General features: G+C 72.0%; 64 protein-coding genes (1 of these 64 only partly in view). 21 read left to right on the forward strand and 43 right to left on the reverse strand.

Annotated elements, in window-relative coordinates; all coding sequences use genetic code 11:
* The 5 genes in view from AB0G16_RS03240 to AB0G16_RS03260 are tightly spaced (at most 1 nt apart) and all read right to left on the reverse strand, a layout consistent with a single transcriptional unit that may run on beyond the window.
* On the reverse strand, nt 1-406 hold the 5' portion of the coding sequence (locus AB0G16_RS03240; RefSeq protein WP_362797834.1) for a type II secretion system protein. 530 nt of this gene lie to the left of the window's left edge; 406 of the gene's 936 nt are visible here — the first part of the coding sequence; its start codon is at nt 404-406; the stop codon falls past the left edge of the window.
* Nucleotides 399-1286: a type II secretion system F family protein gene (locus AB0G16_RS03245; RefSeq protein WP_362797836.1), complete on the reverse strand. Its 888-nt coding sequence runs from the start codon at nt 1284-1286 to the stop codon at nt 399-401. The genes AB0G16_RS03240 and AB0G16_RS03245 overlap by 8 nt, the downstream gene beginning before the upstream one ends.
* The gene (locus AB0G16_RS03250; RefSeq protein ID WP_362797838.1) at nt 1283-2584 is read right to left on the reverse strand and encodes an ATPase, T2SS/T4P/T4SS family; all 1302 of its coding nucleotides are present in this window, start codon (nt 2582-2584) and stop codon (nt 1283-1285) included. Before AB0G16_RS03250 ends, AB0G16_RS03245 begins: the two co-directional genes overlap by 4 nt.
* Complete coding sequence (locus AB0G16_RS03255) at nt 2581-3351, reverse strand: hypothetical protein (RefSeq protein WP_362797840.1); 771 nt, start codon at nt 3349-3351, stop codon at nt 2581-2583. Before AB0G16_RS03255 ends, AB0G16_RS03250 begins: the two co-directional genes overlap by 4 nt.
* 1 nt (nt 3352) lies before the next feature.
* On the reverse strand, nt 3353-3952 hold the full coding sequence (locus AB0G16_RS03260) for a hypothetical protein (protein ID WP_362797842.1): 600 nt from the start codon (nt 3950-3952) through the stop codon (nt 3353-3355).
* A 790-nt stretch (nt 3953-4742) separates the two neighbouring features.
* On the opposite strand from AB0G16_RS03260, the gene AB0G16_RS03265 reads away from it, so the two are divergent.
* Nucleotides 4743-9371, forward strand: a complete 4629-nt coding sequence (locus tag AB0G16_RS03265; protein WP_362797844.1) for an FtsK/SpoIIIE domain-containing protein — start codon at nt 4743-4745, stop codon at nt 9369-9371.
* 173 nt (nt 9372-9544) lie between these two features.
* Here the strand turns inward: AB0G16_RS03265 and AB0G16_RS03270 are convergent, their stop codons facing one another.
* Nucleotides 9545-9817, reverse strand: a complete 273-nt coding sequence (locus AB0G16_RS03270) for a WXG100 family type VII secretion target (protein WP_030907662.1) — start codon at nt 9815-9817, stop codon at nt 9545-9547.
* A gap of 170 nt (nt 9818-9987) precedes the next feature.
* Between AB0G16_RS03270 and AB0G16_RS03275 the strand changes: the two genes are divergently transcribed.
* From AB0G16_RS03275 to AB0G16_RS03285, 3 genes are all read left to right on the forward strand, one after another.
* Nucleotides 9988-10710, forward strand: coding sequence for an SDR family oxidoreductase (locus tag AB0G16_RS03275; RefSeq protein WP_362797847.1), 723 nt, complete (start codon nt 9988-9990; stop codon nt 10708-10710).
* A 91-nt stretch (nt 10711-10801) separates the two neighbouring features.
* A complete protein-coding gene (locus tag AB0G16_RS03280; protein ID WP_362797849.1) occupies nt 10802-12568 on the forward strand; it encodes a biotin carboxylase N-terminal domain-containing protein in 1767 nt (588 codons plus the stop codon).
* 343 nt (nt 12569-12911) lie between these two features.
* A complete protein-coding gene (locus AB0G16_RS03285) occupies nt 12912-14276 on the forward strand; it encodes a hypothetical protein (RefSeq protein ID WP_362797851.1) in 1365 nt (454 codons plus the stop codon).
* Between the two features lie 208 nt (nt 14277-14484).
* Here the strand turns inward: AB0G16_RS03285 and AB0G16_RS03290 are convergent, their stop codons facing one another.
* From AB0G16_RS03290 to AB0G16_RS03300, 3 genes are all read right to left on the reverse strand, one after another.
* Entirely contained in the window at nt 14485-15489 is a 1005-nt protein-coding gene (locus tag AB0G16_RS03290) for a LacI family DNA-binding transcriptional regulator (protein ID WP_362797853.1), read from the reverse strand.
* Entirely contained in the window at nt 15486-18380 is a 2895-nt protein-coding gene (locus tag AB0G16_RS03295; RefSeq protein WP_362797855.1) for a glycoside hydrolase family 3 C-terminal domain-containing protein, read from the reverse strand. The genes AB0G16_RS03290 and AB0G16_RS03295 overlap by 4 nt, the downstream gene beginning before the upstream one ends.
* Nucleotides 18381-18561: 181 nt before the next feature.
* Nucleotides 18562-19767 carry an ROK family transcriptional regulator gene (locus AB0G16_RS03300; protein WP_362797857.1) on the reverse strand — a complete coding sequence of 402 codons (1206 nt, stop codon included), beginning with the start codon at nt 19765-19767 and terminating at the stop codon, nt 18562-18564.
* A gap of 246 nt (nt 19768-20013) precedes the next feature.
* Between AB0G16_RS03300 and AB0G16_RS03305 the strand changes: the two genes are divergently transcribed.
* The 5 genes from AB0G16_RS03305 to AB0G16_RS03325 all read left to right on the forward strand — a co-directional run bounded on the left by AB0G16_RS03305 (nt 20014) and on the right by AB0G16_RS03325 (nt 26691).
* Complete coding sequence (locus tag AB0G16_RS03305; protein ID WP_362797859.1) at nt 20014-21711, forward strand: extracellular solute-binding protein; 1698 nt, start codon at nt 20014-20016, stop codon at nt 21709-21711.
* The gene (locus AB0G16_RS03310) at nt 21704-22726 is read left to right on the forward strand and encodes an ABC transporter permease subunit (RefSeq protein WP_362797861.1); all 1023 of its coding nucleotides are present in this window, start codon (nt 21704-21706) and stop codon (nt 22724-22726) included. The genes AB0G16_RS03305 and AB0G16_RS03310 overlap by 8 nt, the downstream gene beginning before the upstream one ends.
* Entirely contained in the window at nt 22723-23622 is a 900-nt protein-coding gene (locus AB0G16_RS03315) for a carbohydrate ABC transporter permease (protein WP_362797863.1), read from the forward strand. Before AB0G16_RS03310 ends, AB0G16_RS03315 begins: the two co-directional genes overlap by 4 nt.
* A gap of 101 nt (nt 23623-23723) precedes the next feature.
* Nucleotides 23724-25457 (forward strand): DUF262 domain-containing protein, encoded by a 1734-nt coding sequence (locus tag AB0G16_RS03320; RefSeq protein WP_362797865.1) that lies wholly within the window; start codon nt 23724-23726, stop codon nt 25455-25457.
* Nucleotides 25444-26691: a HipA domain-containing protein gene (locus tag AB0G16_RS03325; RefSeq protein WP_362797867.1), complete on the forward strand. Its 1248-nt coding sequence runs from the start codon at nt 25444-25446 to the stop codon at nt 26689-26691. Before AB0G16_RS03320 ends, AB0G16_RS03325 begins: the two co-directional genes overlap by 14 nt.
* Before the next feature lie 123 nt (nt 26692-26814).
* Here the strand turns inward: AB0G16_RS03325 and AB0G16_RS03330 are convergent, their stop codons facing one another.
* The 8 genes from AB0G16_RS03330 to AB0G16_RS03365 form a co-directional block, all read right to left on the reverse strand.
* Nucleotides 26815-27123 (reverse strand): helix-turn-helix domain-containing protein, encoded by a 309-nt coding sequence (locus AB0G16_RS03330; RefSeq protein ID WP_362797869.1) that lies wholly within the window; start codon nt 27121-27123, stop codon nt 26815-26817.
* Between the two features lie 86 nt (nt 27124-27209).
* Complete coding sequence (locus tag AB0G16_RS03335) at nt 27210-27665, reverse strand: Hsp20/alpha crystallin family protein (protein WP_362797871.1); 456 nt, start codon at nt 27663-27665, stop codon at nt 27210-27212.
* A gap of 267 nt (nt 27666-27932) precedes the next feature.
* Nucleotides 27933-28799: an aldo/keto reductase gene (locus AB0G16_RS03340; protein WP_362797873.1), complete on the reverse strand. Its 867-nt coding sequence runs from the start codon at nt 28797-28799 to the stop codon at nt 27933-27935.
* A 209-nt stretch (nt 28800-29008) separates the two neighbouring features.
* Nucleotides 29009-31936, reverse strand: coding sequence for a glycoside hydrolase family 3 C-terminal domain-containing protein (locus AB0G16_RS03345; RefSeq protein WP_362797875.1), 2928 nt, complete (start codon nt 31934-31936; stop codon nt 29009-29011).
* Between the two features lie 113 nt (nt 31937-32049).
* Nucleotides 32050-32865, reverse strand: a complete 816-nt coding sequence (locus AB0G16_RS03350; protein ID WP_362797877.1) for a carbohydrate ABC transporter permease — start codon at nt 32863-32865, stop codon at nt 32050-32052.
* Nucleotides 32862-33740, reverse strand: coding sequence for a sugar ABC transporter permease (locus AB0G16_RS03355; protein WP_362797879.1), 879 nt, complete (start codon nt 33738-33740; stop codon nt 32862-32864). The genes AB0G16_RS03350 and AB0G16_RS03355 overlap by 4 nt, the downstream gene beginning before the upstream one ends.
* Before the next feature lie 153 nt (nt 33741-33893).
* Entirely contained in the window at nt 33894-35198 is a 1305-nt protein-coding gene (locus AB0G16_RS03360; RefSeq protein WP_362797881.1) for an extracellular solute-binding protein, read from the reverse strand.
* Between the two features lie 10 nt (nt 35199-35208).
* Nucleotides 35209-37497 carry a TIM-barrel domain-containing protein gene (locus AB0G16_RS03365; RefSeq protein WP_362797883.1) on the reverse strand — a complete coding sequence of 763 codons (2289 nt, stop codon included), beginning with the start codon at nt 37495-37497 and terminating at the stop codon, nt 35209-35211.
* Nucleotides 37498-37631: 134 nt separating this feature from the next.
* On the opposite strand from AB0G16_RS03365, the gene AB0G16_RS03370 reads away from it, so the two are divergent.
* Nucleotides 37632-39617 (forward strand): beta-galactosidase, encoded by a 1986-nt coding sequence (locus AB0G16_RS03370; RefSeq protein ID WP_362797885.1) that lies wholly within the window; start codon nt 37632-37634, stop codon nt 39615-39617.
* Nucleotides 39618-39868: 251 nt separating this feature from the next.
* Complete coding sequence (locus AB0G16_RS03375) at nt 39869-40357, forward strand: NUDIX hydrolase (RefSeq protein ID WP_362797887.1); 489 nt, start codon at nt 39869-39871, stop codon at nt 40355-40357.
* A gap of 239 nt (nt 40358-40596) precedes the next feature.
* Here AB0G16_RS03375 and AB0G16_RS03380 read toward each other — a convergent pair whose 3' ends face one another.
* A complete protein-coding gene (locus AB0G16_RS03380) occupies nt 40597-41106 on the reverse strand; it encodes a hypothetical protein (protein WP_362797889.1) in 510 nt (169 codons plus the stop codon).
* A 272-nt stretch (nt 41107-41378) separates the two neighbouring features.
* Between AB0G16_RS03380 and AB0G16_RS03385 the strand changes: the two genes are divergently transcribed.
* Nucleotides 41379-42575: a pentapeptide repeat-containing protein gene (locus AB0G16_RS03385; protein WP_362797891.1), complete on the forward strand. Its 1197-nt coding sequence runs from the start codon at nt 41379-41381 to the stop codon at nt 42573-42575.
* Nucleotides 42576-42633: 58 nt separating this feature from the next.
* Here the strand turns inward: AB0G16_RS03385 and AB0G16_RS03390 are convergent, their stop codons facing one another.
* Nucleotides 42634-44028, reverse strand: coding sequence for an NAD(P)H-quinone dehydrogenase (locus AB0G16_RS03390; protein WP_362797893.1), 1395 nt, complete (start codon nt 44026-44028; stop codon nt 42634-42636).
* Nucleotides 44029-44179: 151 nt separating this feature from the next.
* Here AB0G16_RS03390 and AB0G16_RS03395 point away from each other — a divergent pair, with 151 nt between their 5' ends.
* The 3 genes from AB0G16_RS03395 to AB0G16_RS03405 all read left to right on the forward strand — a co-directional run bounded on the left by AB0G16_RS03395 (nt 44180) and on the right by AB0G16_RS03405 (nt 47299).
* Nucleotides 44180-44632: a gamma-glutamylcyclotransferase family protein gene (locus tag AB0G16_RS03395; protein WP_362797895.1), complete on the forward strand. Its 453-nt coding sequence runs from the start codon at nt 44180-44182 to the stop codon at nt 44630-44632.
* Nucleotides 44633-44794: 162 nt separating this feature from the next.
* Complete coding sequence (locus tag AB0G16_RS03400) at nt 44795-45598, forward strand: purine-nucleoside phosphorylase (protein ID WP_362798277.1); 804 nt, start codon at nt 44795-44797, stop codon at nt 45596-45598.
* Nucleotides 45599-45655: 57 nt separating this feature from the next.
* On the forward strand, nt 45656-47299 hold the full coding sequence (locus AB0G16_RS03405; RefSeq protein ID WP_362797897.1) for a phospho-sugar mutase: 1644 nt from the start codon (nt 45656-45658) through the stop codon (nt 47297-47299).
* Between the two features lie 23 nt (nt 47300-47322).
* Here the strand turns inward: AB0G16_RS03405 and AB0G16_RS03410 are convergent, their stop codons facing one another.
* The 5 genes from AB0G16_RS03410 to AB0G16_RS03430 form a co-directional block, all read right to left on the reverse strand.
* Complete coding sequence (locus AB0G16_RS03410; protein ID WP_362797899.1) at nt 47323-48036, reverse strand: PH domain-containing protein; 714 nt, start codon at nt 48034-48036, stop codon at nt 47323-47325.
* 33 nt (nt 48037-48069) lie between these two features.
* Nucleotides 48070-49149: an adenosine deaminase gene (locus AB0G16_RS03415; protein ID WP_362797901.1), complete on the reverse strand. Its 1080-nt coding sequence runs from the start codon at nt 49147-49149 to the stop codon at nt 48070-48072.
* Between the two features lie 77 nt (nt 49150-49226).
* Nucleotides 49227-49580: an AraC family ligand binding domain-containing protein gene (locus AB0G16_RS03420; RefSeq protein ID WP_362797903.1), complete on the reverse strand. Its 354-nt coding sequence runs from the start codon at nt 49578-49580 to the stop codon at nt 49227-49229.
* A gap of 116 nt (nt 49581-49696) precedes the next feature.
* Nucleotides 49697-50302: a hypothetical protein gene (locus AB0G16_RS03425; protein WP_362797906.1), complete on the reverse strand. Its 606-nt coding sequence runs from the start codon at nt 50300-50302 to the stop codon at nt 49697-49699.
* Nucleotides 50303-50633: 331 nt separating this feature from the next.
* Complete coding sequence (locus AB0G16_RS03430; RefSeq protein WP_362797908.1) at nt 50634-52076, reverse strand: MFS transporter; 1443 nt, start codon at nt 52074-52076, stop codon at nt 50634-50636.
* An 87-nt stretch (nt 52077-52163) separates the two neighbouring features.
* Here AB0G16_RS03430 and AB0G16_RS03435 point away from each other — a divergent pair, with 87 nt between their 5' ends.
* Entirely contained in the window at nt 52164-52691 is a 528-nt protein-coding gene (locus AB0G16_RS03435) for a MarR family transcriptional regulator (protein WP_362797910.1), read from the forward strand.
* On the opposite strand, the gene AB0G16_RS03440 is transcribed toward AB0G16_RS03435, so the two are convergent.
* The 7 genes from AB0G16_RS03440 to AB0G16_RS03470 all read right to left on the reverse strand — a co-directional run bounded on the left by AB0G16_RS03440 (nt 52681) and on the right by AB0G16_RS03470 (nt 61288).
* Nucleotides 52681-53961 carry a thymidine phosphorylase gene (locus AB0G16_RS03440; protein ID WP_362797912.1) on the reverse strand — a complete coding sequence of 427 codons (1281 nt, stop codon included), beginning with the start codon at nt 53959-53961 and terminating at the stop codon, nt 52681-52683. The two genes, AB0G16_RS03435 and AB0G16_RS03440, sit on opposite strands and share 11 nt — an antisense overlap.
* A 37-nt stretch (nt 53962-53998) precedes the next feature.
* Nucleotides 53999-54445, reverse strand: a complete 447-nt coding sequence (locus AB0G16_RS03445) for a cytidine deaminase (protein ID WP_362797914.1) — start codon at nt 54443-54445, stop codon at nt 53999-54001.
* Nucleotides 54446-54512: 67 nt separating this feature from the next.
* Complete coding sequence (locus tag AB0G16_RS03450) at nt 54513-55805, reverse strand: ABC transporter permease (protein ID WP_362797916.1); 1293 nt, start codon at nt 55803-55805, stop codon at nt 54513-54515.
* A complete protein-coding gene (locus tag AB0G16_RS03455) occupies nt 55802-56950 on the reverse strand; it encodes an ABC transporter permease (RefSeq protein WP_362797918.1) in 1149 nt (382 codons plus the stop codon). Before AB0G16_RS03455 ends, AB0G16_RS03450 begins: the two co-directional genes overlap by 4 nt.
* Before the next feature lie 37 nt (nt 56951-56987).
* Nucleotides 56988-58511, reverse strand: coding sequence for an ABC transporter ATP-binding protein (locus tag AB0G16_RS03460; RefSeq protein WP_362798280.1), 1524 nt, complete (start codon nt 58509-58511; stop codon nt 56988-56990).
* A 102-nt stretch (nt 58512-58613) separates the two neighbouring features.
* Nucleotides 58614-59693, reverse strand: coding sequence for a BMP family ABC transporter substrate-binding protein (locus tag AB0G16_RS03465; protein WP_362797920.1), 1080 nt, complete (start codon nt 59691-59693; stop codon nt 58614-58616).
* Between the two features lie 353 nt (nt 59694-60046).
* On the reverse strand, nt 60047-61288 hold the full coding sequence (locus tag AB0G16_RS03470; protein WP_362797922.1) for a M20 family metallopeptidase: 1242 nt from the start codon (nt 61286-61288) through the stop codon (nt 60047-60049).
* Between the two features lie 532 nt (nt 61289-61820).
* Between AB0G16_RS03470 and AB0G16_RS03475 the strand changes: the two genes are divergently transcribed.
* The gene (locus tag AB0G16_RS03475; RefSeq protein WP_362797924.1) at nt 61821-63272 is read left to right on the forward strand and encodes a peptide ligase PGM1-related protein; all 1452 of its coding nucleotides are present in this window, start codon (nt 61821-61823) and stop codon (nt 63270-63272) included.
* A gap of 128 nt (nt 63273-63400) precedes the next feature.
* Here AB0G16_RS03475 and AB0G16_RS03480 read toward each other — a convergent pair whose 3' ends face one another.
* Complete coding sequence (locus AB0G16_RS03480; protein ID WP_362797926.1) at nt 63401-63622, reverse strand: hypothetical protein; 222 nt, start codon at nt 63620-63622, stop codon at nt 63401-63403.
* An 86-nt stretch (nt 63623-63708) separates the two neighbouring features.
* Between AB0G16_RS03480 and AB0G16_RS03485 the strand changes: the two genes are divergently transcribed.
* Nucleotides 63709-64971 (forward strand): D-alanyl-D-alanine carboxypeptidase, encoded by a 1263-nt coding sequence (locus AB0G16_RS03485; protein WP_362797928.1) that lies wholly within the window; start codon nt 63709-63711, stop codon nt 64969-64971.
* Between the two features lie 83 nt (nt 64972-65054).
* On the opposite strand, the gene AB0G16_RS03490 is transcribed toward AB0G16_RS03485, so the two are convergent.
* From AB0G16_RS03490 to AB0G16_RS03500, 3 genes are read right to left on the reverse strand one after another with little or no spacing between them, the layout of a single operon-like run.
* Nucleotides 65055-65987: a YihY/virulence factor BrkB family protein gene (locus tag AB0G16_RS03490; RefSeq protein ID WP_362797930.1), complete on the reverse strand. Its 933-nt coding sequence runs from the start codon at nt 65985-65987 to the stop codon at nt 65055-65057.
* Nucleotides 65988-66046: 59 nt separating this feature from the next.
* Nucleotides 66047-67051, reverse strand: a complete 1005-nt coding sequence (gene trpS / locus AB0G16_RS03495; protein WP_362797932.1) for a tryptophan--tRNA ligase — start codon at nt 67049-67051, stop codon at nt 66047-66049.
* A 14-nt stretch (nt 67052-67065) separates the two neighbouring features.
* The gene (locus AB0G16_RS03500; RefSeq protein WP_362797934.1) at nt 67066-68400 is read right to left on the reverse strand and encodes a hemolysin family protein; all 1335 of its coding nucleotides are present in this window, start codon (nt 68398-68400) and stop codon (nt 67066-67068) included.
* A gap of 122 nt (nt 68401-68522) precedes the next feature.
* Between AB0G16_RS03500 and galE the strand changes: the two genes are divergently transcribed.
* Nucleotides 68523-69488: a UDP-glucose 4-epimerase GalE gene (galE, locus tag AB0G16_RS03505; RefSeq protein ID WP_362797936.1), complete on the forward strand. Its 966-nt coding sequence runs from the start codon at nt 68523-68525 to the stop codon at nt 69486-69488.
* 71 nt (nt 69489-69559) lie between these two features.
* On the opposite strand, the gene AB0G16_RS03510 is transcribed toward galE, so the two are convergent.
* The 3 genes from AB0G16_RS03510 to AB0G16_RS03520 all read right to left on the reverse strand — a co-directional run bounded on the left by AB0G16_RS03510 (nt 69560) and on the right by AB0G16_RS03520 (nt 74129).
* Entirely contained in the window at nt 69560-70423 is an 864-nt protein-coding gene (locus AB0G16_RS03510) for a hypothetical protein (RefSeq protein WP_362797938.1), read from the reverse strand.
* Nucleotides 70424-70655: 232 nt separating this feature from the next.
* Nucleotides 70656-71633 carry a malate dehydrogenase gene (locus AB0G16_RS03515; RefSeq protein ID WP_362797940.1) on the reverse strand — a complete coding sequence of 326 codons (978 nt, stop codon included), beginning with the start codon at nt 71631-71633 and terminating at the stop codon, nt 70656-70658.
* A 120-nt stretch (nt 71634-71753) separates the two neighbouring features.
* On the reverse strand, nt 71754-74129 hold the full coding sequence (locus tag AB0G16_RS03520) for a transporter substrate-binding domain-containing protein (RefSeq protein WP_362797943.1): 2376 nt from the start codon (nt 74127-74129) through the stop codon (nt 71754-71756).
* A 245-nt stretch (nt 74130-74374) separates the two neighbouring features.
* Between AB0G16_RS03520 and AB0G16_RS03525 the strand changes: the two genes are divergently transcribed.
* A complete protein-coding gene (locus AB0G16_RS03525; protein WP_362797945.1) occupies nt 74375-75964 on the forward strand; it encodes a hypothetical protein in 1590 nt (529 codons plus the stop codon).
* A gap of 182 nt (nt 75965-76146) precedes the next feature.
* Here AB0G16_RS03525 and AB0G16_RS03530 read toward each other — a convergent pair whose 3' ends face one another.
* The 3 genes from AB0G16_RS03530 to AB0G16_RS03540 form a co-directional block, all read right to left on the reverse strand.
* The gene (locus AB0G16_RS03530) at nt 76147-77361 is read right to left on the reverse strand and encodes an NADP-dependent isocitrate dehydrogenase (protein WP_344889710.1); all 1215 of its coding nucleotides are present in this window, start codon (nt 77359-77361) and stop codon (nt 76147-76149) included.
* 116 nt (nt 77362-77477) lie between these two features.
* Nucleotides 77478-77765, reverse strand: a complete 288-nt coding sequence (locus tag AB0G16_RS03535; RefSeq protein WP_362797949.1) for a hypothetical protein — start codon at nt 77763-77765, stop codon at nt 77478-77480.
* Nucleotides 77766-77814: 49 nt separating this feature from the next.
* Nucleotides 77815-78936: a citrate/2-methylcitrate synthase gene (locus tag AB0G16_RS03540; protein ID WP_362797952.1), complete on the reverse strand. Its 1122-nt coding sequence runs from the start codon at nt 78934-78936 to the stop codon at nt 77815-77817.
* A 181-nt stretch (nt 78937-79117) separates the two neighbouring features.
* Between AB0G16_RS03540 and AB0G16_RS03545 the strand changes: the two genes are divergently transcribed.
* Nucleotides 79118-79771, forward strand: coding sequence for an FHA domain-containing protein (locus AB0G16_RS03545; protein ID WP_362797954.1), 654 nt, complete (start codon nt 79118-79120; stop codon nt 79769-79771).
* A 159-nt stretch (nt 79772-79930) separates the two neighbouring features.
* Here AB0G16_RS03545 and AB0G16_RS03550 read toward each other — a convergent pair whose 3' ends face one another.
* Complete coding sequence (locus AB0G16_RS03550) at nt 79931-80791, reverse strand: bifunctional methylenetetrahydrofolate dehydrogenase/methenyltetrahydrofolate cyclohydrolase (RefSeq protein WP_362797957.1); 861 nt, start codon at nt 80789-80791, stop codon at nt 79931-79933.
* 157 nt (nt 80792-80948) lie between these two features.
* On the reverse strand, nt 80949-81122 hold the full coding sequence (locus AB0G16_RS03555; RefSeq protein ID WP_362797959.1) for a hypothetical protein: 174 nt from the start codon (nt 81120-81122) through the stop codon (nt 80949-80951).
* Nucleotides 81123-81354: the final 232 nt, after the last annotated feature.

Consider the following 81354-nt stretch of genomic DNA (forward strand, 5'->3'; position numbering starts at 1 on the left):
CGAGCGCGACCCAGAGCGGGACGGTCAGGGACGGCCCCGACCCGATCAGCACCAGCCAGCCGACCAGCAGGGGGAACGCCAGCAGCCCGGAGACCGCCAGCAGCACCTTGGTGGCGAGGAAGCCCTCGAACGACCTGCCGAGCAGCGCGAGGTCCGCCCTGGCGGAGGGGGCCTCCCAGCCCCTGGCCGCGTAGAGGCGGGCCATCCGCTCCCCCAGGCCGCGCCGGAACGCGCTGACCTCCTCGTCGGGCATGACGAGCCGCGCGCGGGGCGTCTCACCGCCGTCCCTGGCGGCGTCGAGCGCCAGCAGCCGTGTCACCAGGCCGGGCCTGGCCGGGAACAGCGCCCGCACCAGCAGGAACAGCCCCATGCCGAGCACCGAGCCCGCGAGCAGCGCCTCAGTCATCGGCCACCTCCCCGCCGGAGGGCAGTCCCAGCAGGCGGGCGGGCTTGTCGAACCGGGCCAGGCGGCGCATCCAGGCGAACCCGGCGCCGAACAGCCCGGCGACCACGACGAGCACGGCCTGGCCGAGCAGGTTGTCGTACTCCTGCACGTAGGAGGGGTTGAACACGACCAGCACGACGGCGAAGGCGACGGCGGTGCCGACCACGATCTGCGCGCTGCGCCGGGTGGAGCGGCGCTCGGCCTCGACCCTGCGGCGCATGTCGAGCTCCTCGCGGGCCGACACGGCGAGCGCGCCCAGCACGTCGCGCAGTCCCGGGCCGCGCAGCTTGGAGTTGAGGATGAGGGCGGCCACCACCAGGTCGGCGGAGGGGTCGTCGAGCTCGTCGGCGAAGAGCCTGAGCGCGTCGGGCAGCGCCATCCGGGTGTGCAGGCGGTCGACCATGGACCGCAGGTGCGGGCGGAGCGTGGGGGCCGCCGCCCGGATCGAGGACGGGATCGCCTGCTCCAGCCCGGCCGCCCCGGCGATGGTGTCGCGCAGCGACTCGGTCCAGGCGGCCAGCGCCTCCAGCCGCCGCATCGCGGCGCGCTCCTCGGCGGCACCGCCGGACAGGCCGGGCCAGGCCATCGCGAGGAGCACCGCGCCCACCGCCATGACCGGCCAGCCGGTCACCACCAGCACGAGCACGCCGGCGAGGGCGCCCGCTGCGGACCGGGTGGACAGGGCACGCAGGAACGCGCGCCTGCCGGCCGTCCTGTTCGGGGCGGACGGCCGGGGCCGCACCCCGTACACCGCGACGAAGAGCAGGAACAGCCCGGAGCCGACCGCGACGCCGGAGAGCATCACCAGCGGGTCGAACAGGCCCGGGGGCAGGGAGGTCATCTCCAGCCCCCCGGGTCGTAGCCGAAGTGGGTGAGCTCCTCCAGGCACGACAGCGGCGCGTGCGGCACGACCCGGCCGTCGGGGGACATCGCGAACACCTCCGAGGAGAGCACCCGCCCGTCCACCCCGGCCACCTCGCGCACGCTGGAGACGAAACGGCGCAGCCTGCCGCCCACCGCGTAGTCGTTGCGCTTCTCGATGAAGACCACGAAGTCGATCGCGCCCGCGATGAGCATGTGGGTGGCCTCGATCGGCAGGCGCTCGGAGGCCTGGAGCGCGTAGGTGGCGATGCGGTTGAAGACCTCCATCGAGGAGTTGGCGTGGATCGTCGAGAGGGACCCGTCGTTGCCCTGGGTCATCGCGTTCAGCATGGTGACGATCTCGTCGCCCAGGACCTCGCCGACGATCACCCGGGAGGGGTTCATCCGCAGCGAGCGGCGGACCAGCTCCGCCATGGTGATCTCGCCCTGGCCCTCGGAGTTGGGCAGTCTCTGCTCGAAGGCGACCACGTTGGGGTGAAGCTCGGGGAACTGGTCCAGGCCGAGTTCCAGGGCGCGCTCGACGGTGATGAGCCGCTCGGACGGCGGGATCTCGTTGGCCAGGGCGCGCAGCAGGGTGGTCTTCCCCGCGTTGGTGGAGCCGGAGATCATGATGTTCTTCCTGGCCGCCACCGCGGCCGCGAGGAAGCGTCCCACCTCCGGGGTGAGGGTCCCGTTGCCCACCAGGTCGCTGAGGAACACCTTGCCCAGCCGGGAACGGCGGATGGAGATGGACGGGCGGACCGTCACGTCCATCACGGCCGAGAGCCGGGAACCGTCGGGAAGGCGCAGGTCGAGCTGGGGGTTGGCGGTGTCGAACGGCCTGCTGGACAGACCGCTGTAGGCGGCGAGGATCTGGATGAGCTCGACCAGTTCCTCGTCGGACTCGGCCACCGGGTCGCTCATCAGTTCCTGGCCGTCGGCGTAGCCCACGAACACCCGGTCGCAGCCGTTGATGTCGATGTTCTCGACCTCGGGGTCGTCGAGCAGCGGCTGCAGGCGGCCGACGCCGAACAGGGCCGCGTGGATCCCCGCGGCGAGCGCCTCCTCCTCCTCCGCGGTGGGAGGGGTCCTGCCGACGCCGATCTCCCCGCGGGCGAACTCCTCCAGGATCTGGGCGATCAGCGCCCGGGCGAACTGGCGCTCGTCCTCGCCGGTCATCGGCGGCAGGCCGCCGGCCTGGTCCAGTCGGCGCTGGTGGGCCAGCCTGTCGCCCACCTCCTGCCGGAAACGCTTGACCAGCGTGTGGTCGATGCTCACGGTCGTCCTCCGCCCGGCACCGGCTCGGGGGCGCGGACCTGGGCGGCGAGACGTCCGGCCAGTTCCCGGGCGGTGCGGACCAGCAGGGAGCGGTCCAGGCGCCCGCCCCACTGGCCGCGCAGCAGTTCCGCGCCCTTGGGGTCGTGCGCGAGCCCGCTCACGAAGGCGACGTTCCTGCCGGTGCCGGTGACGATCCGGCGTACCTCGTCGATCGTCGTGCGGTACTGCCGGGGGTCGGCGATCACCACCACCCCCACCTGCGCGTCGCGCGGCATCACCTGCAGGCGCTCGCGCAGGTGGGCGACGTGGTCCAGGCTCGCCCTGGTGAAGAGCACCACCAGCGAGGCCTCCGCGACGAGCTCGGCCAGTTGCGGGTGCCCGCCCAGGCGCCCGCAGTCGGCCAGGACGTCGGCGTGCGGCATCGTGGCCAGCGCCCTGCCGAGCGGGCCCCACAGCCAGGTCAGCCCGGCCGCCTGCTCGCCGTGCGTCAGCCCGGCCAGCACGTCAAGGCCGCCGATGATCTTCTGGGTGTGCTCGTGGATCTGTTCGGGGTGCAGCCCCCGGCGGGCGGTGGCTCCCAGGGTGAGCAGGCCCCTGCCGGGGTTGAGCACGCCGCCGTCGGCGGCGGGCAGCCGGTAGGCGATGTCCCCGCCCGCCGGATCGCACTCGGCGAGCAGCACCGGACGCGGCCAGACGGCGCCGAGCGCGGTGGCCGCCGTGGTCACGCCGGGCGCTCCCTTGTCGGCGGCCAGCACGATGAGCGCCACGTCAGCGCGCTCCCGGCAGTTCGGCGAGGGCGATCTCCCCCGCGGAGGAGTAGGCGACGATCTCCGGCGAGACGGAGCTGTCCACGATGATGGTGACCCGGCCGTTCGCCCCGCTCGCGCCCGGGGTGCCGATCTGGTGGACCAGGGCGCTCTGCGCCAGCACCCGTCCCTGCCGCTCCCTGCTGTTCCCGCCGGGGACGTGGATGACCTGGACCCGGTCCCCGCGCTCCAGGGTGCCCGGCGTCTGGCCGGGTTTGAGGGAGAGGCCGACCTGGGCCTTGCCGGGTCCCTGTTCCCTGCTGGAGGAGACCACCATCTCGCGGGTGAGGAGCGTGCCGGGGATGATCGTGACGCGGGCGAAGTTCTCCGCGACGCGGGCGCGCTGGGACCAGGCGACGTAGCCGATGCCGGTGTCGGCGATCTGGACCTCTCTCATCGACGCCTCCGTGAAGGCCTGCCCGGCGCCGATCTGCTGGGAGACGACGATCGCCGAGACGCGGTCGCCGCTGCGCAGGACGAGCAGGGTGGTGGCGAGGGCGCCGCCCAGGATGAGAAGGACGGCGAGGGCCGCGAGAGCGGGTTTGCGCTCGCGAGGGGGCACCGGGAGCTTGCGTGACGCCGGGCCGGAAAGGGCACCCGCCGATGACGGTCGCTCGGCGTTCACCGGGGCGCGGCCCGCTGGCTTCTCACTGGTCCTCATGGGTAGGGGGGCTCCCAGAGTGGTCATATAGCAGGTGGAACTACGGGTCGAATTTACGCCATTATGCGCACCGTGCCGACGATCTGCCGGACAAAATCCGGAACCCATGCTCGTTTGATAGGAACACGTCTGTCAACGCCACTTCAGAAGAAGGTGGCGGTTCGGCTAGCTGACACGAGTCTTATTTGGGTGATAAGGACGGTAAGCATCTCCTGTAACAATCGTCCCAGCATTTACCCGGGGCATTACAGCCGCCGGCCGACCGCTTCAACGCCCCTGTTCACGGCCCCCACTCGGGAGGCGTCCCGGAAAGAGGTCACCGCCATCCGGACCCGACACGACCGGCGCCCGGCACCGGCCGGGCGGCGTGTCACCCCCGGCGCCTTCTCCGGCGCCTTCCCCACCGTCACCGCGGCGCCGGCGGGCGGCCCCGCGCGAGCCTCGGACGACCCGACTCTCCGAACAGGTTTTCCACAGCCCGGCCCCCTCCGCGGGGCGGCGCCCGGACCGCACGGCGAGGCCGAACGCCCACGTGGACCGGCATACCGGCCGGGTGTCCGCCGGCGGTTGTCCACAGGCCGGGATGTTTTCCACATACCAGGCCCCGTGAATGACATTGCCGCGAACACCCTCTGCGGGACGGTTTCCACTCTGTACGGTAGATCCAGGGCCTGACCCGAGGAGAGCGGCGATGCGGATCATGCTCACCGTGCTCGGCGAGCACGCCGACCGCGACATCGTGGTCGAGGGAGACGAGACGACCACGGTGGCACGGCTCGCCGAGTCCCTGGCGGGACAGGGCGGCGAGCGGCCGAGCAACGTGGTGCGGCTGACACGCAGCAGGGCCCCCTACGGGCTGGGCCGCGACGCGAACGACGCCGAGCCGCCGCCCCTGTGGCTGGACGGCCGCCCCCTCGACCCCGCCGCTCCCGTGGTCGGCCTGCTGCGCGACGGCGATCTGGTCACCCTCGACCGTTCGCTGGCGATGGCCACGGTCGCCGACGAGCCCGGCGGGATCGTGGAGATCCGGGTGGTCGGCGGGCCCGCCGCCGGGTCGGTGCACCGCCTCAGCCTGGGCGTGCACACCATCGGCTCCGATCCCGCCTGCGCGGTGGCCGTGCCCGACCCCCGGCTGCCCGCGCGGGCGGCCGTGGTCCGGCTCACCCCGGACGCCATCACCGTGGAGCCCGGGGAGGAGAACGGGCCCGCGCCCCTGCTGGACCGCGACCCGGTCTCCGAGACGCTCCCCTGGCCCGAGCACGCCCTGCTGACCTGCGGGGGGACCGTGCTCACCCTCCGGGCCGTCGAACCCGCCGACGCGCACCTGGACGCGCAGCCGGACGGCGGGCTGGCCTACAACCGTCCGCCCAGGTTCCGCCCGCCGGACGGCAGGCGCCGCTTCGAGGTCCCGGCCGAGCCCAAGCGGGCCGAGACCATGCGGTTGCAGGTGCTGACCGCGTTCCTGCCGGCCGTGCTGGGCGTGGTCATGGCCCTGGCCACGGGGATGTGGTACTTCCTGCTGTTCGCGCTGATGACACCGCTGATCATGATCGGGCAGTGGTGGAGCGACCGCCGGCACGGCCGCAAGCAGTACCGCCAGCAGCTCAAGCTGTACCGGGAGCGCATGAAGGGGTTCGAGGCGGCCGTGGAGCGCGCCCGGGCCGACGACGAGGCCGCCCGCCGCGCCGCCGCGCCCGACCCCGCCGAGGTGCTGCTCACCGTGACCGGCCCGCGGCGCCGGCTCTGGGAGCGGCGCGACCACGATCCCGACGCGCTGCGCCTGCGGATCGGTCTCGCCGACCTCCCCGCGGCCCTGGAGTTCGCCCCCGAGCGCTCGGCGGCGATCGACGCGCCGCTCCCGGAGCCGCCGACCTGTCACGCGGTGCCGGTGGCGCTGGCCATGCGCCGCCTGGGCGTCGCGGGCCTGACCGGGCCCCGGCAGACCACGGCGGGGGTGGCGCGCTGGCTGGTCGGCCAGGCCGCCGCCCTGCACAGCCCGCGCGACCTGGCGATCGTCGTGCTGTCGGCGCACGGCGACGGGCAGGAGCGCTGGGACTGGGTCCGCTGGCTGCCGCACTGCGCCCCGCGCGCCGGACAGGACTGCGTGGCCCTGGTCGGCGCCGACCCCGAGGCCGCGGCCCGCCGGGTGAGCGAGCTGGCCGCGCTGATCGAGGAGCGCCTCGGCGACGAGACCGCGGCCGGCCCCGCGGCCAGGCTGGGACGCATCCCGGCGGGCTGGGGCGACCTGGGCGGCGCCGGGGACGACGGCGCCGCGCAGCCGTACGCCGCGCCCGTCTACGACGAGCGCCCCTACGACGTGCTGGTCGTGCTGGACGGCGCGCAGATGCTGCGCGTCCTGCCGGGCATGCCCCAGGTGCTGCGCCAGGGTCCGAGGGCCGGCGTGTACACGCTGGCGATCGACGGCGACCAGCGGCTGCTGCCCGAGGAGTGCGCCACCGTCGCCGCGGCGGAGGCCGACGGCACGCTGCGGCTGCGCGGCGGCGGCCTGGAGCACGTCGGCGAGATCCTGGCCGACCAGGTGGGCGCCGGCTGGTGCGACCGGCTGGCCCGCTCGCTCTCGCCGATCCGCGACGTGAGCCGGGACGACGCGGGCATGGCGCTGCCCGACTCGGCGCGGCTGCTCGACCTGCTCGGCCTCCCCTCGCTCTCCGGCGCCACCCTGGCCGCGCGCTGGGGCCGGGCGACCGAGGCCCCGATCGGGGTGGGGCCCGAGGGGCCGTTCTCCGTCGACCTCAGCCGGGACGGGCCGCACGCCCTCATCGCGGGCACCACCGGCGCGGGCAAGTCGGAGCTGCTGCAGACCCTGATCTGCTCGCTGGCGGTGGCCAACCGGCCGGACGAGATGACGTTCGTGCTGATCGACTACAAGGGCGGGGCCGCGTTCAAGGAGTGCGTGCGGCTGCCGCACACCGTGGGCATGGTCAGCGACCTGGACGGCCACCTGACCCAGCGGGCCCTGGCCTCCCTGGCGGCGGAGATCCGCCGCCGCGAGCGCCTGCTGCTGGCCGCCGGGGCCAAGGACATCGAGGACTACCACGAGCTGCGCGACACCCGCACGGCCCGCGCCTCGCGGGACCTGCTCGTCGCCGGGGGATCCGCGCCGGTCAGGCCGCTGCGCGGGCGCGCGGGCGCCTCGGCGACCCTGACGCCGCTGGAGCCGCTGCCCAGGCTGGTCCTGGTCATCGACGAGTTCGCCGCCATGGTCAGCGAGCTGCCGGACTTCATGACCGGGCTCGTCGACATCGCCCGGCGGGGGCGCTCGCTCGGCATCCACCTGATCCTCGCCACCCAGCGGCCCGGCGGTGTGGTGACCGCCGACATCCAGGCCAACACCTCCCTGCGGATCGCGCTGCGCGTCACCGAGTCCGCCGAGTCCGCCGACGTCATCGGCCGCCCCGACGCCTCGTACATCCCCAAGTCCGCCCCGGGACGGTGTTACGTGAAGTCGGGCGCGGGCGCGGCCACGGCCGTGCAGACCGCGCGGATCGGCGGCCGGAGCCCCGGCGCCCCGGGCGGCGAGAGCAGGGTGCGGATCAGCGAGGTCGGCTGGCGGGACCTGGGACGGCCCAGGCCGGTCCAGGCCGGGGCCGAGAGCGGCCACGTCACCGACCTGTCGCTGCTCGTCGACGCGCTGGTCGAGGCGGCCCGGGTGGACGGGGTGGCGGAGCAGCCCAGCCCCTGGCTCGACCCGCTTCCCGACCTGGTGACCGTCCCCGGCCTGCTCCCCCCCTCCGGCGACCGGTCCGGCGGCTCCCCGGACGGCTCCTCCGGCGGTTTCCCGGCCGGCGGCCTGTCGTACCGGCCCGGGGTCGCGGAGGTGCCGCCGCTGGCCTTCGGCGTCACCGACCTGCCCTGGGCGCAGGACCGGCGGGCGCTGGCGCTCGACCTCGCCCACGGCGGGCACCTGCTCGTCGCCGGCGCCCCCCGCAGCGGGCGGTCCACGGCGCTGCGCACGCTGGCCGGGGCGATCGCCGGCGGGACCTCCCCCGACGACGTCCACGTGCACGCGATCGACTGCGGCTCGGGGGCGCTGCTGCCCCTGATGGCGATGCCGCACTGCGGGGCGGTGGTCACCCGCGACCAGCTCGACCGGGTGGAACGACTCCTGGCCCGGCTCCGCGCGGAGGTGGGGCGGCGCCAGCAGCTCCTGGCCGAGGCCGGGTACGCCTCGCTGGCCGAGCTGCGCGCCACCGGCGGGCCCCGCCTGCCGTGGCTGGTCCTGATGCTCGACCGTTGGGAGGGGTTCGTCGCCGCGTTCGAGTCCTACGACTACGGGCGGCTGATCGACGCGCTGCTGCAGTTGCTGCGGGAGGGCCCGGCCGTCGGCCTGCGGGCGGTGGTGACCGGCGACCGGTCCGCGTTGCTCGGGCAGATATCCACCATCTTCGACGACCGGCTGATCCTGCGGCTGGCCGATCCCACCGACTACGGGCTGGCGGGCCTGGCCGTCAAGGACCTGCCCGCGACGCTCGCGCCGGGCCGCGCGCTGTCCACCGGGGAGCACGGCGTGACCGAGAGCCAGATCGCGCTGCTCTGTGACGATCCCTCGGGGCCCGCCCAGGTCGCCGCGCTGCAGGCGCTGGCCCGTTCGGCGCCGGAGGTCACCGGTGAACCGCCGATGCGGGTGGACGCGCTGCCGATGCGCGTCACCGCGGCGCAGGCCGTGGACCTGGCGCCCTCCTTCCGGCCGCCGTCCCCGCTCTGGGCGCTGCTCGGGGTCGGGGGCGACTCGCTGGCCCCGCTCGGGGTCGACCTGCTCTCCCAGGGCCCGGCCGCGGTCGTCGCGGGCCCGCCCCGGTCGGGCAGGTCCACGACGTTGCTGACCGCCACCCACTCGCTGCTCTCCCAGGGCACGCCCGCGGTCCTGGTCACGCCCCGGCGCAGCCCGCTGTGCACGCTGGTCGACACCCCGGGCGTGCTGGCCGTGCTGGACGCCGGAGGGGACCTGCACGCTGCCGTCGCCGGGCAGGACCGCTACGTCGTGGTCGTCGACGACGCCGAGCTGATCTCCGCCGACTCGCCCCTGGGCACCGCGCTGGAGGAGGTGCTGCGCAGCGGCAGGGACGGCGAGCACGGCATGATCATCGGTGGGAGCACCGGTGACCTGACCACCGCCTACCGGGGCTTCGCGGCCGAGGCCCGCAAGGGCCGCACCGGCCTGCTGCTCTCGGTGCAGAGCCCCGCCGACGGCGACCTGTTCACCGTCCGTCTGCCCCGCGGCGCGGTCGGCGGCCCCCCGGGGCGCGGTCTGCTGGTGAGCACGGGCACGGTGATCCCGATCCAGGCGGCCGTCCCCTGACCGGGGTTCACCGTCCTCGGCCCTCGGCGCGGGCCGCCGCCCGAGCGGGGGTTCGCCGTCCTCGGCCGGGACCGGCGTCACCCGACGGCGGGCGCCGGGATGGCGAACGCGGAAACGCCCCGCCCCCGGAGAACGGTCTCCGGAAGAACGGGGCGTTTCGGCCGGCCGTTTTTCTAACGGGTCGCGGACTCGATGTTGCCGCGGTAGGTGTTGATGACCCGGGAGGCCTCGCCGAGCTCCTCGGACATGCGCTGGAAAGCGGCCCGGTAGTTCTGCCAGGCCTCGCTGAAACGCTGGGCGCCGGGCCCCGTCCAGGCGGTGCCGACCTTCGCGGCCTCCCGGTCGAGTGCGGCCACCGTGGCCCTGACCTGGTCGGCCTGTTGGGTGAACTGGGTGGCCATCTGCTGCATTTCCGCGGGATTGCCGCCGAGCAAGTTCTGGCTCATGCCAGTCTCCTTCGGGTCGGTGTCGGGGGGGCGACCAAACGAAATCACGATAGGCGAATGGATCACCGAAGATCCAGCCTATACCGAGCGGATATGGACGTTCCCGCCGCCACCAAGAAGATAACGTTCTCCATTATCCCTATTTTTCGTGATGCAGGGAGTTACCGGCGGTGCGTGAGATTGTGGTGACGGGCGGGGGGACCGGTATCGGCTACGCCATCGCGGAGGCGTTCACCGCCGGGGGGGACCGGGTGACCATCACCGGACGGCGCGAGCCGGTGCTCAAGGAGGCGGCCGGGCGCCTGGGCGTCCCGTACGCGGCGTTCAACGCGGCCAACCCGGTGGCGGTGGGCGAGGCCCTGGACCTGCTGCCCGCGCGGGTGGACGTCCTGGTCAACAACGCGGGCGGGAACACCAACCTGGACCGGCCCTCCTCGGGCGAGGACCTGATGGAGGTGGCGGAGAGCTGGTGGGCCAACCTCAACGCCAACCTGCTCTCGGCCGTACTGGTCACGAGCGCGCTCGTCCCGCGCCTGGCCGACGACGGCAGGATCGTGTCGATCGGCTCGATCGCGGCCAGGGGCACCGGCTCCGGGTCGTACGGCGCGGCCAAGGCCGCGCTGGAGGCGTGGACGGCCGACCTCGCGGCCGAGCTGGGACCGCGCGGGATCACCGCGAACGTGGTCTCCCCCGGCCTGGTCGTGGAGACCGAGTTCTTCCGCGGCCGGCTCACCGACGAGGGCGTGCGCCGCAGGGTCGAGGGCACCAGGAACGGGCGGGCGGGGACCCCGCGCGACGTCGCCGAGACCGTGAGGTTCGTCGCCTCCCCGGAGGCCGGCCACCTGACCGGACAGGTCGTGCACGTCAACGGGGGCGCCTACCTGGGCAGATGACGCCCCATTGACGGCCAGTGATCAGGGTGCGCCTACACTCCGTTGGAGGCCCGCCAGCCTCACGTCCCTACGTACTGAAGGGAAGACCTCGGTGCAAAAGGTCCTGATCGCCAACCGTGGCGAGATCGCGGTGCGGATCGCCCGCGCGTGCAAGGACGCCGGGCTGGCCGGCGTCGCCGTCTACGCCGACCAGGACCTGGACTCGCTCCACGTCCGGGTCGCGGACGAGGCCCACGCGCTCGGCGGGCGCACGCCCGCGGAGACCTATCTCGACATCGGCAAGCTCCTGCGGATCGCCGCCGAGACCGGGGCGGACGCCGTCCACCCCGGGTACGGCTTCCTCGCCGAGAACGCGGCCTTCGCCCAGGCCGTGATCGACGCGGGCCTGACCTGGATCGGCCCGCCCCCGTCCGCGATCGTCGCGCTCGGCGACAAGGTGCAGGCCCGCCACATCGCCCAGAAGGTCGGCGCGCCGCTGGTGGCCGGCACCGCGGACCCGGTCTCCGGCAGCGAGGAGGTCGTCGCCTTCGCCGCCGAGCACGGCCTGCCCATCGCGATCAAGGCCGCCTACGGCGGCGGCGGGCGCGGCCTCAAGGTGGCCCGCACGATGGAGGAGATCCCCGAGCTGTACGAGTCGGCGGTGCGCGAGGCCGTCACCGCGTTCGGCAGGGGCGAGTGCTTCGTCGAGCGCTACCTGGACCGTCCCCGGCACGTGGAGACCCAGTGCCTGGCCGATTCCCACGGCGCCGTGGTCGTGGTGTCCACCCGGGACTGCTCGCTCCAGCGCCGCCACCAGAAGCTCGTCGAGGAGGCCCCGGCGCCGTTCCTGACGCCCGAGCAGGTCGATCTGCTGCGCACCAGCTCCAAGGCGATCCTGCGCGAGGCGGGCTACGTGGGCGCCGGCACCTGCGAGTTCCTGGTGGGCCAGGACGGGACGATCTCCTTCCTGGAGGTCAACACCCGCCTGCAGGTCGAGCACCCGGTGACCGAGGAGGTCTCCGGCATCGACCTGGTACGGGAGATGTTCCGCATCGCCGACGGCGAGGAGCTCGGCTACGACGACCCCGCGCCGCGCGGCCACTCGATCGAGTTCCGGATCAACGCCGAGGACGCCGGGCGCGGCTTCCTGCCGGCCCCCGGCACGATCACCCGCCTGAGCGTCCCCTCCGGTCCCGGGGTGCGGCTGGACTCCGGGTACGAGGCCGGCATGACCGTCCCGCAGTCCTTCGACTCCCTGATCGCCAAGCTGATCGTGACCGGCGCGACCCGGGAGCAGGCCCTGGAGCGCTCGCGCCGGGCGCTGGCCGAGTTCGAGATCGGCGGCATGCCGACCGTGCTGCCCTTCCACCGGGCGGTGGTCGGGGACCCGGCGTTCACCGCCGAGCCGTTCTCGGTGCACACCCGCTGGATCGAGACCGAGTTCGCGGGCGCGATCCCGCCGTACGAGGCGGAGACCGGCCCCGCCGGGGAGCCGGCCGAACGGGAGCGGATCACCGTCGAGGTGGGCGGCAAGCGGCTGGAGGTGGTGCTCCCCGCGGGGTTCGCCGCCTCGGGCGCGGGCGCGGGGAGCGCGCGGAGTGCCGTCCGGACGAAGGCGCCCCGCCGGAGCGGGGGCGGGGCGGCGACGAGGGCGGCGGGCGGCGACTCGCTGGTCAGCCCGATGCAGGGCACGATCGTCAAGGTCGTGGCCGCGGACGGCGACACCGTGGCGGCCGGCGACACCGTCGTCGTGCTGGAGGCGATGAAGATGGAGCAGCCGCTGGCCGCGCACAAGGCCGGCACCGTCACCGGGCTGGCGGCCCAGGTAGGCCAGACGGTCACCTCGGGCGCCACGATCTGCGAGATCAAGGACGCCTGAGGGGCTCCCGGCGTTCTCCGTCCCCTCGGGGAGGTCTTCCCGAACCTCCCCGGGGACCGGGGAACGCCCGGCCGGGTCCCGCGAGGCCCGCGAGCGCGCGTTCCCGAGACGAGCGCGCGTTCCCGAGACATGAGAGCTCGCGTCCAGGGCAGGGACCGTGGGCGGGGCCGGCCGCCGGCGGCACGATCATGCACCGTGGCGCCCACCTCGGCCGTGAAGGGGATACGGTCGAAAGGCGTAGGAAACTACGAGGCCACGCCGAACCACGAGGGCACGACTGGGGAACTACGTGGGAACTCTGACGTCCACTCATTCGTCTTCAGGACGAAGGAGGCTTTCTGCCGTGACCATCACAAAAGCCGCGCTAGGTCGTTTCGGTGCCATGATCATGGCACTGTTCGCCGGGCTTCTGGCCATGTCCATGATCGCCCCGGCGGCTCACGCCGCGGCGCCAGACCCCAGTGTGATCGTCTCCGGTCTCAAGGACGGGGACAACTTCTACGCCGATCCGGCCGCGAACATACCCGCGAACGCCGCGGACGCCATGCGTGGTGCGACCGATCAGACGTCCTCCGTCTACGTCGCCATGCTCCCCCAGGGTTCGCTCAGCAGCCAGTCCCAGGCGAGCACCCTGCTGAGGGCCACCCTCAAGGGCGTCGGCCCCAAGTCCACCGTCCTCGTGATGAACGGTAAGACCCCGTACGGTGTCACCAACATCAGGGGCATCGACATCGACGAGCTGCTCCGCCGGGCCAACACCGCCGAGAGCCCGACCGACAACGTGGTCAACTTCGTCAAGCTGGCGGACGAGGCCGCAACCTCCGGCGGCGTTCCCGCCTCCTCCGGCTCCCGCTCCTCGGGCGGCGGCGGCGCCGGCGTCCTGATCGGCATCCTCGTGCTGGCCCTGGCCGGCGGCGGCGGTCTCTTCTTCTACTCCCGCAAGAAGAAGAAGGAGCGCGAGGCCCGCGAGGCCCGCGAGCTGGCCGCGGTCAAGGAGACCGTGGACGAGGACGTCACCAAGTTCGGCGAGGAGATCACCGAGCTCGACACCGACGTCAAGCTCCTCAACGACGGCGCCGACCACCAGCAGGACTGGCAGCGCGCCCTCGACTCCTACGACCGGGCCAAGTCGGAGCTGGTGGCGGTCAAGCGCCCCGACGAGCTCCGCGGCGTCACCACCGCGCTCGAGGAGGGCCGCTACGCCCTCGCCTGCGTGAAGGCCCGCGTCAACAACCTGCCGCTGCCCGAGCGGCGCTCGCCGTGCTTCTTCAACCCCCAGCACGGCCCCTCGATCCGCGACGTGCGCTGGGCCCCGCCCGGCGGCGCGCTGCGTGACGTGCCCGCCTGCGCGGCCGACGCCGAGGCCGTCGAGCGCGGCTTCGAGCCGCAGACGCGCGAGGTCATGGTCGACGGCCAGCGCCGCCCGTACTACGACGCGGGACCGGCCTACCAGCCCTACGCCTACGGCTACTACGGCGGCTTCGGCGACGTCATGACCGGCATGATGGTCGGCACCATGATGGGCAGCATGATGAGCGGTGGCTTCGGCTACGGCGGCGGTTACGGCGGCGGAGGCGAGGGAGCGGCGGCCGACTTCGGCGGCGGTGGCGGCGACTTCGGCGGCGGCGGCTGGGGCGACTTCGGTGGCGGAGGCGACTTCGGCGGCGGCGACTTCGGCGGCGGCGACTTCGGCGGCGGCGACTGGTAGGACCCGCTGCCCGGCGAGAGCCGGTGACCGCCCACGGCGGACCACCGGCCTCCCGGGATCACCGGCCTCCCGGCACACCGCGGTTCCGCGGAGCACGAGGAAGACCCAGAAGAAGACGGCGGGCGCGCCTCCCCTCCCGGGGGGCGCGCCCGCCGTTCTTCGCGCCGAGCGCCCTCGGCGGGCGCGTACGTCCGGCCGGTGGCCCAGGTCAGGTGCTGGCGCGTACGGTGAGCCTGGGCTGGAGCAGGGTCCCGTCCGGGACGGCCCGACCCTCCAGCTTCTCCATCAGCAGCCGGACCGCCTGGTGGCCCACCTCCTCGGCGGGGATCAGCACCGAGGTCAGCGGCGGGCTGGAGCGTTCCGCTATGTCGTCCGGGCAGATCGCCACCACCGCGATGTCGTCGGGTACCCTCCTGCCGCTCTGGCGCAGTGCCCCGAGCACGTGGTTGACCGCGGCCTCGTTGTGCACGACCAATCCGGACAGGCCCGGCCGGGCGTCCAGCAGGTCGCCGATCGCGGCACAGACCCGGTCGAAGTCCTCCTCGCACGGCAGGGCCACGCCGGTCAGCCCGGTCTCGGCCACGGCCACGGCGAACCCCTCGCGGGTGCGGCGGGCGAAGCCGGTGCCCCGCTCGTAGACGACCGAGGGGGCGCCGAGCAGCGCGATCTCCCGGTGCCCGCGCTCGGCCAGGTGCTCCACGCAGAGCGTCCCCGCCCGCGCGAAGTCGAGGTCCACGCAGGTCAGTCCCGCCGAGTCGGCGGGAAAACCGATCAGCACGCTGGGCTCGGCCAGGTCCTTCAGCAGCGGCACCCGGCTGTCGTGGAGTTCCACGTCCATCAGGACCAGCCCGTCCACCAGGGCGCTCGCCGCCGCCCTGCGCAGGCCGTCCGAGCCCTCGTCGGCGGTCAGCAGCAGCACGTCGTGGTCGTAGCGGCGGGCCTCGGTGACCACCGAGGTGGCGAACTGCATGAGCACCGGGACGTGCATCCCCACCCGCAGCGGCAGCACCAGGGCGATGACGTTGGAGCGCCTGCTGGCCAGCGCCCGCGCCCCGGCGTTGGGGTGGTAGCCCAGCGTCCGGACACTGTCGAGCACCCGGCGCCGGGTGTCGGCCGAGATCGCGCGCTTCCCGCTGAGCACGTACGAGACCGTGCTCACCGCCACCCCCGCGTGCCGGGCCACCTCGCTGATGGTCACCGCCCGCTCGCTCACGTGGCCTCGCCGAGGCTGAGCGTGGCCACGGTGATCCCGGCGTTCTCGAACACCAGATAAAGATCGTGGACTCCCCGTGCCTCCGCAAGCCCGCCGCGCACCTCGGTGAGGTCGTAGCGGCCCGCCCGGGGGACGGGGAGGTCGCCGACGACGGGCCCGTAGAGGGGGTCGTCCAGGCGCAGGGTGATCACACCGCCCTCGACGCTGGTGGCCCGGACCGAGCAGGAGGCGGCCCCGGCGCCCAGGTCGACCGAGCGGAACACGATCCAGGCCCCCTCGGTGCCGGAGCGCACCGCGTCGCCGGAGACGCGGGAGGCGTCCACGAACGAGACCGAGTCGTACTCGTCGTGGTCCACGGCCGGGATCGGGCCGGCGAAGGCGTCGCGCGGGCCGATGGTCTCGCCGTCGACGTGGAAGGACGCGCAGAGCCGGATGTCACGCGCGGAACGGCCGATCATGATCTTGTGGGGGGCGTCCTCGACGACGAACCGGTTCCCGACGACGTCCCAGAAGGCCAGCTCCCGCACGTCGAGGTCCCACTCGATCCGGGTGCTCCGGCCGGGGTCGAGCCGTACCTTGACGAAGCCGCGCAGCCGCCGCAGCGCCTGCTTGACCCGGGAGCGCCGCTGGCGGGTGTAGATCTGCACGACCTCCACGCCGGGACGGGAGCCGGTGTTGGCGACGGTGGCCGAGGCGACGAGCCGTCCGCCGGCGACCTCGACCCGCAGGTCGGAGTAGTCGAAGTCGGTGTAGCTCAGGCCGTGGCCGAAGGGGTAGAGCGGGGTGCCGCGGAAGTACTGGTAGGTCGCGTCCGAGGCGATGATGTCGTAGTCGAGCAGGTCGGGCAGCTCGCACGCCGAGCGGTACCAGGTCTGGGTGAGCCGCCCCTCGGGGTCGGCGTCGCCGAACAGCACCTCGGCCAGCGCGTGCCCGTACTCCTGGCCGCCGTGGGATGACCAGAGCACCGCGGGCGGGTCGTCGCCCTCCCAGGTGACCGGGTAGCCGCTGCTGATCACCATCACGGTCCTGGGGTTGGCCTCGGTGACGGCCCTGACCACGGCCTGCTGCGCGGCGGGCAGTTCCAGGTCGAGGCGGTCCTCGGTCTCCCTGCCGTTGACCAGCGGGTGGTCGCCGACGACCACCACGGCCACGTCCGCGGTCGCGGCGAGCGCGGCGGCGGCCTCGGCCCCGCTGACCACGGTCTCCAGGGTGAGCCAGACGGCGGCGTCGGCGTCGTCGGCCAGGCGGAAGCGGGCACCACCCGGACCACCGCCCGGACCACCGGTCAGGCCCGCGCCGCCGCCCGGGTGACCGTCCAGGCGCATGTCCGGGCCGCCGTCCGGAGCACCGCCCGGACCGCCCTGGCCCTCCGGGCCGGCGTCCAGGGTGAGGTAGCGGCCGGTGGAGATGTGCCGGAACGCCACGGTGCCGCGCGGGCGGTCCTCGGTACGGAAGGTCTGGCGCACCTCCCAGCCGTTGGGACCGGGCTGGTCGTTGACCAGCACACCGTCGTCGTCGATCGACAGGTGGCGTCCGGTCGTCACCGACCGCAGGGCGTAGCTGCCGCCGCCCCAGTCGAACAGGTCGAACAGGTCGGGCTCGGCGGCGACGCCGAGCGGCCCGCCGTCGGGGTCGGCCACGACGTGGCCGCCGTCCACCGAGATCGTGATCCTGTCCACGGCCTCGCAGAAGACGGTCTCGCACCGCCCGGCCAGCCCGGCGCGGGCGGTGACCGCGTACGGGAGCGTCCCGGAGTACCAGTCCTCCATGAGCGTGTCGCCGAGCTGGCCGATGACGGCGATCCTGCGCGTCCCGGGCGTCAGCGGCAGCAGGCCGTCGTTGCGCAGCAGCACGATGGAGCGCCGGGCGGCCTCACGGGCCAGCGCCTGGTGCCCGGGACAGTTGACGACCTCCTCGGTGATGTCGTCGTACGGCGTGGACGGGTCGAACTCGCCCAGCCGGAAGCGGATCGAGAGCGCGTGCCCCACGGCGGCGTCCACGTCGGCCTCGGTGAGCAGGCCGCGCTCCAGGGCGGCGCGCAGGTGGCCCAGGGTGGCCTCGGGCCGGTCGTCGTCCTGGGTGAAGCTGTCCAGCCCGGCCTTGACCGCGTGGGCGTACGCCTCGGGAAGGTCGTCGTGGTAGGCCTGCAGGCCGGTGAGGTTGGCGGGCGCGTAGGCGTCGCTGACCACCAGGATGTCGTCGGGCGCCCAGGCCCGCAGCACCTGGGCGATCAGCGGGCTGAGGTGGGCGGGGCGGCCGTTGACCAGGTTGTAGGAGGGCATCACGGCGACCGCGGCGCCGGAGGCCAGCGCCGGGCGGTAGGCGGGGAGCTCGTACTCGTGCAGCACCCGGGGCGGCAGGTCGCTGGAGGTGACGCAGCGGTCGGTCTCGTTGTTGTAGCCCAGGAAGTGCTTGAGGGTGGGCGCGGTCCTCAGAATGTTGGGAGCGCTCCCACGAAGGCCGGAGGCGTACGCCTCCCCCATGACGCCGGTCAGCCAGGGGTCCTCGGAGTAGCCCTCCTCGTTGCGCCCCCAGCGCGGGTCGCGCAGCGGGTTGACCACCGGCGCCCAGACGTTGAGACCGGCTCCGGCCGGGTCCTTGCGATGGAAGGCCACGACCTCGTCGCCGGTGGCCTCGCCGACCCGTCTGACCAGGTCCGGGTCCCAGGTGCTGGCCAGCCCGACCGCCTGGGGGAACACCGTCGCCGGCCCCAGCCAGGCCAGGCCGTGCAGCGCCTCGGTGCCGGTACGGAAGGGGGCCATGCCGAGCCGTTCCACCGGCGGCTGGTACTGGTGCAGCAGCGCGACCTTCTCCGCCAGGGTCAGCCGGTCCCGCAGGTCGGCGATGCGCGCGGCGAGCGGAAGCTCGGGGTCACGGAACGGTTCGGTCATGGGGGACCATCCCTCTGAGAGTGTCGAAGCGCTTCGACGATCCTGCGCGGAGACCGTCTCTGTCGAAGCGCTTCGATGATCGGTCCGGGAAAACTCCGGACGTCACCGCGCGTTTCCCTGTCCGTTACGCGCGTGTTTCGAACGGAGCTTCCCTGAAGGGTGCCTTCCCGTGAGCGCCGGGTCAAGAGATCCGGGGCAAACGTCCCGAATCAACCGAGTCGAGGACCCGGGCGGCGCCTCCCAGCGCGGCGGCGCCGTAGCCGAGCGTGGAGGCCACCACCCGGCAGCCCCCGGCCTCGGGAGCGATCGTGCGGCCCCTGGTCTCGTCCTCGACCGCGGACAGCAGCCATGGGGCGAGCGGCACGTAGTAGCCGCCCAGGATGACCACCTCGGGGTTGATCAGGTTGGCCAGCACGGCCACGCCCTTGCCCAGGTTGTGCCCGACCGAGGCGAGCACGGCGAGCGTGCGGGGGTCGCCCGCGCCGGCCAGCCGGACCACCTCGTCGAGCTCGACCTCGACCTCGGCGGGCGAGAGCGCGGCGTGCTCCAGCACGGCGCCGATCCCGGCGACGGCCTCCAGGCAGCCCAGGCGCCCGCAGCGGCACTCGGCGCCGAACGGGTCGAGCTGGATGTGGCCGATCTCCCCGCCGTAGCCCTGACCGCCACGGCGCAGCCGGCCGTCGAGGATGATCCCGGCGCCGACCCCGATCTCACCGGTGAGGTAGACGAGGTTGGCCGTCCCGGCGTGCGGCCCGAAGCGGTGCTCGGCCAGCGCGGCGAGGTTGGCGTCGTTGTCGACCTGGACGGGGAAACCCGGGTCGCGCAGGGCCTTGGTGAGGTCGCCGCACAGGTCGGCGTCGCGCCAGCCGAGGTTGGGCGCGATGCGCACGCTGCCGTCGACGCCGACCAGGCCGGGCACGCCGACGGTCAGCCCGAGGACCTGACGCTCCTGTTGGGCCATGCGGCCCACCACCCGGCGGACGATCCCGGCCACGGTGGCCATGGCCTGCCCGGCCGTGCCGGCGGCGCCGGGGAAGGACCGGCGCCACGACAGCAGCCGCTCCCCCGACAGGTCGACCGCGACCGCGGTGACGTAGTCGACATTGACCTCGATGCCGATCGCCGCGTACGGCGAGCCGTCGAGCACGAGCATCGTGGCGGGGCGGCCGACCCGGTTCTCGGTCAGGCCGGTCTCCCGGACCAGGCGGCGGTCGATCAGGTCGGCGACCAGGCTGGAGACGGTCGCCTTGTTCAGACCGGTGGAGGCCGCGATGTCGGCCCGCGAGCACGGCGCGTTCCCGCGGACGAACCTCAGCACCACGGCGAGGTTGGTGGCCCGCACGTCGGCGAAGTCGGCGGGACGCGGGTCGGTGGTTGATGTGATCAAGGTGAATCCCGCTCCCGCTCGGCCAGGCTGGCCCCATCATGCCCCATCGTTCACCAATCTGTGATCGCCTCCCACCGGCCCGCGATCGGCGGTCCCTTGTGGCGACGGCCACCCTCGACTAATTTGTTTGGTCAACAGACGAACTAATTCTACCCCGGACACATCCCGTACGACACCCCCGGATCTCCTCGGACCCGGTCCGTACGACACCCGCGATCCACCCCGGAACAACGAAGGGAGCGCCCCGTGAAGGATCTTCCCAAGGGCGCCGTGACCAGCCGCCGCGGATTCCTCGGCCTGGTGGGCCTCACCGCCGCGATGACCGCCGGCGGCGGACTGCTCGGCGCGTGCTCGGCACCGGCGGGCCCCCGGCCCGGCGCCGGAGGCGGGGCGAAGGCCGCGGCGGCGGACAAGCTGACGACCCTCACGCCCACCTACACCGCCTTCCCCGGCGTCAAGCCCGACCTGCCCGGCACGGTCTCCACGCTGCCCGGCGTCCCCGACGTCAGCGGCGGCTTCACCTCCTACCCGGCCCAGCCCACCGCCGCCCTCACCCAGAAGGCGGGCAAGGGCGGCACGTACAAGGCCATGACCCCGCTGTGGGGCCCGCCGCCGCCCGGCCTGGCCGACAACTCCTACTTCCAGGCGGTCAACGCCGACATCGGCTCCACCGTGGAGTTCCAGATCACCGACGGCACCGTCTACGCCGACAAGGCGATCGCCCGCCTGGCCTCCGGCGACATCCCCGACATCATGGTCATCCCGAGCTGGGAGATCGACAAGATGGCGGACTTCAACACCGCCGTCGACAAGGCGTTCGAGGACCTCACCCCCTACCTGCAGGGCGACAAGGTCAAGCCGTACACGCTGCTGGCCAACCTGCCCACGGCCGCCTGGCAGTGGTCGGTGTGGAACGACAAGCTGATGGCGGTGCCGTTCCCGACCGAGCCGTACCCGTTCGCTCTGCTCTACCGCAAGGACATCTTCGAGGACAAAGGCTGGAGCGCCAACCCCAAGTCCGCCGACGAGCTGTTCGAGCTGGGCAAGGAGATCACCGACGCCAAGGCCAAGCGCTGGGCGTTCGGCAGCATCCACGAGATGATGTGGCCGACCTTCCGCATCCCCAACGAATGGCGCTACGAGGGCGGCAAGCTCGTGCACAAGTACGAGACGCCCGAGTACGAGCTGATGCTGGAGTTCATGCAGAAGGTCTTCAAGGCCGGGCTGGTCCACCCCAGCGTCGTCAGTAGCAAGGGCGCCAACGAGAAGGACCTGATCGGGGCCGGGCAGATCCTCGTCTACCGCGACGGCCTGGGCGGCTGGAAGGAGCTGCTGCAGCAGCACCGCGCCAAGAACCCCGGCTTCGACATCGGCGCCTTCCCGGTCTTCGCGCACGACGGCGGCAAGCCGATGATGTACCACGGCACCGCGGCCGGCATCTTCACCTTCGTCAAGAAGGGCCTGCCCAAGGAGAAGGTGGAGGAGATCCTCTCCGTCCTCAACTGGTGCGCGGCACCGTACGGCACCAAGGAGTACGAGCTGGCCAACTTCGGCGTGGAGGGCAAGCACTTCACCCGCGACGACAAGAACGTGCCGCAGTCGACCGATCTCGGCCGCAAGGAGGTCGCCTACACCTACGGCTTCCTCGGCGGGCGCCCGCTGTACGTGGACTGGATCTGGCCGGACGCGGTCAAGGCCAACGTCGAGTGGCAGAACGCGTCCTTCCCCTTCCTGGAGAAGAACCCCTTCGACGGGATCAGGATCCAGCGGCCGTCGAAGTACTCGGGCCTGCAGGTGCCCACCGAGGACAAGTTCACCGACATCATGCGCGGACGGCGCCCGGTGAGCGACGCCAAGCAGATCGTCGCCGAGTGGCAGCGGGACGGCGGGAACGAGTCCCGCGACTTCTACATGAAGGTCCTGCGGGAAAACGGCCGTGCTTAAGGACGACGCGAAGACCGGGCCGGCGGGTGACCTGACCTCACCCGCCGGCACCGGCACCTCCAAGGATGTCCGTAAAAGGGGCCCGAGGACAAGACGGACGCGCCCACAACCGCTCCGCTCGCGGCTGAAGCGCGACTGGCAGCTGCTGCTGATGGCGTTCCCCGCGATCGGCCTGCTGATCGTGTTCCACTACGTCCCGCTGCTCGGCAACGTGATCGCGTTCCAGGACTACTCGCCGTACGTGGGCGTCGCCGAGAGCCCCTGGGTGGGGTTCACCAACTTCCAGTGGCTGATGTTCGACGACAGCTTCTGGGACGCGACGCTCAACACCCTGTCGATCACGACCTTCCAGCTGATCTTCTACTTCCCGGTTCCGATCATGCTGGCCATCCTGCTGGACAGCGTCGTGCGGCCCCGGCTGCGCCTGTTCATCCAGGGCATCGTCTACATGCCGCACTTCTTCTCGTGGGTGCTGGTGGTCACGCTCTTCCAGCAGATGTTCGGCGGGGCCGGCCTGCTGTCGCAGACACTGCGCGACAACGGCTACGACGGCATCGACCTGATGACCAACCCCGACACGTTCATCGCCCTGGTCACGGCGGAGACGATCTGGAAGGACGCCGGCTGGGGGACGATCATCTTCCTGGCCGCGCTGGCCGCCATCAATCAGAACCTGTACGAGGCCGCGGCCGTGGACGGCGCGAGCCGCTGGCGGCGCATGTGGCACATCACCCTGCCCGGCCTGCGCCCGGTCATCGTGCTGCTGCTGATCCTGCGCCTGGGCGAGGCGCTCAACGTCGGCTTCGAGCAGTTCTTCCTGCAGCGCGACGCGGTCGGCCGGGACGCGGCCGAGGTGCTGGACACCTTCGTGTACTGGCGCACGCTGCTGACCGGCGAGTGGAGCTACGGCGCCGCGGCCGGCCTGGTCAAGGGGCTGGTGGGACTGATCCTGATCCTGGTGGCCAACAAGGTCGCCCACCGATTCGGCGAGCAGGGAATCTACAAACGATCATGACGACTCTTCCTCCCTGGGCCGAGCGGCCCAGCCGCGCCGGCGGGCTCCTCAAGGGGTTCCTGCTGACGCTCATCGTCGCCTCGGTGCTCTTCCCGATCTACATGGTCGTGCTGACCAGCCTGTCCACCCAGGAGGCGGTGACCGCCTCCGGAGGCCTGGTCATCAAGCCGAGCGGGCTCTCGCTGGCCGCGTACCGGGAGCTGTTCGCCGGGGGCGTGGTGACCCGGTCGGTCGGGGTCAGCCTGGGCGTGACGCTCGTCGGCACGGCGATCAGCCTGACCGTGACCGTGCTGGCCGCCTACGGACTGTCGCGGCCCGGCTCGCTGCTGCACCGGCCGCTGCTGTTCCTGGTGCTGCTGACGTTCCTGTTCGGCCCGGGCCTGATCCCCAACTACCTGCTGGTCAGCTCGCTGGGACTGATCGACACGTACTGGTCGCTGATCCTGCCCGGCGCGGTCACCGCCTTCAACCTGGTGGTGATGCGGGCGTTCTTCATGAACATCCCCGAGGAGGTCTCCGACAGCGCCCGCATCGACGGCGCGAGCGAGTTCGGCATCCTGCTCAGGATCGTGCTGCCCATGTCCAAGGGCGTCACCGCGGTCATCGGGCTGTTCTACGCGGTCGGCTACTGGAACTCGTTCTTCAACGCCGTCCTCTACCTGAACGACAACGCCAAGTGGCCGCTGCAGGTGGTGCTGCGGCAGTACGTGCTCCAGGGCCAGTCCCTGGTCGTGGGCCAGTCCGGCGTCGGCACGGTCCCGGGCCAGTCGCTGCCGCCGAGCCTGGCGATCCAGATGGCCATCGTCGTGGTCGCGCTGCTGCCGATCCTGTTCGTCTACCCGTTCGTCCAGCGGCACCTGACCAAGGGAGTGATCATCGGCGCCATCAAGGGCTGAGCGGCGGTCGGTTCGCGGCCTGACGTGCCTGTTTAATGGGAATCCGGTTGAACCGAACAGCGATCTTCGCGAGCATGGTGATCCCGACGACAGGAGCCGCGATGAGCACCGGGCTGGACACCCGCCCCAGCGCCACGACGTACGACGTGGAGAAGCTGGTCGGCATGATCTGGCGCGGCCAGATCCGGGTGCCCCACTTCCAGCGCGACTTCCGGTGGGGGCGTGAGGACGTCATCCGGCTCTTCGACAGCATCGTCAGGGGCTACCCGGTGGGCAGCCTCCTGCTGTGGCTGCGACCCGCCGCGAAGCAGGTGCTCACGCTCGGCGCCCTGAAAATCGAGGCCCCCAGCCTGGACCAGTCACTGTGGGTCGTGGACGGCCAGCAGAGGATCATCAGCTTGGCCAACGCCCTGCACGAGGACGGCGCCCGCGATCCACGCTTCGCGCTCTCCTACGACCTCGGGGAGGAACGGTTCGTCCCCCGCACCGCGGTCGAGGACCCGTACGTCATCCCGCTGCCCGTTCTGTTCGATCTCCGCGGGGTGCTGCGCTGGTTCGCCGTCCACAATGAGGTTTCCGCCGACCTGCAGGACCGGGCGTTCGGCCTGACCACGATCCTGCGGCAGTACCCCGTGCCCGCCTACCAGGTGGAGCAGGAGAACGCCGAGGTCCTCCAGGACATCTTCGATCGGATGAACAACTACGGGAAGCGCCTCAGCAAGGCGGAGATCTTCTCCGCGCTCTTCGCGGGTGAGGAGTCGGAACAGGACAGGACCCTCACCATCGACGTGATCGCCGCGCACGTGGACGAGCGCTTCGGCTTCGGCCGGATCGACAGTGACACGGTCCTGCGGGCGATCCTCGCCAGGCGAGGCCCCAACCCGGAGCGGGAGATCCGGACGGAGTTCGACGACGAGAACCGCAGGGAAACGGTGGAGTTTCCCCGTGAGGACCGTGACACGGCCTTCCAGGCGGGAGAGGAGGCCCTCGGACGGGCGATCAGCTTCCTGCAGAACGACGCGGGGGTCCCCCATTTCAGTCTGCTCGCCTACCGCTACCTTCTGATCGCGCTCACTCGGGTGTTCGGCCACTTTCCCGATCCGGATCCCGCCAACCGGAGACTGCTGCGCCGCTGGTACTGGCGGGCGGCGTTGTTCGGCCCGGAGATCTTCAAGGGCAGCAGCACCGGGGCGAGCCGGGCGCTCTGCGCCAAGATCCAGCCGAACGACCTCACAGGATCGATCCAGAACCTCCTGAACGCCCTGGAGCGCCCGGTGCCACCTCCGCCGGAGCTCCGCAGGTTCAGGACGAACGAGGCGACCGCAAAGATCACCTTGTGCTCCTGGTGGGCCCTGGAACCACGTGACCCCGGCACGGGAGAACCGAACGAGCGTGCCCGGCTCGCCGAGTGCCTCACCGACCGGCCCACCGCCGCCGACGCGGTCCGCTACCTCGTTCCCTCCGGCCTGGTGCCCGACAAGTACCGGTTGTGGGCCGCCAACCGCCTCCTGCTGCCGTTCATGGAGCAGGAGGAGGGCAAGGTCGTCGGCGCCGTTCTGGCGCATCCGCCGCTCACCATGGACGAGGGGACCTGGTCCCGGGTCCTCGACTCGCACCTGATCACTCCGGAGACGGCCGCGCTGCTGCGCGACGGTCACGTCGCCGCCTTCCTGCGGGCGCGTCAGGAGCGGCTGGTCTCCGAGTTGCAGACCTTCCTGCAGCGCATGTGCGAATGGGGATTCGAGAACACGCCTCCGCTCGGCGAACTGCTGCTCGAAGACCTCCCCGACGACGAGCGAGCTCTTCCCGACGAGGAGTCCCATGGCGCCGGTTGAGTCGCGTCATGCCGTCATGCTGGGTGACGACCGCGCCGGAACGCTGCATCAGAGGGGAGACCACACCCGGCTCGTGTTCTCGGAGGACTACCTCCTCGACCCCGCCCGGGCGATCCTCGGGCTTGATTTCGAGCAGAACCTGACCGGCAGGCACTCCGCCGCGCTCCGTCTTCCCCCGTGGTTCTCCAACCTTCTCCCCGAGGGGGTGCTCCGCGACTGGATCGCGACCGACCGGAACGTCTCCGCCGACCGGGAGATGGAGTTGCTCGCCCAGGTCGGCCACGACCTCCCCGGAGCGGTCCGGGTGCTTCCCTGCGACGACGAGAACCATATCCTCGACGACTCCGGCTGGGGTTCCGACGACGGAAGGGAGCAGCGCACGCGGAACGACTCGCATCCCGAGATGCGCTTCTCCCTCGCGGGCGTGGCCCTGAAGTTCTCGATGCTCGCCGAGGGGGACCGGCTCACCCTCCCGGCCTTCGGCCAGGGAGGGGACTGGATCGTCAAGCTCCCCGACCGGACCTACGCGGACGTGCCCCGCAACGAGTACGCGATGATGTCGCTGGCCGCCGCCGCGGGCATCGACGTACCCGAGGTACGTCTCTTCCATCGCGATGAGCTGGACACCCTGCCGTCTCGGGCTTGGCCCGGCGAGGAGGTCATGGCGTACGCCGTGCGCCGCTTCGACCGGGACGACCGGCGCCGGGCCGTCCACATCGAGGATCTCGCCCAGGTGCGCGGCGTGTACCCGAACGAGAAGTACCTGGGCAACTACGAGACGGTGGCCGCGCTGGTCCATCGCCGCCACGACATAGTGGCCCTTCGGGAGTTCGCCCGGCGGCTCGCGTTCACGGTGCTGATCTCCAACGGGGACGCGCACCTGAAGAACTGGTCCCTCATCTACCGTGACCCGCGCGTTCCGACCCTCTCCCCCGCGTACGACCTCGTCTGCACGAGTGCGTACATGGGAGACGGGGAGACCCTGGGTATGAAGTTCGCGGGCTCACGGCGTTTCGACGCGGTCAACGTCCGCACCTTCGAACGGCTGGAGCGGCGCCTCCACGCGGAGGACGCGGGACTGGGCGACGTGGTCACGGATCTGGTCGATCGCGTGCGCTCGGCGTGGCCCTCCTGCGCGAACCTTCTCTCGGAGGCGCCGCGGATTCGTGAAGCCGTGGCCAACAGCATCGAGGAGCGCAGCCGGACGCTGCTCTCCTCCAGGGCAGGTAGCTGAACCGGTCGTCACACGCCCGCCGGGGGAGGTCCCCGGATACCGGCGGCGCGTTCCCCGGTCGTTCCTCCCGGACCGGACCCGCCGACGGCCCTGGGAGGGCCCGGCGTGGGGCCGGGCCCGGGGTCAGCTCTCCGAACGGGCCCGGCGCTCCCTGGCCAGTTCCTCCTCCAGCTCGCGGACCTGCTCCTGGAGAGCGAAGATCCGGCGGACCGCGGCGAGCGTCATGCCCTCGCCGACCAGTTGGATGGCGTCCTGGAGATCACCGATCTCGTGGCGGGTGTAGCGGCGCTGGCCGCCGGTGGAACGGGCCGGGCGGACCACGTCGTGCTCGTCGAGACGGCGCAGGAAGGCCTGCTCGACGTTGAGCATGTCGGCGACCTGGCCGACCGAGTACAGGGGGGTGTGCTCGTCGTCGAAGGGCAGGCGGGCCATCACGGTTCCTCTCTCGAAACGCGGAAGGGTGGGGCCGGAGACCCGGCCGTCCACCCTGTCCGGTTCCACGTTCAGGCCCGGCACCCTCAGGACTTGATCGACCTCTGCTCGGACCCGTTCTCGGCCTTGTGGATCTCGACCTTGCGGGGCTTGGCCCGCTCGATCACCGGGATGCGCACCGCCAGCACCCCGTTGGAGTAGGCCGCGTCGACCTTGTCGGCGTCGAGGTGCTCGGAGAGGTAGACGCGCCGGGTGAAGGTGCCCATCGGACGCTCGCGGACGAACAGGCGGTCGTCCTCGCCGTACTCCTCCTCGCGACCGGCGCTCACGGTGAGCACGCCCCGGTCGACGGTCACCTCGATGGAGTCGGGGTCGATGCCGGGCAGGTCGAACCTGAGCAGGACGTCGTCCTTGCGGCGGACCCCGTCGAGCGGCATGGCCCCGCGCGCGGCGGCGTCGGCTCCGCCGAAGGCCTGGCGGGCGAGCCGGTCGAAGCGGCGGTCGAACTCCTGCACGAACGGGTCGATCGACGTAAGCAGCATCGGTAACCACCTCCGGTGAAACTAGCAGGTATCCTCAAGCCTGCCTTCTCGGAAACTTGTTACTTCAGTTATAGCTTTCCGACAGACGAAGTTGCAAGCTGTCTCAGCAAGATTTTTAAAGAACCCTCCGAGGCCATCGGCAGGAACGGTCTCCGCCCGGGGCGGGAGAAGGCGGGCCGCATGCCGTGACCGGGGCGGGACGAGACGAGACGACCCGCCCGGTTCACCGGGGAGCCGGGCGGGTCGCGGGAGGTCGCGGGGCCGTGGTCAGGCCGCCTTGGACAGGGCCTCGAACTGCTCGTCGGTCAGCGTGACGGTGGCGGCGGTGACGTTGTCCTCCAGGTGCGCGACCGTCGAGGTGCCCGGGATGGGGAGCATCACCGGCGACCTGCGCAGCAGCCAGGCCAGCGCGAGCTGCGAGGGCGTGGCGCCGTGCTCGGCGGCGGCGGCGGCGAGCGGGCCGCCCTCCTTTGCCAGGCTGCCGGTCGCCAGCGGGAACCACGGGATGAAGGCGATGTCGTTGGCCTCGGAGTACTCCAGCAGCGGCTCGGCGTCGCGGTGCGCGAGGTTGTAGAGGTTCTGCACCGAGACGATCCTCGCGGACCTCCCCGCCTCCTCGACGTCCTCGACACCGACCTCGCTGAGGCCGATGTGGCGGATCTTGCCCTCCTGCTGCAGGAGGGCGAGCTCCCCGACCTGGTCGGCGACGGGCACCGCCGGGTCGATGCGGTGGAGCTGGAACAGGTCGATCCGCTCGACGCCGAGGTGGCGCAGGCTCAGCTCGGCCTGCTGGCGCAGGTACTCGGGGCGGCCGAGCGGGCGCCATTCCCCCGGCCCCTGACGGGTGAACCCCGCCTTGGTCGCGATGACCAGGTCGTCGGGATAGGGGTGCAGCGCCTTCCTGATGAGCCGCTCGGCCACGAACGGGCCGTAGGAGTCGGCGGTGTCGATCAGGTTCACCCCCAGCTCGACGGCGCGGCGCAGGACCCGCACGGCCTCCTCGGGGTCGCGCGGCTCCCCCCACACCCCCTCCCCGGTGAGCTGCATGCTCCCGTAGCCCAGGCGGTTGACGACGAGGTCGCCTCCGATGGCGAACGTGCCGGATGCCTCGGCGGGACGGGTCGTGGTCGTCATGGTCGTCCTTCCGGAGTCGGGCCGAACGTGTGGATCACGATGATCCGGCACGTTCTCCACCGGATCATCGTGATCCACGACATCCCGTACGGGATCTCGCGCCCCCCTTACCCCTGAGACCGGCGGTCATCCGGGCTCCCGGGCGCGTGCGGGGCCCGTTCCCTCGCCGCGGACGGGAGAACGGGCCCCGCACGAGGACGTGCCGCCGCTCAGCGGGTGAGGGTCACGTCCCTCACCCGCAGGCCGCCCCCGAAGACCAGGTAGACGTCCTGCCTGCCCCGCACGCCCCGTAGGGGGGCCTGCGCGGTGGCCCAGGAGTACACGCCGCCGGTGGCGGCCACCGGCACGGTCCCGGCGAGGGGGCCGGTCGGCGAGCCGAGACGGACCTCGACCGAGGAGGCGGCGCCGGCCGCGACCCCGAGCCGGACGCCGGTGACCCCGGAGCCGGAGTCCACGTCCTCGAAGGAGATCCACTCCCCCGCCGAGGCGCCGACCGCGTCACCGCGCACCTTGGTCTCGTCGACCAGTTCGACGCCCGCGTAGTCGTCGAAGTCGGCGGCGCGGGTGACGCGGGTGAGATCGCGGGCGCCGATGCGCTCGCCCGTCACCCGCACGGTCGCCCGCTGCCGGATCCTCTCCGACGACGAGCCGACCAGCACGTCGTGGGTGGAGGTCTCCACCGCGAAGCGGCCCCGCGTCACGTCCCACAGGGCCAGGTCGGCGGTCCTGAGGGGGAACGTCACCGTCTTCGTCTGCCCGGGGGCCAGGTGCACCCGCCGGAAGCCGCGGAGCTGCCTGACGGGCTGCTCCACCCGGGAGGTGTGCTGGCGGGTGTAGAGCTGCACGACCTCGTCGCCGGCCCGGGTGCCGGTGTTGGTCACCCGGACGCTCACCTCGTGCCCGTCGCCCTTGGCGACCGTCCTGAGGCCCTGGTAGCCGAAGGTGGTGTAGCTCAGGCCGTGGCCGAAGGCGTACAGCGGATCGGCCTTGGAGTACAGGTAGGTCGCGCCGGTCTTGACGATGTCGTAGTCGAGGATGTCGGGCAGGGGCGTGCCCTCCTTCGGCCAGGTCTGGGTGAGCCGCCCGGCCGGGTTGGTGTCGCCGTAGAGCACGTCGGCCAGGGCGTGGCCGGTCTCGGCGCCCGCGTGGGTGGTCCACAGGATCGCCGGGACCTTCCGCTGGAGGGCGTCGATCGTGGTCGGGTAGCTGTTCTCCAGGATCACGACCGTGTTCGGGTTGGCCGCGTGGACCGCCTCGACGAGCGCGCGCTGGCCCTCGGCGAGGCCGAGGCCGGTCCGGTCGTGGTCCTCGCGGCCGTTGATGAACGGCATGCTGCCGACCACGACCACCGCGACGTCGGCCTTCCTCGCCGCCGCGACGGCCTCGTCGACGCCGCTGCGCACGGTCTCGGTCTCGAAGCGGGTGGCGTCCGCGGCGACGGTCAGCGAGAGCGTGCCGTCGGCGGCGGCCTTGACGTAGACGTTCGGGCCGAACCAGTCCTGGGCGGTCTCGTACCCGGCGTAGCGCAGCAGCGTCGTGCCGTCGGCCTGGGCCTCCAGCTTGAACTGCTCCTGCACGAACCAGCCGGTGGGCTGCTCCTGGTTGTTGACCAGGGTGGACCAGTTCGCCCGGCTGACGTACTTCCCGTTGGCGACGCTGCGCAGGGTGACGACGCCCTGGCCCCAGTCGAAGACGTCGAACTGCTCGGTGGCCCCGGCCGTGGTGGACGAGAGCCTCAGGTCGGCGCCCGCGCCGGTGCCCGCGGTGAGGTACCTGCCGCCGGACTTCAGGGCGATCCGGTCGACGCCCTCGGCCGAGAGGGTGCCCGCGGCCCGCTCCCCGATGCCGTCGAGCGGGGTGACGCGGTACGGCAGCGAGCCCGAGTACCAGTCGGTGTAGAGGGTGTCGGCCAGCGGGCCGACCACCGCGACCTTCTCGCCGGGGGAGATCGGCAGCGTCGCGGAGGAGTTCTTCAGCAGCACCGCCGCGCCGGCGGCGGTCTCACGGGCCAGCGCGCGGTGCGCCGGGCTGTCGACCACCGCCTTGGTGATCCTCCCGTACGGCCCCCCGTCCGGGTCGAACTCGCCGAGCCGGAACCGGATGTGCAGGATGTCGCGGACGGCCTCGTCGATGTCGGCCTCGGTGAGCAGGCCCCGCGCGAGCGCCTCGCCGACCGCGGCCGCCGTCGGCGCCCCGTCGGTGTTGTCGACGGTGAAGCTCGACACCCCGGCCTTGACGATGGCGGCGGCGGCCTCGGCGCGGGTGGCGAAGTAGGCCTGGGAGCCGACGAGGTTGTTCGGGCCCCCGGCGTCGGAGACGTTGAACAGCCGCCGGTCGCTCCAGGTGTCGACCGTGGAGGTGAGGTCGGTGACCGTGGCGGGCCGCCCGTTGACGAGGTTGTAGGCCGTCATGACGCCGGTGGCCGCCCCGGCCTTCAGCGCCGTCCTGAACGCCGGGATCTCGTACTCGTTGAGCACGCGCGGGCGCAGGCCGGAGGAGGTCGTGTCACGGCGGATCTCGTTGTTGTTGGCCATGAAGTGCTTGAGCACCGGCGCCGCCCGCAGGTGGTCGGGGTCGTCGCCCTGGATGCCCGAGCCGTACGCGGTGGAGATCGCGCCGGTGAGCAGCGGGTCCTCGGAGTAGCCCTCCTCGTTGCGTCCCCAGCGGGGGTCGCGGAGCAGGTTGACCACGGGCGCCCAGAGCTGCAGGCCCCACACCCGGGGGTTCTCCGAGTGGTAGCCCCTGGCCTCCTCGCCGACGGCCGTGCCGACCTTCTTGATCAGGGCGGGGTCCCAGGTGCTGGCCAGGCCGACGGCCTGCGGGAAGACCGTGCCCTTGGCGGTCACCACGTTGCCGCCGTTGTCGATGTCGGTGGACCAGGCGACGCCGTGCAGCGCCTCGGTGCCGGTCTTGAACAGCCCGATGCCGAGCCGTTCCACGGCCGGCTGGTACTGGTGCAGCCAGGAGATCTTCTCTGCGCGGGTCAGGCGGCCGAGCAGGTCGTCGACGCGCTGGGACAGCGGGAGCGAGGGGTCGCGGAAGGGGTGTTCGTCGTCGGCGTGGGCGGGTGCAGCGCACAACCCCAGGGTCAGGGCCGCCGCGGCGAGGGCCGCGACGGCCTTGGTCGGCAGGGACATTTCGCCTCCAGGTCAGGGGGAGTCGAAGGAGGGCTCTTACGGGTCGAAGAGGGCTCGTACACGGGCCGGAGACGGGTCGGAGACGGGTCCTGACCCGCGACGTGACCGCGGGCTCACTTGACGGCGCCCACGGTCACGCCGCGGGTCAGGGTCCGCTGGAAGATGAGGAAGAAGACGACGGCCGGGAGGATGCCGAGCAGCGCCGAGGCGCTGGACATCGTCGCGTCCATCATCTTGTCCCCCTGCAGGACGCCCAGCGCGACCGGGACGGTCTGGTTCTCGTTGGAGATGAGGAAGATCAACGGCAGGAAGAACTCGTTCCAGGTCCAGATGAAGAAGAAGACGAGCAGCACGCTCAGCGTCGGTGAGCTGATCGGCACGACGACCCGCCACAGCGTCCGCCACTTGCCCGCCCCGTCCAGGGCCGCGGCCTCCAGGATCTCGCGCGGGAAGCGGCCGAGCACCGAGGAGAGCAGGTAGGTGCCGAACGCGCTCTGGATCACCGTGAAGATGATGATCACCCCGAGCCGGGTGTCGTACAGGCCGGCCTGCTTGGACAGGTAGTACAGCGGGTAGACCAGCGCCTCCTGCGGGAGCGTGTTGGCCACCAGGAACAGCACCAGGATCCACATCCTGCCGCGCACCCTGCCGATGCCGATCGCGTACGCGTTGAACACCGACAGCACGGTGGCGAGCACGGCCACCGAGCCGCTGATCAGCAGGCTGTTCCAGAGCTTGCCGCCGAAGTCGACGCGCTTCCAGAACTCGACGATCCCGTCGAGGTAGAGCGATCCGGGCAGGCTCAGCGGGCCGCCCGCGGAGTAGTCGGCCGGGGACTTCACCGCGTTGAGCGTGACGATGGCGAACGGCACCAGCATCACGACCGCCAGCACGACCAGCGCGGCCAGGACCGAGTATTTCCGGATCATGCTTCCCTGTCCTGAACCCGGAGGAACAACACCGTCACCACGATGATCACCAGGGTGAGCACGGTGGCGATCGCCGAGCCGTATCCGACGTTGGCCTTCTCGAAGAAGTTCTGGTAGCTGAAGTAGGAGGGCACCAGCGTGGCCCCGCCGGGGCCGCCCCTGGTCAGCACGAAGATCGGCCCGAAGACCTTGAGGGCGGCGATCGTGCAGGTCAGCAGGACCACGTAGATCTCCGGCCGGATCTGCGGGATCGTAATGTGCCAGAACCGCCGCCCCCACGACGCGCCGTCCATCTCCGCGGCCTCGTACAGCGCGGGGTCCACCCGCTGCAGCCCGGCCATGAAGATGACCACCGGGTAGCCGATCTGGAACCACACCATGATGGCCATGACGCTCGGCAGCGCCCAGTCGGGGTCGCCGAGCCAGTTCCTCGGCTCCATGCCCAGCAGGGCGAGGAACTCGTTCAGCGCCCCGAAGCGCGGGTGCATGATCCAGCCCCAGACGATGCCGGCGATCGCGACCGGCAGCACCTGCGGCAGGTAGTACGCGGCCCGCAGCGCCCCGGCCGTGCGGGGGCCGAACCTCCTTCCCACATGGTCGAAGAGCGTCGCCGCCAGGACCAGCCCGACGAGCGTCGGGACGATGGCCATCGCGACGATCAGCGCGACGTTGTTGCGGAAGGAGGTCCAGAACCGCGCGTCGGCCAGCAGCCGGGAGTAGTTGTCCAGCCCGATCCACCGGGGATCGCCGATCCCCTGCCACCGGGTGAAGCCGATCCCGACGTTCATCAGGAACGGCACCGCGATGACCGCGGTGAACAGCAGGGCGCTGGGCAGCAGGAACACCCAGTACCCGCGGTCACGAGACCTCGGCATCCGGAGGTCTCCTCTCTGTGTCTCCACGCGCACGGATCTCCGTGCGCGGCCGGGCCGGGCCGCGCGGTGCGGTGCGGTGCGGTGCGGTGCGGTGCGGTCGAGGGTGATCAGGGACGGTCGGGCGCGCTCAGGGGCGGCCGGGGAGGGCCGGGGTCAGTTGCCGAGGTCGGCGAGGTTCTCCTCGTACGGCGCGGCGAGCTCGTCCAGCACCTCGGCGGAGGACTTGGACCCGTTGACGAGGTTCTGCAGCCCGGACACGAGCACGTCGTAGTAGCCGGGCGCCGGCCAGTCGGGGTAGAACGCCAGCCGGTCGGAGGACGAGAGCGTGTTGAAGTTCTCGATCAGCTCCTTGCTCTTGGCGTCGGTGATCGCCGCGGTGTCGGCCGCCACCGGGATGCCGCCGGAGTTGCCCAGCAGGTTCTGGATCTCCTTCTTCATCGTGATGTCGATGAAGTCGTAGGCGAGGTCCTTGTTCTTGGCGTTCTCGGGGACGACCCAGACGTTGCCGCTGGACCCGGCGCTCATCGTGTCGCCCGGCCACAGGAACGAGCCCCACTCGAAGTCCTTGACGTCGCTGACGAAACGGCCGTACCACCAGCTGCCGGAGATCAGGATCGGGTACTTGCCGCCGATGAACGACACGCCCATGTCCTCGGCCTTGACCGCGGCGGAGTCCTTGCCGATGTAGCCCTTCTTCACCCAGTCGGCGAAGGTGTCGGCCGCGTAGGTGAACTCCGGCCCCTTGAAGTCGACCTTGCCCTTGTAGAGCTGGAAGGCGTCCACCCAGGGCCGCTGCGCCTTGCTCAGCGCGAGCTGGTAGAAGATGTGCTGCGCCGGGTACTCGGCGCCGCCCATCGCGATGGGGGTGGTGCCCTTCTTGGCGAACGTGTCGAGGACCTCGGTGAACTCCTCGAACGTGGTGGGCACCTCGACGCCCGCCTTCTCGAAGGCGTCCTTGTTGTAGTAGACCATCACGTACTCGGCGTAGTTCGGGACGCCGAACCACTTGCCCGAGCCCATGACGCCGCGCTCGTCGTACCTCGCGGTCGTCTGGAGCGAGGGGCTGAGCAGCTTGTCCCAGCCGCGCCTGGTCACCTCGGGGGTGAGGTCGGTGAGCAGCCCCTGCTTGGACAGCAGCCCGGCGGTGGCGTTGCCCTTGTTGTACTCCATCACGTCCGGGGCCTCGTCCGAGTTGAGGATCATGCCCGCGGACTGGCGGATCTGCTCGAACGCCTTCTCCTCGAACTTCACCGTCACGCCGGGGTGGGAGGCCTCGAACTGCTTGACGGCCTCGGTCCAGGCCTTGCCCATCGCGCTGTCGGCGGCCTCGTAGTGCCAGAGCTTCAGGACGCGGGGGCCGTCGGCGGCGGGTTTCTCCGCCGCGGGCTCGGTGCCGCCGCAGGCGGCCAGCGCCACGACCGCCGCCACGACGGCGATACCCGCTCTCAGGTTGAGCATGGTTCTTCTCCTAGGTGGTGGTGATGACGACCGGGACGTCGGTCCCCACGAATTCGACGCCCGCGATCCGCGCGCTCCCCGAGACGGTCACCCGCAGGCCCTCCCCGTCCGGGACGGAGACGATCACGGTGTCCCCGTCGAGGTCGGAGACGGTGGTACGGCTCTCCGTGACGCCGTACACGACCAGGGTGATCTCCCCGAACGGCCCGTCGCCGACGGCTCCCCGCGGGTCGGCCAGGACGGGGATGATCGCGCCGTGCCGCACGTACAGCGGGACGCGGTCCAGCGGCGTGGCGGCCGTGACGTAGCGGCCGCCGATCAGGACGTCGCCGGTCCAGTGGTCGACCCACTCGCCCTCGGGCAGGTAGACCTTCCTGACCTGCTCGGGAGAGGTCATCGGCGCCACCAGCAGGTCACGGCCGAGCAGGTACTCCAGGTCGGCCTGCCAGGCCACCGGGTCGCCGGGGTGGTCGACGCACAGCGCCCGCATCATCGGCGCCCCGGTCCTGGCGGCCTCCACGGCCGCGCTGTAGATGTAGGGCATGAGCCGGTAGCGCAGCCTCAGCGCCTCCACGGCCTCGGCCTCGACCTCGGGGAACTCCCACGGCTCCCGGCTGGTGGTGCCGTGCAGGCGCAGCAGCGGGGACAGGGCGCCGAACTGGGTCCAGCGGACGTACAGGTCGTCGGTGGGGCGGCCGGTGAAGCCTCCGGCGTCGTGGCTCCAGAACGGGATGCCCGACAGGCCGTGCGCCAGCCCGCCGCGCAGCGTGCTGGCCATCGCCGGGTAGCTGGTGTAGGTGTCGCCGCTCCACTGCGCCGCGTGCCGCTGCCCGCCCAGGTACGACGAGCGTGCCCAGACCATGCCGTGCCCGGTGACCTCGCGGGTCACCTCCGAGACGACGTCGTTGAACAGCAGCGTGTAGACGTTGTGCAGGTCGGTGCCGGACATGCCGTTGGCCGCCACGGCGTCGTGCGGCACGCCCTCGGCGAAGTCGGTCTTGAAGACCTGCACGCCCTGCTCCAGCAGCGGGCGGAGCAGCCCCTTGAACCACTCGACGGCGGCGGGCGAGGTGAAGTCGACGATGCCGCAGGCCGGGTAGGAGCCGTGCCAGCAGTCCGCGACGTAGACCTCCCCGTCCGGCCTCCTGAGGAAGTACCCGTTCTCGGCGGCGCCGGCGAAGGCCGGGCTGAGGTGGGAGACGTAGGGGTTCATCCACAGGCAGACCTTGAAGCCCATGGCGTCCAGCTCGGCCAGCATGCCCGCGGGGTCGGGGAAGCCGTCGGCGTCCCAGCGCAGGTCCGACCAGTGGCCGTCGGTCTGCCAGTAGGTGTCCAGGTGCAGCACGTCGCACGGGATGCCGCGCTCGCGGATCGTGCGCGCCCGCTTCATCACCCGCTCCTGGGTGTCGACGAAGAACCCCGAGGAGATCCAGGTGCCGAACGCCCACTTGGGCGGGAGCTGCGGCGCGCAGGTCAGCAGGTCGAACCGGCCGAGCACCTCCGGCGGGGTGGGCCCGGCGATCACGTAGTAGTCGATGAGGTCGTCCGGCACCACGATCTGCACGCAGCTGTGCGTGCTCTGGCACACGTCGAACTCCACCGGCGCCCCGCTGTCCACCAGCACGCCGTAGCCCTTGCTGGACAGGTAGAACGGCACGTTCTTGTACGCCCGCTGCGACTCGGCGCCGAACGCGTCGAAGTTCCACATCAGGGGGCGCTGGCCGCGCTTGTCGAGCCGGGTGAACGACTCGCCGAACCCGGTGAACGCCTCGTCGGCCCCGGCCACGAAACTCTCGTGGTACCCGGCCACCTCGCCGCCCGAGGCCGAGCGGCCGAACGGCAGCGTGCGCAGCCGGCCGCTGATGTCGGTGTGCCCCCGGTCCTGCTCCAGCAGCGGCGCCCCGCTCGCGTCGGTGAACCTCAGGTGCCAGGGCGACAAGGTGATCTCCGCGCGGAGCGAGCCCGCGTCGAGCAGGATCGTCCCGTCCCGGTTCTCCACCCGGGCACCGGCGAACTCGCCCGGCGTGACCATGGAGATCGCCGGGGCCGACCGGGTCCGCGCGTCCGCGTCCTGGCCGAGCCTGACCCGGATCACGCCCTCGCCCGCCACACCCACCTGGACCAGGAGCGTCTCCTCGGCGGTGGTCACCGCCTTCAGGATCACCCCGGCCTCGTCGGAGGCCACCGGCTCCGCCGAGATCAGCGCCGACAGTCCCTCCTCGCCGTGCGAGCGGACGGGCAGCTCCGGCGGATCCGCGACGAAGTACTCGTGCGCGATCAACGGGGGACGGTAGGGCATGGGAACTCCAGAGCTCGACGTGCGGCTGCCGAATTAGTTTTACGTCCAAACCAACAAACGTCAATGGGACCTTGAGCCGGGCCGTCTCCCGGTGGATAATTAGTTTGTTTGCCATCCAAAACAGAGGAGCACTCGTGGACTGGCCTGGACGGACCGGCGGGCTGTACTACGGCGGGGACTACAACCCCGAGCAGTGGCCCGAGGAGGTCTGGGAGGAGGACGTCGCGCTGATGCGGCGGGCCGGGGTCAACCTGGTCAGCGTCGGCGTGTTCTCCTGGGCCCGGCTGGAACCCCTGCCCGGGGTCCACGACTTCGGCTGGCTGGACCGCGTCCTCGACCTGCTGCACGAGGGCGGGATCGCCGTCAACCTCGCCACCCCGACCGCCTCGCCGCCGCCCTGGTTCGGCCTGGCCCACCCCGACGCCCTCACCGTCACCGCCGACGGCACCCGGCTCACCCACGGCAGCCGCGACACCTACTGCGTACACGCCCCCGCCTACCGGGACGCCTGCCTGCGGATCGCCGACGCCCTCGCCGAGCGCTACTTCGACCACCCCGCGCTGGCCATGTGGCACGTGCACAACGAGTACGGCACCACGTGCCACTGCGACCACGCCGCCGACGCCTTCCGGGTCTGGCTGCGGGAGCGGTACGGCACCCTCAAGGCGCTGAACGAGGCCTGGACCACCTCGTTCTGGAGCCAGCACTACTCGGCCTGGGAGCAGATCGCCCCGCCCCGCGCCACCCGGTACCTGCCCAACCCCTCCCAGACGCTCGACTTCCGGCGGTTCGTCTCCGACGCGATGCTCGACCACTTCCGCGACCAGAAGGCCGTGCTGCGCGACATCACCCCGGACGTGCCGGTCACCACGAACTTCGTCCTCGGCGACTGGGTGCCGGTGAACCAGCGGCACTGGGCCGACGAGGTCGACGTGGTCGCGATCGACCACTACCCCTCGGACGACCCGCCCGCCGAGACCGCGTTCGCCGCCGACCTGGCCCGGGGCTGGGCCGCCGGGAAACCCTGGCTGCTGATGGAACAGGCCGTGGTCACCTACACCGGCACCCGGATGCTCGCCAAACGCCCCGGGGAGATCACCCGGCTGAGCCTGTCGCACGTGGCCCGGGGAGCGCGGGGGGCGATGTTCTTCCAGTGGCGGGCCTCGCGGGGCGGCGCCGAGCTCTGGCACGGGGGCATGGTGCCGCACGCCGGACCCGACTCACGGATCTTCGAGGAGATCTGCGAGCTGGGCGAGCTCCTGCCGACCCTGGTGGAGGCCTGCGAGGCCCCCGTCGAGACCGGGGCGGCGATCCTGGTGGACGTCGAGGCGAACTGGGCGCTCCAGGCGCCCGGCCTGCCGTCGGCCGAGCTCACCTACACCGACGCCGTGCGCCAGGCCCACCGGGTGCTCTACCGGCACGGCGTCACCGCCGACCTGGTACACCCCTCGGCCGACCTTTCGGCGTACCCGCTCGTGCTCGTCCCGGCCCTGTACCTGATCTCCGACGCCGACGCCGACAACCTGCGCCGCTACGTCGCCGACGGCGGCACGCTCGTGGTGTCCTACCTCAGCGGCGTCGCCGACGAGTACGCCCGCGTCCGCCTCGGCGGCTACCCCGGCGCCCTGCGCGACCTCCTCGGCATCAGGGTCGAGGAGTTCCACCCCCTCCCGCCCGACGTCACCCTCACCCTGTCGGCCCCGGACGCCCCGCCGGCCACGGACGACCACACGGCGGCCTTTCCCCGCCCTGACGGGGAGACCGCCACGTTCTGGAGCGAGCACGTCCACCTCGAAGGCGCCGAGGCCCTGGCCGTCTACACCGGCCCGCACGCCTCCGGCACCCCCCTCGACGGCCGGCCCGCGATCACCCGCCACTCCCACGGCTCCGGCACGGCCACGTACGTCTCCACCCGCCTGTCCGACGACGCCTACGCCCGCCTGCTGGACCTGACCCCGGCCCCGGTGGAACTCGTCCGGCGCGGCGACTGGTTCTTCGCCGTCAACCACGGCGACGAGGACCAGAAGGTCGAGGGCGTCCACCTCCCCCCGGGCGGCTTCGCCGTACGCACACACGACCACCTGGACCGCGATCGTTCCACCCCTCGCCCCCACGAGTAACACTGACTCCTGCGGGAGCCTGAGCCAGGAGATCGATCCCGCAGCCCAGAACCGCCCGGAGGGCCGTTCACAACACTTCGCGATCCAGTGCGATCCTCACCGCCCCCGGAGGGACGGTGCCGGCGCTGACGTCCGCACCAAGGCCATCGGGGACTTCCTCGTGGTGATCCTCACCCCCCGGAGAGACGCTGCCACCCACGGGCGACGTGTCGGGCAGGGAGTTCTTGACCATCAACGCTCACCATGGACGCATGGACGAAGCCTTGGCCCGGGACGTGCAGGGGAACGCGCTGACGGCGTTCCTGCCGGCCGCGCGCGTTGTCGGCGTGCCGGACGACGCGCCGATGCCCGCCGCCCTGGTCGCGGTCTGGTGCGGCCGGCACCTGCTGCTGGTCTTCGACCGCTTCCGCGGGGAGTGGGAACTACCCGGCGGCAGGATCGATCCCGGCGAGACACCTCTCCAGGCCGCCGTGCGGGAGCTCCACGAGGAGAGCGGCCTGCTCCTGCCCACCCTCACCCTCTCCGGATACGCGCGCCTCCGGCTCGTCGGCCCCCCACGCGACGAGTACGCCGCGATCTACACCGCTCACGTCCCCGCCCTCCACCACGCCTTCACCCCCACCCAGGAGATCGGCGCCATCCGCTGGTGGGACACCGCCGACGCCCCACCGGGCGACGTCCAGGTCATCGACGTGGCCGTGGCACGACGAACCGACCCGCGACAGCACGCGAACGGCTGACGCACCACGGCAGGACGTCGTACGAGGTACGAGGACCGAAGCGGCGCGGCCGGTCCGGAGACCCTCGTCCGCCGCCGTTCGGCTCCGCTCCTCCCCCGCGGGTCGGTACGCGGGGCGCCGGCACGATCCCGCCGGACCGGCCGGGGGATCCGCCTGATCGGCCGGACCGGCGTCGCCGCCGTCGATCACCGCCGCGGCCCCCCGCCCCCGGTCACCGGGTCTCACCCCGTGAGAACGCGTCAGCCCTGGACGAGCTGGACGCCGAGCGTGGGCAGCAGCACGACCTTGAGGCATTCGGCCGCGATGTAGAGCAGGTGGTGGCGCGAGCGCGGCGGGTTCCCGCCCTCGATGATCTGCCGGGCGCGACGGTCGAGGCGAGGCCGCAGCACCGCCACCTGGACGACCAGCAGCACCCACAGGGCGATCAGCACGGTCGTCGCGGTGTCGCCCAGGGCGAGGCCGCGCGTGCCGGCCGTACCGCCCGTACCGGCCCTACCGCCCATGAGCAGTGCCAGGGTGAGGACGGCGGCCAGGACGAGTTCCGCGATGTTGAGCGCCCGGAAGACCAGCCGGCCGATGCCGAGCCCGAGCGGCACGGTGACGCCGGGCGCGCGGAACTTCAGCGGCGCCTCCAGGAACGAGATCGCCAGCACCATCCCCAGCCAGAGGAACGGAACGGCGACCTGCGCCACGACGGCGAGAGAGGTGTTCACGGCCGGCCCCCGGATCGAACGACTGGTCTCGGTCATACGGATCGTAGAGGTCGTCGTCGACGCGGCGGTCCACGGCCTCGCGGCGCCCCCGGTCGCCCTGGCGCGGCATGCCGCGCCGGGAGATCCGGTGGGAACGGCCGGGCTCAGGAGTGCCCACCCGCCGCGCCGTCTCCGCGATCCGGCTCTGCGGCACGCGGCTCCGCGACCCCGGACTCCGGTGGGCAGAGCCCGGAAAACGATGCAAGCGGTCGTCTAGCGGGATGCAATGATCCGCTGACACCATCGGGACTGCTTTGAAGGAGGCTCCCGTGCGTCGTTCCATCCCCCTGGCTCTCATCGTCGCGACTTTCGCGCTGTCGGGGACAGTCATCTCTCCCGCCCAGGCCGTGACCGGGCCGTGCAGGCCCGGCGAGGGCGTCAGCCTGCGCGGCAGGAACCTCACCGAGGGTGCCCGGCTTCCGGCGAACCTGCGCTGCGCCGACCTGACCAAGGCGAAGCTGGACGGGGTGGACCTGACCCAGAAGGACCTCACCGGCGCGATCCTGCGCGGCGCCTCGCTCAAGCAGGCCGACCTCACCCAGGCCACGCTGAAGTACGCGGACATGCGGGGGGCCGACCTCACCGAGGCCGACCTGGGGCAGATGCACGCCGACCACGCCGACCTGCGGGACGCGATCCTGGTAGACGCCGAGGCGGGGCAGGCCTACTTCCCGCACGCGGACCTGACCAGGGCGGCCCTGACCAGGGCCGAACTCACCCAGGTGGACTTCACCAACGCCAAGCTGATCGACGCCGATCTCGAGGAGAGCACCCCCGGCCAGATCAAGGCGCGCAAGGCCGACTTCACCAGGGCCAAGCTGCACGAGGCCAAGATGGGTCAGGCGAACCTGCGCAACGCCACGCTCAGGGACGCCGACCTGAGGGAGGTCACCTTCACCCAGGCCGAGCTGGACGGCGCCGACTTCACCGGCGCCCTGGTCGAGGGCGCGTCCTTCATCCAGGCCGACGACGCCGACCTCACCGGCTCCAAGGGCACCCCGACGGGTCTGGACCCCTCGACACCGGTCACGGTCCCCGACCTCGGCATCTTCGGGGGCGACCCGACGGAGTCCCCGTCGGCCCGCCCGGCCCGGGGCGGCGGCGCGTCGGTGGGCCTGGTCATGGTCGTGATCAGCGCGGTGGGCCTGGCGCTGACCGTGGTGGCCTGGGGGATCAGCGCCCAGGGGCGTACCCGGCGGGCCCAGCGGTTCGCCCGGATGCGCCACGGCGCCGAGGAGGACATCACCCGGCTGGGCGAGGAGATCGACCAGCTCGACTACGAGTTCCAGCTCGGCGCGCACGGCGGGATGACCGCGGACCGCGACTGGCGGCACGCCCTGGACGCGTACGAGGCCGCCAAGCAGGCCCTGGTGATCGCCCGGCGCGAGGAGGAGCTGCGCTTCGTGGCCCAGGCGGTCCAGGACGGCAGGAACGCGCTGAACCGCCTCCGGCCCCGGGTCCACTGACGCCCGCACCCTCCCCCGCGCCGGCCGGAAGGTCCGCCGGGGGCAGGGGCCGGAGCGGTCAGATGCCGCTGGGGGTCGTCGGCTGCATGAGGCGGCGGGCCGCCTCGGTGACGGAGCCGGACAGGGAGGGGTAGACCGCGAAGGTGTGGGCGATCTGGTCGACGGTCAGCCGCTGCTGCACGGCCACCGACACCGCGAGGATCAGCTCCGAGGCGCGGGGGGCGACCACGACGCCGCCGAGGATGATGCCGGTGTGCGGGCGGCAGAACAGCTTCACGAACCCGTCGTTGAAGCCCTGCATCTTGGCGCGGGCGTTGGTCGCCAGCGGCAGCTTGACGATGTTGGCCTCGATCTCCCCGGCGCGGACCGCCTTCTCGGCGACGCCCACGGCGGCGATCTCGGGGTCGGTGAAGATGGCGGAGGCCACGGTGGCCAGGCGGAGCGGCTGCACGGCCTCGCCCAGCGCGTGCCAGACGGCGATGCGGCCCTGCATGGCGGCGACCGAGGCGAGCATCAGCACCCCGGTGCAGTCCCCGGCCGCGTAGACGCCGGGCGCGGAGGTGCGGGAGACCTTGTCCACCTGGACGAACCCGCCGGGGCCGAGGGTGACCCCGGCCTCCTCCAGGCCGATGCCCGCGGTGTTGGGGACCATGCCGACCGTCATCAGGCAGTGGGTGCCCTCGGCGGTGCGGCCGTCCTCCAGCGTGACGACCACGCCGTCGGCGGTGCGCTTGACGGACTCGGCGCGGGAGCGGCCCATGACGTTCATGCCGCGGCGGCGGTAGACCTCCTCGAGGACCTCGGCGGCGTCGGCGTCCTCGTTGGGCATCATGCGGTCGCGGGAGGAGACGAGGGTGACCTCCGAGCCCAGCGAGCGGTAGGCGCCCGCGAACTCCGCGCCGGTGACGCCGGAGCCGACCACGATGAGGTGCTCGGGCAACTCCTCCAGGTCGTACAGCTCCCGCCAGGTGAGGATGCGCTCGCCGTCGGGCTCGGCGCCGGGCAGGATGCGCGGGGTCGCGCCGGTCGCCACGATGACGACGTCCGCCCGGATCGTCCGGTCCCCGGCCCTGACGACCTGCGGGTCGACCAGCCGTCCGGGGGCGGTGACCACCTCGACGCCCTCGGCGGCCAGCCGGGCGGCGATGTCGGCGGACTGCGCGCGGGCGAGCTCCTTGACGCGCCTGTTGACCAGGGGCATGTCGGCGATCACGCCGCCGACGTCGCCGTCGGGGCCGCCGGTGTAGTGCACCCCGAGCATGCTGGCGTCCAGGAGCGCCTGCTTGCGCACGGAGGTGGCGATCAGCGTCTTGGACGGCACGCAGTCGGTGAGCACGCACGCCCCGCCGGGGCCGTCCTGCTCGACCACGGTGACCCGCGCCCCCAGTTGGGCGGCGACCAGCGCCGCCTCGTACCCGCCGGGACCGCCACCGATGATCACTATCCTCGTCACATGTCCCATTCTCCCGCATGACGGGAGCGCCCCTCGCTCCGCGTCCCGTCGAATCTCGGAAACCCCCGAAATCCCCGCGATCCACCGGCTTGTCGGCGTGCCTCACGCGGCGGGTGATCGTCCGGCCGATCTTCGATTAGTGTTGGTCACCGTGCCTGTCTACGCCGCTTACGGCAGCAACATGGACCCCAAGCAGATGGCCCAGAGGGCCCCTCACTCCCCGATCAGGGGGACGGGCTGGCTCCAGGGCTGGCGCCTGACCTTCGGCGGGAACGATCTCGGCTGGGAGGGCGCGCTCGCCTCCATCGTCGAGGACGCCGCCGACCAGGTCTTCGTCGTCCTGTACGACGTGCCCGAATGGGACGAGAGCTCCCTCGACCAGTGGGAGGGCGCGGCGCGCGGCCTCTACCACAAGGTCAAACTCCGGGTGCAGACCCTGGAGGGTGAGGTCCTGGCGTGGTTCTACGTGCTGGACGGCTACGAGGGCGGCCTGCCCTCGGCCCGTTACCTCGGCATCCTGGCCGAGGCCGCCGAGCTCGCGGGCGCCCCGGACGACTACGTCAGGAACCTGCGCGGCCGTCCCTGCACCTCGCTGGGGAGCTGATCACCGCCCGGGGAGCTGATCACCGCCCGGCGGCCCTGTCCCGTCGCCCGGGGAGCCCTGTCCCGCCGGGGAACCGGGCCCCCCGGGGAACCGGGCCCCCTCGGGAGCAGGAAGCGGTACGGAACGGACGTGGCCACACCGGTGACCGGTACGCTCGGTGAGGTGACCAACGACCCCTACGCACTCGCCACGGACGCCGCCAACGCGCTGAGAGGCGCCGTCGGCGTGGACTCCTTCGACGTCGCGCTGGTGATGGGCTCCGGCTGGGTTCCGGCGGCCGACGCGATCGGCGAGACCGTCGCCGAGATCCCCGTGACCGACCTGCCCGGCTTCCTGCCGCCCGCCGTCCAGGGGCACGCGGGCCGGATCCGCGCCGTACGGACCGAGGCCGGCAGGAACGTGCTGATCTTCCTCGGGCGCACCCACCTCTACGAGGGCCGGGGCGTGGACCCCGTCGTGCACGGCGTGCGGACCGCCGTCCGGGCCGGGGCGGGCACGATCGTGCTGACCAACGCCGCCGGGGGACTGCGCCCGGAGACCCAGGAGGTCGGCGAGGCGGTGCTGATCAGCGACCACATCAACCTGACCGGCGCCAGCCCGATCACCGGCGCCACGTTCGTCGACCTCACCGACGTCTACAGCCCGCGCCTGCGCGCGCTGGCCCGCGAGGCCGACCCGTCGCTGACCGAGGGCGTCTACGTGGCCTTCCGCGGCCCCACGTACGAGACCCCGGCCGAGGTGCGCATGTGCCGCATCCTCGGCGGCGACATGGTGGGCATGTCCACCGTGCTGGAGGCGATCGCGGCGCGCGAGGGCGGCGCCGAGGTGCTGGGCGTCTCCCTGGTCACCAACCCGGGCGCCGGACTGGTGGGCGAGCCGCTCAACCACGAGGAGGTGCTGGAGGTGGGTCGTACCACCGCCACCCGCATGGGCGGTCTGCTGGCGAGCGTCGTGGGCAGGCTGTAGGACGGACCGGCGGCAGGCTCCGGTGACCACCACGGCCTCGGCCTCGGAGAGGTGACGATGAACAGCGATCTGACGGGGCTCGCCCGGTCCTGGCTGGTCCAGGACCCCGACCCCGACACCCGCGCGGAACTGACCGCCCTGCTGGAGGGCGGTGACGACGACGCGCTGCGCGAGCGGTTCGGCTCCCGGCTGGAGTTCGGCACCGCCGGGCTCCGCGGCGAGCTGGGCGCCGGGCCCAACCGGATGAACCGGGTCACGGTCATGCGCGCCGCCGCCGGTCTGGCCCGCGTCCTCGGCCCCGGGCGGCACGTCGTGATCGGCTACGACGCCCGGCACAAGTCCGACGCCTTCGCCCGTGACACCGCCGCCGTGCTCACCGGGGCGGGGCTGCGCGCCTCGCTCCTGCCCGGCCCGCTGCCCACCCCGGTGCTGGCCTTCGCCGTCCGCCACCTCGGCGCGGACGCGGGCGTGACGGTCACCGCCAGCCACAACCCGCCCCGGGACAACGGCTACAAGGTCTACTGGGGGGACGGCTCCCAGATCGTGCCACCGGTGGACGCGGAGATCTCCGCCGCCATCGACGCGACCGGGCCGGTCTCCGAGCTCCCGCTCGGCTCCCCCGGCGACCCGGGCTGGACCGCCCTGGACGACGGCGTCGTGGCCGCCTACCTGGAGGCGCTGACCGCGCTCCCGATCGGGAAGGCCCGCGAGCTGCGGGTGGCGTACACCCCGCTGCACGGCGTGGGCGGCGCCACACTGGCCAGGGCCTTCGCCGCCGCCGGGTTCGAGGCGCCCGCGACCGTGGCCGAGCAGGCCGAGCCGGACCCCGACTTCCCGACCGTCGCCTTCCCCAACCCGGAGGAGCCCGGCGCGATGGACCTCGCGCTGGGGCTCGCCGCGCGGACCGGCGCGGACCTGGTGCTGGCCAACGACCCCGACGCGGACCGCTGCGCGGTGGGCGTGCCGCTGCCCGGCGGCGGCCACCGGATGCTGACCGGCGACGAGCTGGGCGCCCTGCTCGGCGAGCACGTGATCCGGCACACCTCGGGCGACGACCGCCTGGTGGCGACCACCGTCGTGTCGTCGTCGCTGCTCGGCAAGATCGCCGCAGCCCACGGCGTGCGCTACGCCGAGACCCTGACCGGCTTCAAGTGGATCATGAAGGCCGGCGAGGGCCTGGTCTTCGGGTACGAGGAGGCGCTGGGCTACAGCGTCGGCTCGGAACTCGGGCTGCCCGTGCACGACAAGGACGGCATCGGCGCGGCGCTGACCGTGGCCGGGATCGCCGCCCAGGCCGCGCTGGAGGGCCGGAGCCTGCTCGACCTCCTGGACGACCAGGCCCGCCGTCACGGCCTGCACGCCACCTCCCAGCTCTCGTTCCGGGTGGCCGACCTGTCGCTCATCACCGGCGCGATGGCCCGCCTGCGGGCGACGCCGCCCACCCGCCTGGGCGGTCGCGAGGTCGAGTCCGCCGACGACCTGAGCCTGGGGGCGGGCGGGCTGCCGCCCACCGAGGGGCTGCGCTACCGGCTGTCCGGCGGCGCCCGGGTGGTCGTCCGCCCCTCGGGCACCGAACCCAAGCTCAAGTGCTACCTGGAGGTCGTGATCCCGGTGACCGGCGAGGTCTCCGAGGCCCGCGCGCGGGCCGACGCGGAACTGGACACCCTCAGGGCCGACCTCGCCGAGACCCTCGGGCTCTGACCCCGGGCCCGGGGATCCCGGGCTCAGACGAGGAAGGCCGCGATCGTCGGCACGGCCGCGGCGGCGAGAGCGGCCAGGGCGGTCGGCGCCCAGCTCGTCCTGAACGTTTCCTCCGGGACACCGGCCCCGTCCCCGCCGGGCGTCGTGGCCTCGGTGGACGTCGTGGCCTCGTCGGGCGTCGTGGCCTCGGCGGGCGTCGTGGCCTCATCGGCGCCCCGCAGGGCGGCCGCGCGCCGGGCGGCCGCCGCGCGTTCGGTGATCTGCTGGGCCACCCAGTCGGCATGGGTCCTGCCGGCCAGTGCCGCGGCGGCGGCCTGCTCCCCCTTGGACCGGACCGGCTCGGTCGCCCCGAGGCCGCCCCGCGTGTCCGGCGTCCTGCCCCTGCGGACGGCGGCGGCCCGTTCGCGGGCGGAGGTCTGCGGCACCCAGCAGCGGACGCTCCGCCCACCGGAAGTGATCTTGATCGAGTGCGAGACCGTGACCTCGTCCACCGCCCGCCAGGGCACGAAGGTGTTCCGCAGCGGGTTGCGGACCAGCACGCCCTCCTCGGACGCGACGACCGCCGGGCGCAGGCAGGTCAGGAAGACCAGCGCGGTCAGCACCGCCAACACCGCCGCGGCGATCATCGAACTGCGGCCGCTGTAGCGGATCACCAGGTCGATCGCGTTGAGGGCGGCGAAGACCATCCAGGCCCAGCCGACGACCACCGCGAACGTGGAGCGGAACACCTGCTTCATCGGGGAGAACTCACTTCGCCGGTACGAGCCCGCTCACGCCTGCCACTTGAGGCGCGCGAAACCGGGCTTGATGACGCCGTTGATGAGCGACAGGCGCTCGTCGAACGGCAGGAACGCCGACTTCATGGCGTTGACCGTGAACCACAGCATGTCGTCCCAGCCGTAGCCGAACGCCTCCGACAGCTTGGCGAACTCCTCCGACAGGGACGTGCCGCTCATCAGCCGGTTGTCGGTGTTGACGGTCACCCTGAAGTTCAGGCGGCGCAGCAGGCCGATCGGGTGCTCGGCGGTGGAGGTCGCGGCACCGGTCTGCAGGTTGGACGTCGGGCACATCTCCAGCGGGATGCGCTTGTCCCGGACGTAGGCGGCCAGCCGCCCGAGCTTGGGCTCCTGGTCGTCCTGGACCGAGATGTCGTCGATGATGCGGACGCCGTGGCCGAGCCGGTCGGCGCCGCACCACTGGATCGCCTGCCAGATCGAGGGCAGGCCGAACGCCTCCCCGGCGTGGATGGTGAAGTGGGCGTTCTCCCGCTGGAGGTACTCGAAGGCGTCGAGGTGGCGGGTGGGCGGGTAGCCCGCCTCCGCGCCCGCGATGTCGAACCCGGCCACCCCGGCGTCGCGGTAGCGGACCGCGAGCTCGGCGATCTCCATGGACCGGGCCTGGTGGCGCATGGCGGTGAGCAGGGTTCCCACCCGGATGCCGCGTCCCGCGGAACCGGCGGCGAAACCCTCCTGGACCGCCTCGATGACCTCCTCGAGGGTCAGACCGGCCGAGGTGTGCTGCTCGGGCGCGTAGCGCACCTCGGCGTAGACCACGCCGTCGGCGGCCAGGTCCTCGGCGCACTCGGCGGCGACCCTGGTCAGCGCCTCGCGCGTCTGCATGACGCCCACCGTGTGGTCGAAGGTCTCCAGGTAGCGCACCAGCGAGCCGGAGTCGGCCGCCTCCCGGAACCAGGCGCGCAGGCTCTCGGCCTCGGTCGCCGGCAACCGGTCGTAGCCCGTCTCGCGGGCCAGGTCGATGATGGTCTCCGGTCGCAGGCCACCGTCGAGATGATCGTGGAGCAGCACCTTGGGGGCCAGGCGGATCTGCTCGAAGGTGGGTAGCTGACTCATCTCACCACCCTACCGCCGGGGTCCGGCCGAAGGTCGTCGCCTCCCTCGTCCCGCCGGGCGCCGCGGCGGCGCCCGGGTCAGTCCTCACGACGCGCGGCCTCGGGGGCGAAGGCGGGCAGGCAGACCGCGACGTACTCGGCGCCCTCGGGGCCGGCGCTGTAGCGGATCCGCTCCCCCGGCTCGCACGTGAACGCCTGCCCCGCGCCGACCTCGGTGACGCCCCCGTCGTGCTCCACCAGGACCGTTCCGGCGAGCACGAGCGTGTACTCGGCGAACTCCGGGGTCTGGGCGGGCTCCTCCCACCCGGCGGGGGCCTTCATGTGGGCGATCGAGACCAGGTCGTCCCCGGTGTTGACCCTGCCGACGTACTCGTCGATCGTCTTGCCGCCGGGAACGGGGATCCGCGTCGCGCCCTCGATTTTGCGTACCATCGCACCAGTCTGTCACCGGCCCCGGTGCGCGGCACCTCGCGGTGGGCGAGCGGCCGGTGAGCACGCCCGGGGAGCGCGTGCGGGGAGCACGCCCGGGGAACGCGTGCGGGGAACGGTCAGTGCGCGATGTCGACGACCAGCCGGTTCGGGCTCTTCTGCTCCAGCACCCGGAAGGCCGCCTTGCGCTCCAGGACGACGCCCACGCCCACCACGGCCTCGAAGTCGCCGGTCCTGACGACGCTCCGCACGTTGCCGAGCCGGGCCTGGAAGATCGGCCCGCCGGTCCAGGTGGGGGTGCCCGTCTCGGTGTGCGCGTTGGCCGGGGTCATCGTGAGGTGGAGGTAGGCGCCGCCCTTGACGTCGATCGGGTCGCCCGACCCGTCCTGGACCAGCTTGGACACCCAGCGCGCGCTGTAGCCGGGCAGGTCTCCCTCGAGGTCGATCACCACGCGGTCGAATCCCGGGTGCTCGGCGAACCGGGCCCCGGTGACGGTCGGCGGGGCGCCGGTGGTCCGGTCGACCGCGATCTCCTTGGTGCTCGTCGGGGGACGCAGCCCGGCGGGTGCGGCGGCGGACGGCGTGGCCGCCGCGCCGGTCGCCGGGTCCGCGGGCGCGGTGGTCGCCGGGGGGCCCGAGGAGGGGCTCACCGTCGAGGTCTCCGTGCCGCAGGCCGCCAGTGCCAGCAGGGGTACGAGCGCGAAGGGGATGAGGGTGCGGTTCATGGTGAGCCTCCTGCCCCGTTAGATGCCCAGGTGGACCGCCGGTCTCACCCTCGCAGCCCACCTACGCCGTGGCCGGATCGTGACAGCCCGCCGGGGGCGAGTCAAGCACCGCGTCCCGGCCCGTGAGCGGCGCGTCGGAGAGGTGCCGCCGCCGGGCCCCTGTGTCCGGCGGCGGCACGCCCGCGATCCGGCGGGGTCCACGTGTCCCCCGCGGGGTTCCCCTGTTCCCCTGGGGTTTCGCGTGTTCCCCGTCCCCGCCGGATCGCGAGTGGTCCGGTGGTCGGGTGGTTCGCGCCGGCCGGCGCGAGTCGGCGCGAACCGGCGCGAGGTGTCAGACCGTCTCCAGGACCGGCCTCTCCTCGGCCACGACGGGCGTGCGGCGTGCCCGGGGGCCGACCAGACCGGTCAGGGCGATCACCAGGCCGGCCAGGGCGAGGATCCCGGAGACCGTGATCGCGGCGCGGAAGGAACCGATCGGGTCGGCGCCCGTGCCGGAGGTCAGCACGGCCGTCACGACGGCCAGCACGACCGCCCCGCCGACCTGCCCGGAGGTGTTGAGCAGCCCCGAGGCCAGCCCCTGCTCGTCGTCGGCCACGCCGTTGGTCGCCTGGATGTTCAGCGCGGGGAAGGAGAGCGCGAACGCGATGCCCAGCAGCACCATCCCGGGGATGATCAGTGTGGCCAGGCTGGGATCGGCGTTCAGGCGCAGGAAGAACGCGTACCCGGCCGCCAGGGCGGCCGAGCCGACCACGATCAGCTTCGCGGTGCCGAACCGGTCGGCCAGCGCGCCCATCCTGGTGGAGGTCACCGCCACCAGCAGCCCGGCCGGCAGGAAGGCCAGCGCCGTCTGCAGGGCCGACCAGTGCAGGAAGTTCTGGAAGTACTGCATGGCGACGAACTGGAAGCCGACGTAGGAGCCGAACAGGATCACCAGCCCGAGGTTGGCGCGGACGATCGGGCCGGAGCGCAGGATGCCCAGGCGTACCAGCGGGTGCCTGACGCGCCGTTCGGTGATCACGAAGGTGGCCAGCAGCAGGGCCGCGCCCAGCAGTGAGGCGATCGTGCGCGGCGAGCCCCAGCCCGCGTCGGGCGCCTCGACCACGGCGTAGACCAGCAGCAGCATGGAGCCGGTGATGGTGATCGCGCCGAGCAGGTCGTGACCGCTCTCGGCGCGCTCCTCGTGGCGCCTGGGGAGGTACCTCAGGGCCGCGACCAGCGCGATGATCGCGACCGGGACCGGCATGAGGAACGTCCAGCGCCAGCCGAGCTCGGTCAGGAATCCGGAGATGACCAGGCCCAGCGAGAAGCCGCTGGCGCCGGAGGCGGTGAAGAAGCTGAGGGCCCTGTTGCGGGCCGGGCCCTCGGCGAAGGTCGTGGTGATGATGGAGAGCGCGGCGGGCGCGGTGAAGGCGGCGCTGACGCCCTTGACGAAGCGCGCGGCGATCAGCAGCGTGCCGTCGTCGACGAGGCCGCCGAGCAGGGAGGCCACGGCGAAGACCGCGAGGGCGACCAGGAAGACCCTGCGACGCCCGAGCAGGTCGGCGGTCCGGCCGCCGAGGAGGAGCAGGCCCCCGTAGCCGAGCACGTAGCCGCTGACCACCCACTGCAGCGAGGAGGTGGAAAGGCCCAGGTCGGCCTGGATCGACGGCAGGGCCACGCCCACCATGGAGACGTCGAGGGCGTCGAGGAAGACCACGGCGCAGAGCACGGTGAGCGCGGCCCACAGCGCGGGACTCCAGCGCTCGTCATCCGGCGAGATCGATGAGGAGGTCATGAGGACCGAGAATACATGCAAGCACATCTAATGCAAGAGAATTTAATTCGCGTGCATTCAATTGTCCCGGGTGGTACGATCCGCCGCATGAACGAGGAGGACGCGGTACGCGCCTGGCGCCGGGTTCTGGCCGTGCACGCCACGGCCGCCTGCGCCCTGGAACGTGAGCTCTCCGAACGGCACCGGCTCGGCATGAGCGAGTTCGAGGTCCTGGAACGGATGGTCGAGGGCGGCCAGGAGAAGTACCGGGTCCAGGAGGTCGCCGACGCGGTCCACCTGAGCCAGAGCGCCTGCTCCCGGCTGATCGCCCGCCTGGAGAAGGCGGGCCTGGTGACCCGGGCCATCTGCCAGGACGACCGGCGGGGCATCTACGTGGGCATCACCCCCGCGGGCCGCGAGCGCCACGCCACGGCCCGCCCGACCCATCGCAACGTGATCGGTGAGATCTTCGCCTCGGCCGGGGCCGAGGGCTCCGGGGCACCCGAGGGGGCCGGGGAGCCCGGGGCGCCGGAGGGCTCCTGCCCCCGGGAGTCCTCGGCCGACGGTGACGCGGTGCTCCCGGGAGGCCCGTCAGGCGGTGACGCGGTGCTCCCGGGAGGCCTGTTCAGGCGGTGACGCGGTCGATCACCAGGGGCAGCGGCTCCCCGTCGGCCGCCTCGCCCACGGCGTAGGCGCCCTCCAGCGCGGCGAGCGCCCGCTCGAAGCGCCCGGCCTCGTCGGCGTACAGCGTCATCAGCGGCGCGCCCTCGCGGACCGTGTCGCCGGGCTTGGCGTGCAGCACGATGCCCGCGCCGAAGGAGACCGGGTCCTCCTTGCGCTCCCGCCCCGCGCCGAGCCGCCAGGCGGCCAGGCCCACCCCGTAGGCGTCGAGCCGGGAGAGCACGCCGGACGAGGGCGCGACGACCTCCGTCGTCTCGGCGGCCACCGGCAGCGGGGCGTCCGGGTCGCCGCCCTGAGCGGTGATCATCCGCCGCCAGACGTCCATCGCCGAGCCGTCGGCCAGGGCCCGTTCGGGGTCCTTGCCTCCGGTGATCCCCGCCGTGGCGAGCATCTCCCGGGCCAGCAGCACGGTCAGCTCGACCACGTCGGCGGGCCCGCCGCCGGCGAGCACCTCGACCGACTCGGCCACCTCCAGCGCGTTGCCCACGGTCAGGCCCAGCGGCCGGTCCATCGCGGTCAGCAGCGCGACCGTGCCCACCCCGGCGTCGGTGCCCAGCTCGACCATGGTGGTGGCCAGCTCCCGGGCCTCCTCCACGGTCTTCATGAACGCCCCGGAGCCGACCTTGACGTCCAGGACGAGCGCGCCGGTCCCTTCGGCGATCTTCTTCGACATGATCGAGGAGGCGATCAGCGGGATCGACTCCACGGTCCCGGTGACGTCGCGGAGCGCGTACAGCTTCTTGTCGGCGGGGGCCAGGCCGTCACCCGCCGCGCAGATCACGGCCCCGGCCGCGCCGAGCACGCCGAGCATCTCCTCGTTGGAGAGCGAGGCCCGCCATCCGGGGATGGACTCCAGCTTGTCCAGGGTGCCGCCGGTGTGACCGAGGCCCCGGCCCGACAGCTGGGGCACGTACCCCCCGCAGGCCGCGACCAGCGGGGCCAGCGGAAGCGTGATCTTGTCGCCGACGCCGCCGGTGGAGTGCTTGTCGGTGGTGGGCCCCGGCAGCGCCGACCACTCCATCCGGGCCCCGGAGCGGATCATCGCCTGGGTCCACCCGGCGATCTCCCGCCGGTTCATGCCGTTGAGCAGGATCGCCATGGCGAGCGCGGACATCTGCTCGTCGGCGACGACGCCCCGGGTGTAGGCGTCGATCACCCAGTCGATCTGCTCGGGCGAGAGCTCCCGGCCGTCCCGCTTGGCGGAGATGACCTCGATGGCGTCCATGGTCAGGCCCTCCGGCTCAGGTCGATGGCGTCCACGGTCAGGCTCCCCGGCTCAGGTCCTCGGGCCCGAAGGCGTAGGGCAGGATCTCCGACATCGGCTTCGGGCCGTCGACGGTCTCGAGCAGCATCCCGGGGCCGCCGAACTCGTACAGGAGCTGGCGGCACCTGCCGCACGGCATGAGCAGTTCCTCGTGCCCGTCGACGCAGGTGAACGCCACCAGCCTGCCGCCGCCACTCGCCTGGAGCGCGGAGACGAGCCCGCACTCGGCGCAGAGACCGATGCCGTAGGAGGCGTTCTCGACGTTGCAGCCGGACACGATCCGCCCGTCGTCCACCAGGGCGGCGGCGCCGACCGGGAACTTGGAGTAGGGGGCGTAGGCGTGCCCCATGGCCCGCACGGCCTCGTCCCTGAGCGCGGGCCAGTCGATGCCCGCGCCGATGCCCGCCTCCGCGCCGATGCCGGTGTCCCCAGCGCTGTCCGTCACACCGTCTCCCCTCGTGGGGACGGCACGGGCCGTCCCGGTCGCGTCGTGCGTGTCGTTCGGGACACGGTCACCCGCCCTGACCCCTGCGGTATATCACGCCGTTCGCGGCCGGCGGGCGGAGCCGCTGCGCGGCCAGGGACAGCACCAGCAGGGTGGTGATGTGCGGGGTGACCGAGGTGAACTCCGGGGGGATCGAGTCGGTCAGCGCGAACACCACGAACACGACGACCGCCGCGACGCCGGTGATCAGCGCGGTCCGCGCCCGGCCCTGCCGTACGAGCTGGTGGACGGCCACGGCGGCGAGCAGGATCGCCACCACCAGCAGCAGCGCGTGCACCGCCGCGCCGCTCCCGCGCAGCTGCAGCCCGTCGGTGTAGCCGAACAGGAGGGCGCCACCGGCCAGCCCTCCCGGCCGCCAGTTGCCGAAGATCATGGCGGCGAGACCGATGAAGCCGCGCCCGCCGGTCTGACCCTCGCGGTAGGCGCTCGCGGCCACCTGTGCCAGGAACGCGCCTCCCAGGCCCGCCAGGGCTCCGGAGACGACGACGGCGACGTACTTGTGCAGGTAGACGTTGACGCCCAGCGACTCGGCGGCCACCGGGCTCTCCCCGCAGGAGCGCAGCCGCAGGCCGAACGCGGTGCGCCAGAGCACGTAGTACGACAGCGGGACGAGCAGGATCGCCAGGATCGTCAGCAGCGAGACGTTCGTGGTCAGGCCGCGCAGGATGCCCGCCACGTCCGAGAGCAGGAACCACTGCTTGGCCTCCAGGGCCCTGAGCGGGTCCTGGTCGCCGAGCCGGTCCCACGGCACGCTCACCACCTCGGGCTTGGGCACCGGGGGCGACTGGGAGTCGCCGCCGCCCTTCATCTCGGCGAAGGTGACCTTGGACAGGAACTGGGTGACGCCCAGCCCGAGGATGTTGATCGCCACGCCGGAGATGATGTGGTCGACGCCGAACGTCACGGTGGCGATCGCGTGCAGCAGGCCGCCCAGGGCCCCGCCGATCGCACCGGCGACGACGCCCGCCCAGGGGTTGTCGAAGTACAGCGCGCCCCACGCCCCGGACCAGGTCCCCATGATCATCATGCCTTCGAGGCCGATGTTGACCACTCCGGCCCGCTCCGCCCACAGGCCGCCCAGGCCGGCCAGGCCGATGGGGACGGCCAGCGCGATGGAGGCGGTGATCGCGCCCGTCGAGGTGAGGTCGGCGGCACCGGTGACGGCCCGCGTGAACGACAGCAGCAGGATCAGCGCGCCGACGGCGAGCAACAGGGTCCGCCAGGTGAACGTGAACTTGCGGGCGGGGCGCTTGGGCTCCTGGAAGGGGGCCTCCGGCGTGGCGAGGGCGTTCTGGCTCATGCCGGCGTTCCTTCCTCGGCCGGGGCGGTGCTCGCGAGCTGGCGGCTCACCCGGCGTTGCTCGGCGGCGATCTGGTAGCGGTGCACCAGCTCGTAGGCGATGATCACCGAGAGCACGATCACGCCCTGCATGATGGTGACGATGTCCGGGGAGATCTTCTTGATCTGCAGGATGCCGGCCGAGGTGTCCAGGAAGGCCCACAGCAGCGCGCCGAACGCGATGCCGACCGGGTGGTTGCGGCCGAGCAGCGCGATCGCGATGCCGGTGAAGCCGAGACCGGTGGGGAAGTCCAGGCTGTAGCTGTGGGAGGCGCCGAGGAGCTGCGGCATGCCGACCAGGCCCGCCACCGCGCCGGACAGGACCATCGAGACGAGGATCATCCGCTTGACGTTGACGCCGCTGGCCACCGCGGCCGACTCCGAGCGGCCGGTGGCGCGCAGGTCGAACCCGAAGCGGGTCCGGTTGATCACGATGTGGAACAGGACGCCCATCGCGATCGACAGCAGGATCAGGCCGAAGACCTTCGTCTGGGTGCCCGAGACGATCGCCAGCCCCGGCACCTGCCCGGAGGGCGGGATCGGCTTCGTGCCGATGTTGTTGCTGCCCCCGACCTCGACGGCCAGGCGCTCCTTGTTCAGCAGCCAGGAGCCGAGCGCGGTGGCGATGGCGTTCAGCATGATCGTGGAGATCACCTCGCTGACCCCGCGCCGCACCTTGAGCAGACCGGCGATGGCCGCCCAGCCCGCGCCGACCAGCACGGCGACGAAGATGATCAGCGCGACGTGCAGCGGGGCCGGCAGCGCGACCGCGCCGCCGACGGCCGCGGCGGTCAGCGCGGCGAGCCGGTACTGGCCGTCGACGCCGATGTTGAAGAGGTTCATCTTGAACCCGATCGCCACCGCCAGCGCCGACAGGTAGTAGGTCGTCGCGGAGTTCAGGGTCAGCACGATCGAGCGGGGCCGGACGGCGTACTCGCCCATGACGACCAGCGTGTCCAGCGGCGGGGCGCCGGTGAGCGCCAGGATGACCATGGTGACCAGCGCGGCGAACACGATGGCCGTGACCGGTGCGACGAGCGAGAGCAGCCCCGCCGGTGAGACCCGGCCGAGCAGCCGGTCGGCGAAGGTCGATTCTTTCGCGCTCATCCGGGCGTCCCGGGGGGCGTGTGCGCTACGTGGGTGTTCATGCCGCCTCTCCAGCACCCGTCATGGCCGAGCCGAGCCGCTCGGGTGTCACGTCCTTGGGGTCGACCTCGGCGACGATCCGGCCGCGCAGGATCACCTTGAGGGTGTCCGACAGGCCGATCAGCTCGTCAAGGTCGGCCGAGATCAGCAGGACCGCCAGGCCCGCGGCGCGCGCCGCGCGCAGGTGGTCCCAGATCGCGGCCTGGGCGCCCACGTCGACACCGCGGGTGGGGTGGGAGGCGATCAGGAAGACGGGCTCCCCGCTCATCTCCCTGCCGACGATCAGTTTCTGCTGGTTGCCGCCGGACAGCGCGGAGGCGTCCACGTCGATGCCCGGGGTGCGGACGTCGTAGCTCTCGACGATGCGGCGGGTGTCCTCGCGGGCTCCGGCGCGGTCGATCCAGGGACCCTTGACGTTGGGCCTGCGCGTCTGGTGGCCGAGGATCCGGTTCTCCCAGAGCGGGGCCTCCAGCAGCAGGCCGTGCCGGTGGCGGTCCTCGGGGATGTAGCCGATGCCGGCCTCGCGGCGGCGGAGCGTCGTCCAGCCGGAGATGTCGTGCTCGCCGAGGCGGATCTCGCCCTCGGCCGGGCGCATGCCCATGATGGCCTCGACGAGCTCGGACTGGCCGTTGCCCTCGACCCCGGCGATGCCCAGCACCTCGCCCTTTCGGATGTCGAAGGTCACGCCGTCCACGATGCAGCGGTCCTCGGCCGAGTGGACGTTCAGGCCGCGCACCGAGATCGCCACCGTGTCGGTGACCGTGGACTCGCGGGTCTCCGGGCTGGGCAGCTCGCTGCCGACCATGAGCTCGGCCAGCTGCCGGGCGGTCACGTCCTTGGGGTCCACCTCGGCCACGGTCGTGCCCCGGCGGATGACGGTGATGGCGTCGGCGACCGAGAGGACCTCGTCCAGCTTGTGCGAGATGAAGATGATGGTGAGGCCCTCGCGGACCAGCTCGCGCAGGTTGGCGAAGAGCTCGGTGACCTCCTGGGGGACGAGCACGGCGGTCGGCTCGTCCAGGATGAGGATCCGGGCGCCCCGGTAGAGGACCTTGAGGATCTCCACCCGCTGGCGGGCGCCCACTCCCAGGTCCTCGACGGTGACGTCGGGGTCGATGCCCAGGCCGTAGGAGTCGGAGATCTCCCTGATCCGGGCGCGGGCGGCGCCGAAGTCGATGGCGACGCCCCCCTTGCGGGGCTCGCTGCCCAGGATCACGTTCTCCAGCACGGTCAGGTTACCGGCCAGCATGAAGTGCTGGTGGACCATGCCGACGCCCACCCCGATCGCGTCGCCGGGGGAGCGGAAGCTCACTTCGGCGCCGTTGACGCGGATCCGTCCCTCGTCCGGGCGCTGCATGCCGTACAGGATCTTCATGAGGGTGGACTTGCCCGCGCCGTTCTCGCCGACGACGGCGTGCACGTGCCCCTGCCGCACGGAAAGGGAGATGTCACGGTTGGCGACGACGCCGGGGAATCGTTTGGTGATCCCCTCGAGCTCGACGGCCGGTGCCGGAGTGCTGATGACGGCCTCCTCCGTACGGATGCCCGGTACGGAACGTGGTGGTGAGGATAGGGCGAAGGGCCCGGAGGAGGATCTCCGCCGGGCCCCGCGTGAGCACTCGGGTCAGGAGGTCTTGTCCGGGACGGTGAGCTCGCCGGAGATGATCTTCTGCTTGTACTCGTCGAGCTTGGACTTGATGTCGTCGACCTGGCCACCGGTGGTGGAGTAGTCGACGCCGTCCGCCTTGAGGTCGTAGGTCGTCGTGCCGGCCTTCACCGAGTTGGTGGTGAAGCTCTTCAGGAAGTCGAAGACGGCGACGTCGACCTTCTTGACCATGGAGGTCATGATGACGCCCTGCAGCTCGGGGGCGGCGGTCTTCGCCTGGTCGGAGTCGACGCCGATGGCCAGGCCCTTGGCGGCCTTGGCCGCCTCGAACACGCCGCCGCCGGAGCCGCCCGCGGCCTGGTAGACCACGTCGGCACCCGCGTCGAACATGCCCTCGGCCGCGGTCTTGCCCTTGGCCGGGTCACTGAAGCCGGTGAAGTCCGGCGGCTGGGTCAGGTACTTGACCTCGACCTTCACGTCCGACTTGACCGCCTTGGCACCGGCGATGAACCCGGCCTCGAACTTGTTGATCAGCGGCACCTGGACGCCGCCGACGAAGCCCACGTGGTTCTTCTTGCTCTTCAGCGCGGCGGCCGCGCCGACCAGGAAGGACCCCTCGTGCTCGGCGAAGAGCAGGTTGGAGATGTTGGGGGCGGCGGCTGCGGCGTCGTCGACGATCGCGAACTTGACGTTGGGGAACTCGGCCGCGACCTTCTTGACCGGGTTGGAGTAGGCGAAGCCCACCGCGATGATCGGGTTGAAGCCGTCGTCGGCGAGCAGCCGGAGCCGCTCCTCCTTGGCCGCCTCGGTCTCGCCGTTGCCGGCCTCGAGCTCGTTGGTCTCGGCCAGGCCCAGCTCGGCCTTGGCCTTGTCCAGGCCGGCCGCGGCCGAGTCGTTGAACGACTGGTCCCCGCGCCCGCCGATGTCGTACGCGAGACCGACCTTGGGTCCGGTCGCGGCAGACCCCGCACTGCTGGCGGCGCCACTCGGCTGAGCCGACGTGGTCGGTTCCTCGCTTCCACCACACGCGGCAGCTCCCATGAGCATGCTGCCCGCCAGTGCGGTCGCGGCCAGCTTGCCGAATCGGTTCTGAAGCAAGATGACTCCCTTCGCGTTCTCTGTGCACGCGCGAAGAGACGCACGGCAACCCTGCACGGAAGATAGTTGGTCCGTCAGGGTTGACCAAACCGTCACACCGGTCCGAAACAGGTCCGTTATGCAGCTCACGCCACCCTGTGACACACGAAGCGTGACGAAAGCGCCCGGCTGTGACATGGAACGGCCCGGGCCGCCCGGCCGTTCCCCCGAGCGAGCGGCCGGACCGTCGCGGTCAGGACACATTGAGAACTTTGTCAAAATATGTCCGAACTCACTGGCGAGGGGCCTGCGGCCGCCGGCCGGTCGTCGGCGTTCGTGCCGTCGGGGGGAGTGGCGGGAGTGTCAGGGGGCGTCTAGTTGTCGGCGTTAACGGCCATCAGGGCGTCGTCCGCGACGGGGCGCTGTCCCTCCCAGAGCGCGGTCAGCGCGGTCGCCGCCATGAAGCGCACGCCGGTGCCGATGGCGCTCTCGTCGACGTCGAAGGTGCCCTGGTGGATGTCGGCCGACTCGGTCGATCCGCGGCGGCGGGTCCCGAGCCTGGCGAACGCCCCGGAGATCGACTCCAGGTACCAGCCGAAGTCCTCGCCGCCCAGGCTCTGCTCGGTCGGCACCGGGGCGCCCTGGCCGAGCACGCCCTCGGCGGCCTCGGCCAGCATCTGCACGCTGACCTTGTCGTTGACCACCGGGGGCACCCCGCGCACGTACTCCATCTCGGCCTCGACGCCGTACGCGCCCGCGACCGACTCCAGCAGCGCCTTGATCATGTCGGGGGCCGCGTGCCAGGCGGCCTCGTCCAGGCAGCGGACGGTCCCCTCGGCGACGCCGTCGTCCGGGATGGCGTTGGCGACCGAGCCCGCCTCGACCCGGCCCCAGACCAGGCTCAGCGAGGAGCGGGGGTCGATGCGGCGGGAGAGGGCCGCGGGCAGCTCGGTGAGGATCTTGGCGAGCGCGAAGACCAGGTCCGCGGTGAGGTGGGGCCGGGCGGTGTGCCCGCCGGGGCCGCTCACCCGGATCGTGACCCGGTCGCAGGCGGAGGTGATGGGACCGGCCTTGAGGCCGACCTTGCCGACGTCGAGGCGCGGGTCGCAGTGCAGCCCGAAGATGCGGTCGACCCCGCTGATGCCGCCCGAGGCCATGACCTCCAGCGCGCCGCCGGGGAGCTCCTCGGCGGGCTGGAAGATCAGGCGGACCCTGCCGGGCAGCAGGCCCGCCTCGGCCTGCTGGGCCAGGAACAGCGAGGTGCCGAGCAGGATCGTGGTGTGCACGTCGTGCCCGCAGGCGTGGCAGACGCCCGGGACCGTCGAGCTGTAGGGGACGTCCTTCTCGTCCGGCACCGGAAGCGCGTCCAGGTCGGCCCGCAGCGCCACGGTCGGGCCGTCGCCGCTGCCGACGTCGCAGAGCAGGCCGGTGCCGCGCGGCAGCACCGAGGGGACGAGCCCGGCGTCGGTCAGGCGCTCGGCGACGCGCTGGGTGGTGCGGTACTCGGCGAACGCGAGCTCGGGATGCATGTGCAGGTCTCGACGGAAGTTGATCAGCTCCTGCTCACGACCGGCAAGGAACGCGTCGAGTTCTCCCCGCAAATTACGCCCCCGCATTGCTCACCCTCCCATCCGCGCCGGCGGGCTCTGGATCCTCGACGCACCGTACGACCACCCGGGATCTCGGAACCCACGGGGTCGTGTCAAAAAACGATCGCCGCGCCGACGGACCGGGTGGGTTCCCCGGACCGCGTCAGCGCGGGCTGGCCACCGCCGGCACGCAAGACGGCGGACCGGTGGTCCGGGGTGGCCGTCGCGTCGGCGATGACACCGACTTTATCTCTCCGGCCGAGCGGCTCGCCGACATCCGGGCCAAATGTTTTGTCACCACACCCTCCCCTTCTGACACTTATGCCCCATCCGGATGACAGAAGATGACTCCAATTGACCATAGGAACACTGGTCACCGTGGGGGGCGCGGACCCGGCGGGAGGGCGGCCGCCTCCCCCTCCCAAACGTCGCCCACCTGGCAATTTACGTGACCTCGGGTGCCGGTCATCGCACCCGGCGGAGTGATGTAAACAGGAAGAGTGCGTGTTTCACTTCGCTTATGATCACTAACATCCCATTCGGGAAGAGATGGTCGCGTTTGAGCATATTCGAACCGGACGAGGGCGCCCTGTTGGTCATTCCCTCCCTCTCGCTCCCCCAGGATGAACTGCGCAGCATCCCCGCGGCCCGCTGCTACGAGGAGAGGCTGCTGTTCCTGCTCCTCACCCTGCGCAGGCCGCGGGTGTCGGTCGTCTACGTGACCTCGACGCCGGTCGACGGCGCGATCGTGGACTACTACCTGAGCTTCCTCGACGACCCCGACGAGGCCCGCACGCGGCTGCAAATGATCAGTTTGGACGATCCCGACACGCATCCGCTCAGCGAGGCCCTGCTCCGGCGCCCGGACGTGATCGCTCGCCTGCGCGCCGCGCTCGCGGGCCCGCGCGACGGCGACAGGGGCGACGGGGGCGACGACAGGGGTGGTGACGGGGGCGGCGACGGGACCCGCGGGGACGCCGGGAACGCCTGGATGGTGCCGTTCGTGGTGAGCGAGTACGAGGAGCGCCTCGCCGGGATCCTCTCCCTGCCGATCTACGGCCCGGCCACCCGCCTGGCCCACCTGGGCTCCAAGAGCGGCGGCCGGACGCTCGGCGAGGCGGCCGGGGTGCCCATGGTCAGGGGGTTCGGCGACCTGCGGTCGCCTGCCGAGGTGGAGCGCGCCGTCCGCGCGATGAGCCCGGCGACCCGGCTGATGGTCAAGCTGAACAACAGCTACTCGGGAATGGGCAACGCCATCGTGACCACGGGCGACGGCCCGCTCCACGGCCTTCCCACGAGCTTCTCCGCGCCCGGCGAGGACTGGACGACGTTCGCCGAGAAGATCGCCGAGCGGGGGGCGGTGGTCGAGGAGTTCATCGAGGACCGGCCGCTCCGCTCCCCCAGCGCCCTGGTGAGGATCACCCCGGGCGGCACCTTCGACGTGGTCGCCACCCACGAGCAGGTCCTCGGCGGTCCCAACGACGACGTCTACCAGGGGTGCAGCTTCCCCGCCCGCCAGGAGTACCGGGCCGAGCTCAGCGCGTACGCCGAGCGGATCGCCCGGGTCCTGACGGACCGGGGCGTGGTGGGGTTGTTCGGCGTCGACTTCTTCGCCGTCAGGGACGGCGGCGGCCACCGGACGCTGCTGTGCGAGATCAACCTGCGCATCGGCGGCACCACCCACCCGTTCGGGGCCGCGATCCTGACCACCGGCGCCGCCTACGATCCCGGCACCGGCCTGCTCGTCCACGAGGGCCGCGCCAAGTACTACGTGGCGACGGACAACTGCTCCGCCCCCGGCCTGCTGGGCCGCACCCCCGGGGAGGTCGTCAAGCTGATCCAGGACGAGGGCCTCGGCTTCGACCGGGAGCGCCGCACCGGGAACGTGCTGCACCTGCTGGGCGCGGTCACCTGCTTCGGCAAGCTCGGCTTCACCAGCATCGGCGACTCCGCCGAGGAGGCCGCCGAGCTGCACCGCAGGACCGTGTCGACGCTGAACCGTCCCGCCTGACCGGGTCCCGCCCCCGCCGCCGCCTCTCCGGCTCCCGCCGGTCACCTCCGGCCCGCAGGCCCGCCGGCCCGCTCCGGTGCCAACGACGCCACCGGTCCGGCCGGTCGCCCCGGTCCCCGGGTCCGGAACTACAGGGACCCCCGGGACCCCCGGGACGCGCGCAGCGCCCGCAGGCCGATCGCGCCGAGCACGAGGGCCAGCACCAGGTTGACCGCTACCAGGATCCCGTGGACCACGTAGAACGACGTGGCACGGCCGTCCCCGAGGTTGAGGCCAAGGTTGATCCACTCGAAGATCATAAAAGCGGCAAGGCCGATCAGAAAAGCGGCGATCTTTCGCGATATTTGCATGATGTCAGTATTCCGCCGAGTGGCGCGTAGCTGGTCAGGGCACCTGTACTCCATGCGAACCGGCACGAAGCTACCCTGAGCTCATCATGGGGACCAGACACGTCGCGCCCGTCGGGGTGCTGCTCGCGGCGACCGCTTTTCTCGGCGCGCCCGCACAGGCCGGGACCGCGGCCCACCCGCCGGGCACGCTCGCGGGCACCGGCTCGCCCGTCACCGGCTCGCCGGGCGTCGGCTCGCTCCTCACCGGTTCGCCGATCACCGGTTCGCCGGGCGGCGCCCGGGGAGCGGCGGGCGCCGGTTCGCTCGAACCGGGCGCGGAAGGCGAGAGGGAGCCGGTCGGCGGCTCCCGGCTCGGGGAGCGGGGTCTCATCCTCCCCGCGGGCGTGAAGGCCCCGCCCAAGACCGCCGCCAAGGCGTACGTGATCGCCGACGCGGAGACCGGTGCGGTGCTCGCCGCCAAGGACGCCCACGGGCGCTACCTGCCCGCCAGCACCCTCAAGGCGCTGACCGCCCTCACCCTGATCCCCAGGCTGGACAAGGACCGGAAGGTCAGGCCGAGCAAGCGCGCGGTGAACGAGGAGGGCAGCGCGGTCGGCCTGGTCCCCAGGCCGCTCTACACCGTCGAGGACCTGTTCAAGGCCCTGCTGCTGGTCTCCGGCAACGACAGCGCGATGGCGCTGGCCGAGGCCAACGGCGGCCTGACCGCCACCCTGGCCGACATGAACGCCGAGGCCAGACGGCTTCAGGCGTTCGACACCGTGGCCATGACCCCGAGCGGGCTGGACAAGCCCGGACAGAGCAGCTCGGCCTACGACCTGGCCCTGATCGCCCGCGCAGGCCTGGCCAACCCCGATTTCCGCCGATATATCAGTCTGAAAACTGACAAGTTTCCGGCTCCCAAGGGCTACTACGAGATCGGCAACCACAACAAGCTACTCTGGCGCTACAAGGGGATGATCGGCGTCAAGAACGGCTGGACCTCCAAGGCCCAGGGCAGCTTCGTCGGCGCGGCCAGGCGGAACGGCCACACGGTCATCGTGTCCATCATGCGTCACGACGGCTACTTCTGGGACGAGGTCGCCGACCTGCTCGACTGGGGCTTCGCCAACCGCGACCGGGTCGCGCCGGTGGGGCACCTGGTCGACCCGGTCCCGGTGGCCTCCCCGTCCCCCGTCGCACCCGTGACCTCCGCGCCCCCGGTCGCACCGGCGCCGGTCTCGGCGGCCGATCCGTCCCTCGCGCCGCGTCCGCCGGGCAGTGGCGTCCCGATCGGCTACTACGTTCTCGGCGCCGGTCTGCTGGGCGGCCTGGCCTGGCTGGCGTACGGTCTGCGCAGGCGCTTCCGCTAGGCGGAGCCGCTCCGGGCCCTCGGCCCCGCCCCGGGCCGCCCCGGGCCGCCGCCGGCCGCCCGGGGCGGGGGCCCGCCGGGCGCTCAGGCGGGGATGGCGTTGGCCGGGACCGGCGTGGGGTCGGGCGGAAGGCCGAGCGAGGCGGTGGCGGTCCAGGCGGCGGCGTACATGATCACCCGGGCCGAGAGGTTGATCCAGACCAGCAGACCGACCACCACGGCGAACACCCCGTAGACCGGGTTGTTCAGGGTGCTGGACAGCACCAGCGCGGCGAGCTGCTTGAGCAGGGCGAAGCCGACCGCGCCGAACAGGGCGCCGCGCAGCAGCACCGGGAACGGCTGCCTGATGCGGCCCAGCCAGCGCAGCAGGATCAGGAACACCAGGACGTCGGCGAGCACGCTCACCGCCAGGCCGACCAGCCAGATCGTGGTGGTGGACACCACCGACCCCGACAGTCCCACCCACCCGGCGACGGTCCCGCCGGCCTGGGTGGCGAAACCGGCGACCAGCACCGAGGCCAGCATCGTGGTGCCGACCAGGACGAGCCCGGCCAGGTCCCTGAGCTTGGCCATGGCGAAGCCGAGCGGAGCCTCGGTCGTCATGGAGATCTCTCGCAGGGCCTCGCGCAGCGCGTCGATCGCGCCGAGCCCGGCGTAGAGCAGGCCGAGCAGGCCGATGATCCCGGCACTGGTCCGCGAGTCGGCGATCTCCTGGATCGGCAGCTTGTCGGCCAGGCCCGGCAGGTACTGGTCGATCGCCTTGCGCAGGGTGCCGGGGGCGTCCGGGGTGACGGAGAGGAAGTAGCCGAAGACCGCGAAGGCCAGCGCCACGATCGGGAAGAACGACAGGAAGGCGAAGTAGCTGACCGCCCCGGCGAGCCGGTCGCCCGCCTGGATCTGGTAGCGCTGGTAGGTCCTGACCAGGTGGTCGAACCAGGGCCACCTGACCCGGGCCGAGCCGAGTGTCGCTCCGAGCCGTTCACGGCCTGTCCGTACGCGTTCCCACACACCTGTCACCCGCGCCCCCTACCCCGTCACCGCCGTCTCGACCGCGAACGGCCGGACGACGCCGCAGATCACGGGGTGGGCAGGAACCCCACCATGTCGCGCACCTTGGCCATCGTCTCGGCGGCCACGGCGCGGGCCCGGCCGGCACCGACGGCGAGCATCCGGTCGAGCTCGGCCTCGTCGGCGAGCAGCTTCTCGGTCCGCTCGCGGATCGGGGTGAAGGTGTCGACCACCAGTTCGGCGACGTCCTTCTTGAAGGTGCCGTACCCCTGGCCGGTGTAGCGGGCCTCCAGCTCGGGGATGGGAACGCCGCTCAGCGCGGACTGGATGCGCAGCAGGTTGGTGACGCCCGGCTTGTTCTCGTCGTCGGCGAGGACCTCGGAGCCGGTGTCGGTGACCGCGCGCATGACCTTCTTGCGGAGCGGCCCCGGCTGCTCCAGCAGGTCGAGGATGCCCGCGGGCGAGGAGGAGGACTTCGACATCTTCGCCGTGGGGTCCTGGAGGTCGGTGATCTTCTCGACCCCCTTGACGATGTGCGGCTCGGGCAGCGTGAAGGTCTCGCCGAAGCGGTGGTTGAAGCGCTGCGCCAGGTCGCGGGTGAGCTCCAGGTGCTGCTTCTGGTCGGCCCCCACCGGAACCCTGTCGGCCTGGTAGAGCAGGATGTCGGCGGCCTGCAGGATCGGGTAGGTGAACAGGCCCACGCCGGCCGAGCTCTCGCCCTGCTTGGCGGACTTGTCCTTGAACTGGGTCATCCGGCCGGCCTCGCCCATGCCGGTGAGGCAGATCAGCACCCAGGCCAGCTCGGTGTGCTCGCGGACGTGGCTCTGCACGAAGACCGTGGAGCGCTCCGGGTCCAGACCGGCGGCGAAGAGCTGGGCGGCGGCCACCCTGGTGCGCCTGCGCAGCTCCTCCGGCCGGTACTCCACCGTGATCGCGTGCAGGTCGACGACGCAGTAGAACGCGTCGTAGCCCTCCTGCATGGCGACGTACTGCCGTACGGCGCCGAGGTAGTTGCCCAGGTGGAAGGAGTCGGCGGTGGGCTGGATTCCCGACAGGACGCGAGGACTGGCCATGGCAGACAATTGTGTCAGGTGTCCGGAGTGATCGGTGCCTCCGCCACCGCGTCCGGCACGTCCTGGCGGGGGGCGTTCCGCTTGATCCTGACCCGGGAGACACGGCGGCCGTCCATCTCCGTGACCGTCAGGTCGAATCCGGAGACCTCCACCCGCTCCCCCAGCACCGGAAGGTGCCCGAGGGACGACATCAGGAACCCGCCCAGGGTCTCGTAGGGGCCGTCGGGCAGGCGGACGCCGGTGGAGGACGCCACCTCGTCGAGGGTGGCGAGCCCTTCCAGCTCCGCCTCCCCGGCGGGCAGGGCGACGTGCTCGTCCTCCACGTCGTGCTCGTCGCGGATGTCGCCGATGAGCTCCTCGACCAGGTCCTCCAGGGTGACGATGCCGGCGGTGCCGCCGTACTCGTCCACCACGATCGCCAGGTGGTGGCCCTCCTTGCGCATCTCCGAGAGCGTGGCCATCAGCCGCTTGCTCGTGGGGACCAGCTTGACCGGGCGGATCGGCACCAGCTCGCTGATCGGCTCGATGGACCCGGTCAGCACCGGGTCGAGCAGGTCGCGGATGTGCACGAACCCCACGATGTCATCGTAGGAGTCGCGGTAGACCGGGAAGCGGGAGTGGGGCATGGCCGCGGCCAGGACCGCCGCCTCGGCCAGCCGCGTGTCCGCCGACATGAACTCCACCTCGGTACGCGGCAGCATCACCTCGCGGAGCTGCCGCTTGCCCGCCGCGAACACCTCCCCGATCAGGTGGCGCTCGTCGGCGCTGAGCTCCTGGTGGCCCACCACCATGTCGCGCAGCTCCTCGGTGGAGATCTCCTCGCGGTCGGCGTCGGGGTCGCCGCCCAGGAGCTTGACCACCCCGTCGGTGGACTTCGACAGCGCCCAGATGATCGGCCGCGACAGCGCGGCCATCCGGTCCAGGAACGGCGCGACCAGCAGGGAGATCCCCTCCGCCCGCTGCCGGGCGATCCGCTTGGGCGCGAGCTCGCCCAGCACCAGGGAGGCGTACGAGATCGCCAGCGTCACCAGGACCAGGGCGAGCGGGGCCGTCACGGCCTCGGGGACCCCCCAGGAGGTCACCACCGGGATGAGGTCCTTGGCCAGGGTGTCGGCGCCGAAGGCCGCCGAGAGCATGGTGGCCACGGTGACGCCGATCTGCACCGCGGACAGGAAGCGGTTGGGGTCGCGGGCGAGCTTGGCGGCCCTGGCCCCCCTGCGGCCCTGCGCGTCGAGCCGCCGTACCTGGCTCTCCCGCAGGGAGACCATGGCCATCTCTGCTGCGGCGAAGAACCCTCCGATCAGTACGAAGATCAAGACCAGGGCGATGTTCGCCAGGACGCTGTTCACGAGGTCGTCTCCGTCATGGCGGCCGCCCGTTCCGGCGGTGGCCGATATGTGATGTGCCAGCATATGCTGGCAGTAGACTTACAAAAGTAAACAAGTCCAAACATCATCGAACAGGAGGCTCCGTGAAGCTGCTCGTCACCGGAGGCGCCGGATACATAGGCAGCGCCGTGGCGGCGCAACTCGTCGAAGCGGGGCACGAGGTCACCGTGCTGGACGACCTGTCCACCGGTCACGCCGACGCCGTCCCCGAGGGCGCCCGCTTCGTCGAGGGGTCGATCACCGACGCCGCCGGGGCGCTCGACGGCGTGGAGGGCGTGCTGCACTTCGCGGCGAAGTCCCTGGTCGGCGAGTCCGTGGAGCGGCCCGGCCTCTACTGGGCGCACAACCTCGGCGGCACCCTCGCCCTGCTCGACGCGATGCGGAGCGCCGGGGTGGGCCGCATCGTCTTCTCCTCCACCGCCGCCACGTACGGCGAGCCGGAGCGCTCCCCGATCACGGAGAGCGACCCCACCCGCCCCACCAACCCCTACGGCGCCTCCAAGCTGGCGGTCGACACCGCGCTCGGCACGTTCGCCGGGCTGTACGGCCTGGCCGCGGTGAGCCTGCGCTACTTCAACGTGGGCGGCGCCTACACCGGCCGGGACGGCCGCGTCTACCGCGAGCGTCACACCGTGGAGACCCACCTGATCCCTAACGTCCTCGCCGTCGCGCTCGGCGGGCGCGAGCCGGTCAGCGTGTTCGGCACGGACTACCCGACCCCCGACGGCACATGCGTGCGCGACTACATCCACCTCGCGGACCTGGCCAGGGCCCACCTGCTGGCGCTGGACGCCTGCTCGCCGGGCGAGCACCGGGTCTACAACCTCGGCAGCGGGACCGGCTTCTCGGTGCAGGAGGTGCTCTCGGTCTGCCGCGAGGTCACCGGTCACGAGATCCCCTCGGTCGTCCGCGAGCGCCGCGCCGGTGACCCGGCCGTGCTGGTGGCCTCCTCCGAGAAGATCAGGCGCGAGCTGGGCTGGAAGCCCGAGCACCCGTCGGTCCGCGACGTCGTCGCCGACGCCTGGGCCGCCCTGTCCGGCCGCCCCTGAGACACCCGGCCCGGCCGGGCCCGTCCTGGTCCATCCGGGCCCGTCCGGCTCCACGTCCCGATCCGTCCCGGCTATCCCAGGCGGAAGCGGGCCGTGTTGTCGGCGGGGCGGCGGTCACCCGTCAGCGGGGAGTAGACCGTCGCCTCCGCCCTCGGCCCGCGGCCTCCCGGCGCGCGGCTCCCCGGCTCGTGCCCGCTCGGCTCGCGACCTCCGATCTCGTGACCCGGGGCCGAGAACGCGAGCAGGAGGGTGACCCGCCCGCCCGCGCGGAGCGTACGCAGGCGGCAGTCGGCGTAGCCGGTGCGGGAGTCGCACCGTGCCCCGCGCGCCGCCAGCAGGCGGGCGCCGCCGGTGTCGAGGAGGAGCCCGGCGTCCCGGACGGGCCGCGGGCCGCGGTTGCGCACCACCGCGGACACCAGGACGAGGCGACCGGCACGGGTCCTGCGCGACACCCCGACCGCCAGGTCCGTCCCCTCGTCCACCTCGGTCAGCGCCCGCGCGGAGTTGTTCGTCTCGTCGTCGTCCACGACCTCGGAGGAGAGCGTGGCGCTCGCCTCCAGCGGGCCCCGCGCGCCGGGCCGCACGATCGCGTCGAGCGTCACCCCACCGGTCGTCCCGGCCGGGACGTCGTCGGCCGAGGCGCAGACCACCTCGCCCGCCGCGATGCCGGGCAGGCACTCGGTGACGTCGGTGCCCAGCACCCGTACCCCGTCCGGCAGCCGGAGGGTGAGCACGGGCAGCACCGCGTCGCCGGGGCCGGCGTTGCTCACCTCGGCCCGGTAGCGCAGCGGCCGGCCGGGCTGGGCCCTGTCCGGGGAGACCAGCAGCCGCACCGACAGGTCGGCGCCGCCCCAGCCCTCGCCCTCCGGCGAGGCGGACGCCGCCCGGGACGGCACCGCGAGCACGAGACAGAGCACGGGCACAAGACCGAGCACGAGACCGAGACGGCGCACGGGACGGTGCGGGAGACCGGGCGCGGGACCGCGCGGAGGACGGGGCACACCGGCGGCGACCCGCGCCGCGGTGTGTCCTCCGACGATCGATGCCCCGACCACAAGTGATCATTGAACGACGGAACGTGCCGCCCGGCGATGAGCGACACGCCGCCTTTCGGGTCGGGCCCCTCGAAGGGGGCCCGATCAGACCGGGCCGATCAGATCAGGCCGATCAGATCAGGCCGAGCTCGCGGACCGCGGAGCGCTCCTCCTCCAGCTCGGCCACGGTGGCGTCGATCCTCTCGCGGGAGAAGGCGTCGATCTCCAGCCCCTGGACGATCTCCCACTTCCCGCCGCGCGAGGCGACCGGGAAGGACGAGATGAGGCCCTCGGGCACGCCGTACGAGCCGTCGGAGGGGATGGCGGCCGAGGTCCACTCGGTGCCGTTGACCCAGTCGAAGACGTGGTCGATCGCGGCGTTGGCGGCCGAGGCGGCCGAGGACGCGCCCCGGGCCTCGATGATCGCCGCACCGCGCTTGGCCACGGTCGGGATGAACGTGTCGCGCAGCCAGCCCTCGTCGACCAGCTCGGCCGCGACCTTGCCACCGACCTCGGCGTGGAAGAGGTCCGGGTACTGGGTGGCGGAGTGGTTGCCCCAGATGGTCATCTTCTTGATCTCGGTGACCGGTACCTGGAGCTTGGCGGCGAGCTGCGACAGCGCCCGGTTGTGGTCGAGACGGGTCATCGCGGTGAAGCGCTCCGCCGGGACGTCGGGGGCGTTCCGCTGAGCGATGAGCGCGTTGGTGTTGGCCGGGTTGCCGACCACCAGCACGCGGATGTCGTCGGCGGCGTTGTCGTTGATCGCCTTGCCCTGCGGGCCGAAGATGCCGCCGTTGGCCTGGAGGAGGTCGCCGCGCTCCATGCCCTTGCCCCGGGGACGCGCGCCGACCAGCAGCGCCACGTTGGCGCCGTTGAACGCCACGCCGGGGTCGTCGGTGACCTCGATGCCGCGCAGCAGCGGGAACGCGCAGTCGTCGAGCTCCATCGCGGTGCCCTCGGCGGCCTTCACGGCCTGCGGGATCTCCAGCAGGCTCAGCGTGACCGGGACGTCGGCGCCCAGCAACTGGCCCGAGGCGATGCGGAAGAGCAACGCGTAGCCGATCTGACCGGCGGCACCGGTGACGGTGACCTTTACGGGAGTCTGGGCCATGACCTTCCCTCACTCGAAGGATGAACTGTGACGCTCGGATGTTACCCGTCCGTCGCGGGAGGCCGTCCGGCGAGTACCCTCAACCACCCGCGGGGCGGCGTCCCGGCCCCGGGACGGGGCTCAGCCGCAGGGCACCATGGCGGGGAGGTCGTTCTCCCGCCCGGGGAAGTCGACCCGGGAGAAGTGCTCGTCGAGCAGCCTGCGGACCGTGCCGTCGCGGTGGAGCTCGGCGATCGTCCCCCTGACGGCCTCGCAGGTGCGCCCGTCGCCCCGCTTGAGCGCCACCGCGTAGCGTTCGTCGGTGAGCTCCAGGCCGAGCAGCCTGTGCCGGACGCTCTCCCGGTCGCCGAAGCCGGCCAGCAGCAGGTCGTCGCCGGGGATCGCGTCGATCCGGCCGTCCCGCAGCATGTTGACGCACTCGGTGTAGGTCTTGGCGGGGACGAGCCTCAAGGGCTTCACCCTGCCCTGCAGCACGGCGACCGAGGCGCTGGCCTCGGGTGCGCACATCCGGCTGTTCACCAGGCCGTTCACGGTCCGGATGGGCGAGTCGGCCTTGACCATCACGTCGACGTGGGCGAGGTAGTACGGCCCGGCGAAGGTCACGTCGTCCACGTCGTTGATCGAATAGGTGGCCAGCACCATGTCGACGCCGCCGCCGGCCAGCAACGACGGCCGGTCGGTGCGGCGGGTGGCCCGGAAGGTCACGCCGCTCTCCGGGACCCCCAGCGACTCGGCGATCTCCAGGGCCAGGTCGATCTCGAAGCCGCTCCACCTGCCGCCGCTCCGCAGCGCGATGCCGGGCAGGGAGTCGCGTACGCCGATGACGAGCCTGCCGGTCCTGGCGGCCTTGTCCACCACCGAGGCGAACACCTCGCCGGAGGGCCGCGCGGGCGTGCTCCGGGAGGTCCCGCGCGGCCACCAGACGGCGGCGGCCGCCCCCGCGAGCAGCAGCAGGACCACGGCGACGGCGATCCACCGCCCCCTGTGCGAGTGCCCCGTCCCCACCGGCGCCCCGGGACGGGTGGGTGTCTGCCAGCTCGGCGGCGGCACCTGCGCGACGTACCCGGCGTGGCCCCCGTGCTCGGGGTGACCCGCGTGCTCGGGGCGGGCGGGGTGCCCGGGATGATCCTGCGGCCCGGGAGGTCCGGGAGGCCCGGGGTGGTCGGAGTGACCGGCGCGGTCGGGGTGGCCGGGATGGTCGGGGTAACCGGGCCATTCGGCGGTGGCGGGGACGGCGGGAGGGGGGACCGGGTGACCCGCGGGGTCCTGGCCCGTGGAGCCGTGGCCCGCGAGGTTCTGACCCGTGAGGTTCCGGCCCGTGGAGCCGTGGCCCGCGGAGGACCGCTCCCGGTGGCCGCCGGAGTCGCGCCCCGAGGGGAGGGAAGGGTGAGCGGTGTCGCGGCCCGGGGGCGGCGGCGCCTCGTCCGCGCCTCCCCTGCCTCCCGCGCCTCCCCTGCCTCCCGCTCCTCCCGCTCCTCCCGGGGCCCTCGTCCCGGAGCCGGGGAGGCGCATCTGACTGGTGGCGTCGTCGTCCCGGTCCTCCCCCCGGTCCCGGTCCTCCCCCCGGTCCGGGAGCGTGCCCCGGGCCGGGCCGGGCCGGACGTCCCGGTCACCGGTCCGTGGCCCGCCGGTGGCGGAGACCTCGGCACCCTGGGTGAGGATGGCGGGCGAGGCGCTCGCCTCCTCGGGGTGGCCGAGCATCCGCAGCAGGATCCGGTCGGCGGAGGGCCGGTCGGCCGGGGACTTGGCCAGCGCCGCCCCGACCACGCCGCGCAGCGGCTCCGGCAGCACGCCGAGGTCGACGTCGTGGTTGAGGATGCGGTTGAGCACCACCGCGATCGAGCCGCCCTCGAAGACCGTCTCGCCGGTCGCGGCGAACGCGATGGTCGCGCCCCAGGCGAAGACGTCGGTGTGCGCGCCGACGTCGGCCCCGGAGATCTGCTCGGGTGCCATGTACGCGGGGGTGCCGATGGCCCGGCTGGTGATCGTGCCCGTGGAGTCGAGGATGCGGGCGATGCCGAAGTCGACCACCCGCGGCCCGTCCGCGGCGACGAGCACGTTGTCCGGCTTGAGGTCACGGTGCACGATCGAGGCGTGGTGGATGGCGGTCAGCGCCGTGGCCGTGCCGATCGCCAGCCTCTGCAGCGGGGCGCCCCGCAGGGGGCCGTCGTCCTCCACGACCTGGCGCAGCGACCTGCCCTCGATGTACTCGCTGGCGATGTAGGGGGTGTCGCCCTCCAGGTCGACGTCGAGCACCGCCGCCGTGCAGAACGAGGCGACCCGCTGGGCTGCCCTCGCCTCCCGGGCGAACCGGGACCTGGCGACGGCGTCACCGGTGAACTTCACGTGCAGCAACTTGATCGCGGCGCGCTCCCCCGCGGCGTCGATCCCGAGGTAGACGATGCCCTGCCCGCCCTCGCCGATGCGTCCGAGGACGCGGAACGGCCCGAGCCGGGTCGGCTCTCCCGCTCCGAGTGGGGCGATCTGCGGCATCATCGTCCTCGCGGTCTCGTAATCTTCGACGTGGCAAACTTTACGGCGCCATGACCCGCCCGCCCTCTCCGTTATCCCGACGTGACCCCATATTCCCTACGACAGGGCCCGTTCACCGTCCGTGCCCCGGCCGGGACGACGAGCGAACACGACTCCCCGATTTCCGACAATCGCCCCGATTCCACATTCCAGCCGCTTAGATCGCTACCGTTGACAGGTCCCTCAGGCAAGCCGGAGCAAAAACGTCCATGCGCCGATACATCGGATATCGCGAGTTCGTACAGCGCGATCAGCGTTCCCTCGTCGGCACCGCACTGCTCCTCACCGGTAGCCACGAGCAGGCGATCCGCCTGACACTGCGGGCCTTCCACACCGTGGCCATGTCCTGGCCGCCACCGGTCTGGGAGAACCCCACCACGCACGCCCAGATCGCGCTCTACCGCCGGTTCCTGCAGCGTCCGAGCGCCGCGGGGGACACGGCCCTGGTGCGGGTCCCGCCCCGGCGGCGGCTGCTCGTCGTGGCCTGCCTGCACGACGGCAGGACGCCCGAGGAGATGGCAGCCGTCCTCGACCTGCCGGAGGAGACCGTACGGGAGGAGATCGCCGAGGCCGTCGAGACCCTCACCAAGGGCGACGAGAAGCGCCTGGTCACGAGGATGAGGACGGCGGCCGGGGAGGCCTCCGTACCGGACCTCACCGGCCCGTCCATGCGCACGATCCGGCGCCGCCGCCTCCGCGGGGCCCTTCTGACCGTGACGGCGGCGCTCGTCCCGGTCGCCGTCGTCGTCGCCTTCACGCTGCTCCAGCGGGGCGAGATGCTGAACTCGGCGCTGGGCGGGCCGGACAGCGCCAACGCCGTCCAGGGCCACGAGCCCGTACGGGCGATCTCCACCCCCTCCCAGGACGTCTCCTCGTCCCCGGACCCCACCGCCGCCTCCCCGGCCCCGTGGCGGGCCCCGCGGACCTCCTCGGTGATCCGGTACGCCGTTCCCGCCCGCTGCCCGGACGCCGCCGCCCCCGCGCGGCCCGGTGACGTGATCTGCGCCGGCTGGACGCTCCGGCTGGTCCCCGGCGCCTCCCAGGACGCCGCTCCCGGCCGTACGGAGTGCGAGGGCGGCGAGCCCTGCGAGTCGACGCTCAGCGTCCCCGACGCCGCCCAGCGCCTCGCGCGCGGCGAGGGGGGCGACGAGGGGGGTGACCAGCGGCTCGATCCCGCCATCAGCCGCGACGGGCACCGGATCGCCTACCTCAGCGCGGCGGAGCGCCGCTACGTCGCCCACGACCTCGGCAGCGGCGTCAAGCGCTACCTGTCACCGGTCCTCGCGGCGGGCGACACCGAGAACGGCACGACGGTGAGCGTCTCCCCCGACGGCCGCCACTTCACCGTCGCGCTCGGCAAAAGGACGCTGCGGACCGACTTCACGACCGGCGCCCTGACGTCCGTGCCCGCCGCGCGGACGCTCCCGGCGGAGAGGGCCGCCCCGTGGCTCAAGGAGCGGTACGGCTCCTGGGCCGACTCCCCGAACGGGAGGTACTCCGCGGCGGTGGGCGGCGGCAAGGCCGCGCACCGGGACGCGCGCGGCCCGCGCGGCCTGCACGTGATCGACGCCGAGGCCCGGCGTGTCCTGCGGCGGCTCCCCCTGCCGGACGCGGGGCGTCCCGCCGAGGGCGAGGTGGTGAGCTGGCTGAACGGCCGTGAGCTGGCCGTCAGGATGAACACCGCGACCGGCGGGCCCCTCGGCCTCTTCCGGGTGAACGCCGTCACCGGGCGCGCGGAGCGGCTGGCAGGCCTCCCGGCCGACGCGGCCCTCGTCCTGGGGGCCACGAAGGCCCTGTGACCGGACGCCCCTGACCCCACGGTGACCCAGGCGACCCACGGAGACCCACGGTGACCCGGGACGTCCCGCCGGGCGCGTGAGGGACGGGAAGCGAGAAGCGAAAAAGGGCCGGTCCTCCTTCGAAGGAGGACCGGCCCTCTTCCTCGCGGGTCTTGGCGGGTCTTCGCGGGTCGGCCTCCCGGTCAGCCCATCTTCTTCTTGAGGTTCTCGTCCAGCGCCGCCAGGAAGTCCTGGGTGGTCAGCCACTTGGCGTCGCCGCCGACCAGCAGGGCGAGGTCCTTGGTCATCTGACCGCCCTCGACGGTCTCCACGCAGACCTGCTCCAGCTTGTCGGCGAAGTCGGACACCGCGGGGGTGTTGTCGAGCTTGCCGCGGTGCTGGAGGCCCCGGGTCCACGCGAAGATCGAGGCGATCGGGTTCGTGGAGGTGGGGTTGCCCTTCTGGTGCTCGCGGTAGTGGCGGGTCACCGTGCCGTGGGCGGCCTCGGCCTCGACGGTCCGCCCGTCCGGGGTGAGCAGCACCGAGGTCATCAGGCCGAGCGAGCCGAAGCCCTGCGCGACCGTGTCGGACTGGACGTCGCCGTCGTAGTTCTTGGCGGCCCAGACGTAGCCGCCCTCCCACTTGAGCGCCGCGGCGACCATGTCGTCGATCAGGCGGTGCTCGTAGGTGATCCCGGCGGCGTCGAAGTCGGCCTTGAACTCCGACTCGAAGACCTCGGCGAAGATGTCCTTGAAGCGGCCGTCGTAGGCCTTCAGGATCGTGTTCTTCGTGGACAGGTAGACCGGGTAACCGCGGGAGAGGCCGTAGCGCATCGAGGCGCGGGCGAAGTCGCGGATCGAGTCGTCCAGGTTGTACATCGCCATCGCGATGCCGGGGCCGGGGAAGTCGTAGACGTCCAGCTCGACCGGCGCGGAGCCGTCCTTGGGGGTGTAGGTGAGGGTCAGGCTGCCCTCGCCGGGGACCTTCAGGTCGGTGGCGCGGTACTGGTCGCCGAACGCGTGACGGCCGATGATGATCGGCTTGGTCCAGCCGGGGACGAGCCTGGGCACGTTGGACATGATGATCGGCTCACGGAAGATGACACCGCCGAGGATGTTACGGATGGTCCCGTTCGGGGACTTCCACATCTTCTTGAGGCCGAACTCCTCGACCCTGGCCTCGTCGGGAGTGATCGTGGCGCACTTGACGCCGACGCCGTACTGCTTGATGGCGTTGGCGGCGTCGATCGTCACCTGGTCGTCGGTGGCGTCGCGGTGCTCGATCCCCAGGTCGTAGTACTTCAGGTCGACGTCCAGGTAGGGAAGGATCAACTGGTCCTTGATGAACTGCCAGATGATCCGGGTCATCTCGTCGCCGTCAAGCTCGACGACGGGGCCCTCTACCTTGATCTTGGGCATGCGTATGGTTCCCCTTCTGAACTAATTTGACCAGACAGTCCTTTTTGAGGCTCACTGGCCGTTGAGGCTATCGGACGTGGTCGATCACCTCGCGGCGCACCCGGTCATCCGACCTGTCACATGGGTATGTGGTCCTTGAACTCCAGGATGGCCCCGGACACCATCAGCACGACGCCCAGGCCTCCCAGCGTGAGGGCGTCGGTGGCCCTGCGGCGGACGGCGAGCCGCCCGCCCCCGGCCAGCCGGGCGAGCGCCCCCAGGACCATGACGGCGCCCATGGCGATCCCGCCCCAGTAGGGCAGGTCCAGCAGCACGGCGCCGAGCAGCGCGACGAGCGCGCCGCCCAGCACCAGGGGGTAGGCCCCCCAGCGTTCGCCCTTCGCGTCGGCCGCTCGCGCGTTCACCGGCCCACCACCCGTTCTCGCCCCCGGTTCTGGCTCGTCGCTCCCCGGCTCATCGCTCGGAGATCGGCTTCCACTTCTGGTCCCGCTCGCCGATGTACTCGCTGTCCGGGCGGATCAGCCGGTTGTCGGCGTGCTGTTCGATGACGTGCGCGGTCCATCCTGACATGCGGCTGACCGAGAAGACGGGAGTGAATAGGTCCGTCGGGATGCCCAGGTAGTGGTAGACGGTCGCCGCGTAGAAGTCGACGTTCGGGTAGAGGCCCTTCGTCTCGAGGACGACCTCCTCCATCTCCTTGGACATGCGGTAGTAGGTGTCGTCGCCGGAGGCCTCGCCGAGTTCCTGCGACATCTTGCGCAGGTGCGTGGCGCGCGGGTCCTCGGTCTTGTAGACGCGGTGCCCGAAGCCCATGATCTTCTCGCCGGCGGCGAGCCGCTCGCGGACGTTCGCCGCGACCCCGCCCGGGTCCATGGACTCCAGGGTGCGCATGACCTGCTCGTTGGCACCGCCGTGCAGCGGGCCCTTGAGGGTGCCGATGGCGGCCACGACCGCCGAGTGCATGTCCGACAGGGTCGCGGCGCAGACCCGGGCGGCGAAGGTGGAGGCGTTCATCGTGTGGTCGGCGTGCAGGACCAGGCAGGCGTCGAAGATCGCGACCTCGCGCTCACCGGGGGTACGGCCGGTGATCTGCAGCAGGAAGTTCGCCGCCACGCTCAGCTCGGGGTCGGGGTCGGGGACCGCGCCCCCGGTCCTGGCCGCGTGGTAGCGGGCCACCAGGATCGGCTGCTGCGCGGTCAGCCGGGCCGCCTTGCGCAGGTTCGCCTCGGGCTCGTTGGAGTCCTTGTCCGGATCGTCGCCCCCGGCCAGCGAGACCAGCGTGCGCAGCGCCTCCATCGGGGCCTGCTTCTCGGCGATCTCGGCGATGTTGGCCTCGGCGAGGGTGCCGAGCGTGCGCCCCCGGACCAGCTCCCGTCCGTAGTCGGCCAGCTGCCGCGCGGTGGGGAGCGTGCCGCACTGCAACAGGTGCGCGGTCTCTTCGAAGGTGGTGCGACCGGCCAGATCGTGGATGTCGTAGCCACGATAGAACAGACGACCGGCCTGACCGTCGATGTCACTGAGCGCGGTGGACGCGGCTACGACATCGGCGAGACCTTTGGTGGGCTTGTCCGCCATGAGTGTTTCCTCCGCTTATCTGTGCCCGAAGTCTACCCCTGAGCAGCGGAAACCCTCCCAAGAGGTACACGCCAATTTCACGAGGGATTCTCCTTCTGGCAAAGGCGATTCCCCATCACCTCCTTTGGGTAAGCCGGAGCTGTAGGAATAGTTACGGCGGGCTACCTGGGGAGGAACTGCCGTGGAGGGGCCGTTCATACGCATCGAGGACACAGGCGAGGTGGTCCCGTTGCGCCCCGAGATCACGACGATCGGACGTGGCCGGGGAGTGGACATCCGGCTCACCGATCCGAGTGTTTCCCGGCTGCACGCGGAGTTCGTCCGGCGCGGACCCTACCTTTACGTCGTTGACCTGGGCCTGTCCCGCAACGGCACGCGGGTCAACGGCCGGCCGATCGCCCGCAGGGTGCTGGACGACGGTGACGTGGTGTCCTTCGGCGCGGCACGAGGCAGGATCGGCGGGGTCCCGCGTGAGGACTTCGCCCCGGAGGTCGAGCTCCGCCGCGCCGCGGCGCCGGAGCTGACCAGGCGGGAGGTGGACGTCCTGACGTCGCTGTGCCGTCCGGCGCTCTCGGACGAGGCGTTCGTGGCACCGGCCACGGCGCGGGAGATCGCCGACGACCTGGTGGTGACGGAGGCCGCCGTCAAGCAGCACCTCCTGCGCCTCTACCAGAAGTTCCGGATCCCGGAGGGGACCAACCGGCGCACCAGGCTGGCGAACGAGGTCGTCGCCCTGGGACTGGTCAGGCCCACCCCGGTGGTGCCGCCGCAGCGGGCCTCCGGCGCGCCCGAGACGCAGACGGCGGGCACCGGCGCGAACCGCAGGGCCTCGTAACCGGGCCCGCCCGCGGGCCGGTTCGCCCGCGGGTCCGGATCCTTCCACGACGCGGCCGGGACCACCGGGCGGCCGCGGGGACCACCGGCGGCCGCGCCTCACCTCACCTTGGTCAGCGGCCTCACCCTGGTCAGCGGGTCGCCGACGACCCTGAAACGGTCAGCCGTGCGCGCGGACACGCCTCTCGGCGGCCTCGACCACGTTGGTGAGCAGCATGGCCCGCGTCATCGGGCCCACGCCGCCGGGGTTGGGGGTGAGGAAGCCCGCCACGTCCTCGACGCCGGGGGCGACGTCACCGGCGATCTTCCCGTCGACGCGGGAGACGCCGACGTCGAGCACGGCGGCACCCGGCTTCACCATGTCCGCGGTGATCAGGTGCGGCACCCCCGCGGCGGCGACGACGATGTCGGCGCGCCGGGTGTGGGCCGGCAGGTCGCGGGTGCCGGTGTGGCAGAGGGTGACGGTGGCGTTCTCCGAGCGGCGGGTCAGCAGCAGGCCGAGCGAGCGGCCCACGGTGATCCCCCGGCCGACCACGACGACCTCGGCCCCCTTGATCGGCACCCCGTACTCCTGCAGCAGCGCCACGATCCCGTACGGCGTGCAGGGCAGCGGCGCGTCCACCATGTGGACCAGGCGGCCCAGGTTGACCGGGTGGAGGCCGTCGGCGTCCTTGGCCGGGTCCATCCGCTCGATCAGCGCCTGGGTGTCGAGGTGGCGCGGGAGCGGGAGCTGGACGATGTAGCCGGTGCACTCGTCGGAGGCGTCGAGCTCGTCGACGACCGCCTCGACCTCGGCCTGGGTGGCGTCCTCGGGCAGGTCCCTGCGGATGGAGGAGATGCCGACCTCGGCACAGTCGCGGTGCTTGCCCGCCACGTAGATCTGGCTGCCCGGGTCGGCCCCCACCAGCACGGTGCCGAGCCCCGGGACGACGCCCCGCTCCGCCAGCGCGGCCACCCGCACCGCGAGGTCCGCCTTGATCTTCGCCGCCGTGGCCTTGCCGTCGAGAATCCGAGCGCTCATAGGGGCCACCCTCTCACGGGATCGGCCACGCCCCGCTCCCCGCTCCACCCGGCGGTCGCTCGCCGAGCCGGCCGGGGCTCCGTCTCCCGGTGCACGGCGGTTCCGGGTGGGACCCGGCCGCTCCGCCGCTCCCCGCGCCCGACGATCTCGCGTGGGGTCAGCCGCGCTCCGCCTCCCTGCGCTCGATGATCCTGCGGGTGAAGGGGATGAACTCCACGGCCCGTCCGCCGAGGTAGGCCGCACCGAGCGCGAAGATGATCATCATCCAGGGGCTTCCCCAGATACCGTGCATGATCACGAAGGCGTACAGGGCGTGGTCGAGCGACGGCATAGGGAAGCTCCTGGATTCGGACGAAAGAGGATGCTTCACCCTAACCGCGGGTCAAACCTTTTTCAGCCGACCAGTCCTGTCCAAATGGCCACTTTCCTATCTCCCGTGTACGGCCGCCCACCTTCCGTACACGGCGGCCACCCTCCGGGGCACGGTCGTCACCGTCCGGACACGGTAGCCACCCTCCGGGGCACGGTCGTCACCGTCCGGACACGGTAGCCACCCTCCGGGG

Origin of the sequence: Streptosporangium sp. NPDC023615, from assembly GCF_040640155.1 — a bacterium.
Classification (GTDB): domain Bacteria; phylum Actinomycetota; class Actinomycetes; order Streptosporangiales; family Streptosporangiaceae; genus Streptosporangium.

Coding starts and splice junctions, on each gene's coding strand:
- AB0G16_RS03245 (WP_362797836.1), bottom strand. CDS start 1,286: ATGACCTCCCTGCCCCCGGGCCTGTTCGACCCGCTGGTGATGCTCTCC.
- AB0G16_RS03265 (WP_362797844.1), top strand. CDS start 4,743: ATGCGGATCATGCTCACCGTGCTCGGCGAGCACGCCGACCGCGACATC.
- AB0G16_RS03270 (WP_030907662.1), bottom strand. CDS start 9,817: ATGAGCCAGAACTTGCTCGGCGGCAATCCCGCGGAAATGCAGCAGATG.
- AB0G16_RS03295 (WP_362797855.1), bottom strand. CDS start 18,380: ATGACCGAACCGTTCCGTGACCCCGAGCTTCCGCTCGCCGCGCGCATC.
- AB0G16_RS03315 (WP_362797863.1), top strand. CDS start 22,723: ATGACGACTCTTCCTCCCTGGGCCGAGCGGCCCAGCCGCGCCGGCGGG.
- AB0G16_RS03320 (WP_362797865.1), top strand. CDS start 23,724: ATGAGCACCGGGCTGGACACCCGCCCCAGCGCCACGACGTACGACGTG.
- AB0G16_RS03325 (WP_362797867.1), top strand. CDS start 25,444: ATGGCGCCGGTTGAGTCGCGTCATGCCGTCATGCTGGGTGACGACCGC.
- AB0G16_RS03330 (WP_362797869.1), bottom strand. CDS start 27,123: ATGGCCCGCCTGCCCTTCGACGACGAGCACACCCCCCTGTACTCGGTC.
- AB0G16_RS03335 (WP_362797871.1), bottom strand. CDS start 27,665: ATGCTGCTTACGTCGATCGACCCGTTCGTGCAGGAGTTCGACCGCCGC.
- AB0G16_RS03340 (WP_362797873.1), bottom strand. CDS start 28,799: ATGACGACCACGACCCGTCCCGCCGAGGCATCCGGCACGTTCGCCATC.
- AB0G16_RS03345 (WP_362797875.1), bottom strand. CDS start 31,936: ATGTCCCTGCCGACCAAGGCCGTCGCGGCCCTCGCCGCGGCGGCCCTG.
- AB0G16_RS03350 (WP_362797877.1), bottom strand. CDS start 32,865: ATGATCCGGAAATACTCGGTCCTGGCCGCGCTGGTCGTGCTGGCGGTC.
- AB0G16_RS03355 (WP_362797879.1), bottom strand. CDS start 33,740: ATGCCGAGGTCTCGTGACCGCGGGTACTGGGTGTTCCTGCTGCCCAGC.
- AB0G16_RS03360 (WP_362797881.1), bottom strand. CDS start 35,198: ATGCTCAACCTGAGAGCGGGTATCGCCGTCGTGGCGGCGGTCGTGGCG.
- AB0G16_RS03365 (WP_362797883.1), bottom strand. CDS start 37,497: ATGCCCTACCGTCCCCCGTTGATCGCGCACGAGTACTTCGTCGCGGAT.
- AB0G16_RS03375 (WP_362797887.1), top strand. CDS start 39,869: ATGGACGAAGCCTTGGCCCGGGACGTGCAGGGGAACGCGCTGACGGCG.
- AB0G16_RS03380 (WP_362797889.1), bottom strand. CDS start 41,106: ATGACCGAGACCAGTCGTTCGATCCGGGGGCCGGCCGTGAACACCTCT.
- AB0G16_RS03405 (WP_362797897.1), top strand. CDS start 45,656: ATGAACAGCGATCTGACGGGGCTCGCCCGGTCCTGGCTGGTCCAGGAC.
- AB0G16_RS03410 (WP_362797899.1), bottom strand. CDS start 48,036: ATGAAGCAGGTGTTCCGCTCCACGTTCGCGGTGGTCGTCGGCTGGGCC.
- AB0G16_RS03415 (WP_362797901.1), bottom strand. CDS start 49,149: ATGAGTCAGCTACCCACCTTCGAGCAGATCCGCCTGGCCCCCAAGGTG.
- AB0G16_RS03420 (WP_362797903.1), bottom strand. CDS start 49,580: ATGGTACGCAAAATCGAGGGCGCGACGCGGATCCCCGTTCCCGGCGGC.
- AB0G16_RS03425 (WP_362797906.1), bottom strand. CDS start 50,302: ATGAACCGCACCCTCATCCCCTTCGCGCTCGTACCCCTGCTGGCACTG.
- AB0G16_RS03430 (WP_362797908.1), bottom strand. CDS start 52,076: ATGACCTCCTCATCGATCTCGCCGGATGACGAGCGCTGGAGTCCCGCG.
- AB0G16_RS03435 (WP_362797910.1), top strand. CDS start 52,164: ATGAACGAGGAGGACGCGGTACGCGCCTGGCGCCGGGTTCTGGCCGTG.
- AB0G16_RS03440 (WP_362797912.1), bottom strand. CDS start 53,961: ATGGACGCCATCGAGGTCATCTCCGCCAAGCGGGACGGCCGGGAGCTC.
- AB0G16_RS03450 (WP_362797916.1), bottom strand. CDS start 55,805: ATGAGCCAGAACGCCCTCGCCACGCCGGAGGCCCCCTTCCAGGAGCCC.
- AB0G16_RS03455 (WP_362797918.1), bottom strand. CDS start 56,950: ATGAGCGCGAAAGAATCGACCTTCGCCGACCGGCTGCTCGGCCGGGTC.
- AB0G16_RS03470 (WP_362797922.1), bottom strand. CDS start 61,288: ATGCGGGGGCGTAATTTGCGGGGAGAACTCGACGCGTTCCTTGCCGGT.
- AB0G16_RS03480 (WP_362797926.1), bottom strand. CDS start 63,622: ATGCAAATATCGCGAAAGATCGCCGCTTTTCTGATCGGCCTTGCCGCT.
- AB0G16_RS03485 (WP_362797928.1), top strand. CDS start 63,709: ATGGGGACCAGACACGTCGCGCCCGTCGGGGTGCTGCTCGCGGCGACC.
- trpS (WP_362797932.1), bottom strand. CDS start 67,051: ATGGCCAGTCCTCGCGTCCTGTCGGGAATCCAGCCCACCGCCGACTCC.
- AB0G16_RS03515 (WP_362797940.1), bottom strand. CDS start 71,633: ATGGCCCAGACTCCCGTAAAGGTCACCGTCACCGGTGCCGCCGGTCAG.
- AB0G16_RS03520 (WP_362797943.1), bottom strand. CDS start 74,129: ATGATGCCGCAGATCGCCCCACTCGGAGCGGGAGAGCCGACCCGGCTC.
- AB0G16_RS03525 (WP_362797945.1), top strand. CDS start 74,375: ATGCGCCGATACATCGGATATCGCGAGTTCGTACAGCGCGATCAGCGT.
- AB0G16_RS03530 (WP_344889710.1), bottom strand. CDS start 77,361: ATGCCCAAGATCAAGGTAGAGGGCCCCGTCGTCGAGCTTGACGGCGAC.
- AB0G16_RS03540 (WP_362797952.1), bottom strand. CDS start 78,936: ATGGCGGACAAGCCCACCAAAGGTCTCGCCGATGTCGTAGCCGCGTCC.
- AB0G16_RS03550 (WP_362797957.1), bottom strand. CDS start 80,791: ATGAGCGCTCGGATTCTCGACGGCAAGGCCACGGCGGCGAAGATCAAG.
- AB0G16_RS03555 (WP_362797959.1), bottom strand. CDS start 81,122: ATGCCGTCGCTCGACCACGCCCTGTACGCCTTCGTGATCATGCACGGT.